Annotated in this window: 100 protein-coding genes and 1 pseudogene (1 of these 101 only partly in view); 46 read left to right on the top strand and 55 right to left on the bottom strand. The window is 67.6% G+C overall.

Annotated elements, in window-relative coordinates; genetic code table 11:
- Positions 1-662: the 3' portion of a LacI family DNA-binding transcriptional regulator gene (locus IB278_RS15965; RefSeq protein ID WP_192324077.1), read on the top strand. The gene continues 382 nt to the left of window position 1, outside the view; 662 of the gene's 1,044 nt are visible here — the last part of the coding sequence; its start codon lies off the left edge, out of view; it ends in the stop codon at positions 660-662.
- Positions 663-1,115: 453 nt separating this feature from the next.
- Here IB278_RS15965 and IB278_RS15960 read toward each other — a convergent pair whose 3' ends face one another.
- From IB278_RS15960 to IB278_RS15950, 3 genes are all read right to left on the bottom strand, one after another.
- Positions 1,116-1,988, bottom strand: a complete 873-nt coding sequence (locus IB278_RS15960) for an isocitrate lyase/phosphoenolpyruvate mutase family protein (RefSeq protein WP_192324076.1) — start codon at positions 1,986-1,988, stop codon at positions 1,116-1,118.
- A complete protein-coding gene (locus IB278_RS15955; protein WP_192324075.1) occupies positions 1,985-3,145 on the bottom strand; it encodes a pyridoxal phosphate-dependent aminotransferase in 1,161 nt (386 codons plus the stop codon). The genes IB278_RS15960 and IB278_RS15955 overlap by 4 nt, the downstream gene beginning before the upstream one ends.
- A gap of 153 nt (positions 3,146-3,298) precedes the next feature.
- Positions 3,299-4,258 (bottom strand): LysR family transcriptional regulator, encoded by a 960-nt coding sequence (locus IB278_RS15950; RefSeq protein ID WP_225612941.1) that lies wholly within the window; start codon positions 4,256-4,258, stop codon positions 3,299-3,301.
- Between the two features lie 124 nt (positions 4,259-4,382).
- Here IB278_RS15950 and IB278_RS15945 point away from each other — a divergent pair, with 124 nt between their 5' ends.
- From IB278_RS15945 to IB278_RS15920, 6 genes are all read left to right on the top strand, one after another.
- Positions 4,383-5,954, top strand: coding sequence for an ABC transporter substrate-binding protein (locus tag IB278_RS15945; RefSeq protein ID WP_225612940.1), 1,572 nt, complete (start codon positions 4,383-4,385; stop codon positions 5,952-5,954).
- Positions 5,955-5,979: 25 nt separating this feature from the next.
- Complete coding sequence (locus tag IB278_RS15940) at positions 5,980-7,026, top strand: ABC transporter ATP-binding protein (protein WP_192324074.1); 1,047 nt, start codon at positions 5,980-5,982, stop codon at positions 7,024-7,026.
- Positions 7,023-8,012: an ABC transporter ATP-binding protein gene (locus tag IB278_RS15935; RefSeq protein ID WP_192324072.1), complete on the top strand. Its 990-nt coding sequence runs from the start codon at positions 7,023-7,025 to the stop codon at positions 8,010-8,012. Before IB278_RS15940 ends, IB278_RS15935 begins: the two co-directional genes overlap by 4 nt.
- Complete coding sequence (locus IB278_RS15930; RefSeq protein ID WP_192324070.1) at positions 8,012-8,953, top strand: ABC transporter permease; 942 nt, start codon at positions 8,012-8,014, stop codon at positions 8,951-8,953. Before IB278_RS15935 ends, IB278_RS15930 begins: the two co-directional genes overlap by 1 nt.
- Complete coding sequence (locus IB278_RS15925) at positions 8,950-9,834, top strand: ABC transporter permease (protein ID WP_225612939.1); 885 nt, start codon at positions 8,950-8,952, stop codon at positions 9,832-9,834. The genes IB278_RS15930 and IB278_RS15925 overlap by 4 nt, the downstream gene beginning before the upstream one ends.
- A gap of 81 nt (positions 9,835-9,915) precedes the next feature.
- On the top strand, positions 9,916-11,403 hold the full coding sequence (locus IB278_RS15920) for an alkaline phosphatase family protein (protein WP_225612938.1): 1,488 nt from the start codon (positions 9,916-9,918) through the stop codon (positions 11,401-11,403).
- A gap of 216 nt (positions 11,404-11,619) precedes the next feature.
- Here IB278_RS15920 and IB278_RS15915 read toward each other — a convergent pair whose 3' ends face one another.
- Positions 11,620-12,561, bottom strand: a complete 942-nt coding sequence (locus tag IB278_RS15915) for a LysR family transcriptional regulator (protein ID WP_192324066.1) — start codon at positions 12,559-12,561, stop codon at positions 11,620-11,622.
- A gap of 130 nt (positions 12,562-12,691) precedes the next feature.
- Here IB278_RS15915 and IB278_RS15910 point away from each other — a divergent pair, with 130 nt between their 5' ends.
- From IB278_RS15910 to IB278_RS15860, 11 genes are all read left to right on the top strand, one after another.
- Complete coding sequence (locus IB278_RS15910; RefSeq protein WP_412556327.1) at positions 12,692-14,170, top strand: short-chain fatty acid transporter; 1,479 nt, start codon at positions 12,692-12,694, stop codon at positions 14,168-14,170.
- Positions 14,171-14,210: 40 nt separating this feature from the next.
- Positions 14,211-17,651 (top strand): molybdopterin-dependent oxidoreductase, encoded by a 3,441-nt coding sequence (locus IB278_RS15905; RefSeq protein WP_225612937.1) that lies wholly within the window; start codon positions 14,211-14,213, stop codon positions 17,649-17,651.
- 39 nt (positions 17,652-17,690) lie between these two features.
- Entirely contained in the window at positions 17,691-18,635 is a 945-nt protein-coding gene (locus IB278_RS15900; protein WP_192324062.1) for an ornithine cyclodeaminase family protein, read from the top strand.
- A 153-nt stretch (positions 18,636-18,788) separates the two neighbouring features.
- Entirely contained in the window at positions 18,789-19,103 is a 315-nt protein-coding gene (locus IB278_RS15895) for a hypothetical protein (RefSeq protein ID WP_192324435.1), read from the top strand.
- 452 nt (positions 19,104-19,555) lie between these two features.
- Positions 19,556-21,073 (top strand): amidohydrolase family protein, encoded by a 1,518-nt coding sequence (locus tag IB278_RS15890; RefSeq protein WP_192324060.1) that lies wholly within the window; start codon positions 19,556-19,558, stop codon positions 21,071-21,073.
- 68 nt (positions 21,074-21,141) lie between these two features.
- Complete coding sequence (locus IB278_RS15885) at positions 21,142-22,179, top strand: ABC transporter substrate-binding protein (protein WP_225612964.1); 1,038 nt, start codon at positions 21,142-21,144, stop codon at positions 22,177-22,179.
- On the top strand, positions 22,176-23,015 hold the full coding sequence (locus tag IB278_RS15880; protein ID WP_192324056.1) for an ABC transporter permease: 840 nt from the start codon (positions 22,176-22,178) through the stop codon (positions 23,013-23,015). Before IB278_RS15885 ends, IB278_RS15880 begins: the two co-directional genes overlap by 4 nt.
- The gene (locus tag IB278_RS15875) at positions 23,012-23,812 is read left to right on the top strand and encodes an ABC transporter permease (RefSeq protein WP_192324054.1); all 801 of its coding nucleotides are present in this window, start codon (positions 23,012-23,014) and stop codon (positions 23,810-23,812) included. The genes IB278_RS15880 and IB278_RS15875 overlap by 4 nt, the downstream gene beginning before the upstream one ends.
- Positions 23,813-23,837: 25 nt before the next feature.
- Positions 23,838-24,698 carry an ABC transporter ATP-binding protein gene (locus IB278_RS15870; protein WP_192324052.1) on the top strand — a complete coding sequence of 287 codons (861 nt, stop codon included), beginning with the start codon at positions 23,838-23,840 and terminating at the stop codon, positions 24,696-24,698.
- A 57-nt stretch (positions 24,699-24,755) separates the two neighbouring features.
- A complete protein-coding gene (locus IB278_RS15865; protein ID WP_192324050.1) occupies positions 24,756-26,120 on the top strand; it encodes an LLM class flavin-dependent oxidoreductase in 1,365 nt (454 codons plus the stop codon).
- 53 nt (positions 26,121-26,173) lie between these two features.
- Complete coding sequence (locus tag IB278_RS15860; RefSeq protein WP_192324048.1) at positions 26,174-27,394, top strand: acyl-CoA dehydrogenase family protein; 1,221 nt, start codon at positions 26,174-26,176, stop codon at positions 27,392-27,394.
- Here IB278_RS15860 and IB278_RS15855 read toward each other — a convergent pair whose 3' ends face one another.
- From IB278_RS15855 to IB278_RS15830, 6 genes are all read right to left on the bottom strand, one after another.
- Positions 27,395-28,765 carry an LLM class flavin-dependent oxidoreductase gene (locus IB278_RS15855; protein ID WP_192324046.1) on the bottom strand — a complete coding sequence of 457 codons (1,371 nt, stop codon included), beginning with the start codon at positions 28,763-28,765 and terminating at the stop codon, positions 27,395-27,397.
- Position 28,766: 1 nt separating this feature from the next.
- On the bottom strand, positions 28,767-29,597 hold the full coding sequence (locus IB278_RS15850; protein ID WP_412556329.1) for a MetQ/NlpA family ABC transporter substrate-binding protein: 831 nt from the start codon (positions 29,595-29,597) through the stop codon (positions 28,767-28,769).
- Between the two features lie 76 nt (positions 29,598-29,673).
- Positions 29,674-30,924 (bottom strand): SfnB family sulfur acquisition oxidoreductase, encoded by a 1,251-nt coding sequence (locus tag IB278_RS15845; protein WP_192324042.1) that lies wholly within the window; start codon positions 30,922-30,924, stop codon positions 29,674-29,676.
- A 3-nt stretch (positions 30,925-30,927) separates the two neighbouring features.
- Positions 30,928-32,181 carry an SfnB family sulfur acquisition oxidoreductase gene (locus IB278_RS15840; RefSeq protein ID WP_192324040.1) on the bottom strand — a complete coding sequence of 418 codons (1,254 nt, stop codon included), beginning with the start codon at positions 32,179-32,181 and terminating at the stop codon, positions 30,928-30,930.
- Positions 32,182-32,192: 11 nt separating this feature from the next.
- Positions 32,193-32,771: an FMN reductase gene (gene msuE, locus IB278_RS15835; protein WP_192324038.1), complete on the bottom strand. Its 579-nt coding sequence runs from the start codon at positions 32,769-32,771 to the stop codon at positions 32,193-32,195.
- Positions 32,768-33,109 carry a hypothetical protein gene (locus IB278_RS15830; RefSeq protein WP_192324036.1) on the bottom strand — a complete coding sequence of 114 codons (342 nt, stop codon included), beginning with the start codon at positions 33,107-33,109 and terminating at the stop codon, positions 32,768-32,770. Before IB278_RS15830 ends, msuE begins: the two co-directional genes overlap by 4 nt.
- 120 nt (positions 33,110-33,229) lie before the next feature.
- On the opposite strand from IB278_RS15830, the gene IB278_RS15825 reads away from it, so the two are divergent.
- From IB278_RS15825 to IB278_RS15810, 4 genes are read left to right on the top strand one after another with little or no spacing between them, the layout of a single operon-like run.
- Positions 33,230-34,312 (top strand): ABC transporter substrate-binding protein, encoded by a 1,083-nt coding sequence (locus tag IB278_RS15825; protein WP_192324034.1) that lies wholly within the window; start codon positions 33,230-33,232, stop codon positions 34,310-34,312.
- 13 nt (positions 34,313-34,325) lie between these two features.
- The gene (locus IB278_RS15820) at positions 34,326-35,135 is read left to right on the top strand and encodes an ABC transporter ATP-binding protein (protein WP_192324032.1); all 810 of its coding nucleotides are present in this window, start codon (positions 34,326-34,328) and stop codon (positions 35,133-35,135) included.
- Positions 35,132-35,959, top strand: coding sequence for an ABC transporter permease (locus tag IB278_RS15815; protein ID WP_192324030.1), 828 nt, complete (start codon positions 35,132-35,134; stop codon positions 35,957-35,959). The genes IB278_RS15820 and IB278_RS15815 overlap by 4 nt, the downstream gene beginning before the upstream one ends.
- On the top strand, positions 35,952-36,824 hold the full coding sequence (locus IB278_RS15810; protein WP_192324028.1) for a substrate-binding periplasmic protein: 873 nt from the start codon (positions 35,952-35,954) through the stop codon (positions 36,822-36,824). Before IB278_RS15815 ends, IB278_RS15810 begins: the two co-directional genes overlap by 8 nt.
- Positions 36,825-36,836: 12 nt before the next feature.
- On the opposite strand, the gene IB278_RS15805 is transcribed toward IB278_RS15810, so the two are convergent.
- From IB278_RS15805 to IB278_RS15765, 9 genes are all read right to left on the bottom strand, one after another.
- Complete coding sequence (locus tag IB278_RS15805) at positions 36,837-37,808, bottom strand: ABC transporter substrate-binding protein (protein WP_192324027.1); 972 nt, start codon at positions 37,806-37,808, stop codon at positions 36,837-36,839.
- 42 nt (positions 37,809-37,850) lie between these two features.
- Positions 37,851-38,180, bottom strand: coding sequence for a ferredoxin family protein (locus tag IB278_RS15800; RefSeq protein ID WP_192324026.1), 330 nt, complete (start codon positions 38,178-38,180; stop codon positions 37,851-37,853).
- Positions 38,177-39,799, bottom strand: a complete 1,623-nt coding sequence (locus IB278_RS15795) for an FAD-dependent oxidoreductase (RefSeq protein WP_192324025.1) — start codon at positions 39,797-39,799, stop codon at positions 38,177-38,179. Before IB278_RS15795 ends, IB278_RS15800 begins: the two co-directional genes overlap by 4 nt.
- Positions 39,800-39,916: 117 nt before the next feature.
- Entirely contained in the window at positions 39,917-41,830 is a 1,914-nt protein-coding gene (locus tag IB278_RS15790) for a family 2A encapsulin nanocompartment cargo protein cysteine desulfurase (RefSeq protein WP_225612962.1), read from the bottom strand.
- A 66-nt stretch (positions 41,831-41,896) separates the two neighbouring features.
- Entirely contained in the window at positions 41,897-42,829 is a 933-nt protein-coding gene (locus IB278_RS15785; RefSeq protein WP_192324023.1) for a family 2A encapsulin nanocompartment shell protein, read from the bottom strand.
- A gap of 62 nt (positions 42,830-42,891) precedes the next feature.
- Complete coding sequence (locus IB278_RS15780; protein WP_192324022.1) at positions 42,892-43,161, bottom strand: helix-turn-helix domain-containing protein; 270 nt, start codon at positions 43,159-43,161, stop codon at positions 42,892-42,894.
- Entirely contained in the window at positions 43,158-44,072 is a 915-nt protein-coding gene (gene epsC, locus IB278_RS15775; protein WP_192324021.1) for a serine O-acetyltransferase EpsC, read from the bottom strand. Before epsC ends, IB278_RS15780 begins: the two co-directional genes overlap by 4 nt.
- A gap of 32 nt (positions 44,073-44,104) precedes the next feature.
- Complete coding sequence (locus IB278_RS15770) at positions 44,105-44,587, bottom strand: rhodanese-like domain-containing protein (RefSeq protein WP_192324019.1); 483 nt, start codon at positions 44,585-44,587, stop codon at positions 44,105-44,107.
- A 169-nt stretch (positions 44,588-44,756) separates the two neighbouring features.
- Positions 44,757-45,941, bottom strand: a complete 1,185-nt coding sequence (locus tag IB278_RS15765; protein ID WP_192324017.1) for an LLM class flavin-dependent oxidoreductase — start codon at positions 45,939-45,941, stop codon at positions 44,757-44,759.
- A 189-nt stretch (positions 45,942-46,130) separates the two neighbouring features.
- Here IB278_RS15765 and IB278_RS15760 point away from each other — a divergent pair, with 189 nt between their 5' ends.
- From IB278_RS15760 to metC, 7 genes are all read left to right on the top strand, one after another.
- The gene (locus IB278_RS15760) at positions 46,131-47,822 is read left to right on the top strand and encodes a rhodanese-like domain-containing protein (RefSeq protein ID WP_192324015.1); all 1,692 of its coding nucleotides are present in this window, start codon (positions 46,131-46,133) and stop codon (positions 47,820-47,822) included.
- 76 nt (positions 47,823-47,898) lie between these two features.
- Positions 47,899-48,744, top strand: coding sequence for a transporter substrate-binding domain-containing protein (locus tag IB278_RS15755; protein ID WP_192324013.1), 846 nt, complete (start codon positions 47,899-47,901; stop codon positions 48,742-48,744).
- A gap of 7 nt (positions 48,745-48,751) precedes the next feature.
- Positions 48,752-49,495 carry an amino acid ABC transporter permease gene (locus tag IB278_RS15750; protein ID WP_192324010.1) on the top strand — a complete coding sequence of 248 codons (744 nt, stop codon included), beginning with the start codon at positions 48,752-48,754 and terminating at the stop codon, positions 49,493-49,495.
- On the top strand, positions 49,485-50,312 hold the full coding sequence (locus tag IB278_RS15745) for an amino acid ABC transporter permease (protein WP_192324009.1): 828 nt from the start codon (positions 49,485-49,487) through the stop codon (positions 50,310-50,312). The genes IB278_RS15750 and IB278_RS15745 overlap by 11 nt, the downstream gene beginning before the upstream one ends.
- Positions 50,299-51,159, top strand: a complete 861-nt coding sequence (locus tag IB278_RS15740; RefSeq protein ID WP_192324006.1) for an amino acid ABC transporter ATP-binding protein — start codon at positions 50,299-50,301, stop codon at positions 51,157-51,159. The genes IB278_RS15745 and IB278_RS15740 overlap by 14 nt, the downstream gene beginning before the upstream one ends.
- A gap of 22 nt (positions 51,160-51,181) precedes the next feature.
- The gene (locus IB278_RS15735) at positions 51,182-51,820 is read left to right on the top strand and encodes a cysteine dioxygenase family protein (RefSeq protein WP_192324005.1); all 639 of its coding nucleotides are present in this window, start codon (positions 51,182-51,184) and stop codon (positions 51,818-51,820) included.
- On the top strand, positions 51,817-53,022 hold the full coding sequence (gene metC / locus IB278_RS15730) for a cystathionine beta-lyase (protein ID WP_192324003.1): 1,206 nt from the start codon (positions 51,817-51,819) through the stop codon (positions 53,020-53,022). Before IB278_RS15735 ends, metC begins: the two co-directional genes overlap by 4 nt.
- A gap of 3 nt (positions 53,023-53,025) precedes the next feature.
- Here the strand turns inward: metC and IB278_RS15725 are convergent, their stop codons facing one another.
- The 3 genes and pseudogenes from IB278_RS15725 to IB278_RS15720 form a co-directional block, all read right to left on the bottom strand.
- On the bottom strand, positions 53,026-54,318 hold the full coding sequence (locus IB278_RS15725; protein ID WP_225612936.1) for a hypothetical protein: 1,293 nt from the start codon (positions 54,316-54,318) through the stop codon (positions 53,026-53,028).
- 35 nt (positions 54,319-54,353) lie between these two features.
- Positions 54,354-54,716 carry a hypothetical protein gene (locus IB278_RS33850; protein WP_225612935.1) on the bottom strand — a complete coding sequence of 121 codons (363 nt, stop codon included), beginning with the start codon at positions 54,714-54,716 and terminating at the stop codon, positions 54,354-54,356.
- Positions 54,717-54,755: 39 nt separating this feature from the next.
- Positions 54,756-56,363 (bottom strand): annotated as a pseudogene (locus IB278_RS15720) (rhodanese-like domain-containing protein); the annotation flags it as partial.
- Positions 56,364-56,561: 198 nt separating this feature from the next.
- Between IB278_RS15720 and IB278_RS15715 the strand changes: the two are divergent.
- Complete coding sequence (locus tag IB278_RS15715; protein ID WP_192324395.1) at positions 56,562-57,524, top strand: tripartite tricarboxylate transporter substrate binding protein; 963 nt, start codon at positions 56,562-56,564, stop codon at positions 57,522-57,524.
- Positions 57,525-57,561: 37 nt separating this feature from the next.
- Here IB278_RS15715 and IB278_RS15710 read toward each other — a convergent pair whose 3' ends face one another.
- Entirely contained in the window at positions 57,562-59,022 is a 1,461-nt protein-coding gene (locus IB278_RS15710) for a SidA/IucD/PvdA family monooxygenase (RefSeq protein ID WP_192324001.1), read from the bottom strand.
- 768 nt (positions 59,023-59,790) lie between these two features.
- On the opposite strand from IB278_RS15710, the gene IB278_RS15705 reads away from it, so the two are divergent.
- The 5 genes from IB278_RS15705 to IB278_RS15685 are packed head-to-tail and all read left to right on the top strand — an operon-like array spanning position 59,791 to position 65,056.
- Positions 59,791-60,750 (top strand): TauD/TfdA dioxygenase family protein, encoded by a 960-nt coding sequence (locus IB278_RS15705; RefSeq protein WP_192323999.1) that lies wholly within the window; start codon positions 59,791-59,793, stop codon positions 60,748-60,750.
- Positions 60,751-60,770: 20 nt separating this feature from the next.
- On the top strand, positions 60,771-62,132 hold the full coding sequence (locus tag IB278_RS15700) for an ABC transporter substrate-binding protein (RefSeq protein WP_192323997.1): 1,362 nt from the start codon (positions 60,771-60,773) through the stop codon (positions 62,130-62,132).
- An 11-nt stretch (positions 62,133-62,143) separates the two neighbouring features.
- Positions 62,144-63,052, top strand: a complete 909-nt coding sequence (locus IB278_RS15695; RefSeq protein ID WP_192323995.1) for a carbohydrate ABC transporter permease — start codon at positions 62,144-62,146, stop codon at positions 63,050-63,052.
- Positions 63,039-63,947: a carbohydrate ABC transporter permease gene (locus IB278_RS15690; RefSeq protein ID WP_192323993.1), complete on the top strand. Its 909-nt coding sequence runs from the start codon at positions 63,039-63,041 to the stop codon at positions 63,945-63,947. The genes IB278_RS15695 and IB278_RS15690 overlap by 14 nt, the downstream gene beginning before the upstream one ends.
- A gap of 41 nt (positions 63,948-63,988) precedes the next feature.
- Complete coding sequence (locus IB278_RS15685) at positions 63,989-65,056, top strand: ABC transporter ATP-binding protein (RefSeq protein ID WP_192323991.1); 1,068 nt, start codon at positions 63,989-63,991, stop codon at positions 65,054-65,056.
- A 63-nt stretch (positions 65,057-65,119) separates the two neighbouring features.
- Here IB278_RS15685 and IB278_RS15680 read toward each other — a convergent pair whose 3' ends face one another.
- A complete protein-coding gene (locus IB278_RS15680) occupies positions 65,120-65,458 on the bottom strand; it encodes a hypothetical protein (RefSeq protein WP_318646685.1) in 339 nt (112 codons plus the stop codon).
- A 165-nt stretch (positions 65,459-65,623) separates the two neighbouring features.
- Positions 65,624-65,899, bottom strand: a complete 276-nt coding sequence (locus IB278_RS15675) for a hypothetical protein (protein WP_192323989.1) — start codon at positions 65,897-65,899, stop codon at positions 65,624-65,626.
- Between the two features lie 73 nt (positions 65,900-65,972).
- Between IB278_RS15675 and IB278_RS15670 the strand changes: the two genes are divergently transcribed.
- A complete protein-coding gene (locus tag IB278_RS15670; protein WP_192323987.1) occupies positions 65,973-67,592 on the top strand; it encodes an acyl-CoA carboxylase subunit beta in 1,620 nt (539 codons plus the stop codon).
- Between the two features lie 18 nt (positions 67,593-67,610).
- Positions 67,611-69,605, top strand: coding sequence for an acetyl-CoA carboxylase biotin carboxylase subunit (locus IB278_RS15665; RefSeq protein WP_318646684.1), 1,995 nt, complete (start codon positions 67,611-67,613; stop codon positions 69,603-69,605).
- Positions 69,606-69,861: 256 nt separating this feature from the next.
- On the opposite strand, the gene IB278_RS15660 is transcribed toward IB278_RS15665, so the two are convergent.
- Together IB278_RS15660 and IB278_RS15655 are read right to left on the bottom strand one after the other, a co-directional pair.
- Positions 69,862-70,182, bottom strand: a complete 321-nt coding sequence (locus tag IB278_RS15660; protein ID WP_145744505.1) for a type II toxin-antitoxin system RelE/ParE family toxin — start codon at positions 70,180-70,182, stop codon at positions 69,862-69,864.
- Entirely contained in the window at positions 70,182-70,460 is a 279-nt protein-coding gene (locus IB278_RS15655) for a type II toxin-antitoxin system Phd/YefM family antitoxin (RefSeq protein ID WP_145744503.1), read from the bottom strand. Before IB278_RS15655 ends, IB278_RS15660 begins: the two co-directional genes overlap by 1 nt.
- Positions 70,461-70,661: 201 nt before the next feature.
- Between IB278_RS15655 and IB278_RS15650 the strand changes: the two genes are divergently transcribed.
- Positions 70,662-70,937 carry a hypothetical protein gene (locus tag IB278_RS15650; protein ID WP_192323985.1) on the top strand — a complete coding sequence of 92 codons (276 nt, stop codon included), beginning with the start codon at positions 70,662-70,664 and terminating at the stop codon, positions 70,935-70,937.
- A gap of 206 nt (positions 70,938-71,143) precedes the next feature.
- Here IB278_RS15650 and IB278_RS15645 read toward each other — a convergent pair whose 3' ends face one another.
- The 5 genes from IB278_RS15645 to IB278_RS15625 all read right to left on the bottom strand — a co-directional run bounded on the left by IB278_RS15645 (position 71,144) and on the right by IB278_RS15625 (position 75,913).
- Positions 71,144-71,830, bottom strand: a complete 687-nt coding sequence (locus tag IB278_RS15645) for a GntR family transcriptional regulator (RefSeq protein WP_192323983.1) — start codon at positions 71,828-71,830, stop codon at positions 71,144-71,146.
- A gap of 65 nt (positions 71,831-71,895) precedes the next feature.
- Positions 71,896-73,356 (bottom strand): dihydropyrimidinase, encoded by a 1,461-nt coding sequence (gene hydA / locus IB278_RS15640; protein WP_192323981.1) that lies wholly within the window; start codon positions 73,354-73,356, stop codon positions 71,896-71,898.
- Positions 73,357-73,370: 14 nt separating this feature from the next.
- The gene (locus IB278_RS15635; protein WP_145744497.1) at positions 73,371-74,090 is read right to left on the bottom strand and encodes an amino acid ABC transporter permease; all 720 of its coding nucleotides are present in this window, start codon (positions 74,088-74,090) and stop codon (positions 73,371-73,373) included.
- A 40-nt stretch (positions 74,091-74,130) separates the two neighbouring features.
- A complete protein-coding gene (locus IB278_RS15630) occupies positions 74,131-74,961 on the bottom strand; it encodes an ABC transporter substrate-binding protein (protein WP_192323979.1) in 831 nt (276 codons plus the stop codon).
- A gap of 55 nt (positions 74,962-75,016) precedes the next feature.
- On the bottom strand, positions 75,017-75,913 hold the full coding sequence (locus IB278_RS15625) for a dihydrodipicolinate synthase family protein (protein ID WP_192323977.1): 897 nt from the start codon (positions 75,911-75,913) through the stop codon (positions 75,017-75,019).
- Between the two features lie 107 nt (positions 75,914-76,020).
- Here IB278_RS15625 and IB278_RS15620 point away from each other — a divergent pair, with 107 nt between their 5' ends.
- From IB278_RS15620 to IB278_RS15610, 3 genes are read left to right on the top strand one after another with little or no spacing between them, the layout of a single operon-like run.
- The gene (locus tag IB278_RS15620; RefSeq protein WP_192323975.1) at positions 76,021-78,960 is read left to right on the top strand and encodes an FAD-dependent oxidoreductase; all 2,940 of its coding nucleotides are present in this window, start codon (positions 76,021-76,023) and stop codon (positions 78,958-78,960) included.
- Between the two features lie 5 nt (positions 78,961-78,965).
- Positions 78,966-80,216, top strand: a complete 1,251-nt coding sequence (locus IB278_RS15615; RefSeq protein WP_192323974.1) for a M20/M25/M40 family metallo-hydrolase — start codon at positions 78,966-78,968, stop codon at positions 80,214-80,216.
- A gap of 13 nt (positions 80,217-80,229) precedes the next feature.
- Positions 80,230-80,937, top strand: coding sequence for an amino acid ABC transporter ATP-binding protein (locus tag IB278_RS15610; RefSeq protein WP_192323972.1), 708 nt, complete (start codon positions 80,230-80,232; stop codon positions 80,935-80,937).
- Positions 80,938-81,213: 276 nt separating this feature from the next.
- Here IB278_RS15610 and IB278_RS15605 read toward each other — a convergent pair whose 3' ends face one another.
- A complete protein-coding gene (locus IB278_RS15605; RefSeq protein WP_225612933.1) occupies positions 81,214-82,149 on the bottom strand; it encodes a tripartite tricarboxylate transporter substrate binding protein in 936 nt (311 codons plus the stop codon).
- A 108-nt stretch (positions 82,150-82,257) separates the two neighbouring features.
- Positions 82,258-83,352, bottom strand: coding sequence for a threonine aldolase family protein (locus IB278_RS15600; protein ID WP_192323968.1), 1,095 nt, complete (start codon positions 83,350-83,352; stop codon positions 82,258-82,260).
- Between the two features lie 85 nt (positions 83,353-83,437).
- Between IB278_RS15600 and IB278_RS15595 the strand changes: the two genes are divergently transcribed.
- The gene (locus tag IB278_RS15595; RefSeq protein ID WP_192323966.1) at positions 83,438-84,355 is read left to right on the top strand and encodes a LysR substrate-binding domain-containing protein; all 918 of its coding nucleotides are present in this window, start codon (positions 83,438-83,440) and stop codon (positions 84,353-84,355) included.
- Between the two features lie 57 nt (positions 84,356-84,412).
- On the opposite strand, the gene IB278_RS15590 is transcribed toward IB278_RS15595, so the two are convergent.
- From IB278_RS15590 to IB278_RS15565, 6 genes are all read right to left on the bottom strand, one after another.
- Positions 84,413-85,513, bottom strand: coding sequence for a mandelate racemase/muconate lactonizing enzyme family protein (locus tag IB278_RS15590; protein ID WP_192323964.1), 1,101 nt, complete (start codon positions 85,511-85,513; stop codon positions 84,413-84,415).
- A 116-nt stretch (positions 85,514-85,629) separates the two neighbouring features.
- Entirely contained in the window at positions 85,630-86,067 is a 438-nt protein-coding gene (locus tag IB278_RS15585; protein WP_145744464.1) for a CBS domain-containing protein, read from the bottom strand.
- 45 nt (positions 86,068-86,112) lie between these two features.
- On the bottom strand, positions 86,113-87,168 hold the full coding sequence (locus IB278_RS15580; RefSeq protein ID WP_192323962.1) for a 2-oxoacid:ferredoxin oxidoreductase subunit beta: 1,056 nt from the start codon (positions 87,166-87,168) through the stop codon (positions 86,113-86,115).
- Positions 87,165-89,057: a 2-oxoacid:acceptor oxidoreductase subunit alpha gene (locus IB278_RS15575; RefSeq protein ID WP_192324391.1), complete on the bottom strand. Its 1,893-nt coding sequence runs from the start codon at positions 89,055-89,057 to the stop codon at positions 87,165-87,167. The genes IB278_RS15580 and IB278_RS15575 overlap by 4 nt, the downstream gene beginning before the upstream one ends.
- Positions 89,058-89,083: 26 nt before the next feature.
- Entirely contained in the window at positions 89,084-90,883 is a 1,800-nt protein-coding gene (locus IB278_RS15570) for an FAD-dependent oxidoreductase (RefSeq protein ID WP_192323960.1), read from the bottom strand.
- A 114-nt stretch (positions 90,884-90,997) separates the two neighbouring features.
- Positions 90,998-91,459 carry a hypothetical protein gene (locus IB278_RS15565; RefSeq protein WP_192323958.1) on the bottom strand — a complete coding sequence of 154 codons (462 nt, stop codon included), beginning with the start codon at positions 91,457-91,459 and terminating at the stop codon, positions 90,998-91,000.
- 130 nt (positions 91,460-91,589) lie between these two features.
- Between IB278_RS15565 and IB278_RS15560 the strand changes: the two genes are divergently transcribed.
- Positions 91,590-92,135, top strand: coding sequence for a DUF4256 domain-containing protein (locus IB278_RS15560; protein ID WP_192323956.1), 546 nt, complete (start codon positions 91,590-91,592; stop codon positions 92,133-92,135).
- 9 nt (positions 92,136-92,144) lie between these two features.
- Here IB278_RS15560 and IB278_RS15555 read toward each other — a convergent pair whose 3' ends face one another.
- The gene (locus IB278_RS15555) at positions 92,145-93,935 is read right to left on the bottom strand and encodes a tannase/feruloyl esterase family alpha/beta hydrolase (RefSeq protein ID WP_192323954.1); all 1,791 of its coding nucleotides are present in this window, start codon (positions 93,933-93,935) and stop codon (positions 92,145-92,147) included.
- Positions 93,936-94,051: 116 nt separating this feature from the next.
- Positions 94,052-94,744 (bottom strand): Crp/Fnr family transcriptional regulator, encoded by a 693-nt coding sequence (locus IB278_RS15550; protein ID WP_192323952.1) that lies wholly within the window; start codon positions 94,742-94,744, stop codon positions 94,052-94,054.
- A gap of 165 nt (positions 94,745-94,909) precedes the next feature.
- On the opposite strand from IB278_RS15550, the gene IB278_RS15545 reads away from it, so the two are divergent.
- The 3 genes from IB278_RS15545 (at position 94,910) to IB278_RS15535 (ending at position 98,725) form a co-directional block, all read left to right on the top strand.
- Complete coding sequence (locus IB278_RS15545) at positions 94,910-97,090, top strand: xanthine dehydrogenase family protein molybdopterin-binding subunit (protein ID WP_192323950.1); 2,181 nt, start codon at positions 94,910-94,912, stop codon at positions 97,088-97,090.
- A 10-nt stretch (positions 97,091-97,100) separates the two neighbouring features.
- The gene (locus tag IB278_RS15540; RefSeq protein WP_145744445.1) at positions 97,101-97,559 is read left to right on the top strand and encodes a (2Fe-2S)-binding protein; all 459 of its coding nucleotides are present in this window, start codon (positions 97,101-97,103) and stop codon (positions 97,557-97,559) included.
- Between the two features lie 203 nt (positions 97,560-97,762).
- Complete coding sequence (locus IB278_RS15535; RefSeq protein ID WP_192323948.1) at positions 97,763-98,725, top strand: hypothetical protein; 963 nt, start codon at positions 97,763-97,765, stop codon at positions 98,723-98,725.
- A gap of 96 nt (positions 98,726-98,821) precedes the next feature.
- Here IB278_RS15535 and paoC read toward each other — a convergent pair whose 3' ends face one another.
- The 13 genes from paoC to IB278_RS15470 all read right to left on the bottom strand — a co-directional run bounded on the left by paoC (position 98,822) and on the right by IB278_RS15470 (position 113,047).
- Positions 98,822-101,032, bottom strand: coding sequence for an aldehyde oxidoreductase molybdenum-binding subunit PaoC (gene paoC, locus IB278_RS15530; protein ID WP_192323946.1), 2,211 nt, complete (start codon positions 101,030-101,032; stop codon positions 98,822-98,824).
- A 5-nt stretch (positions 101,033-101,037) separates the two neighbouring features.
- A complete protein-coding gene (locus IB278_RS15525) occupies positions 101,038-101,988 on the bottom strand; it encodes an FAD binding domain-containing protein (protein WP_192323944.1) in 951 nt (316 codons plus the stop codon).
- Positions 101,985-102,635, bottom strand: a complete 651-nt coding sequence (gene paoA, locus IB278_RS15520) for an aldehyde dehydrogenase iron-sulfur subunit PaoA (RefSeq protein ID WP_192323943.1) — start codon at positions 102,633-102,635, stop codon at positions 101,985-101,987. Before paoA ends, IB278_RS15525 begins: the two co-directional genes overlap by 4 nt.
- Before the next feature lie 223 nt (positions 102,636-102,858).
- Positions 102,859-103,821: an AraC family transcriptional regulator gene (locus IB278_RS15515; RefSeq protein WP_145744428.1), complete on the bottom strand. Its 963-nt coding sequence runs from the start codon at positions 103,819-103,821 to the stop codon at positions 102,859-102,861.
- 133 nt (positions 103,822-103,954) lie between these two features.
- A complete protein-coding gene (locus tag IB278_RS15510) occupies positions 103,955-104,944 on the bottom strand; it encodes a Bug family tripartite tricarboxylate transporter substrate binding protein (protein ID WP_192323941.1) in 990 nt (329 codons plus the stop codon).
- 22 nt (positions 104,945-104,966) lie between these two features.
- The gene (locus tag IB278_RS15505) at positions 104,967-106,205 is read right to left on the bottom strand and encodes an SDR family oxidoreductase (RefSeq protein ID WP_192323939.1); all 1,239 of its coding nucleotides are present in this window, start codon (positions 106,203-106,205) and stop codon (positions 104,967-104,969) included.
- Positions 106,205-106,750, bottom strand: a complete 546-nt coding sequence (locus IB278_RS15500; protein WP_192323937.1) for a nuclear transport factor 2 family protein — start codon at positions 106,748-106,750, stop codon at positions 106,205-106,207. Before IB278_RS15500 ends, IB278_RS15505 begins: the two co-directional genes overlap by 1 nt.
- Positions 106,747-107,127, bottom strand: coding sequence for a VOC family protein (locus IB278_RS15495; RefSeq protein ID WP_192323935.1), 381 nt, complete (start codon positions 107,125-107,127; stop codon positions 106,747-106,749). Before IB278_RS15495 ends, IB278_RS15500 begins: the two co-directional genes overlap by 4 nt.
- A complete protein-coding gene (locus IB278_RS15490; protein ID WP_192323933.1) occupies positions 107,124-107,882 on the bottom strand; it encodes an SDR family NAD(P)-dependent oxidoreductase in 759 nt (252 codons plus the stop codon). The genes IB278_RS15495 and IB278_RS15490 overlap by 4 nt, the downstream gene beginning before the upstream one ends.
- Positions 107,879-110,011, bottom strand: a complete 2,133-nt coding sequence (locus IB278_RS15485; protein WP_192323931.1) for an acetate--CoA ligase family protein — start codon at positions 110,009-110,011, stop codon at positions 107,879-107,881. The genes IB278_RS15490 and IB278_RS15485 overlap by 4 nt, the downstream gene beginning before the upstream one ends.
- 1 nt (position 110,012) lies before the next feature.
- Positions 110,013-110,774 (bottom strand): enoyl-CoA hydratase/isomerase family protein, encoded by a 762-nt coding sequence (locus IB278_RS15480; protein ID WP_192323929.1) that lies wholly within the window; start codon positions 110,772-110,774, stop codon positions 110,013-110,015.
- Positions 110,771-111,883 (bottom strand): acyl-CoA dehydrogenase family protein, encoded by a 1,113-nt coding sequence (locus IB278_RS15475; RefSeq protein ID WP_192323927.1) that lies wholly within the window; start codon positions 111,881-111,883, stop codon positions 110,771-110,773. The genes IB278_RS15480 and IB278_RS15475 overlap by 4 nt, the downstream gene beginning before the upstream one ends.
- 3 nt (positions 111,884-111,886) lie before the next feature.
- On the bottom strand, positions 111,887-113,047 hold the full coding sequence (locus tag IB278_RS15470) for an acyl-CoA dehydrogenase family protein (RefSeq protein WP_192323925.1): 1,161 nt from the start codon (positions 113,045-113,047) through the stop codon (positions 111,887-111,889).
- Between the last annotated feature and the right edge of the window lie 275 nt (positions 113,048-113,322).

Here is a 113,322-nt window from a genome sequence, read left to right as displayed (position 1 = left end):
TCGGCCGCCGCGTCGACGGGCTGGTGCTCACCGGCATCGCGCAACCGAGCGCGTTGCGGCTCAAGCTGCGCCGCGCGGGCGTGCCTGTAGTGCAGACCTGGGACCTGCCCGCCGCAGGTGACGAGGCGCCGATCGACATGCTGGTCGGGTTCTCGAACGTCGATGCGGGACGCGCTGCCGCCAGGCACCTGCTCGCGCGCGGGCATCGCGCGCTGGCTTTCATCGGCGCCGAGGAAGAGCGTTCGCGCCTGCGGCTCGAAGGCTTCCGCGCCGAGGCCGCGGTGCGGGGCGCAGGCGAGGTACCGGCAGAACTCATTCGCCCGCCTGTGCAGATCGATAACGCAGGCCCGCGGCTCGCGCAACTGTTGGCGCGGCGCCCCGACATCACGGCGGTGTTCTGCAACAACGACCTGTTGGCCGCAGGCCTGCTCTTCGAGTGCCATCAGCGCGGCTGGAGCGTGCCCGGGCGCATCGCGGTGATAGGCTTCGGCGACATGCCCATCGCGCGGGCCGCGTCCCCGCGCCTGTCCACCGTTCGCATTCGCCGCGTCGAGATGGGCGAACGCGCAGGCCAGATGCTGCTCGCGCGGCTGGCCGGTGAAGACCCTGGCGCGCGGCAGGTGGATATCGGCTTCGAAGTGATCGTGCGAAGCAGCACGTGAAGTGTCCGGTTGACGGCATCAACCAGTCCAAGTCTTCTGCCGCATTCTTTAACGGTCAGATCGGTGAGGCAGCACATGGATCCCGAGTCCGTCGTCGACCACCCGGCGTGCGCCACGCTAGAGTTCCTTTAGGCGCATGGTCCGCATCATCTCCCTGCGCACAGGCTGCTGCATGGTGTGCCCTTGCGCCGATGGCAAGATGCCGCGGGGGAATCGAGCACGATGACGCGGTAGATCATCTTCGATGGACCTCAGCAGTCAGTCCGCGACATCGGCAACGGTCTCATAGCCGCCAATGTAAATGACGTCGACCTTGGAGCGAGCGACGGAGAGTCCATGCACGACAAATGACTGTACTTGGCCCGCGCACTCACGGTGGTACGCGTTGCGAACTGACGACCGTCTAGCCACGCAATGCAAACTGATCCGATGTTTTGACGCGGAGCGATACGCCTATCGCAGGAACCGAGACTCTTGCGACTTGATCGCCGCTGTCCCCTGGAGCCTGAAGATCTCGTCGACGGAAACGATGTCAGCGTGCACATTCTGAACACCGCCATCGCGGACAATCCGACGGAAGGCATCTTGCATCGCAGTCACCGAAGCGCGGATACCGTAGTTGCCGTAGATGACCATTCGGACGTTGCTAAGCGCGCGGATGCGGGGGGCGGAAAGCTCGGGATAGGCGTTGGGAACGATCGTGAGGGGTATCGAGCCATTCCAGGCCCGCGAAAAGCTCTCGATCTCCGAAGGGTCCTTCTTCTTGGAGTGAATCAGGATCATGTCGGCCCCGGCCTCCGCGTATGCGCTTGCGCGCTTCAGGGCCTCCTCCTCGCCAAGACCGGCGATCAGTGCCTCGGTGCGGGCAATGACCAGAAAATCCGGGTCGCGGCGCGTGTTCACAGCGGCCTCGATCTTGCCCTGGAACTCTTCCATCCGCAGCAGCTCCTGTCGCCCGCCGGGCGCGAGGCTGCTGACCTTGGGGAAGGTCTTGTCTTCGATCACCACGGCGCTGGCCCCGGCACGCTCGTACTCGCCGATGGCATGGATCGTGTTGATCGCATTGCCGTAGCCCGTGTCGATGTCGGCGACGATAGGCAACGACGACCGCCCGGCGATGGCCCGCAACATGTCTAGATGTTGCGTCATCGAGATGAGGCTCATGTCGGCGAGCCCGTACAACGCAGAGAGTTCGAAGCCCGAGGCCCAGAGCCCGTCGAAGCCTGCCTCTTCAGCCAGAATTGCAGAAAGAGGACTGTGGGCAGCCATCACATGGACGAGGCCTTGCTCGGCCATGCGATCGCGCAATTGTCTGGCTTTGCTCATCGGGCACCTCCCTGAGAAAGAGCCTGGCACGCCAGGACAAGGCGGTCGCACGCCTGCCTCAGCTCGGACAGCGACGCCGCGAACGAGATCCGGACATAGGGGGAGGCCATGAAGCCGCTGCCGGGCACCACGGCGACACCGAAGTCCTCCAGCAGGTACATGGCGAAATCCGCATCGCTTTCGATCGTCTTGCCCTTGCGGGTCACGCGACCGATCAGTTCCGCGCAGGAGACGAAGATGTAGAAGGCGCCGTCGGGAACGCTGCAATTCAGGCCTGGCGCCTGGGCGATTCTCTCGACGACGAAATCCCGGCGCGCGCGGAAATCCGCGACGAAGTCGGCCACGTAGGACTGATCGCCCGCGATGGCTTCGATGGCGGCATGCTGGGAGATCGAGCTGGTGTGCGACGAGGTTTGGCTCGTGATCGTGTTCATCGCCTGGATCAACGGGCGCGGTCCGACCCCGTAGCCCAGCCGCCAACCCGTCATGGCGCTGCTCTTGGAAACACCGTTGACGATCAGCGTCCGCGGCAAGAGATCCGGCGCAACCTCCGCCATCGTGACGAACGGGACGTCATAGACCAACTTCTCGTAGATGTCGTCCGCCAGAACATGCACATGGGGATGATCGCGCAGGACTTCGGCCAGCGCACCGAGTTCGGATCTGGAATACACCGCGCCAGTCGGATTGTTCGGCGAATTCAGCATGAACCACTTGGTACGCGGCGTGATCGCTGCCTGGAGGTCCCGGGGCTGGAGCTTGAACCCGTGAACCTCCTCGCAGGCGACCAGCACGGGTTCGCCCCCCGCGAGCCTGACCATGTCGGGATAGGACACCCAGCACGGCGTGGGAATGATGACTTCGTCCAGCGGGTCCAGACTGGCGAAAAGCGCGTTGAAGACAACCTGCTTGGCGCCACAACCGACGGAGATCTGGTCGATGTCGTAGTCAAGTCCGCTGTCGCGCCGGAATTTGTCGCGGATGGCTTCGCGCAACCCTTTGACGCCGGCAACCGGCGTGTAGCGCGTCTTGCCGCCGTGAATGGCCGCGATGCCCGCGGTGCGGATCGCTTCGGGCGTGTCGAAGTCGGGTTCGCCCTGGCTAAGCGTGATGATGTCGACCCCTTGCTCACGCAATGCGAGTGCCTTGGCGGTCATGACTTTGGTCTGGGAGGGGCGGATGGCATTCAGCCTTTGGGCAAGTAGCGGCAACGGTGGATCCTCGAGGGTTTGGATGGCCGCACGAGGCTAGTCGATGGCCTGCCGGCCAGCCAGTTCGGGCATCGCACAACCTCGAACTTCTCATCGCTTTTAGCGATGAATCATCGGAGGTGCTGGCAGGCCCTCGGCGTTTTCGCTTGTCTTGCGCCGACACAGCCGCGTCAGCCAGCGGCAGAAGGCTCGGGCGAGGTCCGGGTTGGCGCTGCGATTGACCGCATAGGCCCGGTACTCCTTTCCGCTGGGCACGCGCGACCCAGGCAGGACTTCCAGCAGGCCCTGCTTGATGAGGTCCGCGACGACGATGTGCGGCGTCACCAGCAGGACCTGGCCCGTCGTGACCGCCGGCAGCGCCAGGTAGTGATGGTCGTAGCGGGCGCCAGAAATCACGTCCGACGTGCGCAGGCCCAGCCCGCGCAGCCAGGTCGGCAGAATGTCCGGCCGCGAAGTGATGGCGAGTACCGGCGTGGTCTGCAGCGCGTCGAGGCCGCGCCCCGCGACGCAGTCCGGGGAGCCCACGCACACCAGGTGTTCGTCGTAGAAATCCCAGCGGTCCGCGGGCTCGGTCAGCGTCAGATCCCGCGTCAGCAGCACGTCGAAGCTGTCGGTGGAGGTCGGGATCGACAGGGAACTGATGACGTCCACGGTCACGCCGTTCATCTCCCTCGAAAAGCCCGCCAGGTTGGGGATGAGGACGGTGTAGGCGAAGGTCGAGAGGGACGTCCTGACGACAAGGCGATTGCTTTGCGTCTCGTCGGCGCGCCGCAGCCGCCTGGCGGTGAAAAGTATGGTTTCAAGGGGCTCGGCGACCGCGTCGGCGAAGAGCCGCCCGAAGTCCGTCAGCTGGCTATGCCGTCCCCGGCGCTCGACAAGCTGGGCCCCGAAATACGCCTCGAGCACGGCCAGGTGGCGGCTCACCGAACTCTGGGTGATGCCCAGGGTCTTCGACGCCCGCGTGACGTTGCTGTCCCTGGCGATCTGCACGAAGACCCTGACCGCATTGAGCGAAAGTTCCTTTTCCTCGGCCACACCTTCTCCTTTGGCGGTTGTCATCGATCCCGAATCCGGGTGTTTATATCGAATTATTCGATGGATGTCACCCTTCTGTCGCACACCGATTCAATAGTGACGGCCTTGGGCGCAGCTGCCGCTTCGCCTGCCCACTCCAAAGGTCGCCATGCTCAACCTCACATTGAACCGACGTAACTTCGTGGCCGCGGGGGCCGGCGCGTGTCTTGCGCCGTGGACCGCCGCCAGTCCTGCCGCCACGCCGGCCGCTCAACGCCGCGTGTTGCGGGTGGGCATGAGCGGATTCCCCTCGATCATCGAGCCCGTGATGTCGGTGTCCACTGCAACCCGCCGCCTCGCACCGCAATTGTTCGACACGCTGATCGCCTTCGAACAGAACGAGAGCATGGCGCTGCGCCCGGCGCTGGCCGAGCGCTGGGAGCGCGTCGATGGCAAGGCCGTGCGCCTGTTCCTGCGCAAGGGCGTCGTCTTCCACGACGGCAGCTCATTTACCGCCGAAGACGTGGCTTTCTCGCTCAGCCCCGACCATCTGCTCGGCCCGGGCAAGGCGGGGCGGTCCGCGGCGATGGCGACGCTGGACACCATCGAGGGCGTTCGCATCGTCGACGCGCACACCGTCGTCATCCATACCAAGGGCGACGACGTCCTGCTGGAAAAACGCCTGGCCTCGTGGTGCGCGGAGATTGTCAGCAAGCGCGCCTTTGCCGCCGCCGGCGCCTGGGACAAATGGATGGCCGCGCCGGTGGGCACAGGCCCATACAAGCTGGTGCGCCAGACGCTTGACGTCAATGTGGTGCTCAGTGCGCACGACGCCTACTGGGGAGGGCGGCCACCTTTCGCGGGCATCGAATTCAAGACCATTCCCGAAGCCTCGTCACGGGTCAATGCGCTGGCCGCCGGTGAAGTGGATGTCATCACGGACCTCGCACCCGACGCTTTTGCCGATGTCACGCGCCGGGCGGGCCTCGAAGTGGCGGGCGGCGCGGTTCAGAACATCCGCTACCTGGCGATCGATCAGAACGACCCGGTGCTGTCCAAGGTGGGTGTACGCCGGGCGCTCAGCCTGGCACTGGACCGCAAGACCATGATCGAGGCCTTGTGGCAGAACCGCCTGTACCTTCCCAACGGCTTTCAATTGCCCAGCTACGGGGAGGGCTACATCAAGGACTACCCCATGCTGGCGCACGACCCTGCATTGGCCCGCAAGCTGCTCAAGGAGGCAGGCTACAACGGGGAGGTCATCACCTACAAGCTGCTCAATGACTACTACCCGAACCAGGTGATCGGTGCGCAGACCATGGTGGAGATGTGGAAGGCCGTGGGCCTCAACGTGAAGATCCAGATGATGGAAAACTTCTCGCAGCTCCAGGTCAAGGGCTCGCGCGCGATCTTCGACAGCTCCTCGACCGCCATCTTTCCCGACCACCTGGCCCATGCCTGGCGGGAGTTCAGCCCCAAAGGGACGCTGCCGCAGGTGGGCCTCTGGAAGAACGACGAGTATTTCGGCCTCGGCGCAAAACTCAAGGGCACCGCCGACGTTCAGGCGAGGCGGCCCATCATCCGCCGGATGCTGGACATCCTCACACAGGACGACCCACCCTGCGTCGTGCTCCACGGCTCGGGCCAGTTCTACGGCAAACGCAGAGAAGTCGCGTGGGCCCCCGGCCAGACCCTGGATCTGAACTTCGGCCCCTTCAATCGCGCGTATGCCGGCCGCTGAGCCACGGCAGGCCGAGGACTTCTCCATGACATCACTGTTCCCCGGCGCCGAGCCTGCCGGTACGCCTGCCTCCGCTTCCGCTCCCTCTCTGCTGGAGATTTCCAACCTGACGGTCGACTTCGACGGCGTCAGGACCATCCACGGCCTTGACCTGCGTGTTGCCCCGGGCGAAATGCTTGGCATCGTGGGAGAGTCGGGCAGCGGAAAGTCCGTGACCTGGCTCGCCGCCCTGGGGCTGCTGCCCGCTCGGGCCGCCGTCGGCGGCGAGGTTCGACTGGGTGGTGAGCAGTTGTTGGGCGCCCCCGTCGCGACCCTGGAGCGAGTCCGCGGCAAGCACATTGCCATGATCTTCCAGGACCCGGCGAGCTCCCTCAACCCTGTGATGCGGGTGGGCAAGCAACTCGGCGAGGCGCTGGCACTGCACCGCGGCCTGCACGGCGCGGCCGCGCGCGCCGAAGCCAAGCGTCTGTTCGACCTGGTGGGCTTGCCGGACGCCGCGGCGCGCCTGAACAGCTACCCACACGAGCTCTCCGGTGGACAGAACCAGCGCGTGATGATCGCCATGGCGCTCGCGGGCGAACCCGAACTGCTGGTCGCCGACGAGCCCACGACCGCCCTGGACGTGACTGTCCAGGCCCAGATCCTGGACCTGCTGGCTGACATCCGTGAGGAAACCGGGATGGCTGTGGTGCTGATCAGCCACGACCTCAGCGTGATCGCCGAAACCTGCGCGCGGGTGATCGTCATGTACTGTGGCCGGATCGTCGAGGACACGCCGTCCGAGTTGCTTTTCGAGGCGCCGCTGCATCCCTATACGCGTGGCCTGTTGGCCGCACTCCCGCCCTTGGCAGGACCACGCCGCCGTCTGGCCACCATCGAGGGCCAGGTCCCCAATCCGGCCAGCATGCCGCAGGGTTGCGCCTTCGCGCCGCGCTGTCCCGAGCGCCAGGCGATGTGCAACAGCGCGACGCCGGCACTTGTGCGCGTCGCGCGCGGGCGCCAGGCTGCCTGTGTGGGCGTGCAGGCACCGCAGGCCAAGACGTTGCACTGGCATCGAAGGGCCCAGGCATGAGCGAGCACATCCTGGAGCTGAACCGCGTGTCGCGCCGCTACACCCCCCGCAAGGGGCTGCTGGGCCGCGGGCCGACTGTGCACGCAGTGGACGAGGTGTCGCTGGCCGTGCGCCAAGGGACGACGCTTGGCCTAGTGGGCGAATCCGGTTCAGGCAAATCGACCACCGGCCGCATGGCCCTGGGATTCGAAGTGCCCGACGAGGGCGAGGTGCGGGTACGCGGCCAGTCCCTGCCGCGCGCGGGTACCCTCGCCTGGCGCAGGATGCGGGCGGACATGCAGATGATCTACCAGGACCCCCTGGCCGCCCTGGACCGCCGGCTGCCCGTCCTCGAGCAGGTGCGCGAGCCGCTGGACATCCACGGCGTCGGCGACGCCCAGGGCCGCAGCGATGCCGCGCTGGCGATGCTGGGCTCGGTGGGACTGGGCGCCGATCACGGGCGCCGCCTGCCGCATGAGCTGTCGGGCGGGCAGCGCCAGCGCGTCGTGCTGGCGCGGGCCTTGGTGACACAGCCCGAGCTCCTGGTCTGCGACGAGCCCGTCTCGGCGCTGGACGTTTCGATCCAGGCGCAGGTGGTCAACCTGCTGGTCGACCTGCAGGCGCGCCTGGGGCTGAGCATCCTGTTCATCAGCCACGATCTGCGGGTCGTCAGGCATGTGAGCCACCGCATCGCGGTGATGTACCTCGGCCGCATCGTCGAGCAGGGGGACACGGACCTTATCCTGTCGGCGCCGGCGCATCCTTACACGCAGGCGCTGATTTCCGCGGCCCCCGCCTCGGGGTTTCGCGCCAAGCGGATTGCGCTCAAGGGCGAACCGCCCAGTCCGACCGCGCGGCCTACAGGCTGTGCGTTCCATCCGCGCTGTCCTGCGGCGCGACCCCAATGCGGCACCGAACGACCGGTGATGCGCGAGGTCTCCAGCGGCCACCACGTCGCCTGTCACTTGGCCATCGGCGAGGTCGAGCCGGCAAGGGATCGAGTCTGATGCTTCGCTTTTCCCTGATCCGCCTGCTGCGCGCGGCATTGACCGTGCTGCTTGTCGTCACCTTTGCCTTCGCCATCCTGCGCCTGTCGGGCGATCCGGCGCTCAGCATCCTGGGGGACGACGCATCGCCCGAGGCGCTGGCCGCCTTCCGTCGCGCCTGGGGCCTGGACGACCCGCTCTGGCGCCAGTACCTGAACTACATCGCTGCGTTCTTCCAAGGGGAGTTTGGCCAGTCCATGCGCAGCGGCGAGCCAGCGCTCGGGCTCGTGCTCAGCCGCGTCCCGGCCACACTGGCGCTCACCCTGCCCGCGCTGGCCCTGAAGCTGGGCATCGGCCTGCCGCTGGGTGTTCTCGCCGCGCTGCACCGCGGCAGCGCCACCGACCGGATCGTCATGACCGGCGCTGTCGCGGGCTTCACCATTCCCAGCTTCGTACTGGGCCTGACCCTGGTCCAACTCTTCTCGATCTCGCTCGGATGGCTGCCGACCGGCGGCGCCGGGGACTGGCAGCACCTGCTGCTCCCGGTACTGACCCTGGGCATTGGGGGTGCTGCCGTGCTGGCGCGCTTTGTCCGCAGCGCCATGCTGGAGGTGCTGGGCCAGCATTACGTGCGAACCGCCAGCGCGAAGGGGCTGCCGTGGAAGGCGGTGGTCCGCGGCCACGCCCTGCCCAATGCTGCCATACCGACGATCACCATCATTGGGCTCATGGTGGGCAACCTGGTGGCCGGTTCGGTGGTCGTCGAAAGTGTCTTTTCCTGGCCCGGCATCGGCAACCTGCTGGTGGTGTCGGTCATGAGTCGCGACCTCTCCGTCGTGCAATGCATCCTCCTACTGGTCGCCGTCACCATGGTTGCGTCCAACCTGGCGGTCGACTTCCTGTATGGCGCCTTCGACCCACGCCTGAGGCACGCCCAGGCATCGGGCACGGATTCGAAATGAGCACATCCATCATGCCGGGCCACGCCCCCGGCGAAGAACTCCACCAGGCAACACCAGTGACTCCACGTGCCAAGCGCATGCCCGCATCGGTTTGCCTGGGCATTGGCTGGATCGTGCTGGTGATCGTCGTGGCGTTGGCGGGAGACATTCTTGCGCCCCACGCCTTCACCGCCATCGATTTGCGCAACCGGCTGGCCGGGCCATTCCAGGCGGGCCACTGGCTGGGCACTGACGAACTGGGGCGCGACATCCTCTCGCGTCTCATCGCCTCCGTCCGGATATCTTTGCTGGTGGCACTCGGCGCGACCGTGATTTCGGCCACCGTCGGTACGTCTATCGGCTTCCTGGCCGCCCATGCCCGAGGGAAGCTGGAGCAGTTCATCCTGATGCTCGTCGACTTCCAGGCGGCGGTGCCGTTTCTGCTGCTGGCGCTGTCCGTCCTGGCTTTCTTGGGCAACTCCCTGCCCCTCTTCGTCGCCCTGATGGGCCTGTACGGCTGGGAGCGCTATGCGCGCATCGCGCGCGGGCTGGCCATCGCCGCCGACTCGCAGGGTTATGCCTCCGCCGTCCGGCAGTTGGGGGCCGGCCCGCTGCGGGTGTATGTGCGGCACATCCTGCCCAACATCGCCTCGACCTTGATCGTTTCCATGACGCTGACGTTTCCGGAGATCATCCTGATGGAAAGCAGTCTTTCCTTCCTGGGTCTTGGCGTTCAGCCGCCTATGACGAGTCTGGGAAACATGGTCGGCTTCGGAAGGGCATTCATGACACGGGCGCCGTGGATCATGTTCGCTCCGGCGGCAACGATCGTGATCACGACGCTTGCCGTCAGCGTCGTCGGCGACTGGCTGCGCGATCGCCTGGACCCCAGCTTGAAGTGATGCGGCACAACGGTTCTCCGCCCTGCCCGTTTGACCTCGGCATAGCAGTTTGCACATCTCCTCAAAATGAAGACAAATTCCATGATCAAGACACGGATCCTCGTCGTGAGTTTCGACGGCTTACGCCCGGATCTCGTGGTTCCCGAACTGATGCCCAACCTTTGCCGCTTGAGGGACATGGGACTCACCCTGGCGAATCATCGCACCGTCTATCCGAGCGAGACACGAACAGCTTTTCCTAGCCTTGTGACCGGTGCGCCTGTCGGCGTGCACGGCATGGTGGGCAACAGGTACCTCGACCGTTTCGCCGTTCCGCACCGCCTCATCGATACAGCCGACGCAAGACTGTTGCGCAGCCTCGATGTCGAGAGTGGCGGGCAACTGATGTCGGTCGCTTCCCTCGGTGAAATCCTGGCTTCGGCCGGATTGAGCCTGGCCGTGATTGCGACCAACACGCCTGGCACCACGCGCCTGTTCAATCACAAGGCGGAGGATCTCGGCCACATTCGGCTCTCCGGGCATTACCGAGAGTCGTGCACACCACTTTCGGTACTTGCGCAAGCCGAGGAACACATCGGCCCCTTGCCCCCGGCACCTCCTCCAGATGAGCCAGATACGTTGGGGCAAAGCTGGATCACGTCCGCCTTTCTGGAGGTGGTCTGGCCAAAACACAGGCCTGACGCCACCATTCTGTCGTTCGGAGAGCCCGATATCACCTCTCACTTCCACGGAACGGCTGCACAGTCGACCCGTCAGATCATTGCCCATTGCGATCATGAATTCGGCCGCTTGCTCGATTGGTGGCAATCGGAAGGGCAAGAGGCTGGGGTACAGATCTTTGTCACCTCCGACCATGGCCACATCACCGGACACACGAGCGTTTCGGTCGCCGATAGCCTTCGGGAAGCGGGATTTCATCCCGCATTCCAGCTTGGGGCCGGCGTCGACGTTCTTATCGTTCCCGGCCACGTCGGCGCACTGTACCTGGCGACTCCGAACGACAGACAGATTGCGAGGCTCGTGGCAGCAATCTCCAGCATGCCTTGGTGCGGGCCCATCTTTACCCGCGCCAGGAACATGACGGAAGGTATCGCGCCCGGCAGCCTGCCCCACCATTTGGTTTTTGCGGCTCACCTACGCGCCCCCGATGTCTCCTTCTCCTTTCGGACGGACGATGGTCTTGATCCCTTCGGTCTGCCAGGGCGTACCTTCTATGACAACGACCGCCGCACGGGTCTTGGGCTGCATGGCGGCCTCCATCCGAAGGAGATGGCGACAGTCGGCATCGCTGCAGGCTCACTGATTCAAGGGAGAGGCACGGTCTCGATGCCTCCATCAGGCATTTGCGATTTGGCACCGACCATTCTTCACATGATTGGAATCGAACAACCGCGGAGTATGCAAGGCCGGGTTCTTCATGAGATCTTCGACGGCACGGCGAGGCAAGAATCAAAGCTGGGCGTCCATACGGAAGCCTTCGAAGCGAAGCTGGGGAGCTACTCGCAGGTCCTGCGCCGCGTACGATACGGATCGAGAACCTACGTTGAGAGCGGTGCAGCTGTTGGCTGATACCCGTAGGAGCGTGTGCGCCTGCCATCGCCCGACATCTGGACGTTGCAGCCGACCAATCCTGGGGGGTGCGGAAGAAAACTTGGACTACCTAGAGGTAGCTCATGAATTCATACGAAGATCGCATTCGAGCCGTCGAGCTCTACATCAAGTTGGGCCAACGCGTGGCACCAACCATTCGCCAACTGGGCTAGCGAATGTGACCGAACTCGAAATCTACTGCGGCTCGTCGTCCATACGCGGTTGTGACTCTCTCGTCAGCGTCTTGGCCAGCAACCGCAAAGTACTCGCGCAGGCTGCAGTGGCCTCGGAGAGGACGGCTCCGCGCCGGTAGGCCAGCCCCAGGTCCATTGAGGGCACCGCGCTCGACACCACCGTCCTGCGAATGCGCCCGCCGTCGTGCGACCATGGGCGAAACACCAGATCTGACAAGATGGTCACACCCACGTTCTGTGCAACGAGGCTGCGCACAGCCTCGATCGATTTGGTGCGGAACACGACCTTGGGCTTGAGCTTCATCGCGCCCCAGTAGCGGCCCACGGTGTCCACGTGCTCGTCCATGTCCAGCAGCACGAAGGGCAGCTGCGCGATCTCACGCAGCGACACCGACTTATGCGCCACCAGCGGATGGTCGAACGACGTCCACAGGCGGCGCTGCGACTTCAGCAGGTTTTCGCGCCGGATGTCCGGCGCGCGAGAGAGGTTCGACACCAGTACCACGGCCAAGTCGAACTCGCCGCTGCGCAGGCCGTCCTCGATCTCGAGCCGGTTGCGCTCCACGGGCTCGAACTCGACCAGCGGCAGTTGCCTGCGCATTGCGCCGATGATCTTCGGCAGCATGTATTCGGACACGGTGTCGGTGATGGCAATCTGCACCTTTCCCTCGACCGAGGACACCGAGTTGCGCGTTTCTTCCACCGCCGCCTCGAGCGTGTGCAGCATGTGCTCCGCGTGCCGAAGAAAGCCCTCGCCCTGCACCGTGAGCCGCAACCCGTCGGAGTGCCGCGTAAAGAGCTGCACCTTCAGCATGGACTCCAGGTTCTTGAGCGAAGTGGTCAACGATGGCTGACTCACATAGCAGCGCTGGGCCGCGCGGGACACCTGCCCCGTGTGCGCGGCAGCCACGAAGTGCTGCAGCTGCTTGATCGTTATCGACATAGCTTTGCCCTATATCGCTCTATTGAAAATAGAGATTATGAATTGTCCACGGCAATTCATAACATCCGAACAGCACGCCATGTCAGGCGTGTGACGAGGACGCCCACAGTTCCAGCAGCAGGAGAAACCCATGCCATCGACATCACAGACTTCCGCCAGACCAGGCGCCCCCCCCCCTGTACCCCAAGACGCCCAGGCCGATGCCGGGCTGTTGAGCCGCTTGGGCCTGCGCTTCACAGCCTGGGCCGAGCGCTGGTTTCCCGACGCCTTCGTGTTCGCGGCCATCGCCGTGGTGGTGGTCGCGGGCGCCGCACTGCTCAACGGATCGAGCCCGCAGGCGGTGGCCAAGTCCTTCGGCGACGGCTTCTGGAGCCTGATTGTTTTCACGATGCAGATGGCGCTGGTGGCCGTCGGCGGCTACGTGGTGGCGACCTCGCCGCCGGCCGCGCGACTCATCCGCAAGCTGGCCGCACTGCCCGTGTCGGGGCGCCAGGCCATCGCGTACGTGGCGGCGATCAGCATGATCCTGTCGCTCTTTAACTGGGGCATTTCGCTGATCTTCAGCGCGCTCTATGTGCGCGCACTGGCCGGCCGGCTCGACCTGCGCATGGACTACCGTGCCGGCGGCGCGGCCGCCTACCTTGGCTTGGGCGCGACCTGGGCGTTGGGGCTCAGTTCGTCGGCGGCGCAGTTGCAGGCCAACGCCAGCAGTCTACCCAAGAGCATTCTTAACATCACCGGCGTGATTCCGTTCAGCCAAACCATCTTCCTGTGGCAGTCGGTCGTCATGGCGCTGGTGTTGATCGTCGTGTCGGTGGCCATCGCTCTATGGTCGGCGCCCGACGCGAAGCACGCGGTTACGGCGCAGGACCTGGGCGTGGACCTCACGGAAGTGAAGCCGGCTTCCCCCGAGTCCGCCGAGCGCCGCCCCGGCGAGTGGTTCGAACGCAGCCCGCTGCTCACGCTGCTGCTGTGCGCGCTGGGCTTCGGCTGGCTGGCGCAGGAGTTCATGGCCAAGAGCCCGCTGATCGCGATCTCGGGCCTCAACACCTACAACCTGCTGTTCCTCATGATCGGGCTGCTGCTGCACTGGCGCCCGCGCAGCTTTCTCGACGCGGTGGCGCGCTCGGTGCCGTCGACGGCGGGCGTGATCATCCAGTTCCCGTTGTACGGTGCCATCGCGGCCATGCTGACCGGCGCCAAGGGCGACGCAGGCATCACGCTGTCGGACCGCATCGCGCATCTGTTCGTGAGCATCTCCAACGTCGACAGTTTCACCGTGGTGATGGGCGCGTATTCCGCCGTGCTGGGCTTCTTCATTCCCTCGGGTGGCGGCAAGTGGATCATCGAGGCGCCCTACGTCATGCAAGCGGCCAACGACCTGAAGGTCCACCTGGGCTGGGCCGTGCAGGTCTACAACGCGGCCGAGGCGCTGCCCAACCTGATCAACCCGTTCTGGATGCTGCCGCTGCTGGGCGTGCTGTCGCTGAAGGCACGCGACATTGTGGGCTTTACCTTCCTGCAATTGCTGGTGCATGCGCCCCTGGTGCTCTTCATGCTCTGGGCCTTCGGTCGCACGCTGAGCTATGTCGCGCCGGTGATGCCTTGAGCCAAGCAGGTTCCGGATGCAAGTGATGACGACGGCGTCAATGCAAACCAAGCAGGGCTACTGCACACTCTGCCGTTCGCGCTGCGGCACGCTCAACGAGGTGCGCGACGACATGCTTGTGTCGGTACGGCCTGACGCCTCGCACCCCACCGGCCAGGCGATGTGCATGAAGGGCAAGGCCGCGCCCGAGCTTGTGCACAGCCCGCACCGCCTGCGCTACCCGATGCGCCGCACCAGGCCCAAGACCGAAGCGGATCCTGGCTGGGTGCGCATCGGCTGGGACGAGGCGCTGGCCGAGACCGCGCAGCGCCTGGGCGCCATCAAGGCCGAGAGCGGTGCTGAGTCGGTGGTGTTTGCCGTGACCACGCCCAGCGGCACGCCGCTGACGGACAGCATCGACTGGATCGAGCGCTTCGTGCGTCTCTTCGGCAGCCCCAACATCTGCTACGCGACCGAGGTCTGCAACTGGCACAAGGACTTCGCGCACGCCTTCACCTTCGGCTGCGGCATGCCCGCGGCCGACTACGCACAGGCCGAACTGATCGTGCTGTGGGGTCACAACCCCGCGAACACCTGGTTGGCACAGGCCAATGCCATCGGCCGGGGTCGTGCGAAGGGGGCGAAGATGGTGGTGATCGATCCGCGCCCCACCGCGCTCGCGCGGCAGGCCGACACCTGGCTGCCCGTGCGACCCGGCACCGATGCGGCACTGGCGTTGGGACTGATCCACCTGCTGATCGCGGACGCGCGCTTCGACGAAGACTTCGTGCGCGCTTGGACCAATGCCCCGTTGCTGGTGCGCGGCGACAACGGACACTTCCTGCGTGAGCAGGACCTGTGGCCCGATGCCGAGGGCAACCGCTTCGTGGCGTGGAACGAGGCGCTCGCTTGCGCGGTGCCTTATGACACCGCGCAGGCGGCGCAAGCCCAGGACGCAGCCAACTTCCGCTTGCGCGGCGCGGTCGAGATCGATGTGGGCGCACATCGCCTGTCGTGCGCTCCGGCTTTCGAGCTGCTGGCCCAGGGCTGCGCCGCCTATACCCCGCCGGAGGTCGAACGCGTCACCGGCGTTGCTGAAGCCTCGTTGCGCGCAGTCGCTGACCTCTTTGGCACTTACCGCCGCGTGGCCTATCACGCCTGGACTGGCATCGGCCAGCACACCAATGCCACACAAGCCGAACGCGCAGTCGCCACGCTGTATGCGCTGTGCGGCAGCTTCGATCGCATCGGCGCGAACCGCGTTCGCGTCGGTCCGCGCGTCAACGTCGTCAACTCGCTCTCACTGCTGCCCGACGCGCAGCGCGCCAAGGCGCTCGGTCTGGCGGAGCGCCCGATCGGCCCCCCAGCGCACGGCTGGGTGACAGCGCGCGACACCTACCGCGCGATTCTCGAAGGCGAGCCTTACAAGGTGCGCGCGATGATGGCTTTCGGCACCAACCTGCCCGTGTCGCAGGCCGACACTGCGCTCGCGCACCGGGCGCTGTCGCAACTCGAATTCCACGTGCACTGCGACTTGTTCGAAACACCCGCCGCCCAGTACGCCGACATCCTGCTGCCGGTCAATACGCCATGGGAGCGCGAAGGCCTGCGCATCGGCTTCGAGATCGACGACCGCGCGGCCGGTTGGGTGCAGCTGCGCCAGCGCATGGTCGCGCCGCGCGGCGAATCGCGCGCCGACAACGATGTGCTGTTCGATCTGGCCATCCGCCTGGGCATGGGTGATGGCTTCTTCGGCGGCAGTCTCGACGCTGGCTGGAACCACATTCTCGAGCCGCTCGGCCTCACGGTCGACCAGTTGCGCGCCCGGCCCGAAGGCATTGCCTGCGCCGTCGACGTGAGCGAGCAGAAATACGCCCGCGCCACGCCCACCGGCGTGCGCGGCTTTGACACCCCTACGCGCCGTGTCGAGCTCTATTCCGAAACCCTGCTGCGCCACGGCCAGCCGCCGGTCGCCACCTTCGTCGAACCGGCCGACACGCCGCGCGACGCGAAGACCACGCGCCAGGGCCGCTTCCCCTATGTGTTGAGTTCGGCCAAGAACGGCTTCTATTGCCACAGCCAGCACCGCAGCCTGCCCTCGCTGCGCAAGCGCGCGCCCGATCCGGTGGCCGAGCTGAGCCCGGCGCTGGCGGCCGCCAAGGGCATCGTGGACGGCGACTGGATGCGCATCCGCACGCGCGTGGGCGAGGCCCGTTTCGTCGCACGCGTTACACCCCAACTGGCGGACGACGTCATCGTGGCCGAGTTCGGCTGGTGGCAGAGCTGTCCCGAGCTCGACCGAAACGGCCTGCCGGTCGAAGGCGCGCTGGGCAGCAACTTCAACGCGCTGATATCCGCCGACAGCTGCGACCCCGTGAGCGGCTCGGTCCCGCACCGCTCCTTTCTCTGCGACATCGAACGCGACCCGGCTACCGAGACGCGGCAGCGCAAGTGGACCGGCTACCGTCCCTTCCGCATCAACGAGCTGCGGCCCGAGGCCGACGGCGTGCTGGGCATCCACTTCGAGCCGGTCGACGACGGCGAACTGCCCGACTACCGCCCCGGTCAGCACGTCGAGATGCAGTTGCATCTCGACGACGGCACGCAGGTCACGCGCGCCTACTCGCTCACGGGCGCGGCCGAGGTGCCGGGCCGGCGCAGCTACAGCGTGGCCGTGCGCCACCAGCGCGGTCTCTCGGCCGACGGCACGCCGCACGAGGGGCGCGTGTCGAGCCATCTGCACCGCGCGCTGAAGGTCGGCGACACCCTCGCGCTACGTGCGCCGTCAGGCGGCTTCGTGCTGCCGCGTCACTCGCCGCAACCGCTAGTCTTCTTCGCGGGAGGCATCGGCATCACGCCTTTTATCAGCCTGCTCGAATCGCTGCCCGACGGCGCGCAAGGGCCGGCCATCTGGCTCTACTACGCCAACCAGAACGGTACGACCCACGCTTTTCGCGAGCGTATCGCGCGGCACCGCGCGCGGCTGCCGCAGTTGCAGGTCGTCGACCACTACAACGCTCCGCGGCCGCAGGAGCGCAGGGGCATCGACTACCAGTCGGACCGCTACATCGACGCGAGCGTGGTGGACGCTGCGCTGATCGCGCAGCGCGCCCGTTTCTACATGTGCGGACCGCTCGCCATGATGGACGCCCTGACCGCCGGGCTGATGGTGCGGGGCGTTCCGCGCTTCGACATCTTCAGCGAGGTATTCCGCTCGCCCACTACGCCGCCCACCGATGGCGACCAACACTTCACCGTCAGCTTCGCGCGCTCGGGCCATGCCCCCGCGACGTGGACGCCCAGACAGGGCACGCTGCTGACTTTTGGCGAATCGCTCGGCCTGCAGATGGCCAGCGGCTGCCGCGTAGGCCAATGCGAGAGCTGCGCGGTGCGCCTGCTGGCCGGCAAGGTCCGTCATCTGCACGGCAGCGAGCCGGAAGACCCGGCCGTGTGCCTTGCCTGTCAAGCCATCCCACTCGAAGACGTGGTGCTCGAGGCATGACCGCGGCACTTCCATCCACTTGATTCCATCCGCAACCCCATGAAAATCATCGATACGGAAAGCACCCGCCGTGCGCTGCCTTTCGACCGCCTGATCCCGGCACTTCGGGAGATGTTCGTCGCTGGCTGCGAGGTACCTTTACGGCATACACATTCGCTCCAGGCCGAAGCGGACGCCCCACCCCGCACCGTGCTGGTCATGCCGGCGTGGCAGCACGACCGCTACCTGGGCATCAAAACTGTGACCATCTTCCCGGACAACGCGCTGCGCGGCCTGCCCGGACTGTTCTCGACCTATGTGCTGTACGACGCAAGCACGGGCGAGCCGCTGGCGCAGATCGATGGCAACGAGATCACTTCGCGGCGCACCGCTGCCGCATCGGCCCTGGCCGCTTCTTATCTCGCGCCTGCGGGTGCGCGCAGTCTGCTGGTCATCGGCTGCGGGCGTGTCGGCAGTCTCATTCCCGAGGCCTACCGTACCGTGCGTCCCATCGAACGCGTGGTGGTGTGGGACCGCGACGAATCTGCGGCGAAGGCACTCGCTGCGCGACTGTGCGCGCAGAACATCGAGGCAGCCGTCGCGCCGGACCTCGCCAAGGCGGTGAACAATGTCGACGTCGTGAGTTGTGCCACGCTCGCCACGCAGCCGCTGGTGCAGGGCGCGTGGCTGCGGCCGCGCAGCCACCTCGACCTGATCGGCAGCTTCACGCCGCAGATGCGCGAAGCCGACGATGCCTGCTTTGCTAGCGCACGTCTGTTTGTCGATACGCAAGAAGCGTTGCAGAAGAGCGGCGAACTGCTCGGGCCCATGTCGCGCGGCGTGTTCACCGCCGCAGATGTGGCGGGGGAATTGGCCGATCTGGCCGCGGGCAGGATTCAGGGACGAGCCGAAAGTGACGGGCGGACCGTCTTCAAGGCTGTGGGTACCGCGCTGGAGGATTTGGCCGCTGCAGTGGTGGTCTACGAGGCGTCCGATCCGAGCTGAGGCACTTACCCCTTCGCGGGCCGCCGTACTCTGCCGGGCACTCGATGCTCACACCAACGACCTTGCTGATCAGGGTGTCGACTTCGGCAGCCAGTCCTTCATGGACCCGGCCTGCGGCGGCGCCGCCTTCTTGGCCCCTATGGCGATGCGCATGTGAACGGCGCTGGCGGCTACCAAACAACTGAAACGCTGGTGATCGAAGGACGAGCCGCCGATGTGCTCAATCTCCTGGGAATCCTTCCAGACCGGGTTTTCTGGATGATCGCCCCCTGGACTTGTCGTCTACCCATGGCCGAAGCCACGCGGACCCATGATGTCTCCGGCGGCACGGGTGATTTCAGCGATCTGCTGTTCCTGGATGTTGATGGTGTTCGTCCTCCTGTCGGCGAGGACTATTCGTTCAGCAGTAGGTTCTTCAGTCATTTGCCGCTGTGCTCGGCTGCTAGCGGCTGCGCAGTTGTCGGATAGCAATGGAACTGCTGGCCACCCTCCATCTGCCGATTCGTTGAATCCTCTCCGCACCCAATTTGGCGATCCGTTCAGCGTAGAAGTAACTGAAGGTACTACGCGCAGCCCTCTTGCGCTTGCGCCGCGGCGCTGGAACCAATGATGCCAAGTGCCACGACCAAGTGGGCACGTCGGAATGAAAACGGCATGTTCGGGGTTCCCTCGAGGAACGGGTTCTTTGTCGGACGGCTTTCCTCAGGTCGGGAAAGCCGGGCGCCGCAGGTCAGCCGTGAAACCTTCGGGCCCAAACAACGGACAAGCGCTTGCATATCTGTTTTTCGCATGCGTGGGCGCAAAGGCCGCACGGGCAGTCCTTATGCATGCACCGGCTAAGCAATGCCGAAAGCCTTCTTTGTCGGCCTTCCAAGCGGCGCGTAGTCTGCGGCGATTCTTTTTTCCGAAGGAGCCCACAGATGAACGATCGGTTGAACCGCCTGCAAGCCTCGCGCTCCGCCGCTGTGAAGGCCGGACTCGGCCACCCGGTGATCGACACGGATGTTCACGTCAACGACTACGCTCCGGTGCTTGAGGACTACGTGGCGCAATACGGCGGCAACAAGCTGGTCGACGCGCTGCGGAAGGCGCTGGGCGGGCGCTTCGTCACGCGCAATGGCGGCGGCAAGGACTGGTACCAGCAGACAGCCGAGGAGCGCCAGTTCCACCGCACCCTGCGGGCGCCGTGGTGGGCCCGCGTGACGCGCAATACCTACGACCTGGCCACCTACACATTGCCGGCGCTGCTGTATGAGCGCCTGGGCGAGCAAGGCTCGGACTATTCGATCCTGTTTCCCAACGACGTGCTCTCCCCCGCCGCGGCCGGCAGCGAGTACCGCCAACCGCTGCACCGCGCCATCAACCATTTCCATGCCGACCAGTACCGGCCCTACGCGGACCGCCTCACGCCCGTGGCGGGCATTCCGCTGCACACGCCGCAGGAGGGCATCGAAGAGCTCGAATTCGCGGTGAAGACACTCGGCCTGAAGGTGATCAACATCGCCGGCGGCGTGCGCCGCCCCATCCGCGCCATCGCCGAGAAGTACCCGACCAAGGACCACCCCGACATTGCCAAGCAGGTCGGCTACATCGACTTCTACGGAATCGACAGCGAACACGACTACGACCCTTTCTGGGCCAAGGTGGTGGAGCTGGGCGTGCCTGTCACCACGCACTACGGCAGCCAGGGCTGGACGGGCCGGCAGTCGATCAGCAACTACATGAACAACCACATCGGCCACTTCGCCGATGGCTCCCAGGCCTTTGCCAAGGCGCTCTTCTTCGGCGGCGTGACGCGGCGTTTTCCGGGCCTGCGCGTGGGCTTGCTCGAAGGCGGAGCCGACTGGGGTTCGCATGTCTATACGCACCTGGTCGACCGCTGGGAAAAGCGCAACCGGAACGCCGTGCGCAACTACGACCCCGCGGAAACCGACGTCGAGCTGCTCGCCTCGCTGTTCGAGCGCTACGGCAGCGAGCTTCTGAAGGACCGTACGCTCGACAAGTCGAAGCTGCTGCGCGACAGCCTCGGAATCTCTGCGCTGCCGCACAGCCGCGAACCGAACGACTCGGAAATCGACGACTTCGCGCTGGCCGGCATCGAGAAGGTCGAGGACATCCGCGACCGCTGGGTCAACAACTTCTACTTCGGCTCGGAGGCCGACGACCGCACGGTGGCGGCCGCCTTCAACGACAAGGTGAACCCGCTGGGCGTGAAGATCAACGCCATCTGGTCGTCCGACGTGGGCCATTGGGACGTGCCCGAATTCACGGAGCCGCTCGCCGAGACCTGGGATCTGGTGCAGCAGGGCGTGATCTCGCCCACGGACTTCAAGGCCTTTGTCTTCGACAACCCGAATCGCTTCTACACCGAAGCCAATCCGCGCTTCTTCGAAGGCACCGAGGTGGGCCGCAAGCTCGCCCTGAAAGGCGCCAAGTGAGCGGCACGACACGCGCCCTTTTCGTCCACTTGCGCGGTCGGGCCGCTCGGCTCGGCCTTCTCGCGCTGATGGCGTGTGCGCTGCCTGCGCAGGCGGCCCCGGAAACCGTCCGCATCGGTGTCGCGACCGCCGGCGGCGGCGACCCCGTCACCTGGGGCGGCTCGCCAGGCGGCGTCGCGCGCGTCAACAACTGGCTGGAGGACGAGTTCAAGTCCACCGGGGTCAAGGTCGAATGGCTGTTTTTCAAAGGCGCCGGCCCGGCCGTGAACGAGGCACTGTCGAACAAGCAGATCGACTTCGCCTACCAGGGCGATCTCCCGTCGATTGTCGGACGCTCCAACGGCCTGAAGACCAAGCTGCTGCTGGTGAGCGGCGCACGCAACAACCTGTACCTGGTGGCGCCGCCCAAGTCCGACATCCAGTCGATCAAGGACCTGAAGGGCCGCACCGTCTCGATCTTCCGAGGCACCAACGGCCACCTCGTCGCCATCAATGTGCTGGCCGCCAACGGGCTGGCGGAGCGCGACATCAAAGGCGTGAACCTGGACACCGGCAGTGCGCAGGCCGCGCTCGTTTCGAACGGTGTGGACGCGGCCTTCGGCGGCTACGAGTGGTTCAAGGTACGCGACCAGGGCCTGGCCAAGGTGGTGTACTCCACGCAGGGACAAGATCCGGCCTTCACGCGCCAGGCTTCGCTGCTGGTGCGCGCGGACTTCGAGCAGGCCAATCCGGCCGAGGTGCAGCGCGTGGTCGACGTGTTCGTGCGCGCGGCGCGCTGGTCGTCCGACGAGAAGAACCGCGATGAGCTGTTCCGCGTCTGGGCGCGCAGCGGCACGCCGGTCGCGTCCTGGGCGGCGGAGTTCGATCAGCAGCAGCTCGCGCTGCGCAATTCGCCGCTCGTCGACGACTTCATCATCGGTCGCTACAAGGCCGTGGTGGCCGACGCACTCAAGCTCAAGCTGATCCGCCGCGAGGTATCGGTCGACGACTGGTTCGACACACGCTACCTGAAGAGCGCCCTGAAGAAGCAGGGCCTTGAAAACTACTGGACAGCCCACGACGCCAAAGGGCAACCGAAGGCGGGTCAAGCGGTCGCGGCCCGATGAGCGCCGAAGCCGAACTGGCAGCGGTCCTGCGACACGACATCGCCGCGCCAACGCGTACATCTCTGCCCTGGCGCCGTCTCGGCGAAAGTGCACTCCCCTGGCTCCTGCCCGTCGCGCTGCTGGTGCTGTGGTTCGCCGGCGCCGCGCAGGGCTGGATCTCGCCGCAAGTGCTGCCGCCGCCGCAGTTCGTGTGGGAAACCCTGCGCGATCTCGCCACGAGCGGCGATCTGTGGCTGCACGTGAGCACCAGTTTCACGCGCGTGGGCGTGGGCTTCGCGGCCGGCACCCTGCTCGGACTGGTGCTTGGCTCGGCCATGGGCTTGTCGCGCAGCTTCGAAGCCTATGTACTGCCCACCTTCAATGCATTGGTGCAGATCCCGGTGCTCGCCTGGCTGCCTTTCGTGCTGCTGCTCGTGGGCATCGGCGAGCCGCTGAAGTACATCCTCATCGCCAAGGCAGCCCTGGTGCCGGTGGCGCTCAACACGCTACAGGGCTTTCGGCAGACCCCATCGGCCCTGCGCGAGGTCGGCGAGGTCTATGGCTACACGCGACGCCAGCAGGTCCTGGAAATCGTGCTGCCCCATGCCGTGCCCACGCTCTTCACCGGCGTGAGGCTGGGTTTCACGAAGGCCTGGCTCTCGCTGGTCGTGGTGGAACTCGTGGCGTCGAGCGAAGGGCTGGGCTATCTCATCGTGTATGGGCGGCAGCTGTTCCAACTCGACCTGGTGATGGCGGCCGTGATCGTGGTGGGCGCCATCGGCTATGCCATCGACCGCCTGCTCGATCGCCTCGAAGCCGCGGTGCACAGGCACCGGCCGGGCGGAGCGGCGCGATGAGCGACGCCGCCGAACTGGCCGCCATCAAGCCGCTGCAGGCCGAGCCGCGCAGCCGTTGGCGCGGGTTTGTGCTGCCAGCATCGGCCATCTCGCTGTGGTGGCTGCTGTCGTCGCTCGATCTCGTGAACTCCGCACTGCTCGTTTCGCCGGCCAAGGTGTTCGACACCGCAATCGACCAGGTGGCAAGCGGGCGCCTCTGGCGGGCGCTCAGCGCCAGCCTGGCGCGCGAGGCAACGGGTTTTCTGATCGGCACCGCATCGGGCCTCGTGCTCGGCTCGCTGCTGGGTTTGTCGCCGCTCTTCAACCGCATCGCCGGTCCGAGCTTCAACACGTTCAAGCAGATCTCGCTGTTCGCATGGATTCCGCTGATCTCGGTGTGGTTCGGCCTCGGCGACGTGGCCAAGGTGGTGTTTCTCTCGCTGGCCGCACTGGTGCCGGTGGTGGTCAACACCTGCGACGGCATCCGCGCCGCCCCGGCCGGACTGCTCGAGGTAGCGCGCGTCTACGGCTACACGCGCTGGCAGACGGTCACGCAGGTGGTGCTGCCGGCCGCCCTGCCCTCCATCTTCACGGGCGTCTACCTGGCGCTCATCTATTCCTGGCTTGCGACCATCGGCGCCGAGTACCTGCTGGTGGCCGGCCGCGGCATCGGCAACACGCTGATCGAGGGCAGCGAGCACTTCCAGATGGACCTGGTCATCTTCGGCATGTTCGTGATCGGCCTCGTCGGCTGGCTCATGAACGCCTCGGCCCGCGCAATGGAGCGCCGGCTGGCGCGCTGGACCGGGCGCGCATGAACGACGCAGAAAGAACCCTCCGCCCATGACTTCCCTCCTTGCGAACCCCTCCAACGAGCTCGAGATCCGCGGCCTCGGCAAGCGCTATGCGAACACCCAGGCCCGCGGCGGCGAACTGCAGGTGCTCGAAGGCATCGACCTGCATGTGCCGGCCGGCCGCTTCGTGAGCATCGTCGGCGCCAGCGGCTGCGGCAAATCCACGCTGCTGCGGCTCATCCTCGGCCTCGACGCCCAATATGAAGGCCGGATCCTGCTGGACGGCCAGCCGATCTGCGGCACCGGCCGCGAGCGCGGCATCGTGTTCCAGGACCACCGTCTCTTCCCCTGGCTCACGGTGGAGCAGAACATCGCCGTCGGCCTGCGCAACGCGCCCTTCAGCGCCAAGGAGAAGCTCGACCTGGTGGCCGAGCACGTCGCACTGGTCGGCCTGGAAGGCTTCAAGAAATCCTGGCCGCACCAGATCTCCGGCGGCATGGCGCAGCGCGTGGCCATAGCGCGCGGGCTCGTGAACCGGCCGCGCGTGCTGCTGCTCGACGAGCCCTTCGGCGCGCTCGATGCGCTCACACGCTCGCGACTGCAGAACGAGCTTCAACGCATCTGGCAGAAGGAGCGCATCACCATGCTGCTGGTGACCCACGATGTCGAGGAAGCGGTATTCCTCGGCGATCGCGTGGTGGTGATGCAGCCCTCGCCCGGCCGTATCCGGCGCACGGTCGAGGTCAACCTGCCGCACCCGCGCAACCGCAGCGACCCGGCGTTCATTGCCTTGCGCGACGACGTACTCAGCGATTTCCTCGATGCCGATACCGACCGCACGCCGGCCGCCGAACCCTCACCCGAGGCGGCCGCAACCGGCTTGCCGCAGCGCCTGCAGCTGGCTTGGTGAGCGGCGGATGCGCGGCCCTTCTCCTTCTTCCCCTTCTTCCTCCAAGGCATTCGATCCATGGCTTCATCCCAGCGTCAGTTCAAGCTCGGCGCCTTCCTCATGCAGACCGGCCACCACATCGCGGCCTGGCGCCATCCCGGCGCGCAGGCCGATGCCGGCAGCAACTTTCGCCACTACGTCGAGCTGGCGCAAAAGGCCGAAGCTGCCAAGTTCGATGCCGTCTTCCTCGCCGATTCCGTCGGCGTGCGCAACGGCGACCTGCCTTCGCTCTCGCGCACGGCGCGCGCCGACCACTTCGAGCCGCTGACCCTGCTCGCCGCCATCGCGGCACTGACCGAGCGCATCGGGCTCATTGCCACAGTGTCGACGAGCTTCAACGAGCCCTTCAACGTGGCGCGCAAGTTCGCTTCGCTCGACCAGATCAGCGGCGGGCGCTCGGGCTGGAACCTCGTGACTTCCAGCGGCACCGGCGAGGCGCAGAACTTCAACCGCGAGGAGCATTTCGAGCATGCGCTGCGCTACGAGCGGGCGGCCGAGTTTCATGACGTGGTCACGGGGCTGTGGGACAGCTGGGAGGACGACAGCTTCGTGCGCGACAAGCAAAGCGGCCAGTACTTCGATCCGCACAAGCTGCACGTGCTGGGCCACAAGGGCACGCACTTCTCGGTGCGTGGCCCGCTCAACGTCGCACGTTCGCCGCAAGGGCGGCCGGTGGTGGTTCAGGCCGGCGCCTCCGAAGCGGGCCGCGACCTCGCCGCGCGCACGGCTGAAGTGATCTTCGTGGCGCATCAGACCTTCGAGGAGGCGCAGGCCTTCTATGCCGACATCAAGGGCCGCCTGCCACGCCATGGCCGCCACCCCGACGACGTGAAGATCATGCCCGGCATCTTTCCCGTGGTCGGCCGCACACAGACGGAAGCCGAGGAGAAGTTCGAGCAGCTGCAGGAACTGGTGCACCCTGTGGTCGGTATCTCGCTGCTTTCGAACGTGATCGGAGGCTTCGACTTTTCCGGCCTGCCGGTCGACGGGCCGGTTCCAGAGCTGCCGGAAACCAACGGCCCCAAAAGCCGGCAGCGCCTGCTGCTGGATCTGGCGCGCCGCGAGAACCTCAGCATCCGCGATCTCTATCTGCGCATTGCCGGTGCGCGCGGTCACCAGCAGGTGGTGGGCACGCCCGCCAGCATTGCCGACCAGCTGCAGCAGTGGTTCGAGGAAGGCGGTGCGGACGGCTTCAACATCATGGCGCCGTGGTTTCCCGGCGGCCTGGACGACTTCATCGAGCTTGTGCTGCCCGAGCTGCGCCGGCGCGGCCTCTTCCGTACCGAGTACCAGGGCCGCACGCTGCGCGAGCACCTGGGCTTGCAGCGACCCGTGCATGGCGCCCATTCGGCGCCTGAAGCGCGCCCCATCGCCGTGGCGTGAGCCGACTATCGCGCCCGCCCGTTTCTCACCTCCTCTTGGTTCTTGCCCCGTTCATGCGCCCACAACCTCCTTCCTCCGAACAGCTCGCCGAACGCTTCCATCCCGTCTTCGCCCGCATTGCCGAGCATGCGGCCCAGCGGGAAAACGAGCGCGCATTGGCGTACGACGCAGTCACCTGGCTGCGCGAGGCGAGCTTCGGCGCGCTGCGTGTGCCGATCGCCCATGGCGGCCTTGGCGCTTCGGTTGAGCAGTTGTTCGACCTGCTCGTCGAACTCGGCGCCGCCGATTCCAACCTGCCGCAAATCCTGCGCGCGCACTTCGGCTTCATCGAACGGCTCTACGCCGAGATCGACCCCGAACTGCAGGCACCCTGGCTGCGGCGCGCGGCCGACGGCGCGATCTTCGGCAATGCCACCACCGAACTGGGCGAAGCCGAGGTGGGCACGCTGCAGACCAAGCTCACACGCGACGGCAAGGGCTGGCTGCTCGACGGCGACAAGTACTACAGCACAGGCACCCTCTACGCCGACTGGATTCCCGTGACCGCGCAGCGCGCGGACGACCCGAGCAAGCAGGGGCGGGTCCTGGTGCTCGTCCCCGCGCACGCGGGCGGTGTGGAATGCATCGACGACTGGCGCGGCTTCGGCCAGCGCCTGACCGGATCGGGCACCACGCGCTTTCGCCGCGTCGCCGTCGAGGCCGGCAATGTCCTGACCTATGACCGCGATCGTCCCACCCCGCTCACCGCCCATTTTCAGCTCACTCACCTGGCCACGCTGGCCGGCATTGCACGCGCGATCGAACGCGATGCGGTTGCCTTCGTGCAGCCGCGCAAACGGGTGTACAGCCATGGCGCCGGCACCACGCCGCGGGAAGATCCGCTGGTGCAGCAAGTGGTGGGGCAGCTTTCCAGCGCAGCCTTCACCGCAGCCGCGGCTGTGGCCGCGGTGGCCCGCGGCCTGGGCGACATTGATCGGCTGCGCCAGCGCGGGGAGCCCATTCCCGAAAGCCTGATCATCGACGTGGAGCTGCGCACCGCGAAGGCGCAGGTGGGGATTGTCGACATCGTTCTGAACGCCGCCACACGCCTGTTCGACGTCGGCGGCGCCTCCGCGCTGCAGGAGGACCGGCGGCTGGACCGCCACTGGCGCAACGCGCGCACCCTCGCCTCGCACAACCCTGTCGTCTACAAGGCACGCATGGTCGGCGACCACGCGCTCAATGGGACCCGGCCCACTTTCTATTGGTCGGTGGGAACGCGCGGCGAGAGTTGATCAGGCTTCGCCGGCGCCGTGGCGGAACTGCGCCGCCGCGTGCCGCGCCGGCAGCCGGTCGCCGGCGTCGAACAGCTTGTGCCGCAGGCTGCCTTCGGCGTAGGCGGTCTTGTAGACGCCACGGTTCTGCAGCTCGGGCACGACCAGGTCCACGAAATCCTCGTAGCTCTCGGGCACCACGGTACGGCTCAGGTTGAAGCCGTCCACGCCGGTCTCGTCGATCCAGGACTGCAGTTCGTCCGCCACCTGCGACGCATCGCCGACGATGGCCGGGTAGCGCCCGCCGAGCTCGAACAGGTCCAGCAGCTTGCGGCGCGTCCAGCCCTGCTGCTCGGCGGTGCGCGTCGCCGATTCGATCGCGTTGGTTTTTCCATAGTCGATGGGTTCGTCCAGGCCGTAGCGTGCGTAGTCGATGCCGGTGCTGGCCGAAAAATGGGCCAACCCCGCTTCGCGGCTCGCGTAGTCCCGGTAGTCCGCATACTTTTCCTGCGCCTCCTTCGCGCTGGCGCCCGGCACCACCGCCGCACCGACGAACACCTTGATGTCATCCGGACGCCGGCCCGCATGCACCAGTTGCTCCCGCAGCGCCTGCACGCTCTTGCGCGCCGCATCCTTGCTGGGCGGCGAGATGAAGACGCACTCGGCATGCCGCGCTGCAAAGCGCTGCCCACGGCCCGAACTGCCGGCCTGGAACAACACCGGCGTGCGCTGCGGCGAGGGTTCCGCCAGGTGGTAGCCCTCGACCTGGTGGTAGCGGCCCTGGTGCCGCACCTTGTGCACCCTGGCCGGGTCCGCGAAGACACGCGCGGCCTTGTCGCGCCGCGCGGCCGAGTCTTCCCAACTCCCCTCCCACAACTTGTAGAGCACCTCCAGGTATTCGTCGGCCCGCTCGTAGCGCTCGTCGTGCGCGATCTGCTCGGCCAGCCCCATGGCCCGGGCTGCGCTGTCGAGATAGCCCGTCACGATGTTCCAGCCGATGCGGCCGCGCGTGAGATGGTCGAGCGTCGAGAAACGCCGTGCCAGCAGGTAAGGTTGCTCGTAGGTGAGATTGACCGTGACGCCGAAGCCCAGGTGCCGGGTCGCCGCCGCCATTGCCGACACGAGCATCAGGGGATCGTTCACCGGCAGCTGGATCGACTCGCGCAGCGTCACGTCGACGTTGTTCCGGTAGACATCGTAGACGCCCACGATGTCGGCGATGAACAGACCGTCGAACAGGCCGCGTTCCAGGGTGCGCGCCATGTCGGTCCAGTATTCGAGCGTGTTGTACTCGAGCGAGCGGTCGCGCGGATGGGTCCACAGGCCGTGGTTGATGTGGCCTACGCAGTTCATGTTGAACGCGTTGAGCAAAATCTCTTTCTTCCGGGCCATGTCAGAACGCCGGCAGCACGCCGCCCGCGAAGGTCTTGAGGATGAAGTCGCGCACCTCGTCGGTCTGGTAGGCCTTGACGAGCTGCCCGACCCAGGGCTGGTCCTTGTCCTGTTCGCGCACCGCAATCAGGCAGGCATAGGGCCCCTCCTTGTCCTCGACCAGAATGCCGTCCTTCGCCGGATTGAGGCCGGCCTTGTTGGCATAGTCGGCGTTCACGGCCGAGGCGTCGGTATCGTCGAGCGTGCGCGGCAGCTGGGCGGCCTCTATCTCCACAAAGCGAAACTTCCGCGGGTTCTCGGTGATGTCTCGCGGCGTGGCGTTGATGCCCGCGATCGGGTCGATGCCGCTCTTGAGCTTGATGGCGCCGGCCTTCTGCAGCAGCAAGAGCACGCGGCTTTCGTTCGACGGGTCGTTCGGAATGGCAATGCTGGCGCCCTCCGGCAGGTCCTTGAACGATTTGAACTTGCGCGAATAGATCGCAATGGGGCCGATCCAGGTGCGGCCGAAGCCCACGATCTTGTAGCCTCGCGAACGCACCTGTGCCGCGAGAAAAGGCCGGTGCTGGAAGCTGTTGGCGTCCAGATCGCCGGCATCGAGCGCGGCGTTGGGCCGGCTGTAGTCGGTGAACGGCACGATCTGGATCTTGAGGCCGTAGTCGCGCTCGGCTACGCGCCTGGCAATCTCGAAGGTCTGCTCGTGCGGACCGGTCGTCACGCCAACCTTCAGGACCTTGGTGGTGCCGGGCTGCTCCTTCAGCGCCGAGAAGGCCGGAAGGCCTGCGCCGGCGGCGGCCGCGGCCGAGGTGAGTTGCAACAGGTGGCGGCGCGACAGCGCGGCCGGAATCGACGAGATGCGGCTCAAGGGAAACTCCGAAGAAGAAACGAACGAGGAAGAAAGAGGCCGGTGCTCACAGGGCCCCGTGGCGCGGCGGAAACCGGTCGTTGAGGTAGTAATTGCCGATGTGGTGGTACTTCCAGCGCACCGGGTCGTGCAGCGTGTGGGTGCGCGCGTTGCGCCAGAAGCGGTCCAGCCCCAGGCCGTCGAGCGTGGCGCCGGTGCCGGCCAGCTCGAACAGGCGAGTGCCGGCGTCCAGCGAGGCGGTGGTGCTCAGTACGCGGGCCTCGGCCACCGCAACTGAGGCTGCGGCCACGCTGTGCTCGTCGGGCGCGCGCTGGGCCGCCTCGACAAAGCGCGCGGCGCGGCGCAGCAAGGCCTCGGCCGCGCGCAGGCGCACCGCCACTTCGCCGGTCAGCTGGACCGCGAGCGGGTCTTCGCTGGCGCGTTCCACGCCGGCATCAATCCACGGCCGGGCCCGCTCGCGCACGAAGGGGAGCGTGGCCTCGAAGGCCCCTCGCCCAATGCCAAGGTCGATGGCGGCATGCAGCAGCTGTGCGAACGGGCCGATGGTGGTGGGTCGCTCGAAAGACGCGAGGAAGGGAACAACCCAGGCCGGATCGACCTGCACCCCCTCGAAGCGAACCGAGCCGCTGCCGGTCACGCGCTGGCCGAATCCGTCCCAGTCGTCCACGATGCTCACGCCCTGGGCGCGGCGCGGCACGAAGGCGAGCTTGGTGACTTCGCGGGCGCCCTCCTCTGCCACCACCAGCGTCGGAATCCAGTGTGCGAACAGCGCGCCCGTGCAGTAGAACTTCTGTCCGTCGATCTGCAGGCTGCCGCCCTCTTCGTGCAGCCGAGTACGGCGCTTGAAGTCCTTGTGGCCGATCTCCGCGAGCGCATTGCCGAAGCGCTCGCCTTCGAGCACTCGGCGGTAGAAAAAGCTCTTCTGGGCCTCGGTGCCACCAACGCGCAGCACTTCCAGCGCGTAGTAGTGGTTCTGCGGAATCTGCCCGAGCGAACCGTCCGCGGCCGAGATGATGGCGATCACCTCCGCCAGCGTGCGTACCGACACGCCGGCACCGCCGTGCTCGCGCGGCACGGTGATCGCCCAGAGGCCGCTGGCGGTGAAGCGCTCCAGCTCGGCCCAGGGCAGGCGCCGTTCGTGGTCGCGGGCTGCGGCATCCCGCGCAAAGTCGGCGGCGAGCTCGCGTGCGATCTCCAGGGCCTGGGCGTCGTCACGGATGCGCAGCGGTTTCTGCGCCGCGGCGGGCGCAGGCCGCGCTTCGGGTGCGCGATCGGGAAGAACGGCGGCAAGCGGCATCGGTCAGTTCCAGGAATGCCGGGGCGGCGGCACGTTGTTGAGCAGGTAATTGCCGATCAGGTGCGCCTTCCAGCGCACCGGGTCATGCAAGGTGTGGGTGCGCGCGTTGCGCCAGTGCCGCCCCAGGTTGTGGGCTTCGCGCGTGGACGAAGAACCGGCAAGCTCGAACAGCTTCTCGGTGGCTTCGAGCGCAATGCGCGTGGTCAGCACCTTCGCCTCGGCCACTGCGACAGAAGCGCGCGCGCTGGAGTCGGCACTGACGGGCTCTGCCGCCACTTCATCGAGCGTGCGGCCGCCTTCCAGCAGCACCTCGTGCGCGGCATGCAGGTCCACTTCGAGGCGGCCCACTTCGTGAATGATGTAGGGATCGTCCGCCGCGCGGGCCACGCCGGCATCGGTCCAGGGCCGCGCATGCGCGCGCACGAAGGCCACCGCTTCGGCAAGTGCCGCCTGCGCAATGCCCTGGTCGATGGCCGCTTGCAAAAGCTGCGAACCGGCGCCAAAAAGACCCGGCCGGTCGGCCAGTTGCCAGAGCGGCAACACGTCCGCCTCTTCGACCGCAACGGCTTCGAAGCGCACGGTGCCGCTGGCGGTGGTGCGCTGGCCGAACGACGACCAGTCGTCCACCACGGTGAGCCCCGGCGCATCGCGCGGTATCCACACTTGCACGGCCCGACCACTGTCGTCCAACGCGCGAGCCGGCACGCGATGCGCAAAGAGCGCACCCGTCGAATAGAAGCGCTCGCCGTCAAGGCGTAGACCCTGCGGTGTGCGGCGCAGCCGCGTCGATCCCTCCACGATGGTCTTCGCCCGTCTCTCCGGCCCGGCGTTGCCCAGCCGCCGGCCCGCGAGCACCTCGGCGTAGAAACGGGCCTTCTGCGCCTCGGTGCCGATCTCGCGAAGCACGCCCAGCACGCCGAAGTGGTTCTGCGGAATCTGGCCGAGCGAGCCGTCGGCGGCCGAAAGGATCACGAAGACCTCGGCCAGCGTGGCGTAGGACACATCGGCGCCGCCATGCTCCCGCGGCACGGTGATGCCGCCGAGCCCGCTCTCGGACCAGAGATCGAGCTCGTCCCACGGCAGGCGCCGCTCGCGGTCGCGTGCGGAAGCACCGGGTGCGAACAGCGCGGCAAGGCGGTGGGCGGCCTCCAGGGCTTCGCCGTCGCTGCGGATTCGCCGCACACGCGTGGAATCGGGCTCGCGCGGACTTCGCGGGGCGGCGAATCCGTCGGCAAGAGTTGCAGGCACGGAGCACATCGGCGGATCGCTCAGGCCAGCGCGAGCGAAGGTACTTCGAGCGGCCTGCCCGCGCGCTGGCGCAGCACCGGCAATGCGCGTTCGACGGCCAGTCCGATGCGTGCTCGCAGCGCCTCACTGCTCACCCGGTAGTTCTCGAACTCCTTGTCGGTCGCATAGACGCCGATCGGCAGCGTGTGGGCTTGGAAGAAGCTGAACAGCGGACGCAGCTGGTGGTCGATTGCCAGCGCATGGCGGTCGCTGCCACCCGTGGCCGCAAGCAGCACTGGTACATCGATCAGCGATTCGTGATGAACGAAGTCGAAGAAGTGCTTGAAGAGCCCGGTGTACGAACCACGATAGATCGGGCTCGCCACCAGCAGCAGGTCGGCGGATTCGATGTCCTTGAGCGACTGCTCGACATCGGACGGGAGCTGGCTGCGCTGCACCTCACCGCCGAACTTGGGCACCAGCTGCCCGAGTTCGATGAGGCGTGTTTCGGCGGGCCAGGCGTCAGTCAGGCCTTCCAGCAGTTCCTCGACCAGTGCAAGCGTGCGCGAGGGGCGTTGCAGGCCGCCGGAGACGGCGACGATCTTGAGTTGTTTGGTCATGCCAAGAATGTGCCGCCTGAGCGGACCTTTTCGACCACAGCGCCTAGAAGCAATTCAGTTTTGGATATGCAGTTTTCAGGCTTGGTGCGTATCCGGAGCTGTGCACCGCGCACCTCACGCTGCAACGCTGGCGCAATGCCCCAGGCCGCGGCAGTCTGCGCCAGGACATGGCGGGCCTGTGCCGCCGGAGAAACATTGAAGGTGCGCGCTGCTGGCATTGAAAACTCTCTGGTGAAGCTTTGCAATTCTGCGAAGGCGCACGGCGCTCTACAACGACGGATAGCGAATTTGCTGATGCGGAAATTCACCCTGCCGCCGCATGCACAGGGGGCGGCCATGCGATGCCTTCCGTTTGCGCATAAGCACGCGCGGTTTTCTTCGTTGATGAGGTGAACGGCGTTTTCTAGGATCGCCGCTTCGCAACCAGCCAGACCGCTCCCCTGCCGGAGCGCGCCGCCATGTCCATCGAGACGCCCTCCTCTTCCCTTGCCAGCGCCGTGCCTTCGAGGCGCCTGGCGCTCAAGACGCTCGCCTCCCTCGCATCCGTCACCGCCATCGGCGGCCTGGCGCTTTCGGGCTGCTCGCGCGAGGACGGCGGCAAGGCCGCCGCGGCCAGCGGCCCGGCCCTGGTGAAGAAGACCGGCGACAAGGTGGCGTTCAAGTACCCGAACAACCCATCGTTCGACCTGATCTACCTGGCCGACGAGCTCGGCTACTTCGAGGGCACCAACACCCGTCCTGAGTACGTCGGCAAGATCGCCGCGCCGCAGATCATTCCGCTGGTGGGCACGGGAGAGATCGACTTCGGCAGCCGCATGGTGCCGCTGGTGATCTCGGCCATTGCGTCCGGCGCGGACCTCAAGGTGGTGGCTGCAGGCGGCAAGACGCTGCAGGAGGCGCCGCACATGAAGTACTTCGTGCGCAGGGACTCGGGCATCCGCAATCCGAAAGACCTGGAGGGCAAGACCGTCGGCTTCAACAGCTTCGGCGCCTGCGCCGAGTTCGTGACCAAGAAGTACCTGCGCCAGCACGGCGTGGACGTGACGAAGATCAACTTCGTCGTGGTGCCCGACGAGCAGGCCGAGCAGACGCTGGTGACCGGCAACACCGACCTTGCGATCATCCACGCGCCCTTCTCGGGGCGGGCCGACAACGCCGAGCCGCTGGTGCGGCTGTGGAGCGACTACGACCTCGACGGCGGCCTGGGCGGCATGGCGCCGTACAGCGCGCATGGCCAGTTCATCCGCCAGAACCCTGGCGCAGTGCGCGACGTGGTTGCCGCGCTCGCCAAGGCCGGCAACTGGGTCAATGCCAACACCGAGGAAGCGCGCAAGCTGGTGGCCAAACGCATCAACATGGACCTGAAGAACGTCGACCGCTACGCCTATGTCGACGACCTGGTCGTCACCGAGCCGCCGATCCAGTACTACATCGACATCCTGCAGGCCGAGGGCAAGCTCGCCGCCGGCAAGGTGGCGGTGAAGGACGTCTACACCAACGAGTTCAACCCCTTCGCGCGGCAGCAGGCCGCGAAATCCTGACCCAACGCCCGCCATGAGCTTCAAGATCTCGGCCCGCGACCTGCGGATGGACTATGCGGCGCGCGGTGCGAGCGAGCGCGTGCGCGTGCTCGAAGGCTTCGACCTCGATGTGCGCGAGGGCGAATTCCTCTCGGTGCTTGGCCCGTCGGGCTGCGGCAAGTCGACCTTCCTCGGCATCCTGGCCGGACTGACGGAGCGCACCGGCGGGCGCATCGCCATCAATGGCCAGCCGCTCGCGGGCATCAACCGCAACCAGGGCGTGGTATTCCAGGGCTATGCGCTGTTTCCGTGGCTCTCTGTGCTCGACAACATCGCGGTCGGCCTCGAGATTCGCGGCATCGGCAAGACAGAGCGCCGCCGCACCGCGCATGAATACCTCGAACTGGTCGGCCTGCATGGCTTTGCCGATCGCTATCCCCACGAGATCTCCGGCGGCATGAAGCAGCGCGTGGCCATCGCGCGTTCGCTGGCCTACAAGCCGGACGTGCTGCTGATGGACGAGCCCTTCGCCGCGCTCGATGCGCAGACGCGCGAGATCCTGCAGGGCGAGCTGCTGCGCATCTGGGAACAGTACCGCAAGACCATCGTCTTCATCACGCACAGCCTGGAAGAAGCGGTGTACCTCTCGGACCGCGTGGCGGTGATGACGCAGCGGCCCGGCCGCATCAAGGACATCATCGACATTCCGCTCGCGCGCCCGCGCTCGGCGGAAATTCGCCACTCGAGCGAGTTCGCCGCGCTGCGCCAGTGCGCGTGGGAGGTGCTGAAGGACGAGGTGCAGATCGGCTTGCGGCCGAGGTCGCTCGGAGGGGTGGCGGCGTGAGCGCCGTGCTCGACGCGCCAGTGGTGCGCGCTCCCGGACGCTTCTTCAGATTCGCACGCAGCCTTGGCCGCGTGGCCGAACGCGGCATCGGCATCGTGATCTTCCTGGCGCTGTGGGAGGCGCTGCCGCGCCTGGGCGTCGTGAGCGATGCCTATCTGAGCCCGCCGTCCGCCGTGGTTGCGAGCATCGTCCAGCTCGTCGACACTGGTCAGCTCTGGAAGCATGTGGCGGCGAGCCTGCAGCGCTCTCTGTGGGGCCTGCTGCTCGCGAGCTTCTCGGGCGTGGTGCTGGGCCTCCTGATCGGCAGCTCCAGGCGGCTGGCGGCCATCGTCGATCCGGTGCTGCAGCTCTTTCGCCAGACCTCGGCATTCGCGCTGTTCCCGGTGTTCATCCTGTTCCTGGGCATCGGCGAGCTGTCGAAGGTGGCGATCATTTTCTGGGCTTCATTCTGGCCCGTGCTGCTGAGCACGGTCAGCGGCGTGAAGCAGGTCGACCGGCTGCTCGTCAATTCGGCGCTGTCGATGGGCGCGTCGCCGCGCTTCGTCTTCTTCAAGGTGGTGCTGCCGGCGTCGCTGCCGTCGATTTTCACCGGTGTGCGGCTGGCGGGTGCCTACAGCATCACGGCGCTGGTGGCGGCCGAGATGATCGGTGCGCATTCGGGCCTGGGCTTTCTCACGCTCAACTCGCAGGAGACCTTCCAGATCCCGACGATGTATGCCGGCATCCTGCTGCTGGCCGTGCTCGGGCTGCTGCTCAACTACCTGCTAGCCTTGCTCGAGCGGCGGCTGCTGCGCTGGCGCAAAGGGCTGAGCCTCGATGACTGAGCGCAGGCTGTCGAAGCGCGGGCTGGTGCTGGCGGGCACGACGCTGGCGATGGCGGTGGCGATCGCGGGCATCGGCGGCGCCTGGGCTTTCGCAACGCCCGTGCTGTCGGGCCTGCCGAAGGGACCGGTTCTCGCCCGTGCGATCGAGCGCGGCAAACTGATCGTGGGCGTGCGCCGCTATCCGCGCCCTGCCCCGCCCGAGGCGCCGACACCGCCGGAGCCTGACGGTTTCGACGCCACGCTCGCACGGCAACTGGCGGCTTCGCTCGGCGTGCCGCTGGAGCTGGTCGGCCTCGACCCTGCAGCGCAGGAGGCTGCGCTGCGCGAAGGCCGCGTCGACCTGCTGGTCGCCGGCGTGTCCGCGCGACCGGCGCACGGTATCGCCGCCGCGCCCGGCAGCTACGACATCGGCCGCGGCCTCGTGGTCGCGCTCAGGCGCGGCAAGGTTCAGGAGGCGGCCGCGCTGCGCGGTGCCCTGGTCTGCGTGGGCGAAGGTTCGGGCTACGCCGGCGCGGTGTCGCAGCGCTACGGCGCGCAGCCGCGCAGCTATCCCTCTTCGGTGCATGCGGCGTCAGCCTTCATGGCCGGCGAATGCGCGGCGCTTGCCGAGGACGCCGAGGTGCTGGAACGGCTCATGCAGAACGAGGAGTGGCGCTTCTACAAGCCGCTGGCGCGCGATGTGCGCCTACCCTCGGATGCAGCCATTCGCCTGCCCGAGGGCGATGTCGTCTCGCGCGATTACCTGGCGGCGGCCCTGCGCCAATGGCGTGGCGACGGCACCCTGGACAAGGCGCGCGGCGCGCGCGCGGGCAACCTGCAGTTCGAGATCACGCTGCTCAAGGACGGCTTCGTCTGCCATTCCTGAGCACGGTGCACGTCAATCTTCCTGGGCGCGCCATTGCGCGAGCGCGAAGTCGCGGCTCACGAGGTTCTCGGCGAGCAGGAACTTCTTGACCTCGTCGAGCAGCGCCAAGCCTTCGGGCGGATACGCGGCCTCGGGAAAATGCGAGAGTGGATGCGAGGTCTTCACGACCTCGAGCGGAAAGCCGCTCACCTGCGAATGAAAGGCGTAGTAATCCGCGCTGTCGCGCCGGATCTCCAGCAGCGCCGTTCGACGTGCGCGCGTCCAGGCCGCAGGCAGTCCGGGCGCGGCCGCCAGCACCTTGCTCGACGCAACGATCACCGAGGTGCCGCGCAGCGTCGGGTGCTTCTCGGCCTCGTCGATGACCGGATAGCCGCGCGAAGCAAGCAGAGGCCCCACGTCGACCTGCGCCGCGAAGGCCGCGATCGAGCCCTGGTCCAGCGCCGCCTCGCCGTCGCGCGGGAACATGTGGATCACCTTGACGGATTTCTGCAGTCCGTGTTCCTTGAGCAGGCCCAGCACGTAGCGGTGCATGTAGGAGCCGCGTGCCACGCCAATGGACTGGCCCTCGAGCTCCTTCACGCTGCGCGCGCCGTTGCGCGGCGTGAGCAGCCAGACGTTCATGCCCACCGCATCGAAACCGATGAGCTGGCCTTCGAGTCCGCGCGAGCGGGCCACCACGGCGGGTGTGTCGCCGTAGATGCCGACATCGAGCACGTCCGAAAGGAAGGCCTCGTTGAGATCGGGCCCGTTCGGGAAATTGCGCGTCGTCACTTCCTTGAAACCGAACGGGGCCAGCTCGCGCAGCAGATGCCCCTGGCGCAGCGCCCAGCCGGTTGCGGCCGCGGGCTTCTTGCCGGGCCCGATGTAGCCGAGACGCAGCACCTGGCCACTGCCCTGTGCAAAGGACAAACGGGGCAATGCGCTCGCGGCGGTTGCGGCAACAGCGCCGCGCAGCAACCGGCGGCGGCTGGAGAGATCGGACATCGGAAGGACTCGCAGCAGGAAGGAAAGAAAAAATAAACGAACTCAGTGCGCCCGCCGCAGGAGCTCGAAGCTCGCATCGGCCGACGCGGTCGACTGCCGGCCACGGCCCCAGCCGATGGCACTGCGGTAGCTGCCCATCAGGGCCGCGGCCGCGGCATCGCGCTCCTCGGCGGTGGCGCTGCGGTCGGCAATGGGCGCGACGTAGAGCGCGTCCTCGGGGCAGTACAGCTCGCACATGAAGCAGGTCTGGCAGTCGTCCTGCCGGGCGATGCGCGGCGGGCTGCCCGGCACCGCCTCGAACACGTTGGTCGGGCAGGCGTTCACGCAGATGTTGCAGCCGGTACAGCGCTCGGTGCTGATGACTTCGATCATGCGGCCACCTCGCCCTGCACGGCATGACGCTGCACCCAGACCTCGTCGAGCCCGCCGCTGAGCAGCCGGTGGCGCTGCGCCGGGTCGGCCGCACCGTGCTCGCGCCGGCGGTGCATGCCGCGCGTCTCGGTGCGTTGCAAGGCGCTGCGATACATCCAGCGCGAGGTGGCCAGCATGGCGGCGGCTTCGCGTGCCCGAACAGCCTCTGTCGCCGTGGCAGCCGGCGCGCTGGTGCGAAGGCGGGCCCAAAGGGCATCGAGCCGTGCGAGCGAATCGCGCAGCGCATCGCCCTCGCGGAACCAGTTGCGCTCGTAAGGGAAGACTTCCGCCTGGACGGCGCGAATCACTTCCTGGCTGTCGAACGCCGTGGTGCCACGCGAGGAAAGCGCCACGCCGCCTGCGCGCAAGGCCGTGCGGCGGGAACCGACGGCGCGCGCGTCGCGTCCGAAAGCCGCCGCGCCTGCGCCGGCCCAGAATCCGGAGGACAACGCCCAGGCCGCATTGTGGCTGCCGCCGCCTGTGAAGCCGCCACAGATCAGCTCGCGCGTTGCCGCGTCACCCGCGGCGTAGAGGCCGGGCACGGAGGTGGCGCAGCTGTCGTCCACCAGGTGCAGGCCGCCGGTGCCGCGCACCGTGCCTTCGAGCCGCAGCGTCACCGGAAAGTGCTGCGTGAACGGATCGATGCCCTGGCGGTCGAAGGAGACGAAGAAATTGGGCTGCGCCGTGCGCATCCACGCGCGGATCTGAGCGTCGGCGCGGTCGAGACAGGCGAACACGGGTTGCGATTGCAGCGTCTGCGCGATCACGCCGCGCCCTTTGGAGGAACCCGCGCCGTCGATGGCCGTGCCGTCGGCCCTGTAGAAAGTCGCCCAGTTGTAGAACAGCGACTTGGTGACCGACGAGAAGGCCGGCCCCAGTCCGTAGGCATTGGAGAACTCCATGCCCGACAGCGCCGCGCCGACCTCGGCCGCCATCAGCTGGCCGTCGCCGGTGAGCACGTTGCAGCCGAGCGCCCGGCTCAGGAAGGCGCAGCCACCGGTGGCGATGACGACCGCTCCGGCACGCACCGCCCAGGTCTCGCCCGTCTGCCGTTTCACGCCGTTGGCGCCGCAGACGGTGCCGTGCTCGTCGACCAGCAGTTCCAGCGCCGGGCTGTGGTCGAGGATGCGCGCGCCCGCTTCCTTCACACGCTTGCGCATCAGCCGCATGTATTCGGGCCCTTGCAGCGAGGTGCAGCGCAGCGCGCCCTGGTCGTCGGCGGGGAACGGATAGCCCCAGTCCTTGAGCCGCTCGACGTTGGCCCAGGTCTGCTCGAGCACCCGGTCCATCCAGGCATGCTCGGCCAGATGGCCACCCATGGCGAGCCGGCTGGCCTTGGCCTCTTCGCGCGCCGTACCGTTCGGCGGCACGTGCCACAGGCCGGTGCCCGAAGGCGCCGTTGCGCCCGAGGTGCCGCAGAAGCCCTTGTCGGCCAGCAGCACGCGCGCGCCTTGCGCGGCCGCGCTGACCGCGGCCCAGGCGCCCGCAGGGCCGCCGCCGATCACCAGGACATCGGACTGATGCCTGTCGGAGCCATCGCTCCCCGAAAGAAGCTGCCGCTCGAAATCTCTTGCGCCCATGGTCGATTGCCCCGCAATGCAAAGACATGGACCGTATCAACAGGCGCCTCCGCGCGCAAAGAAGGAAAGCATGGATCGATATGCGGCCATTGCACGAAGCGGCCGAGGCCGCCTCCACTAGCCCGCGCGGCGCTGCCCTGCCAGCCGCCGCACCACCGACACGAGCCGGTCGATCTCGTCGAAGGTGTTGTAGAAGGCCAGCGACGGCCTCACGGTGGTCTCGACACCGAAGCGGCGCAGGATCGGCTGCGCGCAATGGTGGCCCGTGCGCACGGCGATGCCTTCCTCGTTCAGCGCATGGCCCACCTCCTCGGTGGTGTAGCCGTCGAGCACGAAAGACATCACGCTGGCCTTGTCGGCCGCGGTGCCGATGAGCCGCACACCGGGAATCGCGCCCAGTTGCGCCATGCCGTACACCAACAGGTCGTGCTCGTAGCGCGCGATGTTCTCGATGCCGATCTTGTTCACGTAGTCGATGGCCGCGCCCAGGCCTACGGCATCGGCGATGTTGCCGGTGCCGGCCTCGAACTTGTTCGGGATCGGCTGGAACACGGTCTTCTCGAAGCTCACGTCGGCAATCATGTTGCCGCCGCCCTGCCAAGGCGGCATGTCCTCGAGCACCTCGCGCTTGCCCCAGACCACGCCAATACCGGTGGGACCGAACACCTTGTGGCCGGAGAAGACGAAAAAGTCGGCGCCAATGTCCTGCACGTCAACGCGCATGTGGGAGACCGACTGTGCGCCATCGACCAACGCCTTCGCACCCGCGCGATGCGCCAGCTCGACGATCTCCTTCACCGGCACCACCGTGCCCAGCGCGTTCGAGACCTGCGTGACCGCGACGATCTTCGTGCGGTCGTTCAGCAATTTGCGGTATTCGTCGAGCAGCACTTGACCCGAATCGTCCACCGGGATCACGCGCAGCTTCGCGCCCTTGGCAGCGGCAAGCTGCTGCCAAGGCACGATGTTGGCGTGGTGCTCGAGGTTGGAGACGATGATCTCGTCGCCCTCGCCCACATGCTGCCCACCCCAGCTCTTGGCCACGAGGTTGATGGCCTCGGTGGTGCCGCGCACAAAGATCACCTCTTCGACCTCGGGTGCGTTGAGAAACAAGCGCACGCGCTCGCGCGCGCCTTCGTAGGCATCGGTGGCGCGAGCGGCCAGTTCATGCGCCGCGCGGTGGATGTTCGAATTCTCGTGTTCGTAGAAGTACGCAATGCGATCGATGACCGACTGGGGCTTGTGCGTGGTGGCCGCGTTGTCGAACCACACCAGCTGCCGGCCGTTCACGCGCTCCTGCAGGATCGGGAAGTCGCGGCGCACCGCATGGACGTCGAACGGCGGATGTTGGCCGCTGCCGGCGAGCGGCACCGCATCGGGACCGCGCGGATCGGGCTTGGCCGGCGTCACCAAGCCATTGGGCAGGCGCACCGCATCGACGAAGTAGAACTGCGGTTGGCTCCCTCGCCCCTCTGGGGAGAGGGTTGGGGTGACGGGCGGCCCCGCACTTTGGTTCGTCTGCAGGCCCTCACCCCAGCCCTCTCCCGCAAACGGGAGAGGGGGCAAGACCTGCTGAGGACGTGAAATGGGAGTCGCACCCGCAGACGGATGGCCGTAGCTGTTGCCGACGAAATAGTACGGCGAAGCCGCAGCTTGTGGTGTCACGGGCGCATTCGCCTGCGGCACGCCCAGCACCGTGCCGCCCGAGCGCGGCTCGAAGGCCGGTGCGACCGACAGCACCGTGTCCGGCACGCCGTTGCCCCCCACCGCATGCGGCAGCAAGGCCGGTGCGCGGTTCGCGAGCGAAGGCAGTTGCGTGGGTGATGCCGGCAGCACGTTGGCGCCGGGGATCTGGCCTTGCGGAATCGGCGTGCCCGGCACGCTCGGCCCGAAGCCCGCAGGGCTCGCCAGCGGCGAACCGGGCGGCGCGACATTGGCTGGAAACTGCGCGCCCGGCACCAGCCCGCTCGCGGCACCTGGGAGCGAGGCCGGTGGCGTGCCCGGCAGCGCGGCGAACATGGCGCTCGCCATGCGCGCGAGAACGGCCGGATCGAACGGCGCCTCGCCCGGAATCGATGGTGTACTGCTCACTGCGGCTTACTTGTAGGTGTCGGGATAGTCGTGGTACTTGCCGATCTCGACGTCGTCGAGCACGGCCAGTGCATCGGTGGTCAGCACCGCCAGCGAGCAGTACAGCGAGATCAGGTACGACGCGATCGCATGGTTGTTGATGCCCATGAAGCGCACCGACAGGCCCGGCCCCTGCTCACCCGACAGCCCCGGCTGGAACAGGCCCACCACGCCCTGGCGCTTGTCGCCCACGCGCAGCAGCAGGATCTTGCTCTTGCCGTCGGCCACGGGCACCTTGTTCGAAGGAATCAGCGGGATGCCGCGCCAGGTGATGAACTGCGAGCCGAACAGGCTCACCGTCGGCGGCGGCGTGCCGCGCCGCGTCGCCTCGCGGCCGAAGGCCGCAATGGCCAGCGGGTGCGTGAGAAAGAAGGCGGGCTCCTTCCACACCTTGGTCAGCAGCTCGTCGAGGTCGTCGGGCGTGGGCGCGCCGGTCAGCGGGAAGATGCGCTGCTCTTCGCTCACCTGGGCCAAGAGGCCATAGTCGGGGTTGTTGATGAGCTCGCTCTCCTGGTTCTCCTTGATCGTCTCGATGGTGAGGCGCAGCTGCTCCTTGATCTGGTCGTGCGGGCTGCTGTAGAGGTCGGAGATGCGGGTGTGCACGTCGAGCACGGTGCTCACGGCATTGAGGTAGTGCTCGCGCGGGGTCTCCTCGTAGTCGACGAAGGTGCGCGGCAGCTGGTTCTCCTCTTCGCGCGAGGTGCAGGTGACCTTGATCGATTCGGGATTCCTGACCTTGTTGACGCGGTAGATGCCCGCCTCCACCGGCACCCATTGCAAGAGGTGCGTCAGCCAGCGCGGGCTGATGGTCTCCAGCTGGGGGACTGTCTTGGTGGCGTTGGCCAGCTGGCGGGCGGCGTTGTCGCCAAGGGCGGTGGTACCACCGACTGTTGCGCTCATGGATCAAGGCTCCGTGTTGGGAAGAAAGTGGCCGCAAGTGTCAGGCGGCCTGGGGTTTTCCCTCAACAGGCTATAGCCGCCAAGTTGATCCTGCGCACAAGGCGCGATTGCTCCAGCTGTTCGCAGCGCAGCAGCAGGCCCACCATGTTGATGTCCAGTGCCGCGGCCAATTTGTGCGCCGTGACGATCGAGGGGATGACACGCCCGCGCTCCACCTCGCCGACATAGGAGCGGTTCAGGTCGGCGCGCTCGGCCAGCACCTCCTGCGACCAGCCCTTGCCCTCGCGCAGCTGGCGGATGGTCACGCCGAAGTCTTCCACGAAGTCCTTCATGCGCCACCTGCCTTCGGCGCGTTCTGCAGGCTGGCCTGCGTCACGCTCGCGCCCGCGGGCACGTCGTCGGTGATCCATACGTTGCCGCCGATGACCGCGCCCTTGCCCAGCGTCACGCGCCCGAGGATGGTGGCGCCGGCATAGATCACCACGTCGTCCTCCACCACCGGGTGGCGCGGCAGGCCCTTCTGCAGGTTGCCCTCGGCATCGGTCGGGAAGCGCTTGGCGCCGAGTGTGACGGCCTGGTACAGGCGCACGCGCTTGCCGATGACCGCCGTCTCGCCGATCACCACGCCCGTGCCGTGGTCCATGAAGAAGCCCGCATCGATCTGCGCACCGGGGTGGATGTCGATGCCGGTCTGCGCATGCGCGAGCTCGGCCACGATGCGCGCCAGGAGCGGCAATTCAAGCTTGTAGAGCTCGTGCGCCAGCCGATGGTGGATCATCGCGAGCACGCCGGGATAGCACAGCAGCACCTCGTCCACGCTGCGCGCCGCCGGGTCGCCCTGGTAGGCGGCGAGCACGTCGGTGTCGAGCAAGCGGCGCAGCTGCGGCAGCGCGCTCGCGAAGCGGCGCACCGCATCGGTCGCAGCATCGTCGATCTCGCCCGGGGAGCGCGGTTCGTGCCGGGCGTTGAATTCGAGCTCGAGGCGCGCCTGCGCCAGCAAGGCCTGCAGGGCGGAATCGAGCGAGTGGCCGACGTAGAAGTCTTCGCTCTCGTGGCGCAGGTCGGGCGGGCCGAGCCGCATCGGGAACAGCGCGCCCTTGAGCGATTCGACGATCTGCGCGAGCGCGTCGCGCGACGGAAACTCGCGTGCGCCGGGCTCGCGCGAGCGCCGCTGTGAATCGCGCCATTCGTCGCGCACGCCATGCAGCGCGCGCACGATGCCGCTCACCTCGAAATGAGCCATCTGGTTGTTCTCCCTGGAAAGGAATGCTCGCGTCAGTCCTGCACCCACGGCAGGCCGTGGAAGCGCCAGCCATCGGAGACGCCGCGGTGCTGGCGGGCGTCGATCTCGCCCTCGAAGCCCTCGAGCACGTTGAACACGCGCGTGAAGCCGGCCTTGGCGGCTGCCTCCGCCGCGAGTGCCGAGCGCTTGCCGCTGCGGCACAACAGCAGCACCACCGCATCCTTTCCGCCATGCTTTGCAAGCCTGGCCTCGAGCTCGCGCACGAAACGCGGATTGCGCGTGAGCGCCGTGCCGGTCGCCCAGGCCACATGCAGGCTCTCGGGTACATGGCCCACGAACTTGCGCTCTTCGCCTGAGCGCACATCCACGAGCACGGCCTGCCCGCCCTGAACCAGCGCCCATGCGACGGGCGGCGTCACGCCGCCGGCGTAGGGCCATCCTGCATCGGCCGCACGAATGCGCGCTTCTTCAAGGGCGGGCGGCAAGGCGACGAGATCTTCAACTTCCACTGACATGCGCTTGGGCTCCTGTGCGTTTTCTTCATTCGCCATCAGGTTTGGTGGCGATGGCCATCACTTTAGGAGCGGGATAACGAAGCTCAAACAACCGAAAAGTCGGTTCTAAACAACCAAACGGTCTAACGGTTGAAGAACTCCCCTGTATCCCGCTGGCGAAAGCCAAGCACTAGAGACGAAGCCCGGCCTGCTTCAGCAGCGGCAGGATGCGGTCGCCGAAGAATTCGAGATCGGGCTTGAAGTCGAAGAAGCTTAGTTGCAGGCCGTCGATGCCAGCGCCCTTGAGCTGCACGAACTGTTCGACCACCTGCTCCGGCGTACCGATGACTTCGATGTTTCCGCCGATGGCGCGGCGCTTGGGTGCGTCGTTGCCGATGCGGCCGCGCCAGGCATGCGCGTCACTGTCGAAACGGCTGTAGCTGGCGGCGGGGTCAGGGTCCGCATGCGCGACTATCGCGTCGTGGTAGTCCCAGGTTTCGCGCTCGGTCTCACGGCTTATCACCATCGGGTTGAGCAGTGTGCGCACCTCGCGCCCCACGTCGCGCGCCGCCTGCTTCACGCGCGCGGCGTGCGCCGGCAGCGCCTCGATGGCACTTGCAAAGCTGGAGCCGCTCGGACTGGTGATGAAGACGATGTCGGAATAACGCGCCGCAAAACCGATGCCCGCACCGGAACCGGTGGCGTTAACCAGAACGGGCCGGCCATAGCGCGGCTTGGGGCTGACGAAGGCGCCAACGAGCTTCCAGGGCGACTCACCCTTGAACGACCAATTTTCTGTATCGGCCCAGAGGCGCTGCACCACCTCCATGAACTCCGCCGCGAGTTCGTAGCGCCGGTCGTGCTCGATGCGATGCGCGCCGAACATTTCATGCTCCACGGCGCGATGCCCCGTGACCACGTTGATGCCCCAGCGCCCACCTGCAATATGGTCGAGCGTGGCTGCGTACTTGGCCAGGTGCAGCGGATGCAAGGGGCCGTAGAGTACGTGGATGGTCGAGATCAGCATGATCCGGCTTGTCGCGGCGGTGAGCGCGGCGGTCGTCATGAACGAGTCGAGCGCGTTGCCGTCGAAGACGCCGCCATAGCCGCCCTTTGGGAGCCACTGCGACAGTGCGAACACCAGATCGAAGCCCAGCCGCTCGGCGTGGAGCACGAGGTCCTTGTTGTAGTCGAAGCGCCAGTCCGTGGTGCGCCGCAGGGTCGATGCGCTCCAGCCGCCCGCCTGAATGGGGAGAAACAACCCGAGCAGCACAGGCTGCCTGAAGGCTTTCGAGATCGGGCTTTCTGCGAACTCAGTCGGTGCGGCGAAGCGCTCCCAACCGGCGATGGCGCCAGGCCGGTGTGACAAGGACATTTGAATTTACCTTCCAGCGCCGGATTCTGGTCAGCCGCGCGGCGATTGGCACGGCCGGAATTCGCATATCGAAATTCGGAAACAAGTCTCGCGTCAGATCTGCGCAGCCGCGTTTGCTTATGCGAAAGTCTTCGTAGCAGCCCGGGGACTTCGAGGCTATGGTGCCGCCGACCTTCCAATCAACGTCTCATGTCCATCACCGCCGAAATCTCCCGCCTCGTCCCGCCCGCTGCCATCGCAACCGCGCCCACCATCTCCACGGCCACACTCCACCAATGGCTCCTAGACGGCCGCGAGCTCGCGCTGCTCGACATCCGCGAGCACGGCCAGTACGGCGAAGGCCACCCATTCTTCGCGGTGAACGCGGCCTACAGCCGCCTTGAAACCGAAGTGGCCCGCCTCGTGCCACGGCGGGCCACCCGCACTGTGCTCTTCGACGACGGCATTGCGCGGTCGGCGCTGGCGCACAAGGCTGCCAGCCGCCTAGCGGCACTGGGCTATGACGATGTCTCGGTTCTCGAAGGTGGTGCGCCGGCATGGGCGAGCGCCGGGCACACCCTGTTCAAGGGCGTGAACCTGCCGTCCAAGACCTTCGGCGAGGTTGCCGAACATGTCTTCGAAGTGCCGCACATCGACGCCCGCACATTGGCTGCACGCCAGCGCGCGGGCGAACCACTGGTTCTGCTGGACGGCCGCACGCTGGAGGAGCATCGCAAGATGACGCTGCCGGGAGCCATTCCCGTGCCCAACGGTGAGCTGGCCCTGCGCTGGCGCACGTTGGTGCCGGATCCGGCCACGCCCATTGTTGTGCACTGCGCCGGCCGCACGCGCAGCATCGTCGGCGCCCAGATCCTGCGCGACCTGGGTGTACCGAACCCGGTGCTGGCGCTGGAGAACGGCACGCAGGGCTGGGCGCTCGCGGGCCTGGAGCTCGAACGCGGCAGTGCCCGGGCACTCCCGCCGCCGCCCGATGCCGCGCAGCGCCGGGCCGCTCGAGACGATGCAGCGGCGGCCGCGCGCCGTGCGGGCGTGCCCGCTCTCACCGCCGCCGAGGCACAGGAGTGGCTCGATGACGGCATCCGAACCACCTTCGTGTTCGACATCCGCACCGCGGAAGAATTTGCCGCTGGCAGCCTGCCGGGGGCGCGACATGCCCCGGGAGGCCAGTTGCTCCAGGCGACGGACTTGCAGATTGGCGTGCGTCATGCCCGCGTGCTGGTGCTGGATGACGACGGCGTGCGCGCGCCCGTGGTGGCGCTGTGGCTGCGCCGGCTCGGCGTTGATGCGGCGCTGGTCGAGGATGGCCTCGCCAGTGGCCTGCGCGTTCCTGTGCGTGCGGAAGCCAGGCTTCCTGCGAAGGTTAGGGCGCTCGATGCCGGCGCGCTGTCCGCCTCGCGCGTTGGTGCTGGCGGGCAGCCGGCTGTGCTCGATCTGCGCCTTTCGCATGCTTACCGTGCGGGCCATGCGCGCGGCGCTGCCTGGTCGATCCGCCCGCGCGTCGTAGACGCTGCACCGGCAGCGACCGGCGGCGATCTGCAGCGGCCGTTGCTGCTGATCGCACCCGACGAAACCCTGGCGCGACTGGCCGCGCAAGACCTGCGCGAAGCCGGTTGGCGACTGCTTTCATGGGCGCGCGCCGAAGCGCTCGAATCGGCAGGCTGGCCCCAGGAAGCCACGCCCGCGTCTCCTTCCGATGCAGAGGCGATCGACTATCTGCTCTTCGTGCACGACCGGCACGACGGCAACCTGAACGCCGCGCGCCGATACCTCGACTGGGAGTTGAGCCTTGTCGCCCAATGCGCTCCCGAAGAACTGGCCAGCTTCCGCCTGCCGGCAGGGGCGCACGATAGTCCGCACCACAAACCGCATATCGATAGTTGAAGGCGTTCGTTGCAGCGGCAGCCGCGGCCTCGCAAGATCGCGGCTTGCCCTGGCTTTTTTCACGCTCTCCTATCAGATGAATCCCCGTTCGCGCCGCTCCTTTTTCTCTTCCCGCACAACCACCGCGCTTGCCACCGCTCTCGGTCTCTTCGCCGGCGCGGCCCATGCCGACGCCACGCTCGACCGCATCAAGCAACGCGGCAAGATCGCCATTGGCGTCATGGTGAGCGGCGGCCCCTTCGGCTCTATCGATCCCGCCACGCAGCAACTGGTCGGCTGGAACCCGGACCTTGCGCGAGATCTTGCGAGGCAGCTCGGCGCCGAGGCCGAACTGGTGCAGGTGCAGCCCTCGAACCGCGTGCAATTCCTGCAATCGGGCAAGGTCGACGTGCTGATCGCCTCGATGGAATACAACGCCGACCGCGGCGAGATCCTCGGCCACGCGCCCACGCCTTTCTACCGCGTGGGCGGCACGGCCGCGGTGCTCAAGAGCAGCGGCATCGCGAAGTGGGAGGACCTGCGCGGCAAGGTCGTCTGTGCCTCGCAGGGCAGCAGCTACGTGAAGCCGCTACAGGAGCAATACGGCGCGCAGGTGCGCGGCTTCAAGACCTCTTCGGAATCGCTGCTTGCGCTGCGCGGCGGCAATTGCGTGGCAGCGGTGCACGATGCCACGCTGATCCAGCCGCTTCTTCGTAGCAATGCCGAATGGGTCGCCTATGCGGCGCCCATCCGCGACGAGATCCTGCCGGCGCCCTCGGTGGTGTGGACCCGCAAGGGCGAAGCCGACACCATCGCCGCCGTCGACAAGGTGGTGCAGCAATGGCACCGCAGCGGGTGGCTGATTGCCACCGAGAAGCGCAACGGCATCGAACCCGCGCAACCGCTCTTGCCCGAACTGCAGGCCAGGTTCAAGGCGCCCTGAGCGTCGGATGAGCGAAGCACTGCTCGGGCAGGCCGTGGCCGCCCTCAAGACGGTGGGCCTGAACTATGCCTTCGTGCTCGACGTGGGCGAGCGCAGCGCCTTCCTGCGCGGACTCGGCGTCACGCTGCAGCTGTGCCTGCTGACGATTCCCTGCAGCCTTGCGGCCGGCGTGCTGATTGCGGCGGCGTTGACCTCCGGCCGTGCCTGGCTGGTGCAGCCCGCGCGCGCCTTTGTCGAGGTCACGCGCAACACGCCCACGCTGGTGCAGCTGTACTGCGCGTTCCTGGTGCTCAACATGCTGATCACCCAGCACGTGCAGCTGCCCGGCGGCAATCCGCTGACGCCTTTCGTCTGGGTGGTGATCGTGGTGTCGCTGCACAAGGGCGTGTTTCATGCCGAGGCACTGCGCGCAGGCATCGAGGCGGTGCCGCGTGTCACGCTGGAGGCGGCGCGCTCGCTAGGGTTTTCGCAGCGGCAGTTGCTGTCGCGTGTGGAACTGCCCTTGGCGCTGCGCTTCGCACTGCCTTCGCTGGTCAACAACCTGGTCGATCTGGTCAAGATGACTGCCGTTGCCTCAGCCATTGCGGTAGGCGACGTGACCTACGAATCGATCATGATCTGGACGCAGAGGGACAACGTGCTCGAGCTGCTGCTGCTGATCCTGATCTTCTTCGGCGTGCTGACCTGGCTCGTGAGCCTGGCGGGCCGGTGGCTCGAAGAACGGCTGAGGATGCCCGGCTATGGCCAGTGAGATTGCCATCGTCCAGGGCAGTGGCCCTGCCCCATCCCTCGCCCCGGCCGCCGGTACGCCCGCCTGGCGGCGGCCCTGGGCCCTTTCCGCGGGGGCCGCACTGGCAGTCGTGGCCTGCTGGACCGCCACGGGTACCACGCCCACGGCCTTCGTGCACCTTTGGAAGTGGCTGCCTGCGCTGATGCGCGGCCTGCTGGCCAACATCGAGATCAGCGTGCTCGCCATGGCGCTGGGCACGCTTTTCGGGCTCGTCGTGGGAGCGCTGTCGCTTTCGCCGCTGTGGGTTCTGCGCGTCGCCGCGCGCTGGTACGTGCAGTTTTTCCGGAATGCGCCGGTGCTTGTGCTCGTCTACTTCACCACCTACGTGTTTCCGTTCGAGCTTCACCTGGTGTCGTGGACCTTCCCGTTCCCCGACTGGATCAAGGTCGTGCTGGGCCTGGCACTGCCGGCCAGCGCGAACGTGGCGGAAATCTTCCGCGGCGCGATCCAGTCGATACCCAGCGCACAGTGGGAAGCCGCACAGTCGCTGGCCTTCAGGCGCACGGAAATTTTCCGCCTGATCGTGCTGCCGCAGTGCCTGCGCCGCATGCTGCCGCCGTGGATGAACCTTTACGCCAGCATCACCATGAGCACCGCGCTGGCCTCGCTGGTGGGCGTGCACGATGTGGTCGACACGGCGCAGATCGCGAGCAACACGGTGGCACGCACCGATTTCACCATCCTTGTCTATTTCACGCTGCTGGGCCTGTTCTTCGCCTACTGCTATCCGATTGCGCGGGCCACCCGCGCGCTGGAGCTACGCCATGACCGCCATTGATACCGCTCCCGCCGTGGCCACCCCGCAAGAGGTTCCGCTTGTTGCGCTCGGCGACGTGCATTTGCGCTTCGGCGCCAACGAGGTGCTCAGGGGCATCGACCTGGAGGTCCGGCGCGGCCAAGCGGTATCCATCATCGGCCCCTCCGGGTCGGGCAAATCCACCATCTTGCGCTGCATCACGGGCCTGTTGCGGGCACAGCGCGGAGCGATCCGGGTGGGCGAGACGCAGGTGGACGCACTGCGCTCCGAGGCCGAACTCATCGCGCTGCGCAAGCGCGTGGGCTTCGTGTTCCAGCAGTACAACCTGTTTCCGCACCTCACCGTACTGGAAAACCTCGTGATCGCGCCCACGCGCGTGGCGGGCTGCGACCGCGCCGCAGCCCTGCAAGAGGCGCGCGCCCTGCTCAACAAGGTGCGCCTGTCCCACAAGGAGGCCGCCTATCCCGGCGAGCTCTCGGGCGGGCAGCAGCAGCGCGTCGCCATTGCGCGCGCGCTGGCCATGCGACCCGAACTGATGCTGTTCGACGAAGTGACCTCCGCCCTCGACCCTGAAACCGTCGGCGAGGTGCTGACCGTGATCCGCGACCTGGTGCAAGAAGGCCTGACCTGCGTGCTGGTGACGCACGAGATGCGCTTTGCCGAGGAGATCAGCGACCAGGTGTACTTCACCGAGGCCGGCGTCATCGTCGAGCATGGCCCCGCGCCGCGCATCTTCGACCGGCCGGAGAACGAACGCACCCGCGCCTTCTTGCACCGCGCGCTCGGCGAGGGCCCGCGCGCGGCGCCCGCACGCCCCGCACCCTTTCCCGAGGCGCTGCCATTCGAGCGGCTGCGCTTTGCTCTCTGAACCTTCGCTCCCATCCAAAGCCATGACAAGCACCTACAGCATCTCCGGCAACGCCCTCGCCGCTCAGCGCCGCGTCGCGGTCGACCAGGCCCTCAACGACATCCGGACCATCGCCAGCGCGCAGCCCCTGGACCGCGCCGTGCTCGCACGCATCACGGCACGCCTCGAAAAACTCGCGAGCCTGGCCGAACTGTTCACCAGCGCCGACTTTCCGCCGCCGGCTGTCACCCAAGGCGTTGGTGCATCCACGCGCTACCGCCTGAATCCCGAGGACGGCGACGATGATGTGGCGCTTTACCTCAACTCCATCAATCCGGGCAAAACGTCGATTCCGCACAACCACACGACATGGGCCGCCATCGTGGCTGTTCAAGGGCAGGAGCAGAACCGCGTCTACCGCCGCACGGACGACGGCAGCGAGCCGGCGGTGGCGCGGCTGGAGTTCGAGCGCGAAGTGACGGTGCAGCCCGGCACCCCGATCGCCTTCCTGCCCGACGACCTGCACAGCATCCACGTGATCGGCGACCGGCCCACCTTGCACTTCCACCTCTATGGACGGCCGCTCGAAACGCTGGTGCAGCGCATCGGCGTGAACCTGGAAACGGGTGCGGTCGTGAACTACAACGCCACCCAGCTCGAGCCGAGCAAGGCGGCGGCATGACCGCCAAAGCTCCAGCAGCGAATCTGCGCCCCGTGACCCGGCTTTTGCATGCAGGAGCCCCGCCTCTGCGCGACGGCACGGGCCCGGTCAACGTGCCGGTGGTCAGAACCAGCACGGTGCGCTTCGAGAGTACCGCCGCCTATGTCGACTATCACCATCGCCGCACGGCGGGCGAACGCGTGGCCTCCTACGGCCGCCATGGCCTCGACACCCACCGTGCGCTTGAAGACGCGGTGAGCGGCCTCGAAGGCGGGCACCGCGCCTTCCTCACGCCCTCGGGGCTATCGGCCATCACGCTGGTGCTGCTGGCGCTGCTTTCGCCCGGCGACCATGCGCTGGTGGCCGACGGCGTGTACGCACCGGTGCGCCGGGTCGACAGTACGCTGCTGCAGCGGCTGGGCATCACGGTCGAATACTTTTCGCCCACGCACGACGACCTGGCAAGCCGGCTGCGGCCGAACACGCGGCTGCTGTACCTCGAATCACCAAGCTCGCTGCTCTATGAAGTGCTGGACCTGCCCGCGCTGTCCGCCATTGCACGCGACCGCGGCGTGACGGTGGCGGCCGACAACACCTGGAGCGGCGGCTTGTTCTATCAGCCGCTGTCGCTCGGCGCGAACATTTCCATTCAGGCGGCGACCAAATACATCTCCGGCCATTCAGACCTGATGCAAGGTGTGGTGGTGGTCGACGGCCCGGTGCTTGCGGACAAGCTCTCGACCGCGTACGAAGCGCTGGGCCTGACGATCGCGGCCGACGACGCCTACCTCGCGCTGCGGGGCCTGCGCACACTGCCGGTGCGGCTCGCGCAGCACCAGCGCAATGCCACCGAGGTGGCCGAATTCCTTCAACGGCAGTCGCAGGTAACGCGCGTCTTCTACCCGGCGCTGCCCTCCGACCCCGGCCACGCGCTGTGGAAGCGCGACTTCAGCGGTGCGAGCGGCCTGGTCTCCTTCGAGTTCCGACATGCCACTCCGGCCTCCGCCGCCGCCTTCGTCGACGCGCTCACGCTCTTCGGCATCGGTGCCTCGTGGGGCGGCTACGAAAGCCTTGCGCTGACCGCCCAGCCCGAGAGGCTGCGCGAGCACAGGCAATGGTCCGGCGATGCCCCTGTGGTGCGGCTGCATGTCGGGCTCGAAGCACCGGCCGACCTGATCGCCGACCTGGCGCAGGCCTTTGCCGCCGCTGCGCCGGCGCTCTGACGCTCAGGCCAAGAAACCTTTCCAGTACAGGCGCGCCGCAGCCAGCACGGTCCGCATCTGCGTTGTGTGGGCCAACTGAAAAGCCGCACCTCGCACGGTTTCATCGGGGAACTCCGTCACCAGCGTGAACGGCACGGTGAATCGCTCGTCCATGACCAGGCACGGAATGCCGTTGATGCACTCGTAGGGAAGATCTCCCACATGGGCATGCCACATCTTCTGCTGCCGGGCATTGAACTCGGCGAGCTCGGTGGACGACTGCAGTTCCTCGGTGAGCGCGGCCAGGAAGCGCATGCCGTCATACCCGGGGTGCCGGCGGAGAATCAGGAAGAAGCCCTTGGGCACCGTCCAGAGCTCGCTGCCGCGTGGCACGTAGCCTGCGCGCGGGCGCGTCCATTCGTGGGCCGGGTAGCCGTGCAGACTCAGATGCAGTCGCGCATCAGTGCGGACAATGGCCTCCAAGCGCACGGCCTTTTCGCCAAAGGGTGGCTGCGTCCGGGCTTCGAGGTCGTCGCCCAGCGCGGTGTAGCGGGCGGCGTGGGCCATATGCGTCGGGTGCGCGGCCTGCAGGTAGTGGTGCAGAGCCGCGCCGTCAGGGTTCTCGAGCGGCACGAGTGCGTAGTGGGCGTCGCGGTGTTTGTTGAGGTGGCCCGCGGCACGAAGCACCCCGATCACGCCCGAGCTTTCATTGGCATGCTGGCCCGCCGTGACCACAAGGTCCGGCAGCGCCCCGCGCACGTGCACGCCTGCGACCTTGCGGCCCTGGAACGAGGTGACCGAGAACTGTTCGCCCGGCAGCGCGGCCACCGCAAGCTCGACTTCCACCGGCGCAAGCGAGCGCACGGCGGTATCGGGCGCCAGCGTGCCGTCCACCGGTGCATCGACACGGCGATGCCGCGCCAGCCGCACGCAGATGTGCGTATCGCCCTTCGACGCGGAGATCTCCGGAACGATTTGTCCGAGCTGTAGCGTGCGATCGGCATCGGGCAGGCCCGCGCGTGCCTTGAAGAATTCCAGCGCACCGTAGTAAAGGCCTTCGTGCAACGCTTCGAAGGTGCTGATCGTTTCTTCGCCGAATGGCAGGCGCCGTTCGATGCCGGTGGTTGCGACCCCGATCTTGAGCGTGTCGAAGAGTGGGAGCGTGGCAGGCCATTCGTGCCGCCGTATCGCCTTCAGCGCGGCGTCGCAAGCAATCTCGAATTCGGTCCGCAGCGGCGCGTCTCCGGCCAGCGCGTCACCATGCCACACGCGCAGCCAGTCGCACGGCGACCCGGTGTCGTCGTTCGGGGCAAACACCTGCCAGCGCCCTGCCAGCGGCCTCGACGAGGTAATCAGCCTCCAGAGCCCTGCCCTCCACGAATCGGAGCGCGCTGCGGTCGCCGATCAATCCAGCCAGCGGATAGGCCTCCAGCCGAAAGCGATGCCCCTTGCCGGCGGGGATGTAGACCGCAACTTCGCCAGCGCCGGCCCCCCGGCGCGTTTCCGAATTCCTCAAGGAAGAAATGAACGAGCGGCTCGTAGGCGCCGCGCAGCACGGCCGCGACACCCGCCTTGGCCAATGCCTCCTCCCCCGCACGACGGGCCGCCACATCGTCGAAGAGCCACGCCTCGATGCGCGTCACCGGCTGTGCTGTGAATCGCTCCACCAACTGGGTGAGGGTCCGGGGAATGACGGTGTCGAGCAGAAGGGTCATGCAGCGAGTGTTTCGGAAGGGCTGCACGCAGATCGGCGCTCAGGACCCGGCCGGCTCGACCAGGCGAATGCCGAAGTCTCCCTCGCGTTCGAGCTGCTCCACGAGGCCGATCTCCCAGTCCAGATATTGCCTGAAGCCGGCGGCGCGTTTGGCAGGGTCGGCGTGCGCGTAGGGGCTGTACCAATGGTCGTCATCGCCGGTCAACACGCCTTCCGCGCCGCTCTCCGTGGGCAGGCGTGCCGCGGCCCAGGCCTGCGTGCCGCCTGCAAGCGCATGAACCTCGCGGCCGGTGCGCGCGCCGAGTTCGGCCGCCACGATGCGCGCGAGCACCCCGTCCGACGATGCGAGCACGATGTGTTGGGACGCAGGAACGTCGGCAGTGAACTCCTGCAACCGGTCGGGCACCGCAAACCGCGCACCTGCGACATGCCGGCGCTCATAGGCGGACCGCCGCTCCACGTCAAAAACCACCGCAGTACCCGCTTCAAGCGCCTTGGCGAGTTCGCGCGGCGCGATCTCGGGTGCGCCCGTGCGAAGCGGCAGCACGCGCACCGGTTCGGGGCCGAGCACCAGCACCGGCAAAGTTGGCGGTGCGAACACAAAGACCTCGTGGCCACCTAGTTGTGCGAGCCATGCCCCAGTGGTCAAGGCGCGCACGCCGTCCCAATCGGCCAGCACAATGCGGGCGCGGCGGGTGGCCACGTATTCGTCGATGGCCTGCACCAACTGGCCGCCGGGCGCCCAGCGCCAGCCTTCGAGGTGCCCAGCCTCGTATTCCTGGCGCGTACGAACGTCGAAGCGGTAGAGGGATCGCCCGTCGGACTCGGCCTCGAAGCGTGCCAGCGTGGCCGCATCGATACGGTGCACCCCTGCGCGTGCCGCCACGTCCTCGGCACGGGCGCGGGCCTGCTGCCGTGTGCGCTCGCCGGGTTCGGGCAATGGCGCAGCGCGGCCATGGGTGAGCTTGCGGCCCGCGAGCAGCCAGGCCATGGTGCCGTCCTTGAGCGAAACCACCGGGTTGGGAATTCCCGCGTCGATGAGCGTCTGCGCGCCCACGATGCTGCGCGTGCGGCCAGCGCAGTTGACCACCACCAGCGTCTCAGGCCGGGGCGCGAGTTCCTGGATGCGGTAGACCAGCTCGGCGCCCGGCAGGCTGTGGGCGAACGGCAGGCTGAAGTCGGCAAACTCCTCCGGCGTGCGGCTGTCGACCACCACGATGTCGTCGCCGCGTTCCACGCGCTCGTGCAGTTCGTCGACCGAAATCCAGGGCGTGTGCTTGCGATGCTCGATGACCTCGCCGAAGGCCTTGCTCGGCACGTTGCTGCCGCTGAAGAGTTCGTAACCCGCGGCGGCCCACCCCTGGGTGCCGCCTGCAAGCACCGACACGTTGCGCCAACCCAGGCGCACGAGCTTGGTGGCCGCCTCGTGCGCAAGCGATTCGTCTGCATCGGCCAGCACAACGCGGGTGCTGCGCCGGGGCACGAGGCGGTCGATCAGCACTTCGAGCCGCCACAGCGGCGCCGAGACTGCGACCAGGATGTGGCTGCGCACGAAGACACCGGTCTCGCGCACGTCGAGCAGCGCAATCTCCTCGCCGTCGGACAGCGCGGCCTTCAATGCCTGCGGTGTGATTGCCTGGTGACGGAGTTCGGCAAGACTCATGGGGACTTTCAGCAAAAAGGAAAAAGACGAAGCTGCGGCCAGCCTAACCAGCGAGTCCGGCGCTCCCAACGAAGTTTTTCTTCTACGCATATCCGGTTTGCTTCGTTGGCCAGAAGCGGGCGGGCCTCTAGATTGCGCCGCCTGATGCAAACATTTCTCCTATCCCACCTCTCGCGCCGCGCCATGCTGCTGAGCGCGCTGGCATGTGCAACCCTTCACCCACTCGCCGCCGCTGCCGACGAAGCGGCCGGATTTCCTTCGAAACCGGTGCACATCGTGGTGCCCGTGGCCGCAGGCGGCAGCGCCGACAAGCTCACGCGCCTCATCGCCGAACGCCTGACCGAGCGCTGGGGCCAGAACGTGGTGGTCGAGAACGTGGCCGGTGCCAGCGGCACCATTGGCGCCGCCCGTGTGGCCAAGGCCGCGGCGGACGGCCATACGCTGCTTCAGCAGGGCGAAGGCCTGACGCTCAACGCCATCCTTTTCGATCGCCTGCCCTACGACGGACAGAAGGCGTTCGCTCCGGTGATCAAGGCGGTAGTGAACCCACAGATCCTTGTGGTCAACCCGAAGACCGGCATCAACGACTTCCGCGGCTACCTGGCGCGCGCGAAAGCGCAGCCGCAGTCGATCAGCCTCGGCCTCCCCGGCAATGGGGGCATCGCCCACGTGGCCCACGAAATGATTGCGCAGGATACCGGCGCACAAGTGAACTACATCCCCTATTCGGGCGGCGGTCCAGCCACGCTCGACGTGCTCGCCGGTCACGTGGACGCCACGCTGATCACCCTGGCGGCGGTGACCGACCATGTGCGCGCCGGCAAGCTGCGCGCGCTGGCCGTGACCACCGACTACCGCTCGAGCGCCCTGCCCGACGTGCCGACCATGGGTGAAGCCGGACTGCCCGGATTTGCCGTGGAAAGCTGGCAGGGTTACTTCGCGCCCGCCGGCACGCCAGCCGCGGTGGTGGCAAAGATCAACCGCGACATCCAGGCTGTGATCTCCGCGCCGGAAACCCGGGCGAAGCTGGAGGACATGGGCTTCAAGGTCGCAGGCGGCGCGCCTTCCGACATGGCGCGCACGCTCACGGCCGATCGCGTGCGCTACGCCAAGACCATCCAGACCGCGGGCATCACGCTCCGCTGACCGGGGTCGTCGTCCGTCGGCTCCAGCCCCCTTTCGTTCAGGCCGCGAGCTGCTGCGCGCCGGCTTGCCAGATGGCCCCGACGTAGAACGACTCGTCGAAGTCGGGCGGTACGTCGGCGCGCGTGCGCTCCTCGTGCAGCGCGAGATCGGCCAGCAGCAGGTCTTCGCTGATGCGGCGTACCACCGCGGGCACGTAGCCGCGAATGCTCGGCACGTCGCCCAGTGGCAGTCCGGTGCTGGCGAAACCGCCCGGGTTGTACGTGTGAATGTCGCGCAGCCAGGGCGCGGTGCCCGGCGTTTTTTCCAGGTACTCGAGCCCTGCACCCAGATAGGGTGCGGCGCCGAGTTCATCGTCGCGCTCGTGGGCTGGCGGCTCGAAGCGGTCGCGCCATCGCAAGACCAGATCGGCAATGCCGGCCAGCTCGGCCCGCTGCGAGAGTTCGTGGGTATAGCCGGTGCCGGCGATCACAAAGTCGAAGTGAAACGTCTCTCTGTGCACCGAGGCGACCACCTTGCCCTCGCGCACCTCGGCGCTCTTCCAAGGCGCGCCCAGATGCAAATGGAAGTTCGAAAATCTCAGCACGCGCTCCACCGAGTCCTGCGGCGGCGTGGTGCCTACACGGCGGTAACGTGCCGCATGGTGCCAGCGGGTGGCATCGGGGAGGGCAAGGTAGTTGTCATAGAAGCCCGGATAGCCGCGCAAGCGCGTCACCGGTGTCGCTGCGAGCCTGTCGCGGCGTGCGAACAGGTGCACTGCGGCCGCCCCGCTTTCGAGCGCCACCGCCGCGGCATCGAAGGCCGAGGCGGCCGCGCCGATCACGGCCACGGTCTTGCCGGAGAGCGCCTTGAAGTCGATCGAGTGGCCGGTGTGGGCCGCAAGCCCGTGACTCACTGCCGTTGCCAGCAGGTCGGGTATGAATGGCGCGCCGCTGCCAGCTACGCCGTTGGCGAAGATCAGCTTGCGCGTGGTTTCGATGCGCGGCTCACCGTTCGCTTCCAGATGCAGGCGGAAGTGCGGCACCGCCACGCGCTCCACCGGTTCGAAGCGGATCAGCCGAGTGCCATAGCGCACGGCGGTGCCCGTGATGCCGCGGAACCAGCCCAGATACTCTGCCCAGGCGGTGCGTGGGATCCGGTCGATGGCGGCGTACGCCGCCTGCCCGTGCCGCGACTCGTACCAGGCTTGAAACCCCAGGGCCGTGACCGGCCCCTCGGGCCCAACAAGATTCTTGAGCGTGCGCAGCTTGTGCATGCGTGCGCGCGAAAGCCACACGCCGGCTTCGGATGCACTGGCTGCAGCATCGATGACGCTGACGCCGCCGATGCCCGCGCGCTGAAGCGCGAACGCAAAGGCGCTGCCGATCTGACCGCTGCCGACGACGACCACGTTGTGATCGATTCCAGCATGCGCCGGTACCCAGTTGGTAGGTGCGGGACCGAGGAGGCGCAGCGCGTCATGCGCCGCGTGATCGGGAGTTGTCGATGAAGGAGAGCTCATGTATGGCGTTTTCGCTAGGGGTTGCGCAGGTCACTTTCGGAGCGAGGTAAGCAAGCCGGCACTCCGCCCGTGCTCGCTCTGTACCGCGCCCTTCCCCTCCGGCGTGAGAAGCCAGCAAGGGAGCGTCCGCCATTTTTTGGCCAGGGGTACGAGAAACAAAGCACGGAATCCGCATATGCAGAATCATTTTTTCGCTCCAACGACCTCCCACTGCACTGCGGCGCATGGCGTGTGATATTGCTGGCGCTTAGGGCTGGGAGGCTGGTGAAAAGGTTGCGTGCCACTGAAGCCAGCCTGAGGCAAAGCATGGCCCATGCCTACGACAACCAAAGGCACGTAAACATCCCATGACCGCCGGTCGGCCCCTGCCGCCTTTCCATCAAGCAGCAGTGTCATCACTCGCTGTCATGGCGCGTCAGAACGCGCAGTGAAAAAAACCCCACCGCCCAAACTTGCCGCGACGCCTCGCAAATTCGGATATCGACGAGAAGTTCGGCAGGCACATCCCTGAATAACCCTCGCATCGAAGGAACGTCTGAAGCCTGCTGGTCCGGGCCGTGTGGCGACCGGTCGCTCGGTCGCAGCTCTCGACCGCAGCGTCGACATCCAAGCGTCCCGATTGGGACAGTACCGCAGACAGCCCCAATGTCTAAGAAGATTCGCGCATGTCGAAACAACGATTCCTTCGTTTGCCCTTGCAGCACGCGACCACAGAATCTGCGGCTTCCCGCACTGCCGGGCCACGTCACGAACGAACAGGAGTCCCCGATGAGCGACAGCGCGCCCCCTTCTTCCATCGACACCAGCTTTGGCGATCTGCGCATCCGGCGCGTTGCGGGCCACATCGGCGGCGAGGTGCAGAACCTGAAGCTCTCGGCCAGCCTGTCCCAGGAAGAAATCGCGCAGGTCAATGCCGCGCTGGTGAAGCACAAGGTGCTGTTCTTTCGCGGGCAAGACCATCTCGACGACGCTGAGCACCAGGCCTTCGGCGCGCGCTTCGGCCGCACCGTGGCGCATCCCACGGTGCCCTCGCCCACGGGCACCAAGCTGTTCGAGCTCGACGCTTCCAAGGGCGGCGGACGCGCCGATTCATGGCACACCGACGTGACCTTCGTCGATGCCTTTCCCAAGATCTCCATCCTGCGCGGCGTGAAGATCCCGGCCTATGGCGGCGATACCGTGTGGGCCAACACCGCCCTCGCCTACGAGCGCCTCCCTGCCCACCTCAAGCAGTTGGCCGACCAGCTCTGGGCGGTGCACAGCAACGACTACGACTACGGCGCCGACCGCGTGCAGGTGGAAGAAGAGCGGCTGCGCCACCACCGCAATGTGTTCGTCTCGGCGGTGTACGAGGCCGAGCACCCGGTGGTGCACGTGCACCCGGTCTCCGGCGAGCGCGCGCTGCTGCTCGGGCATTTCGTGAAGAAGCTCGTGGGCCTTTCGAGCACCGAATCGGCGCGCATCTTCGAGCTGCTGCAAAACCGCGTGATCCGCCTGGAGAACACGGTGCGCTGGAGCTGGCGGCAGAACGACGTGGCCATCTGGGACAACCGCGCCACGCAGCACTTCGCGATCAACGACTACGGCAACCAGCCGCGCCTGGTGCGGCGCGTGACGGTGCACGGCGAGGCCGCGATAGCCATCGACGGCCAGCGCAGCCGCACGCGCAGCAGGCCCGAAGCCACGAACGATGCGCGCATCGACGAAGTCATTGCCGCCTCCGCCTGAAACCGCAGCCCGTACCGACCATGACGCACCCTTCCCACTTCGGCCTGCACCGGCGCAGCCTGCTCAAGACCTCGGCCGCGCTCGGCGCCGCATCGCTTCTTCCGGGTCTCCCGGGCCTTGCCGCCGCACAGGGCGGCGCCAAGAAGTTTGCCGGCGTCACACTGAACGTGTCGACCTTCAGCGCCACCTATCCCAAGCTGCTGCAGCAGTGGCTGCCCGAGTTCGAGGCGCTCACTGGCGCCAAGGTCAACTTCGACGCGCCTTCGTTCCCGGTCTACAACCAGCGCGTCGACCTCGAGCTTTCCACGCGCGGCTCGGCCTACGACGTGGTCAACGTCACCTTCATCTACTCGAGCCGCTGGATCAACTCGGGCTGGCTGACACCGCTTGACGACTACATCCGCAATCCCAACCTCACGAGCGCCGATTGGGACCTGAACGACTTCTTGCCCGGCGCACGCGCGCCTGAAACGGGCAAGGACGGCAAGCTCTACGGCATTCCATGGACTGCTGAAGCACTGCTCACCGCATCGTCGCGCTTCGACCTGCTGGAGAAGGCGGGCCTCGCGTTTCCCGACACTACCGACGACCTGGTGAAGGTACTGCGTGCCGTCCACAAGAAAGAGCGCGTGGCCGGCTTCGTGGCCGACAACCACTACGGCTGGACCTTCGTGCCCTACCTGCACGCATTCGGCGGCGACGTGTTCCGCAAGGCGCCCGACGACCTGTTTCCGACGCTCGACACGCCCGAGGCAATTGCCGCCGGCGAGTACTACGCCAACCTGCTGCGCGAGTTCGGGCCCGACGGCGCCATTACCTATCAGCCCGACCAGGTCACCCAGGCGCTGAAGCTGGGCCGTGTCAATTTCACCGATGCCGGGCAGCTGCACCTGGCGCAACTGGGCGATGCTGCGACCAGCAAGACATTGAAGACTGTCAGGTTCGGCCAGGTTCCGAAAGGGCCCGCCGGCCGCTTTCCGGGCACGGCCGTACACGGGCTCGGCATTCCGGCGGGCTCGAAGAACAAGGAGGCCGCGTGGGCCTTCATCCAGTGGGCGCTCAGCAAGCAGATCACGCGCAAGGCAGTGGCCGCAGGCTACGGCTCGCCGGCACGGCGCTCGGACATCGACTCCACCGAGTTCCGCCAGAAGCAGGTCATCAACGGCAGCGACCTGGCCAAGCTTTCGCTCGAGGCGATCGAACTGGCATCGAAGACCGGGCACATGAAGTACCGCACGGTGTCGGTGTATCCGCAGATCGACCAGCAGCTCAACAAGGCCATCGAACTGATTGCGAGCGGCCAGCTGTCGGCGAAGCAGGCGTTCCAGCAGGCGCAGGCCAACTCCATCGCCGAACTGAAGCGCGCAGGCCAGAAGCTGTGAGGCGCTGAGCAATGGCCTCCGTGCTTTTTGCGCCGGGCTGGCAGGCCGAACGGCGGCGCGCCTTCCTGCTCGGGTTGTCGCCGTCGTTGGCGGTGCTGCTGGTCATCACGCTGGTGCCGGCCGCTGCGCTGCTGGTGGCAAGCTTTACACCGCTCAGCCTGACCGATCCCGCCGCGACCTTCCGCTTCGACGACCCGCTGGTCAACTACCGGCAGCTGTTGCACGACAACCGATTTCTCGGATCCATCGCGGTGCAGTTCAAGCTGTCCGCCTCGAGCGTGGCGCTGCAGCTGCTGGTCGGCCTCGGACTTGCACTTCTCTTGAACGGCAAGTCGCGCGTGCTCGAGGGCGCGCGCTCTCTCTTTCTTATTCCGATGGTGCTGCCGCCGATCGTCGTCGCGCTGATCTGGAAGATCATGTACACGCCCGACGTGAGCCCGGTTCACCGCGCGCTGGAGCACCTGGGCTGGCCGGTGCGCTCGCTCATCGCCAACCCCGAGACCGCGCTGTGGGCCATCTCGCTGGCCGACACCTGGCAGTGGTTTCCTTTCACCATGCTGATGGTGCTCGCCTCGCTGCAGATGATTCCGGACGACCCGCTGGAGGCCGCGCGGCTCGAGGGCGCGAACCGCTGGCAGCTGTTCCGCTACATCGTGCTTCCCTACATCCGGCCGGTGCTGGTGGTGTGCGGGCTCTTCAGGCTCATCGACAGCTTCAAGGCCTTTCCGCTCATCTACGTGCTGACCAATGGCGGGCCGGGCAACGTGACCGAGGTCACCAACTACTACGGCTTCATCCAGGCCTTCAACTTCTCTTACTGGGGCTATGCGAGCGCAATTGCCACGGTCATGCTGGTGGGCGTGTTCGTGCTGAGCTGGCTGGTGGGCAAACTGGGGTGGAACGGTCATGAACAGCGCTAGCCGCACCTTGGGCGCATCCGACCTGGCCGGCGCGCATGAAGAAGGCGCCGGCCTCGCGGGCCTCGACACCCCCCCTCGGCAGGGCCCGCCGTGGTGGCGGGTGCACAGCCGCTCGCTCACGGTTGCCGTGCTGGTGCTGCTCGTGCTCTCGCCGTTCCTCTGGCTGGTGCAGCTTTCATTCAAGCCGGCGGCAGACATCTTCGACGACAGCCTGCTCTTCGTGCCCACGCTGGAGGGCTTCGCAAGCCTGCTGCAGGGCAACTTCCTCAAGTCGTTCGGCAACAGCCTGCTGGTGAGCACGCTCTCGACCGGCTTCTCGCTGCTGATCGGTATACCCGCGGCTTATGCGCTCACGCGCTGGAAGTTCAAGGGCCGCGACCGCATCGCGCTGTGGATTCTCGTTACGCGCATGGCGCCCCCCATTGCTTTCACCATTCCGTTCTTCCTGGCCTACCAGTACCTCGGCCTGCAGGACACGGTGATCGGCCTTGCCATCGTGTACCTCACCTTCAACCTGGCCATCGTGATCTGGCTGATGCAGACCTTCTTCGAGGCGGTGCCCGCCTCGCTTGAAGAGGCCGCGTGGATCGACGGCTGCGGCGTGTGGCAGGCATTCTGGCAAGTGGCGCTACCGCTCACCGCGCCGGGCCTCGCTGCCACCGCGGTGATGTGCTTCATCTTCTCGTGGAACGACTTTTTCTATGCGTTGATCCTCACGCGCACCCACGCCATTACCGCGCCTGTCTCCATCGTCAACTTCCTGCAGTACGAAGGCTGGGAGTGGACCAAGATCGCCGCGAGCGGCACGCTGGTGATGCTGCCGGTCATCGCCTTCACGGTGCTGGTGCGCAAGTACCTGGTGCGCGGGTTGACGGCCGGTGGCATCAAGGACTGACGCCTGCCTTTGCGACACACAAGACACACCGAACAAGACCCATGGCCTCCATCACCATTCGCAAGCTCTTCAAGCAGTTCGGCGCCACGCCGGTAATCCGGGGCATCGACATCGATATCCGCGACGGCGAGTTCGTGGCACTGGTGGGCCCGTCAGGCTGCGGCAAGTCGACGCTGCTGCGCGTGATTGCCGGGCTGGAGGCTGCCGACGGCGGCGACATCCTGCTGGGCGAGCGGCGCATCAACGACACCGCACCGCGCGACCGCGACGTGGCGATGGTGTTCCAGAACTACGCGCTCTACCCGCACATGACGGTAGCGCAGAACCTGGGCTTCGGCCTGCAGATCAAGGGCGTCGCGAAGGACCAGATCGCTCGGCGCGTGCAGCAGGCGGCCGACACGCTGGGCCTGGGCGAGCTGCTGCAGCGGCGCCCGCGCCAGCTTTCCGGCGGCCAGCGCCAGCGCGTGGCCATGGGCCGGGCCATTGTGCGGCAGCCGCAGGCTTTCTTGTTCGACGAGCCCTTGTCGAACCTGGACGCCAAGCTGCGCGTGCAGATGCGCACCGAGATCAAGGCGCTGCACCAGCGGCTGGGCACCACCACGGTGTACGTCACGCACGACCAGGTCGAGGCGATGACCATGGCCGACCGCATCGTGGTGCTGAAGGAAGGACGCGTCGAGCAGGTCGGCGAACCGCTCGCCTTGTACGACCGGCCGCGCAATGCCTTCGTGGCCGGCTTCATCGGCTCGCCCGCGATGAATTTCATTCCCGGCCGGTTGCAGCTCGACGGCGCGCCCCACGTGCTGACGGACGACGGCCTGCGGCTGCCGCTGGCCAATGCGTCTGGCGGCACGCACGGGGACCGCGTGCTCTACGGGACGCGTCCGGAGAATTTCACCATCGACGCCGGGCAAGGCCTGCCGGCCGATGTGGTGGTGGTCGAGCCGACCGGATCCGAAACACAGGTGGCATTGCGCCTGGGCGGCCATCCGGTCATGGCCGCGTTTCGCGACCGCATCGATGCGCGCCCCGGCGAGCGGTTGCCGTTGTGGCCGGTGGCGGCCAAGGCACATCTGTTTGATGCGGCGGGCGGACAACGGCTCAACTGACGCGCTGGCCTCTTCGTCTGCTCGCCGGTGCTTTAGGCCGCCGTCGCATTGTTGACTCAGCCTTCATGGCTCAATCACGAACACCATCGCGCCGTGATCGTCGCTGGCCACCTTGAACGCGAGCGCCGCGAACGGCGCACGCGCATCGCATTCGGCCGCATCGCCCGGTTCGGGCAGCCAGTTCACGACCGCATCGAGCAGAGGCTCCACGCCGCGATTCCTGAACGCTGGCCCGGCCAGCACCGGCACGAAAGCATTGGCCAGCACGCCCTTGCGGATGCATGCGTGCAACACGTCGGCGCCGATCTCTTCCCCGGCGAGGTAGGCGTCGGCCGCGGCTTCATCCTGCTCCACCGCCAGCGCCCCGAGGCGTGCGCGATGTTGCTGCGCGGCTTCGCGCATGCCTACCGGCACTTCGCTCTCACGGTACGGCTCGCTCGCATCATCCTTGTTCCAGACTAGCGCGCATGGAACGATGAAAAAACACAAAATCCCGGAGGGACGAGCCTGCCGGGGTTCTCGAAGACCGGAAGGCGCAACGCCGTCCGAACGCGATCGAGGGCGATGTCAGGTGGCGATGAACGCCTCGATGGCTTGAGTGAATGTCATGGTGGGGCGGATCGTGACGGGCCGGCGATTTCTGCATAAGTTGAACGTTGGGCCAATGACACGGGATGCCGCGAGCTCGCCCGAGCCCAATGCTTGCGCGGCGGTTGTCGTTGATGCGCGTTGCTCGCGTTTGGCCGCCGGGTGCGCGGTCAGCGAGGCCAGGTCGTCGCGGTGCCGCAGCCGCGCGTAGCTCGCCAGCTGGCGCCGGAGTGCGTCACCAGCCACTTCGCGCAAGACCCGCGGACTCCCCTCCCCTACGCTGGAACCTGTCCACCGCACGCAGGGTACGGCGCAGGAAACCAAAGCTATGCCGCAGATCGAATCCACCATTTCCGCCAGCAACGCGCCCTTCGCAGCGAACCGCGATCACATGCTGGGCCTGCTGAAACGCGTACGCGACTTCGAGCAGCGAACCCGAGCCAGGTCAGCCGCCTCACGCGAGCGCTTCGAGAAGCGGCAGCAGTTGCTGCCGCGCGAGCGCCTGTCGCTTTTGCTCGATCCCGGCGCGCCGTTCCTCGAGCTGGCCTCCCTGGCAGGGCTCGGCCTGGACACCGCCGATCTCGAAAGGAGCGTGCCCGGCGGCGGCCTGATTGCCGGCATTGGTTTCGTGAGCGGCATCCGCTGCATGGTGCTGGCCTCCGACTCGGGTATCGATGCCGGCGCGTTGCAGCCGATGGGCCTGGACAAGCAGCTGCGCATACAGGAAATCGCTCTGGAGAACAGGCTGCCCTACGTGCAGCTGGTGGAAAGTGCCGGCGCCAACCTGATGCAGTACCGTGTCGAGGATTTCGTACGCGGCGGCAACCTGTTCCGCAACCTGGCGCGCATGTCCGCCGACGGCCTTCCGGTGATCACGGTGACCCACGGCTCGTCCACCGCGGGTGGTGCCTACCAGACCGGGCTGTCGGACTACATCATCCTGGTGCGCGGGCGCTCCCGCGCCTTCCTGGCAGGACCGCCGCTGCTGAAGGCCGCCACCGGCGAGATCGCCACCGAGGAGGAGCTCGGCGGCGCCTTGATGCACACCTCGATCTCGGGACTGGGCGACTACCTGGCCGAGGACGACCGCGATGGCCTGCGCATCGCGCGCGACATCCTGGCTCAGATCGACTGGAACCGGGGCATGCCGGCCGAGCGGCCGCGCGCCTTCAAGCCGCCCCGCCATGACACCGAGGAACTGCTGGGCATCATGCCCGCCGACCACAAGCGGCCCGTCGACATGAAGCAGATCATCGCCCGGATCGCCGACGACTCCGACTTCCTCGAGTTCGGAGAGAACTACGGCAGCGCCACCGTCTGCGGGCACTTCAAGCTGGAAGGCTGGCCCGTCGGCGTGATCACCAACAATGGTCCGATCGACCCGGCCGGTGCCTCCAAGGCGACGCATTTCATCCAGGCCTGCTGCCAGTCGCGCACGCCGATCCTGTACCTGAACAACACCACCGGCTTCATGGTGGGCCGCTCCTACGAGGAAGCCGGGATCATCAAGCACGGGTCCAAGATGATCCAGGCGGTCACGAATGCCACCGTGCCGCAGGTCACGATCTACTGCGGTTCTTCCTACGGCGCCGGCAACTACGCGATGTGCGGACGCGGCTTCCACCCGCGGTTCTGCTTCAGCTGGCCCAACGCCAAGACCGCGGTGATGGGAGGCGAACAGGCGGCGCAGACCATGCGCATCGTCGCGGAAGCCGGCATGCGCCGCAAGGGCCAGGTGGACGAGGCCAGGCTGGACGAGATGGCGCAACGGATCGTCGACCGGTTCGACAGCCAGATGAGCGTCTTCACCACCAGCGCCCACCTGCTCGACGACGGTGTGATCGATCCTCGCGATACCCGTGCGGTCCTGGCGAAGGTTCTGGCCGTCTGCCGCGAGGCGGAGGCTCGCCGGCCGCAGAAGATGCAATTCTCGGTCGCGCGTCCCTGAAGGGAGCATCGAATCCCCATGAGCACCATGACGCCGTTCTCCAAGATCCTCGTTGCCAACCGAGGCGAGATTGCGCTGCGCGTCATGCGCAGCGCGAAGATCCTCGGATACCGCACCGTGGCCGTGTACTCTTCAGCTGACGCGCGGGCCGCCCACGTGGCTGCGGCGGACCAGGCCGTCTGCATCGGCGAGCCGCTTCCCGCGCAGTCTTATCTGCGCATCCCCGCCATCATCGATGCGGCGCGTGCGAGCGGTGCCGATGCGGTCCATCCGGGCTACGGATTCCTCGCGGAAAACGAAGATTTCGCCGCGACCTGCCGCGAGTCAGGACTGGTCTTCATCGGCCCGTCGCCGGAAGCGATCCGGGCGATGGGGGACAAGGCCGGCGCCAAGCAGTTGATGATGCAGGCCGGCGTGCCATGCATTCCCGGCTACCTGGGCGAGGACCAGAGCGAGCCGCACCTGGCCGACGAAGCCGCCCGGCTGGGCTACCCCGTGATGATCAAGGCCACTGCCGGCGGCGGTGGTCGCGGCATGCGGCTGGTGAAGTCGCATGGAGAATTCGTGGAGTTGCTGCGCAGCGCACAGTCGGAGGCGAAGAATGCCTTCGGCAATGCCACCGTGCTCCTGGAGCGCGCCATCGTGGAGCCGCGCCACATCGAGATCCAGGTGTTCGCCGACCGCCACGGCAACGCGCTGCACCTCGGAGAGCGCGACTGCTCGGTGCAGCGGCGCCACCAGAAGGTGATCGAGGAAGCGCCGTCGCCAGCGGTCGACGCGCAGCTGCGCGCGCGCATGGGGGCCACCGCAGTGGCTGCGGTCAAAGCGATCGGTTACGAGGGCGCGGGGACGCTGGAGTTCCTGCTGGACCGCGATGGCAACTACTATTTCATGGAGATGAACACCCGGCTGCAAGTGGAGCATCCGGTGACCGAGGCGATCACGGGGCTTGACCTCGTGGAGTGGCAACTTCGGGTGGCCGCCGGCGAGCCGCTGCCGCTGGCGCAGGAGGACATCCGATTTCAGGGCCATGCCATCGAGGTGCGCCTGTGCGCAGAGGACGTGCCCGCCGGGTTCATGCCGCAGAGTGGGACGATGCGGCGCTGGCAACCGCCGCATGGGTTGCGCGTCGAGCACGCCCTTGGCGATGGCGCCGTCATTCCGCCCTGCTACGACTCCATGATCGCGAAACTGATCGCCCACGGACGCAGCCGCGACGAAGCCCGGCGCAAGCTGCTGCACGGGCTGCAGGACACCGTGGCGCTCGGCGTTCGCACCAACCAGGATTTCCTCGCCCGCTGCCTGGCACAGCCCGTGTTCGCGGCCGGCGGTGCCACCACGGCCTTCATTGCGCAGCATGAAGGCGATCTCCTGCAGCCAGAGGAAGCCGCGGGCGCCAGCGCCGCACTCATCGGCGCCTGGCTGCTGTACGAAACCGCGGGCGAGGCCAGGCATGGGACCGGCAGCCGCAGGCTTGCGCATGGGCTGCCGATCGGGATGCGCTTCTCGCTGGACGGGAGCGATTGCCAGGTCGGCGTGTCCCAGACCCGGGCGCAGGTCTTCACGCTCACGGCGAACGGAGTCGAGCACGTTCTGGAGGCCATCGCCCTCGGCGAGCATGACGCGCGATTCATCCTCGACGGCGTGATGGACAGCACCGTGTTCGACCGTGACGGCAACAGCCTCTGGCTGCGCTATGCAGGGCACCCCCACGCTTTGGAAGACCGCACTCGTTCCGCGCCGGCGCGGCGCGAAGACGGTGGCGGCGACGGCCGGGTGCGCGCATCCATGAACGGACGCGTGATCGCCTTGCATGCTGCACCGGGGGACAAGGTGACGGCGGGCCAGCCCCTGGTGACGCTCGAAGCCATGAAGATGGAGCACGTCCACAACGCCTGCGCCACGGGAACCCTGCTGGCCGTGCACGTGGCCGTTGGCGACCAGGTCGAGGCGCAGCGCGTCGTGGCTGAGATTCAGGCCGAGGCACAGCCTGGTGAAGGCGCAGCGAAATGAGCGAAGCACCCCATTCGCAGCCCGAGGTAATGCATGAAGTGCGCGGCCACAGCTTCTGGATCACCATCAACCGTCCCGAGAAGCGCCATGCGGCACCGGTGTCATCGCCGGTATGCGGGAAGGCATCCGCCAGGCCTGAGCCGAGGCGGGCATCCGCGCCATCGTGCTCACCGGGGCCGGCCACTTTGCCGCTGGTCGTGCGTATCAAGCCTGCTGCAAAAGGATGCCGCTGGGACAGGAGGCAAGTCGAGCCCCATCAAATCCTCAAAAGGCGCTTCATCAAGAGTGTTGGGTAATCTTGCCGATGTCCCGCTACGGCATATACGAAAGTGTCGTCGCCGATACGCCGATAGACCAGCTTGTGGTGTGAGGTAAAGACGTTTTGATATTCGAAGATGCCAACGGACGAAAGTTCTTGGACGGGCGCCCCAGTCAAGAACCCTGTGTCAACCAGCGCCAGTTTCTCGAAGATCGCGTCTTCGGCCTTGAGCCAGTCGGCTTCGCTCCACTTGTCGAGCATGTATTCCTGAAGCGAGAGCAAGTCCTCCTGGGCATCGGGAAGAATGTAAATGGCCATTACTTGCGGCGTTGGCGAGCCGCGGCCAGTTGCGCGCGGGACTCGGCAACGGAAATTCCTTTGCCCCGCATGCGCTCTTTCTCGCCCAAGGCCATGATTTTCAAGGCAGCGATCAGCGATTCCTTTTCCTGAAACTGCTTGACGCTTTCAATCACCATGCTTGCTTCTCCATTCTGGGTGATGAAGAAGGGTGTGCCATTCATCTCCAGATCTTCGGCGATTTGGGCCGCATGGCTTTTCAGGTAGGAGATGGACTTGATGTTGGAGATGGATGGCATGGCGGTCCTTGAGCGCATATGGGACCAAATTTAGTACCGAATTTAGTTGGCGTCAAGCGGTGGCAATTCGTGAACTTGTTTGCAGAATTGGTTTTAAGTAATAAACACTGCGCGCGACAGGATGTACTTGAAGCTACATTTTGTAGACCAAGAACCGCCGGCATTTTTGGTCACCGCAAGAGCCGGCAATCGGGGAATCGAATGCCTCTCCTGTTCCTGATGAGGCTGCAGCATGTGCAGCTTCCGGTGCGAGTGGCCGATCCGGAGGAAATCCGGTGTGTCTCGGTGCTGCTGGCCACAGGCCTGATCGAAGCCGAGATCAGGGCGCTCAGGTCAAGCGCGCGATACGCCGCATCACAGGTGGCGACGGTGATCCGCATCACCGAGGACGGCCTGGCCGAGATCGCGAAGATGGGCGACGTCCCGGAACTCGTGAAGACCTCCATGCGGTTCGCCCGGGGATTGCGCCTGATGTGACCGCGGGCGCACCGGCCGCGCTGGGCGCGTCGGCGGCGGTCCGAGCCATGGACATCCCTCGTGCAGCAAGAGATGATGTACGCACAGATATTGGCGGACGTGCTGGGGATACCTCTCTGCGCGGGCAGGCCAAGTTCTCATAGGTCGGCACCTGCGGCAGAATTTTTCGGTCGCGCGGCACTTCGCGGCCCGGGAATCCGCTGCGCTTATTCGGTCAGTGCGCGCCGCACGTCGTCTTGCAAGCTGCGCAGGTGGCTGCGCATGGCCGCGCGGGCGCGCTCGGCATCGCGAGAGCGCAGGGCCGCGACGATCTCGCCGTGCTCGTCGTGATTCTCGCGCTGGCGATGCAGCGGGCTGTGCAGGCGGAAAAGCCGGGCGTTGACCCGCAGTTCTTCCACCAGCCGCGGAAACACCACGTTGCCGCTGGCGCTTGCAATGACCAGATGGAAATGATCGTCAAAGTGAAAGTGCTCGATCTCGCTGTGCTCGCCGCTGTGCAACGCCTTGCCTTGGGCTTCCAGCTCGTCGATCTGCGCATCGGTGATCTTGGCCACCGCGAGGGCAATGCATTCGCACTCGATCACCTCGCGGGCACGCATGCAGTCGAAGTACTCCTTGGTGCCGAGCGCCCGAACGGCATAGGAACGTGCATCGCGTCGCACCAGCAGGCCCTCGCCGGCCAGTCGTACCAGTGCCTCGCGCATCGGTGTGCGGGAGATGCGCAGTTCCTCCGCCAGGCGTGCCTCCTGCAGCGGGCTGCCCGCCGAGATCTGGCGGTCGAGGATGAGCGTGCGCAGTCGCGCGTAGGCCTGCTCGGCCAGGCTGGCGGAGCGAACCTCCAGCGGAGCGATCGTGATGGTGGCGGGTTGCGTAGGGCTGGGAAGGCTGGGCATGCGGAGAACGGCGAAGGCCACGGGCGGGCAAGCTTAGCAGGGCCTGGCGGCGCGCACCGATGGCCTCACAGCCACTTGGCGAGCGGATTGCCGTCGTTCGGCGCGCGCGGCCGCAGGCACGGCAGGAACTCGCCCGATCCGGGCTCGGCCTGGAACACGCCGTCCTGCCACACCACGCGGCCGCGCGACACCGTGAGGCCGGGCCAGGCGCGCAGCTTCATGCCCTCGTAGGGCGTGTAGTCGGCGGCGTGATGCAGCATCTCGTTGCTCAGCAGCTTCTCCTCGCCCTCGGCGAAGAGGTCCCACACGACGAAGTCGGCATCGCTGCCGACCGCGATCGTGCCCTTGCGCGGGTACAGGCCGTAGAGCCGTGCGGGATTGGTGGCCGTGAGCTCGACGAAGCGGTGGATGTCGATGCGCCCCTTCAGCACGCCCTCGCTCATGAGTAGCGGCAGGCGCGTCTCCACGCCCGGGATGCCGTTGGGGATGCGGTCGAAGGAGGCGTTGTCGCCGGCCACCCGCTTGCCGTCGGGGCCATTCATGTTGAAAGGTGCGTGGTCGGACGAGACGATCGTGAAGAGGCCGCTGGCGAGACCGTTCCAGATGAAGGGCTGGTTCGCCTTGTCGCGCGGCGGCGGGCTGCAGATGCAGCGCGCGCCGTGCATCGGGTCGTCCGGATCGATGCCGAAGTCCTCGGCGCTGAGAAACAGGTACTGCGGGCAGGTCTCGGCATGGATCGGCAGGCCGCGCCCGCGCGCCCAGTGGATCTGCTCGACCGCCTCGCGGCCCGAGACGTGGACGATCAGGATCGGCGTGTCGACCAGCTCCGCGAGCGCGATCGCGCGATGCGTCGCCTCGCGCTCCACCGCCATCGGCCGCGAGCTCGCGTGGTAGCGCGGCGCGGTCAGGCCCGCCTCGAGCAACTGCTCGGTGAGCCAGGCGATGCAGTCGCTGTTCTCGGCGTGGATCATCGTCATGGCCCCGTGGCGGCGCGCGGTGGCGAGCACCTCGAGGATCTGCCGGTCCTCGAGCTTGAGGTCGTCGTAGGTCATGTAGATCTTGAAGGAGGTGTACCCCTTCTCGATCAGCATCGGGAGCTCGCGCTGCGTCACGTCGCGCGTGGCGTCGGCGACGATCAGGTGGAAGGCGTAGTCGATCACCGCCTTGCCCTCGGCGCGGCGGTGGTAGTCGTCGACCGCCTCCTGGACGCTGCGGCCCTTCTGCTGCGCCGCGAAAGGAAGCACGGTGGTGGTGCCGCCGCAGGCCGCGGAACGCGTGCCCGAGAGGAAGTCGTCGGCGAAGCGCGAGCCGTCGCTGGTGGGCTGGTCGAAGTGGCAATGGCCGTCGACGCCGCCCGGCGTCACGAGCCGGCCGCGCGCATCGATCTCGCGCGCGGCGCCGGCCTCGAGCCCTTGGGCGATGGCGCAGATGCGCCCGTCCCGCACGCCGATGTCGGCGGTATAGCGGTCGCCGACGGTGGCGATGTCGGCGTTGCGCAGGATCAGGTCGTAGCGGGTGGTGTTCATGGCGCGGGGTGGCTTCAGCGCTGCTCAAGCGCGGGTTCGGCGGGGATCGGCGGCGCGCCGGCGTCGCCGTGGGCTCGGCCATAGTGGCGCTCGATGCGGCGCTGGATGAAGTCCCAGGCGGTGGTCATCAGCAGGTAGTAGATCGCCGCCACGATGAACAGCTCGAGCACCATGAACTTCTCCTGGATCAGCACCTGGGTGCGCCGCAGCAGCTCCTCCATCGAGATCACGGAAGTGATCGAGGTGGTCTTGAGCAGCCCGTTGATGCTGTTGCCGAGCGTCGGCACGATCAACCGCATCGCCTGCGGCATCACGATGTAGCGCATGGTCTGCGCGCTGCTGAAGCCCACGGCGCGCGCGGCGTTGGTCTGGCCCGGGGGAACCGACTGGATGCCGCCGCGCACGATCTCCGCCAGGTAGGCGGCTTCGTTGAGGATCAGCCCGAGCAGCGCCGACTCGATGACCGAGAGCTTCAGCCCGAGCTGCGGCAGTCCCGTGTAGATGATGATCAGCTGCACCAGTAGCGGCGTACCGCGGAACACCCAGATGTAGAAGTGCGCCGGCGCGCACAGCCAGCGGCGGCTCGACAGCCGCGCCAGCGCCAGCGCGAAGCCCACGACGAGGCCGCCTGCGATGGCCGCGAGCGTGAGCCACAGCGTGGTCACCGCGCCGCTGAGGAGGTACGGATTGAACAGGTAGTCGACGAACCCCGACCAGCTCCAGCCTTGTCCCATGAGCGTTCCTTCGCGTGCCTGATGGCGTTGGCGCCGGGCCTCAGCCCGCCGGGCCCTTGACGGCCACCGCGCCGTCCACCGACTTGACGCCGTACTGGTCGAACAGCTTCTGGAAGCTGCCGTCGGCCTTCATGTCGTTCATGGCCTTCGCCATGGCGGCGGCGAGGTCCTTGTTGCGCGTGGCCAGCGCCACGGGCGTGGGGAACAGGCCGTGCAGCACGCGATCGAAATCGCCGCGCTTCTGGTATTCGGCGCCGGTCGAGTCGATCGACAGCGCCACCTCGACCTGGCCCGCGCGCAGCGCCTGGAACGCCATCGCGAAGTTCTCGAAGGTGCGGATGTTCATGCCCTTGAGCCCCTTGTCGGTGAGCTGCTTGTCGAGCTCGCGCGCCTTGCGCTCCTCGAAGCCGCCGAGCTCCACGCCGATGCTCTTGCCCGAGAGGTCGTCCACCTTGGCGATCTTCAGCGGGTTGGACCTGGCCGTGCTGATGCTGATCGCCTGGTCTTCGTAGACCAGCATCTGCATCAGCTTCGCGCGCTCGTCGGTGTAGAAGATGCCCGTGTTGATCACGTCCCAGCGCCCGGCCTGCAGGCCCGGGATCATGGCCGAGAACTCGATGCGCACGTACTCGGGCGTGAGGCACAGGCGCTTGGCGATCTGCTCGCCGAGCTCCACGCGCATGCCCTTGAGCGCGCCCGTCTGGTCGACGAACTGCATCGGCGGCAGCGTCGGGTTGACCGACATGACGAGCGTGCCCTTCTTGACCAGCGCGGAGTCCGGCACCGGCGACTTGCAGGCCTGGGCCTGCGCGGTGCCTGCGGCAAGCAGGGCCAGAAGCGACGCGGACACGAGTGTGGGAAGCAGTTTCATGGTGGATTCCTCCTGGAAGTAGACGGGTCGGCGAAAAGGTGTCTGGAGCCGGCGCTCAGGCCCGGATCGAATCGATCAGCGCCAGCCGCTCGAGCTCGCGGCGCAGGTCGGCCGCATCGGCGTCGGGCAGCGGCAGCCGCGGCGCGCGGGGCTTGCCCACGGGCAGTCCCATCATCGCCAGGCCCTCCTTGGAGGCCGCGACGTAGCGGTGGCCGCCGACCCAGCGCACGATCGGCAGCATCTCCTTGTAGAGCGCGAGCGCCGCGGGCATGTCGCGCTCGTCGGCCACCAGTTCGAACAGGCGCGCCGACATCTTCGGGATCAGGTTCGAGCACACGGCCACCCAGCCCTGCGCGCCGAGCCAGAACGACTCGTAGCCCAGGATGCCGGCGAACACCGTCATGCGGTCGCCGCAGAGCTCGATGATGTCGCGCACGCGGGTGACCTCCAGCGTCGACTCCTTGATGTAGCGGCAGTTGTCGATGCGCGAAAGCCGCGCCACCAGTTCGGGCCGGAGGTCGACGTTGGCGGTGGCCGGGTTGTTGTAGACCATGATCGGAATGCCGATCGACTCGCCCACCTTGCGGTAGTGCGCGAACAGCTCGTCATCGGTGGGCGTGCTGTAGAAGGGCGGAATGATCATCACGCCGTCGGCGCCCATGCTCTCGGCCTCGCGGCTCAGCCGCACGCACTCGTCCGTCCACTCGGCCCCGGTGCCGATCAGCACCGGCACGCGTTTTGCTGCGGTGCTCACACAGGTTTCGATCACCAATTGCCGCTCCTCGGGCGTGAGCGACAGAAATTCCCCGGTGCTTCCCAGAGGGATCAGCCCGTGGATGCCCTCCTCGATCTGCCAGTCGACCAGCCTGCGAAGCGCCGGCACGTCGACGTGCTTGCCGTCTGCGGTCATGGGGGTGATGAGCACTGTGTAGGTGCCGCGAAACGCTGTCATTGGTGCGGGTCCTGGCTGAAAAAATGGGATAGCGGGCGATTCGGTATACGTGTAGTATACGTATACATCCGATGTCGTCAACGAACTTTTCGCCATTTCGCCCGCCCATGAGCGCCTCCAGACTCACCCATCACTCGATCGCCGTCGCCGGGCGCCCCGTGCGCTTCTGGTACGACGGCCAACCGGTGGACGGCCTGGACGGCGAAACCATCGCCGCTTCGCTGGCCGCGGCGGGCATCAACAAGATGCGGCACACGCGCGGCGGCGGGCGCCGCGGGCTGTATTGCGGAATGGGCGCCTGCTTCGACTGCCTGGTCACGGTGGATGGCAGGGCCAGCCAGCGCGCCTGCCTGACCAAGGTGGCCGAGGGGCAGCAGGTGCGCTCGGCAATGCCAGCAGGCACCCCGGCCGATCCTCTTCAGCCGCTGACCCGCGAACCGGAGCAGGCGCCCGCGCGCCGCGAGGTGGATGTCCTGGTGGTTGGCGCAGGCCCGGCCGGCCTGTCGGCGGCACTGGCCGCGCAACGTGCCGGCGCGCAGGTATTGGTGCTGGACGAGCGGCTCCAGGCCGGCGGCCAGTTCTACAAGCCCCTGGCACCTTCGCACCAGACGCCGGGCGCGGCCGACCGCCAGTTCGCCGACGGGCTGGCGTTGGAGCGCGAGGTGCGACAGGCCGGCGTGGCCATCGAGCAAGGCGCGCAGGTCTGGTCGGCGTTCTCGCCGCGCGAGATCGGCGCGCTCATCGATGGCCAGGCCCACGTGATCACCTGCCGCCAGCTGGTCATTGCGCCGGGCGCCTACGAACGCCCCGTGCCCTTCCCAGGCTGGACCCTGCCCGGCGTGATGACCACCGGCGCGGGCCAGACATTGGCGCGCGCCTACCGCGTATCGCCCGGCCGGCGCGTGCTGGTGGCCGGCAACGGTCCGCTCAACCTGCAGCTCGCCGCCGAACTGCTGGCCGGGGGCGCCCATGTCGCCGCCGTTCTGGAATCCGCGCCGCGCCCTTCGCCCACGCAGTGGCGCCCGGTGTTGACGGCGGCCCGCACGGCGCCCGGCCTGCTGCGCGACGGCTGGCGCTACCTGCGTCGCCTGCGTGCCCACAAGGTGCCGGTGCTCTGGGGCTGGACGGTGGCCGCTGCCGAAGGCCAAGGCTCGCTCGAACAGGTCCAGGCCTGCGAGCTTGCGCATCCAGGCAACACGCGCGCATTCGATGTCGACACCCTGTGCCTCGGCTACGGCTTCATCCCCTCCACCGAATTGGCACGCATGCTCGGCTGCGAGCACCGGTTGACGCCGCGCCATCTTGGCTACCTGGCCACCGTGACCGCCGAAGACGGCGCCACCAGCCTGCCGGGCGTCTATGTCGTGGGCGACGGCGCCGACATGGGCGGATCGCGCGTGGCCCTGGCCCGCGGCACGCTCGCCGGCACGGCGGCGGCACGCAACCTGGGCCGAGCGCCGCTGGAGCCGACCGAAGCAATCGCCCGGTTGCGCAAGGCCATGCGGTTCCAGCAGGCGCTGTGGACGATCTACCAGGCGCCGCCCGTCTCGCTCGCCGCGGTGCCCGACGACACGCTGCTGTGCCGCTGCGAGGAGATCAGCTTCGGCACGGTTCGCGAGCAGATCCGCGCCGGCCGCGACACGCTCGCCGCGCTCAAGCGCAACACCCGCCTGGGCATGGGCCGCTGCCAGGGCCGCTACTGCGCGGTGACCGCTGCACGGCTGGTCACCGAAATGACGGGGCAGGCGCCCGGCGTCGAGCAGTACCTCGCGCCGCGTCCGCCGGCCAAGCCGGTTCCCGCCGGCGCCTTGGGCTTCGAGAAACCCGAATGGGGCGGCCACAAGCCGGCCATCACGCCCAATCTCGCGCGGCCCGTTGCGGTCGGCCCCCTGCAGCCGCAGCCCCTTCAGACCGATGTGCTGGTGATCGGCGCGGGCGTGCTGGGCTCGTGCCTCGGCTACTACCTGGCGCAGGAAGGCGTGGACGTGACGGTGGTCGACCGCGACGACCTCAACCTCCAGGCTTCGGGTGCCAATGCCGGCAGCCTGCACGTACAGTTGCTCTCCTTCGACTTCGGCGACCGCGCGCAGGCCGGCGGCGGCCCGGCCGCGGCCACGTTGCCGTTGGGGCCGATGTCGGTGCGCCTGTGGCAGCAGATCGAGGCCGACTGCGGGGAGGACCTGGAAATCAAGATCACCGGCGGCCTGATGGTGGCCGACAGCGAAGCCGGGCTGCGCTTCCTCGAAGCCAAGGCGGCGCTCGAGCGCAGCCATGGCATCGACGCGCAGCTGATCGACGGCACCGAGCTGCGGCGCCTCTCCCCCGCCCTGTCCGGCACGCTGCTGGGCGCCGAGCTGTGCCCGATGGAAGGCAAGATCAATCCACTGCGCGCCACCTACGCGGTCGCCCGGCGCGCGCAGCAGCATGGCGCACGCTTCCTGCGCGGCTGCGACGTGCAGCACGTGGAACGGCTGCCCGGCGACGGCGCCGGCTTCGAGGTCCGCACCTCGCGCGGGAGCATCCGCGCCGGCCGCGTGGTGAACGCAAGCGGTGCCTGGTCCAGTGCCATCGGCAACATGCTGGGCGTGCGCATTCCGGTGAAGGGCGCGCCGCTGCAGATGATCGTGACCGAGCCCGCCCCGCCGCTGGTCGACCACCTCATCGCGCATGCCAACCGGCACCTCAGCCTGAAGCAGGCGGCCAGCGGCGCGCTGCTGGTCGGCGGCGGCTGGACCGCGGCCTTCGACGAAGACATGCGCCTGAACCGCGCCGAGCGCACCAGCATCGAGGGCAACCTCTGGGTGGCCCGGCATGTGCTGCCGGCCATCGCGGGACTGCATGTGCTGCGCTGCTGGGCCGGCATGAACGTGAACATCGACGGTGCGCCGATCATGGGCGAAGTGCCTGGCGTGCCAGGCTTCTTCAACGCCGTCACCTCCAACGGCTACACGCTCGCGCCGGTCACCGCGCGGGTGGTGGCCGATCTCATCACGCGCGCCCGCGCAGACATCGACATCACTCCCTTCCGCATTGAACGATTCCTCTGAGCTCCATGAACGACCACGCCGACACCCGGGCGCTGCTGCGCCAATTCATCGACACGCACTTCGACGAGCAGGTGCAGATGCTGGCCCGCCTCGTGCAGTGCCCCTCGGACAACCCGCCGGGCGACTGCGCGCCGCATGCCGAACTCACCGCCACCCTGCTCGAGGCAATTGACTTCGAGGTCGAGCGCCATCCGGTGCCCGCCGAGTTCGCCGCCGCCCATGGCATGCAGAGCGTGGTCAACCTCATCGTGCGCGAACGCTTCGGCGAGGGCGGGCCGGTGATCGCGCTCAACGCCCATGGCGACGTGGTGCCCCCCGGCGAAGGCTGGAGCAGCGACCCCTACGGCGGCGAGGTGCGCGACGGCTGGATGTACGGCCGCGGCGCGGCCGTCTCCAAATCGGACTTCACCACCTATGCCTTTGCCATGCGCGCGCTCAAGCAGGCCGCAGCATCGGGCGCGCCGCTGAACGGCAGCATCGAACTGCACCTGACCTACGACGAGGAAACCGGCGGCATGGCCGGACCGGGCTGGATCCTCTCGCAGGGGCTCAGCCGTCCGGACTACGTGCTGTCCGCCGCCTTCTCGCACCACGTGGTGGTGGCCCACAACGGCTGCCTCCACCTGGAGGTGACGCTGCGCGGCAAGTCCGCGCACGCCGCGCGGCCCGACACCGGCCACGATGCCATCGAGGCCGCGGCCACGCTGCTGCCCGCCCTCTACCGCTACCGCGACGGACTCGCAGACCGTCCCTCGCAGACGCCCGGCATCAGCCATCCCACGCTGGTGGTGGGCCTGATCGAAGGCGGCATCAACACCAATGTGGTGGCCGACCGGCTCAGCCTGCGCATCGACCGCCGCATCGTGCCCGAGGAATCGCCCGAGGCGGTCGAGGCCGAGCTGCACAGCGTGATCGAGGGCGCCTGCCGCGCGCTGCCTGGCATCACGGTGGAGATCCGTCGCATCCTCCTCGCGCGGCCGTTCGTGCCGGCACCGGGCGCGAAGGCGCTGTCCGAGCTGCTGTGCTGCGAGGCCGGCGAGGTGATGGGCAAGCCGGTCACGCCGATCGGCGTGCCGCTCTACACCGATGCGCGCCTGTACAGCGAGGCCGGCATTGCCACCGTGATGTACGGGGCCGGCCCCGAGTCCCTGCTCGAAGCCAACGGCCACCGTGCCGACGAGCGCGTGCCGCTCGCCGAGCTGCGCCAGGCGACCCAGGTCATCGCGAACACCCTCCTCCAACTCCTGCAACGCTGAAGGCGGAAAGCAAATGATCGAGATCCAGCAAGTCAGCAAGTGGTATGGCGCGTTCCAGGTGCTCACTGACTGCAGCACGAACGTGCGCAAGGGCGAGGTCGTGGTCGTCTGCGGGCCCTCGGGCTCGGGCAAGTCCACGCTCATCAAGTGCGTCAACGCGCTGGAACCCTTTCAGCAGGGTCGCATCCTGGTCGACGGCGTGTCGGTGGGCGATCCGAAGATCAACATCAACCAGCTGCGCGCACGGGTGGGCATGGTGTTCCAGCATTTCGACCTGTTCCCGCACCTGTCGATCGAGGAGAACCTCGCGATCGCGCAGCGCAAGGTGCTCAAGCGCTCCGCCGACGAGGCACACGACACCGCCATGCGCCTGCTGCAGCGCGTGGGAATGCGCACCCATGCGCACAAGTTTCCCAGTCAGCTGTCGGGCGGTCAGCAGCAGCGCGTGGCCATCGCGATGCTGTTCGACGAGCCCACTTCGGCGCTCGACCCGGAGATGGTCAACGAGGTGCTGGACGTGATGGTGGAACTGGCCCGCGAAGGCATGACGATGATGTGCGTCACGCACGAGATGGGCTTCGCGCGCAAGGTCGCCCATCGCGTCCTCTTCATGGACCAGGGCCGCATCGTGGAGGACTGCAGCAAGGACGAGTTCTTCGGCAACCCGTCCGCACGCTCCGACCGGGCCCGGCAGTTTCTTTCCAAGATTCTTCAGCACTGACGGCCGGCCGCGGCCAACTGGGTCATGCTTGTGTCGGCAGCGTCCTTGAACAACCCCGCGATCTCGCGTTCGCCGGTGGAAGCGCAACTTGCGCTCGAGGCCGTCTGCGCGGACACGGAAGTCGACACGCACAGCGCCAGCAGCCTGGCAACACACCAGCGCCACAAGCACCGCAAAGGCAAACGACAACCGTAGACGAAACATTGCGGCGAAGTCCACAGACCTCGACCTGCCCTCCATATTCTTCGATTTCGGCAATGCGGGACCGGGAAAGTCTCAGCTGTTGATCGTGACCCCCGTCTCTTTCACGACCGATTTCCAGCGCGCGATTTCTTCATTCAGGTAGTTGGAAAACGCCTGCGGCCCGCGCGGCATGGGATCCACGAAAGAGCCTTCCAGCCTGGCCTTGACATCGGGCAGGTCCAGCACCTTGTTGATGGCTGCGTTCAGCTGCTGCAGCAGATCTGCGGGCATCCTGGCAGGCGCCATCACGCCATACCAGGCGCTTCCGACCATGCCCGGGACGCTTTCGGAGAAGGTCTGCACGTCCGGCAACTTCGGATGCCGCGTCGCGCTGGCGATGGCAAGGACCTTGAGCCGCTTCGCTTCGATGTGCGGCATGCAGGCCGGCACGGAATTGATCACCATGGCCACCTGTCCGCCCACCGCATCGGTCAAGGCGGCGCTGCCGCCCTTGTAGGGTACGTGCACCAGCTCCATGCCCGTCTTGCGCTTGAGCGTCTCGTACAGCAGGTGCGGAACGGACCCCTGCCCCGGGGTTCCTACGCCGTATTCGCGTACTCGGGCACGCGGCAGCGCCAGCAGTTCTCGCAGGGAGTTGGCCGGAAGGGACGGATGCGCCACCAGCAGCTGCGGCGAAGAGCCCACGAGCGTGAGTGGCGAGAAGTCCCGGATCGGATCAAAAGGCATCTTGGGCTGCACTGCGGCATTGGTGGCGTGTGCGGCGTCCGCAAGGAACAACGTGTAGCCGTCCGCGGCGCTCTTGGCCGCGGCATCGGTGCCGATCAGCCCCGAGGCCCCGGCCTTGTTGTCCACGACGACGTTCCACCCCGCCGTTTCGGTCAGCTTCTGGGCAATCAGGCGCGCGACAAAATCGGAACCGCCTCCGGGCCCGTACGGCACGATCAGGCGAATGGGACGGCTGGGAAAACTGCCGGCGAATGCGCGGCCGCTCCCCAGGCCGGCGGCCATCAGGAAGGCAGAGGCGACGAAATCCCGGCGGCAGATGGAAGGCATGGTCAAGGCTCCTGGTAGGTACTCGATGGGTCCGAAGGGAGGCGCGTTCCTGCGAGAACGCGTTCAAGCAGGCAGCGATTGCGCGACACGCCGGAACCCGGCGGCGGCGGCATCCACGCAGGCCGCGCCGATGTGGCGGTGCGTCACGAGCCGGATCCTGCGCGGACCCCACGGGCGAACCAGGACACCGCATTCCTTGAGTGCCTCCGCCCAGGCGAGGCTGTCGGGTGCGGCCTCGGGCAGGTCGACGAAGACGATGTTGGTGGGCGGCGTGCTGATGCCGACGGCGCCAGGCAGCACAGCCCGCAATGCCTCGCTCAGGCGCGACGCCGAAGCATGGTCCTGGGCGAGCCGTCCGGGCATGGTTTCCAGGGCGTCCAGTCCCGCTGCGGCAACCACGCCGATCTGGCGCTGCGTGCCCCCGAGCATCTTGCGCAACCGTCTGGCGCTGGCCATGGTGGCGGACGGTCCGGCGAGCACCGCGCCTGCAGGCGCGCTCAGGCCCTTCGAAAGGCAGAGGGTCACCGTGTCGGCGTAGCACGCGATCGCGGCCGGATCGGCGTTCAGCGCCACGGCGGCGTTGAAGAGCCGGGCGCCATCGAGGTGGACGCGCACGCCGGCGCCACTGGATGCCTTCCAGACCGCCCGCATGTGGTCCAGCGGCAGCACCGCTCCTCCCGCGTTGCCGTGCGTGGTTTCCATGCAGACCAGATCCGTGCGCAATTCGCGGGACGGCTTCAGCGCCAGCGCCAGGCTCTCGAGGTCCATCGCGCCAGCCACGCCCGGAATGCCGGTGTAGGTCACGCCGCTGAACACGGCGCCGCCGCGCTCGGAGACGAACATGTGTGCGGACTCCTCGAGCACGACCTGCGACCGGCGTTCCGCCTGCGACAGCACGGCCAGGAGGTTGCCCATCGTGGCGGTCGGCACGTACAGGCCGGACTCCTTGCCCAGTGTTCGGGCCGCCAGCGCCTCGAGCGCGCGCACGGTCGGATCGCCGTCCAGGCCGTCGTCCCCCAGTGCGGCGGTTTGCATGCGGTCGTACATCGACGGGGTCGGCAGCGTCACGGTGTCGCTGCGCAGGTCCACCACGCGGGCCACCGCGCATGGACTGCGCGGTGGCCCGGCGTCGGCAACGTGCAGGATCTTGTCGGGCATGGACGCAAGTATTCTTCCGGGCATTCGATACTGCAAATGCGTACTCAACAGTGAGCCATACAATATTGATATGAGCAGCCGACGCATGACCTTGAAGCACATCGAGGCCTTCCGGGTGGTCGTGCAGACGGGGTCGATGACCGAAGCCTCGCGGCGGCTTCACACCTCGCAGCCCCAGGTGAGCCGCCTCGTTTCGCAGTTGGAGGCGATCATCGGATTTGCGCTTTTCGAACGCAGCGGCACGCGTCTGGCGCCTTCACTCGAAGGAAAACGCTTCTTCCAGGAAGTCGAGAAGGCATTCGCCGGGCTGCAGGGCCTGGAGTCCGCGGCATCCAACATCCGGACTTTCGGCGGCGACCGCCTGGCGGTGGCCGCCATGGCGCGAATTGCCGGAGGCGTCCTCAGCCAGGCGGTCGTCCGGTTCAAGCGCGACCACCCCGAGACGCTCGTCACGATTCACTCCGGTGCGGCCACGACCGTCGACACATGGGTGAGCTCGGGCTTGTGCGACCTGGGCCTCGCCATCCTCTATGGCGATGATCCGCCCGGCATCCGTGTCGAAACGCTGCTGGGCATGGATTGCGTTGCCCTGCTTCCCAGGGAACATCATCTGGCGCGGGCCAGGCAGGTTCGTGCAACGGACCTGGACGGCGAGGCGTTCATCTCGTTCCCGTTGGGCAGCGGCCCGAGAGCACGCATCGACCAGGTATTGGCCGCCGCAGGCGTCAAGACCCGAACGGTGCTGGAGTCCGACCTGGGCGCCTCCGTCTGCTCGCTGGTCGCTGCAGGCCTGGGCGTGAGCGTGATCAATCCGCTGGCAGCGCTCGATGAGCAGCGCAATCTCGATTTCGAGGTGCGGGCCTTCAAGCCTGCCATCAGGGTGCGCCTTGCGCTCCTGCTCGCGCCCGATGCGCCTCATTCCCGGCTCGTGTCAGCCTTCAAGGACGTCGTGCGCGGCGTCATCGAATCCGAACTGGATCACATTCGCCCGTACTGCCACTGAGGGTGGCGCCCGTACGCGGCCGCGCCGCAGGCGCCGGGTCAAGCAAACACGGGCCCGCTAGCGGGACGCATCGACCAGGTACGGCGCAAGTTTCGCCCAGTCAAAGCTCACGCCGATTCCCGGCTCGTCCGGTGCAACTGCGCGACGGTTTTCGAGAACCAGCGGGCGCATCGTGTACTCGTCGATCGGGAAGCTGTGAATCTCCAGCCAGCCCGCGTTCGGCTGCGCCGCCAGCAAGCTCACATGCAGCTCCTGCATGCCATGCGAGCACACCGGGATCCCGTATCGGCGGGAGCGCTCGGCCACCTTCAGCCAGCCCGTGATGCCGCCGCAGTTGGAGGCGTCCGGCTGGATGAAGGACAGTCGCGCCTGCTCGAACGCATGCTCGAATTCATGGATCGTGTGCAGGTTCTCACCCATTGCCAATGGCACGCCGGTGGCGGCGGCGATGCGCGCATAGCCCTGGTAGTCGTCCGGAATGGTCGGCTCCTCGAACCACAGGACATTGAAGGGCTTGAAGCGCTTGGCCGCAGCGATGGCCTGATCCACGCTCATCGCGTAGTTGGCGTCCACCATCAAGGCCATGCCGTCACCGATCAGCTGCCGCACCGCCCGGATGCGCTCGATGTCTTCCTCGAGATCCTGGCGGCCGATCTTGATCTTGACGCCGCCCGCACCCTTGGCGAGATAGCCACGCACGTTGTCCAGCAGCTTCGCGAGCGGGAACGCCAGGTCGATGCCACCGCAGTAGGCATCGCAGGTGTTCGCAGCGCCGCCCGCCAGCTGCCAGAGCGGCTGGCCTGCCGCCTTGCCGCGGATGTCCCAGAGCGCGATGTCGATCGCGGAGATCGCAAACGACGCGATGCCGCCGCGGCCGACATAGTGCACATGCCATTCGCTGAAATCGTGGACGCCCTCGACATCCGCCGCATCCATGCCGATCATCGCAGGCGCCAGGTCATGGTCGATCATGGCCTTGATCGCATGCCCTCCCTTGCCACCGGTGTAGGTGTAGCCCGTGCCCCGGCTGCCATCCGAAAGCACCACGGTCGCGGTCACCAATTCGAAATGGGTGTGTGCGCCGTGCTTGGCGTCCGTCAGGACTTCAGTCAGGGGAACCTTGAAGAGCTGGCTCGTGATTTTCGCGATGGAACGCATGGACCTTTCCTTGAAGCTGCCGCTCGAGACCGCGAAGCGATGGTAGCGCCGGACAAGTGCTTACCCCGCACCGTGTTGTCGAGTGCTCGAGCCGCGCAGGTTCCTCGCGCTGCGCCCTATCCCAGCGCGTCGTTCACCTGCTCGCGGAACTCCGTCAGGCTGACCGCCGTGCCGAGCTCCCGCGGCAGCGCGTCACGTATCGAGAACACGCCAAGGATCTTCGCGCCCGACGTCAACGGCAGGTGGCGGAAGCCGCGTTCGAGCATCAGCACCACGGCGTCGGACACCGGCGTTTCGGGCGGCACGCAGATCGGGTTGGGCGTCATGACCTCGCGCACCGCCGTGCGGTCGGGATCGAGCCCTCGGGCCAGCACGCGGGTCATCAGGTCGCGCTCGGTCAGGATGCCCAGCAGCATGTCGGGCAGTTCCATGACGAGCACGCTGCCGCAGTTGGCGCGCGTCATCGCGCATGCGGCGTCGCGCGCACTGGCCTGCGGACCCAGGCTGATCACGTGCTTGCGCGAGATGGATTGGAAAACGGTGCGCTCGGCCATGGTGCGCCCTCCGGAAAGGAACGTAATGGTGCCGCCGGACGCCGCTCAGCGCAAGGAGGCGTTGAGCCGCGCGAGCGCCTCGGCGCCGGGGCACAGTTCGGCCGGGCCCAGCGCGTTGAGCGGCCGGTCGCTGGTGTTGAGCGCGGTGTGAAGGTCGCTGGCCAGCGGATCGACGTAGAGCAGGCCGGTCACCACCTCGCCCCTCTCCTGGTGCCGCTGCATGTAGGCCATGGCGGCATAACGGTCTCCGGGGTTGTAGTCGGGATGCAGGCTGCGCAGGCGCAGCAGCGTGCCGTCGTGCTGGCGCACGTCCACCACTTCGCCCGGCCCCATGTCGACAGTGATCTCTTCCCGCCCGCTGATGAAGTCGATGCGGCTCACCGCCTCGTTGTGCTCGCGCACGTAGTCGTAGCTCTTGGTGCTGCCCGGGTGGTTGTTGAAGGCGACGCAGGGACTGATCACGTCGATGAAGGCGGCGCCGCCGTGGCTGATCGCTCCCTTGATCAGCGGCACCAGCTGCGCCTTGTTGCCCGAGAAGCCCCGCCCCACGTAGCTGGCGCCCAGCTGCAGCGCCATGGCCACCAGGTCCACCGGGCTGTCGCTGTTGACCAGGCCCTTCTTGCTCTTGGAGCCCTGGTCGGCCGTGGCCGAGAACTGTCCCTTGGTCAGGCCGTAGACGCCGTTGTTCTCCACGATGTAGGCCATGCGCACGCCGCGCCGCATGGCGTGGGCGAACTGGCCCAGGCCGATGGACGCCGAATCGCCGTCGCCCGAAACGCCCAGGTACAGCAGGTCGCGGTTGGCCAGGTTGGCGCCGGTCAGCACGCTGGGCATGCGGCCATGCACCGTGTTGAAGCCGTGCGACGCGCCCAGGAAGTAGTCCGGCGTCTTGGAGCTGCAGCCGATGCCCGAGAGCTTGGCCACGCGGTGCGGCTCGATGTCCAGCTCCCAGCAGGCCTCGATGATGGCGGCGGAGATCGAGTCGTGGCCGCAGCCGGCGCACAGCGTGGAGATCTTGCCCTCGTAGTCGCGCCGCGTATAGCCGACCTTGTTGGTGGCCAGCGTCGGATGGTGCAGCCGGGGCTTGGCGAGGTAGGTCATGCAGCTTCCTTCGTGCCGGCGGCGCCGGCGGCTTGCGTCTTCCGCACATGCGCGCTGATGGCCTGGACGATGAAGCGCGCCGTGATGGGCGTGCCATCGAAGTGCAGCACCCGCACCAGCCGGGCGGGATCGATGTCCAGCTCGTTGACCAGCAGGCTGCGCATCTGCGCATCGCGGTTCTGCTCGACCACGAACACCTGCCGGTGCTGCGCCAGGAACTGCACCACGCTGTCCGGGAAGGGAAAGGCGCGCAGCCGCAGCGCGTCGAGGTGGATGCCGCGCGCTTCCAGCGCCTGCAGCGCCTCGTGCATCGACGGGCTGGTCGAACCGAAATAGATCACGCCCAGTTCGGTCTTCCCGGCGGCGGGGCGCAGCACGGGCTGCGGCACCAGCGTGGCCGCGGTCGCGAACTTCTTCAGCAGCCGCTCCATGTTGTAGATGTAGTCCGGCCCGCGCTCCGAATACCGGGCATAGGCGTCGCGCGTGGTGCCGCGGGTGAAGTAGCTGCCCTTGGTCGGGTGCGTGCCCGGCAGCGTGCGCCAGGGAATGCCGTCGCCGTCCACGTCCTTGTAGCGGCCGAAGTCGCGGCCGGCCTCGAGCTCCTCGGCGCTCATGACCTTGCCGCGGTCGTAGGCCTTGCTGTCGTCCCAGGTGAAGGGTGCACACAGGCGCTGGTTCATGCCGATGTCCAGGTCCGTCATCAGGAACACCGGCGTCTGCAGCCGGTCGGCCAGGTCCAGCGCCGCCGCCGCATGCTCGAAGCACTCGTGCGGATCCTCGGGAAACAGCAGCACGTGCCTGGTGTCGCCGTGCGAGGCGTAGGCGCAGGCCAGGATGTCGGCCTGCTGCGTGCGCGTCGGCATGCCGGTGGAAGGGCCGCCGCGCTGCACGTCGATGATGGTGACCGGAATCTCGGCGAAGTAGGCCAGGCCGATGAACTCGGCCATCAGCGAGATGCCGGGCCCCGAGGTGGCCGTGAAGGCCCGCGCGCCGTTCCAGCCGGCGCCGACCACCATGCCGATGGAGGCGAGTTCGTCCTCCGCCTGCACGATGGCGAAGCGCTGCTGGCCGGTGGCCGGGTCGACGCGGAACTTGGTGCAGTACTTCTGGAAGGCCTCGGCCACCGAGGACGACGGCGTGATCGGATACCAGGCCGCGACCGTGGCGCCGCCATACACGCAGCCCAGCGCTGCGGCGCTGTTGCCGTCCACGAAGATGCGGTCGCCCACCCGATCGGCGCGGCGCACCTGGAGCCCCAGGGGTTCGCGCAGGTTCTCGCGCGCGAAGTCGCAGCCCAGGTGCAGCGCCTGCACATTGGAGGCCAGGAGTTTTTCCTTGCCCTTGTACTGTTCGCCGAACAGCTTCTCGACCACTTCCGGCTCGATGCCGAGCAGGATCGCCAGGGCGCCCACGTAGACGATGTTCTTGAACAGCTGGCGCTGGCGCGGGTCCTGGTAGACGGCGTTGCAGATCTCGGTCAGCGGCATGCCGATCACGCGGATGTCGCTGCGGAATTTCGACGGCGGCAGCGGCCGCGTGCTGTCGTAGAAGAGATAGCCGCCGGGCTCCAGCTCGGCCAGGTCGGCGTCCCAGGTCTGCGGGTTCATCGCCACCATCATGTCGGTGCCGCCGCGCCGCCCCAGATGGCCCTCTTCGGTCACGCGCACCTCGTACCAGGTCGGCAGGCCCTGGATGTTGCTCGGGAAGATGTTGCGCGGGCTCACCGGCACGCCCATGCGCAGGATGGCCTTGGCGAACAGTTCGTTGGCCGAGGCCGATCCCGAACCGTTGACGTTGGCGAACTTGATGACGAAGTCGTTGACCGCCTCGATGGGGGCGACCCCTGCGCCCGTCGTCCCGTGTGCCTTGCCGCCTTCCGGGGGCGCCATCGCCCCGTCGGGCGGCCGGACGGCGCTCATCGGGCCACCTCCTGCCCCGCCGTCGCCATCTTCAGCAGGAACTTCTGCATGTCCCACGCGCCCGTGGGGCAGCGCTCGGCGCACAGGCCACAGTGCAGGCAGACGTCTTCGTCCTTGACCATCACGCGGCCCGTCTTGAGCCCGCCCGACACGTACAGGTCCTGCGCCAGGTTGAGCGCCGGCGCCTTGAGCCGCTGGCGCAGATCCGCCTCGTCGCCGTCGGTGGTGAAGCTGATGCAGTCCATCGGACAGATGTCCACGCAGGCATCGCATTCGATGCACGCGGATTCGGTGAACACCGTCTGCACGTCGCAGTTCAGGCAGCGCTCGGCCTCCTTGAAGGCGGTGGCGGCGTCGAAGCCCAGCTCCACCTCCACCCGGATGCTGGCCAGCGCCGCCTCGGCCTTGGCCCACGGCACCTTGTAGCGCAGGTCGTTGGAGGTGTCGTTGTCGTAGCTCCACTCGTGGATGCCCATCTTCTGCGAGATCAGATTGGTCATCGGCGCCGGGCGCACGTACACCGGCTCGGCGCGCAGCAACTTGTCGATCGACACCGCCGCCTCATGGCCGTGGGCCACGGCCGTGATGATGTTCTTCGGGCCGAAGGCCGCATCGCCGCCGAAGAACACATGGGGCACCGTCGACTGGAAGGTGTTCTTGTCGAGCGCGGGCAGGCCCGAGCTGTCGAAGGCGATGCCGCAATCGCGCTCGATCCACGGGAAGGCGTTCTCCTGGCCCACCGCCACCAGCACCTCGTCGCATTCGAACCAGGCATCGGGCTCGCCGGTGGGCACCAGCTTTCGGCGGCCCTGCGCGTCGTACTCGGCGCGGACCCGCTCGAAGGTCATGCCCTGCAGCCGGCCCTCGTCGTGCACGAAGGCCTTGGGCACGTGGAAGTCGATGATCGGAATGCCTTCGTGCTGCGCGTCTTCCTTCTCCCAGGGCGAGGCCTTCATCTCGTCGAAGCCGCTGCGCACGATCACCTTCACGTCGCTGCCGCCCAGGCGCCGGGCCGAGCGGCAGCAGTCCATGGCCGTGTTGCCGCCGCCCAGCACGATCACGCGCCGGCCGATGCGGCTCACATGCCCGAAGGACACGGAATTGAGCCAGTCGATGCCGATGTGGATGCCGGCCGCCGCTTCCCGGCGCCCGGGAATGTCCAGGTCGCGCCCGCGCGGCGCGCCGCAGCCGACGAAGATCGCGTCCCACTCCTCGGCCATCAGCGCCTTCATCGATCCGATGCGCTCGCCGCCGCGGAACTCGACGCCCAGGTCCAGGATGTAGCCGGTCTCCTCGTCGATCACCGACTCGGGCAGCCGAAAACGCGGGATCTGCGTGCGGATGAAGCCGCCGGCCTTGGCGTCCTCGTCGAACACCGTCACCTCGTAGCCCAGCGGCGCGAGGTCGCGCGCGACGGTGAGCGAGGCCGGCCCTGCGCCTATACAGGCGACACGCTTGCCGTTCTTCGGCGCCGGCTTGGGCATGCGCGCACGCACGTCCTCCTTCATGTCGGCCGCCACGCGCTTGAGCCGGCAGATCGCCACCGGCTCGGGATCCTTCGCATTGCTTTCTTCCACCCGCCCGCGACGGCAGGCCGGCTCGCAGGGCCGGTCGCAGGTGCGCCCCAGGATGCCGGGAAACACGTTGGAGACCCAGTTGACCATGTAGGCGTCGCTGTAGCGGCGCTGCGCGATCATGCGGATGTATTCGGGGACGGGGGTGTGCGCCGGGCAGGCGTACTGGCAATCGACGACCTTGTGGAAATAGGCCGGGTTGGCAATGTCGGTTCGCTGCAAGGCGTGCCTCCTGACAGTCGCCCGGAACCCCGGAGGGGCCGGCGAGCGGCGCTGCGGCAAGTATGCGCCGCGCCGGCCGCCGCCGGGCCTTGGTGGAATCCCGCAGGTGCCCCGCTACCGGCGATACATGTAGACCTGCCCCTCGACCCCGTGTCCGAGGTGCGTCGCACCGGACGAGACCGGGTCGAGCCTGCAGCACGCCTCGACCGAATCGGCGTGCGATTGCGGCACGACGATCATGACTTCGCGCAGGCCCGAATCGAAGGCGTAGTCGACCAGGACATCGGCGACCTGCGTCAGCAGTTCCACGGAGGCATGCGCCTCGCTCAGCGTCACGCAGACATGCCCGATGCCCGCCACGGCATCGGAACGCGGTTCGAGGATCGCATTGGCAATGCCGATGCGCTCGCCGTCTTCGGACAGGACGTCGAAGAAGACCACGGGCGCGCCGGTAGCCACGTAGGTCTTCTGCGAGCGGGCGGCAATCTGGAACCCCTCGCCCACCATCCTGGCCGGAAGAACGATCTCTTCCCCCGGCGCCGGAGCACGAAGCAACGAACGGGCTGGACTGGTCATGACGGGACCTCCATCGGCGAGCCATTTCCTGCGCGGGGCAAAAAGCATAATCCCGCGGGCCGCGCATGTCATCTGGCAAACTGTCACGCGCAAGGCAGACCTGCAACCAAGCCCAACGCACTCGAGAACCATGAAGGCGCAAGAACGGGAAGCGCTGCTCCAGGCACTGAAGACCCGCTTCGAGAAGAACATGCACCGGCACAAGGCCATCGCCTGGGCCGACGTGCGCAGCCGGCTCGAAGCCAGCCCCCGCGCACTGCGCTCGCTGCGCGAAATGGAAGCCACGGGCGGAGAGCCCGACGTCATCGGCCAGGACCCGGCAACCGGCCATTACGTCTTCTGCGACTGCGCCGCGGAGACCCCCATCGGCCGCAGGAGCGTCTGCTACGACCGCGAAGCGCTCGACGCCCGCAAGAAACACAAGCCGCAGGACAGCGCGGTCGAGATGGCCGCCGCCATGGGCATCGACCTGCTGACCGAGGAACAGTATCGGCAACTGCAGGCGCTCGGCGAGTTCGACCTCAAGACCTCGAGCTGGATCGCGACCCCTCCCGACCTCCGGGCGCTCGGCGGCGCCCTCTTCGGCGATCGCCGCTACGGCCGCGTGTTCGTCTATCACAACGGCGCGCAGTCGTACTACGCGGCCAGGGGCTTCCGCGCGGCACTCCGGGCGTGAGCCCGCGCCCTACTTGCAGGCGAAGCTGGCCGCCGACTCCAGATCGCCGCCCACATAGCTCGCCACCTTCGGATACGGGCACAGGGGCCGCGTGCGGGCGGCCGACCAGCCGGCGGGCAGTTCCGTGTTGACCACGTTGGCGCCGGCGCCGCGCGCGGTGGCCACCACGGAATCAGGCGCCTTGCCCTTTTCCACCCAGGCCACCAGCGGCGTCAGCATGTCGAACTGGTCCGTGGCCGGGCCTCGTCCGCAATGGTTCATGCCGGGCACCGGGAAGAAGCGCGCAAAGCCGGAGGCATCGCCGCCATTGGCCGCACGCAGTTCGTCATACCAGCGCGTCGTGTCGTCCGACGAGAACACCGCGTCGCTGGTGCCGTGGTAGACCATGAGCTTGCTGCCGCGGTCGCGCAGCGCCGCGAGGTTGCCCGGGTTCGGCGGCGTCATGAAGGACATGGCCGATTCCGTGTAGAGCGCGGTGGTCGCGAAGATGCCCGGCGCATCGGCGTCCATGCTGAAGCCCAGCGCGAAGTCGATGCCTGAGGGGCGGCTCGTGCCCAGCGGCGGCGAACTGAACACGAACCCGACCGCGGCCGTGTCCAGGTTCTGCGAATTGGAGAACTCCCACTGCCGCCAATCGGCGCCGTTGATGCCCGCGTCGTAGGGAAAGCCGCTGTAGAGCGCGGCGCCCGCGGTGTTGCGCGCGCCGCCGAAGATGTTGTCGAGCACGGTCTTCTGCGCGGCCGTGAGGCAGCTGCCGTCGCGGGCGCCGCTGCAGGTGGGAACGTCGGTGGCCAGCTTGAAGGCGGCCTTGCATGCCTGCACATCCGCGACGATGCCGTCGGTTGCGCCGTCCAGCGCATCGCACTTCGAGCGCACCGCGGCGGCCACCGTGTTCATCTCGGCCTGCGTGAAGGCCGTCTGCAGGTCCGGCTTGCCCGCCGGCGTGTTGGCGGTCGTCACCTGGGCGTACTGCTGCACGCCGTAGAGCTGCGCGACCGCGGCCTTCGGCAGGTTGAAGCCGGGATTGCCCGCCAGGATGCCGTCGTACTCGTTGGCGGAGCGCGCGGCCGCGACCATCGCATGCCGGCCGCCGTTGGAGCAGCCGCCGAAATAGGAGCGGTCGGCCCCGCGGCCATAAGCCTTGGCGATCAGGTTCTTGGCCATCGGCGTGAGTTGCGCGACGGCGTTGTAGCCGTAGTCCAGGCGCGCCTGCGGATCGATGCCGAAGACGGGGTTCTGCGCGCCCGAGTGGCCCGCATCGGAGCTGATCACGGCAAAGCCCATGTGCAGCGCGGTGGTCGTGGGCGCCCCTCCCCCGACCCCGCCCGAGGCCGGGACCACGCTTCCGTCGAGCCCGCCGTTGGCCTGGTAGAAGAAGCGCCCGTTCCAGTCGACCGGCAGGCGCATCTCGAAGCCGATCGCATAGGTGCGGCCGTCGACGCTGCTGGTGCGTTCGTTCATCTTTCCCTGCACCAGGCAGTGCGCGGGCGTGGGCGTGCTCACGCCGGCCACCGTGAGGGTGCCGGCCGCCACGGAAGTGATGCTGGTGTAGGCCGTGCCGTTGAAGGCGGCCTTGCTCGCGAGGTCGGTGCACGACTGCAGCGTGCCGGGTCGTGCCTCCGGCGAAGCCGCGGGCGGCGGCGCAGCGGGCGCAGGCGGCGGTGCCGCCGGTGCGGCCGGAACGATCGGCAGGAATGCAAAGCCGCTCCCGCCGCCGCCTCCACCACAGGCCGCGAGCAAGGCGGCCGCACCCACCGCGGCCCATGCCGGCCGCCGGGACGATGACACGATGTGATCCATGCTGGTCTCCTCGGCCGGCGGCGCTTCGTCGGCCACAAAGGTTATTGAAGATAACCAATGTAGTTTTGATTCATAACCAAAAAAACGAGGACAAACCCGGATGCCGCCGGACCGCGCTAGGCGCTCCCGTCACCCAGGTAGCTGCGCAGGCCTTCAAGCTCGATCACCTCGACGCCGCCGTGCTCCACCCGCAGCAGGCCTGCGCGCTCGAGCGCATGCAGTGCCCGGTTGGCGCGCTGGCGCGAGACCGCGGACAGGAGCCCGATCTCATCCTGGGTCAGGCGTATGAAGCTGCTCGCCTGCGGATAGAGGATCGGGTCGAACAGGCTGGCCAGGCAGCGTGCAACGCGCGCGTCGGGCCCCAGCAAGCGGTCGAACTCCATGAGGCCGATGAACAGGCTCAGGCGCGCATTGATGTGCGACAGGAGGAAGCGGTCGAAATCGAGGTTCGTCGACACGAGGCGTTCGAAGGTGTGGCGCGGCACGCAGGCCACGCGCGTCGGACGCATGGCCACGCCGTCGTAGCGCCACGGGCCGGGCTTCAGCAGCGAGCCTTCGCCGGCCCAGCCACCCGAAGTCACGCCGGTGAAAGTGGAAACGCGGCCATCGGCCAGGGACAGCGACATCTTCACCAGACCCTCGATGACGCCGAGCCAGAGATCCGCGGGCTCGCCGCGGCGCATCACGAAACCGCCGGCCGGCACCTCGCGCTCGTACGACTCGCGCACCACGCGGTCGAGTTCCTCGGCCGCCAGGGTCTTCGCCCACAAGCTCTCGCGGAGCATGGTCTCCATGGCCTTCGACGGCATTCGTGTTTCCTCGGCTCGCTGGCCCACTCTTCCGCCCGCGCCGGCCCTGCGTGGGGAGGCCTGCGGGGCGCGTAAGGAATGTCTTCAAAAAGACATTTTTGCGGCGGCGATCATGACATATTGGCCACCGTTCGCCACAACACAACCATAAGACTGGAGACAAGGATGGAACATCCGGAATCCGGCGCGGGCCCCACGCCTGCGCCATCTCATGACGAACCGCCGGGCATGCGCCGGCGCGACCTGCTGGGATACGCGGCCTCTGCGCCGCTGATTTCAGCCGCCGCGGGACTCGGCGGCCTGGCGGCCCCTTCGTCGGCGCGGGCCGCGATACTGCCGATGACCCCGCCTGACACGACCGACCTGATCGACATCGGCGATGCGGTGACGGTCACGGCGCTGCCGACCATGCCGCTGGTCAAGGTGAGTAACCTGGCGAACGGCCGCGTCCGGCTGGAGCTGCCGCGCTTCGAATCGGGCCAGGGCATCGCCACCGCCGCCGCGATGATGCTGGCCGACAAGCTGGGCCTGCCGCTGAACGCGATCGAGGTCGGCTCCGCCGACGCCAGTCCGGAGCTGATGTTCAACCAGCTCACCGGAGGCTCCTCGAGCGTGCGTTCGCTGCATGCGGGCATGCCGCTGATCGGCGGGCTGGCCACGGGCTCCGCCAACGCGGTGGTCGGCCAGCGCGTGACGCGGCTCGACGCGCTGGACATCGTGACCGGACGCAAGAAGTTCACGCTCGACCAGGCCGTGCCTGACGCCAAGCCGACCATGGTGTGCCGGCCGCCCACCATCAACGGCCAGTTCGTGCGCATCAACAACACGACCGCGGTGATGGGCATGCCCGGCGTCCTGGGCATCGCGCCGATTCCCGCCACGAACGGCATCGTGCCCACGCCGCCCGGTGTGGCGGTGATGGCCGAGACCTTCGGCCAGGCCTGGGCCGCGGTGAATGCGCTCGACGTCACCTGGACCGCGGGTGCGGTCGCCGGCGAGTCCAATGCCAGCATCCAGCAGCAGCTCAAATCCGCGCTGCTGCCCTTCCTGCTGCCGCCGCTGGGTGCTCTGACCGTCGAGGGGGAATTCGAGTTCGCCGCGGTCTCGCACTGCCCGATGGAAACGGAATGTGCCATTGCCGACGTGCGCGTCGACCGCGCCGAGATCTGGTCCGGCCTGCAGAGTCCGATCGTCACGCAGCAGGCGGTGGCAGCCGATCTGGGCCTGCCGCTGGACAAGGTCAAGGTGCATGCCGTGCCCTCAGGAGGCTCCTTCGGGCGCCGGCTGTTCTGGGACGCGACGCTGCAAGCGGTACAGGTCTCCAAGGCGCTGGGCCGGCCCTGCCGCCTGATGTACCACCGCACCGACGACATGCGCCACGGCCGCGTGCGCCCGCCGATGTTCCATCGGGCGCGCGCCACGATGCTGCTGGGCCAGGTCATCTCTTTCGAGCAGCGCATCGCCGGCGTGCGGCTCGACACGCGCCACGGCTTCGGCGAGATGCTGGGCGCCGCGGCCATTGCACTGCCCAACGGCTTTCCGCAGACGGTGGGCAACTTCGCCATCGAGCAGGTCATGTTCAAGACCATGGTCGCTTCGCCGTACAACTTCGGCGTCACCACCAAGCTGCTGACACCGGTCGCGATGGACATCAACACCTGCTCCTACCGCTCGGTGCACATCCAGCCCTCGCGCCTGGTGGAGGAGATCCTGGTCGACGAGATGGCCAGGGCGCTGCGCAAGGACCCGGTCGCCTTCCGCCTCGAATACCTGCGCCTGCCGCGCGCACGTGCGGTGCTGAAGGCCGTGGCCGAGGCGGCGCAATGGGGCAAGGCCATGCCGGCGGGGTTTGCACAGGGCGTGGGCGTGCACCAGGAGTCGAAGTCCTTCACCGCCTGCATCGTCGAGATCGACGCGCGCGTGCCGACCGACCTCAAGGTGACCCGCGCCACCATCGCGATCGACGTCGGCACCCCCATCAACCCCTCGGGCATCGAGGCGCAGATGCAGGGCGGCCTGTGCGAGTCGATCTCCATCGTGCTGACGGCCGGGCTGCACATCCAGAACGGCCTGCCGCTGGAGGGCAGCTACTCGCAGTACCACTTCGCGCGCATGAAGAACTACCCGAAGGACGTGAAGGTCATCATCATGCCGCCCAGCAGCGGCGAGGCGATCGGCGGCCTGGGCGAGGTGGGCCTGTCGGCCAGCTCGGGCGCGATCGCCAACGCCTATGCGCGCGCCACCGGCAAGAAGCCGCGAAGTTTTCCGCTGAACTTCCCCGTCGATTTCACCCCCATCCCCCCGGGCAAGCTGCCCACGCCGGTCGTCGTGCCGGTCCCCGCCTGAGGAATCCGCCATGCCTGTCCAATCTTTCAAGGTGAACGGCGGCCACGTCGACGTCGAGGCGCCCGACGACATGGCCCTGCTCTGGGTGCTGCGCGACAAGCTCGGCATCACCGGCCCGAAGTACGGCTGCGGCATCAACGTGTGCAAGGCCTGCACCTGCCACGTGGACGGCAAGGCGGTCACCGCCTGCTCGACGCGCGTGATGGACGTGCGCGGCCGGCAGGTGACAACCATCGAGGGGCTGGCCAACGGCAACACGCTGCATCCGGTGCAGCAGGCCTGGATGAACCTCGACGTGCCGCAATGCGGCTTCTGCCAACCGGGCCAGATCATGGCGGCGGTCGACCTGCTGCGACGCACCCGCAATCCCACCGACGCGGACATCGACGCCATCGAGAACGTGTGCCGCTGCGGCACCTACGGCCGCGTCCGCGAAGCGATCAAGGCAGCTGCGGCGATGATGGGTTAGCAGGTCGGCACGCGTCGGCGGACACAGCTGCGAGCTCCATTTCGGGGGGCCCGCACGCCAGCTGCGCTTCGAAGTGGACGGCGCGAACACCGGCCGTCAAAATGTTTCGAATGTTTCATTCAAAAACACCCCATTTGGTGATGCACGTCCGTTCTGTAACGCCTAGCCTCTGATGCGTAAGCTAATAACGACAGGAGACGGCCATGATTCCTCAGCTGCGCAACCCCTCCGTCGGCCGGCACGGGGCGTCCGGTCTCATCCAGCATGACGATGCGCAGGCCTGGGAGCAGCTCAACGAGCGGCCTTTCGCGTTCCGGCATGGCCTGGCCGGCCATCCGCTGTTGTCGATCGAGCGCCTGGCGCGCCTGTCGGAGCGCGCGTTCGACCGCGACCACTACAAGCGCTACTTCAAGGCCGCCGAGCTGAAGCTGCCGCGCGACACGCTCAAGGCGCGGTTCCGCGAAAGCATCGAGCAGATCGGCGAGAACGGCAAATGGGTGGCGCTGCACTACATCGACGAGATGGATCCCGAGTACGGCGAGCTCTTCGATCTGCTGCTGGCCGACGTCGAGGAGATCACCCGCCGCCCGGTACGCAGCCAGATGACATGGGGCAGCCTCTCGGTGTTCCTGAGCGCGCCGTGGCTGCCGGTGGCCTACCACTTCGACCACGAGACCAACTTCCTCATGCAGGTGCAGGGGGAGAAGGATCTGCACCTTTATCCGCGCGAGTTCGGCACGCTGACGGCGCCGGAGATCGAGGACTTCTACCGCCACAACCCGGTGGCCGGCATCTACCGCGACGAACTCGCGGATGCCGGCAGCGCCTGGAGGCTCGTGCCCGGCATCGGCGTCCATCATCCGCCCCTTGCGCCGCATCGCATCCAGAACGGCAAGGACGTGTCGGTGAGCCTGGCGCTCTACTACGTGATGCCGGAGATGGAGGAGCGCGGGCACGTCTACCAGGTGAACTACTGCATGCGCAAGCTGGGCTTGCGTCCGCGCGCGCCGGGCGAATCGGTGCGTTCGGACCGGATGAAGATCAAGCTCATGCGCGCGCTTTCAACCTCGAACCCGCGCACGCACGATGAGCTGCTTTATTCGGGCGTTTCGCGGCTCGCCGCGCCGTTCCGATGGGCCAAGCACCTGCGCGAGGGCCGGGCGTAGCCAAGTTCGACACGCCGTCTTCCCAGGCGTACCGAACGGCATGATTTGTTGCATACCGGCCATGCCCGGCCGCTGGCAAGGCCGGGGCTCCCCAGCTCACACCACCGGCGGCAATCGATCCAGCAGCTTGTCGAGCGTGATCGGATAGCTGCGCACCCGAACGCCCGTGGCGTTGTAGACCGCGTTGGCCACCGCGGCCGCGACGCCGCATATGCCCAGTTCCCCCACCCCCTTGGCCTTCATCGGCGAGGAGATCGGGTCGGTTTCGTCGAGGAAGATCACCTCCTGGTGGGGAATGTCGGCATGCACCGGCACCTCGTAGCCCGCGAGGTCGTGGTTGACGAAGAAGCCATGCCGCTTGTCGAGCGCCAGCTCTTCCATCAGCGCCCCGCCGACGCCCATCGTCATGGCACCGATCACCTGGCTGCGCGCCGACTTGGGGTTCAGGATGCGCCCCGCCGCGCACACCGCGAGCATGCGCCGCACGCGGATCTCGCCGGTGGCGGCATCGACGCCCACCTCCACGAAATGCGCGCCGAAGGTCGATTGCTGGTACTGCTTGTCGAGGTCGCCGTATTCGATGCCGTCCTCGGCCATCAAACCTTCAGCGCCCGCTGCTTCGGCCAGCGGCACCGCACGCTCGCCGGCGCGCACCATGCCGTCCACGAATTCCACCTCGACCGCGCCGAAGCCCAGCTTGCGTGCCACGGCCTCGCGCAGCTTCATGCACGCCGCATAGACGCCCGAGGTCGAGTTGTTGGCGCCCCACTGCCCGCCCGAGCCGGCCGACACGGGATAGGCCGAGTCGCCCAGCCGCACGAGCACCCGGTCCAGCGGCACGCCCATCGTCTCGGCCGCGGTCTGCGCGATGATGGTGTACGAGCCGGTGCCGATGTCGGTCATGTCGGTTTCCACCGTGACCATGCCCCGGTTGTCCAGCCGCACGCGCGCGGCCGACTTGGTCAGGAGGTTGTTGCGGAACGCCGCGGCAACGCCCATTCCCACGAGCCAGCGACCGTCGCGCTGCTGTCCCGGCGTGGCGTTGCGCCTGCTCCAGCCGAAGCGCTCGGCGCCCGTGCGCAGGCATTCGATCAGCCGGCGCTGGGAAAACGGACGCTGCGGCTTCTCCGGATCGACCTGCGTGTCGTTGCGCACGCGGAATTCGACCGGGTCGATCGCGAGCTTCTCCGCCATCTCGTCCATCGCGATCTCCAGCGCCATCATGCCCGGCGCCTCGCCCGGCGCGCGCATGGCGTTGCCCTCGGGCAGGTCCAGCACGGCCAGCCGCGTGGTCGTCAGGCGGTTGGCGCCGGCGTACAGCAGCCGGCTCTGGTTGACCGCGGTTTCCGGCTGTCCGCCCGGCAGGTCGCCGGACCAGCCTTCGTGCGCGATGGCGGTGATCTTGCCGTCCCTCGCCGCGCCGATGCGGATGCGCTGGATGGTCGCGGGCCGGTGCGTGGTGTTGTTCATCATCAGGGGCCGCTGCAAGGCCACCTTCACGGGCCGCTTGGCGGCCCGCGCGCCCAGCGCGGCCAGCAGCGCATCTGCGCGCACGAACAGCTTGCCGCCGAAGCCGCCGCCGATGAAGGGCGAGACCAGGCGCACGTTCTCCTTCGCGATGCCGAGCGTCTTGGCGACATCGCCGACGCCCCACGCAATCATCTGGTTCGATGTCCAGATCGTGAGCTTGTCGCCCTGCCACTGCGCAATGGAGGCGTGCGGTTCCATCATCGCGTGCGACTCGTCGGGCGTGGTGTAGGTGGCATCGAGCTGCACGGGGGCCGCGGCGAACGCGCCCGCGAAGTCGCCCGCCTTTGTCAGCGGCTCGCCGGAAAACGGATCGGCCTTGGGCATCTGCGCCGCATCCTTTTCGGCGGCCAGGTCGAAGCGCCCCGGCGCACGCGTGTATCCGATGCGCACCAGCTGCGCCGCGGCGCGCGCCTGCTCGAAGGTGTTGGCCACGACGAGCGCGACGGCCTGGTGGTAGTGGTCGATCTCGGGGCCGCCCAGGAGCCTGGCCGTATTGAAGTCGCCCTTGCCGAGCTTGCCGGCATTGCGCGCGGTGATGATGGCCAGCACGCCCGGCGCGGCGCGCGCGGCGCCCAGGTCCATCGAGGCGATGCGGCCTTTCGCGATGCCGGCACCCACCACCCAGCCATAGGCGGCGTTGGGCACCTCGGTGTGGCGTTCGTAGGCGTAGCGTGCGGTGCCGGTGGTCTTCATCGGGCCGTCGATGCGGTCGGTCGGCTTGCCGATGATCTTGAGCTGGTCGATCGGATTGGTGGTGGCGGGCGTGTCGAATTTCATGCGGCTCAGCTCCTTGCTTGCGCCAGTGCCGCGGCCAGCGCGCGCTCGGCCAACGGCAACTTGAATGCGTTCTCGTGCGTCGGCTGTGCGCCGGCCAGCAGCTGCGCGGTCACCGCCTTGGCGCCTTGGGGCATCGCCGCCTCCGCGGCCTCCACGCGCCACGGCTTGTGCGCCACGCCGCCCAGTGCGACGCGGCCCGAGCCGTCGCGCTGCACGACCGCCGCAACGGACACCAGCGCAAAGGCATAGGAGGCGCGGTCGCGCACCTTGCGGTAGATCTGCGTGCCGCCGATCGGCTTGGGAAGCGTGACGCCGGTGACCAGCTCGTCCCGCTCCAGCGCCGTCTCGATGTGCGGCGTGTTGCCGGGCAGGCGGTGGAAGTCCGCGATCGGGATCACGCGGGTGCGGCCGTCGGGGCGCACCGTCTCCACCGCCGCGTCGAGCACGCGCATCGCCACCGCCATGTCGCTCGGATTCGTCGCGATGCAGGCCGTGCTCGTGCCGACCACTGCATGCTGGCGCGTGATGCCGCCGATGGCGCTGCAGCCGCTGCCGGCCTGGCGCTTGTTGCACGGCTGGTCGGTGTCGTAGAAGTAGGGGCAGCGCGTGCGCTGCAGCAGGTTGCCCGCCGTGGTGGCCTTGTTGCGCAACTGGCCGGAGGCGCCGGCCAGCAGCGCGCGCGACAGCACGCCGTAGTCGCGGCGCACGCGCTCGTCGGCGGCCAGGTCGGTGTTGCGCACCAGCGCGCCGATGCGCAGGCCGCCCTCGGGCGTCGGCTCGATCCTGTCCAGCGCCAGGCCGTTCACGTCGACCAGGTGCGTGGGCGCCTCGATCTGCAGCTTCATCAGGTCCAGCAGGTTGGTGCCGCCGGCAATGAACTTGGCGCCGGGGTTGCGTGCGACCGCGGCCGCCGCCTGCGCCGGGGACTGCGCCTTCTCGTAGGTGAAAGGCTTCATGCGCGGCTCCCGGCCACCTCGGTGATGGCATCGACGATGTTGGAGTAGGCGCCGCAGCGGCAGATGTTGCCGCTCATGCGCTCGCGCAGTTCCTCGGCCGACAGCAGCGGGCGCGCGGTGAGATCGACGCTCACGTGGCTCGGCACGCCCCGCTTGATTTCGTCGAGCACGGCCACCGCCGAGCAGATCTGGCCGGGCGTGCAGTAGCCGCACTGGTAGCCGTCGTGCTTGACGAAGGCGGCCTGCAGCGGATGCATGTTCTGCGGTGTGCCGAGGCCCTCGATGGTGGTGACCTGCCCGCCGTCGTGCATGACGGCCAGCGTCAGGCAGGAATTGATGCGCCGGCCGTCGGCAATGACCGTGCAGGCGCCGCACTGGCCGTGGTCGCAGCCCTTCTTGGTGCCAGGCAGGTGCAGGTGCTCGCGCAGTGCATCGAGCAAGGTGGTGCGCGTGTCGAGATCGAGCGAATGCGTTTGGCCGTTGACGTTGAGCGACAACTTCGCACGCGGTCCCGCGGCTGCCGGGGGCGCGGGCTGCGCGGCCGCGGCCGGTGCGGAAGCGGACGAAACCGCCGCGGCGGTGACCGCGCCGGCAATGAGTGCGTCGCGCCGAGAGATCAAGGGCAAGGGAATCGTGGGACTGTGCATGTCGGCTCCTGTCGTTCGAAGTTCGGGTGCATCGGCCATCGCTTTTTTGATATCACGCGCCACCGGCGGTCGCAATAGGAGAACGGATGCCATGCACCTGCGAACAGTTTCATCGTGTCTTCGGCTCCCCATTTTTCTGGCGCCGCGCGGGGATTGACAGGGGCATTCCGCTTGTTTTCTTGCCCAATCCGCTGATGCCGCAAGCTGCTGCTTACGGAAGTTCCTATGCCAGGCGCGGCAGCCCTTGCCTGGGCGCCTCGGCGCCCCGCGCGGCCCCTCGCAGCACCTCGATGTCCCGCTTGGGCGGCGCGCCGAACAGCCGGCTGTACTCGCGGCTGAACTGCGAGGGACTTTCATAGCCGACCCTGAACGCCGCACCGGCCGCATCGAAGTGTTCGCTCAGCATCAGCCGCTTCGCCTCGTTCAGCCGCAGCCATTTCTGGTACTGCAGCGGGCTCATCGCGGTGAGCTGGCGAAAGTGGTGGTGGAAGGTGGGTGCACTCATCTGCACGCGCGCCGCGAGTTCGTCGATGCGAAGCGGCATGGCGTAGTTCAGCTTCAGCCAGTCGATGGCCCGGGCGATCCGGTAGCCCTGTCCGTCCACCGATGCGATCTGCCGCAGCTTTGCAGCCTGGTCGCTCATCAGCAGCCGGTAGTGGATCTCGCGCTGGATCAGCGGTGCGAGCACCGGGATGGCGTGCGGCTCGTCCAGCAGTTCCAGCAGACGACAGAACGGCGCCAGGATGGCGGGCGTTGCCGCACCGATGCCCACCCCCACGCCGATCGGCCGGTCGCGCGGCGGCGGCAGGCCGCCCTGCGCGATCAGCTCGGCCAGTATGCGCACATCGAGCTTCAGCATCAGCCCCAGGCAGGGCTGCCCGGGGCTTGCCACCCTCACCTCCGAATTGGCAGGCACGTCCAACGAGGTGACGAGGAACCGCGAGGTGTCATAGGCATAGGCCTCGCCGCCGATCCACATCTGCTTCGCGCCCTGGGCAACCAGCACGATGCTCGGCTCGACCATGCACACCGCAGGCGGCGCGGGAGCATCGCGCCGGAAGAAGCCGAGGCCGGCGATGGGTGTTTCGAAGTCGCCCGCTCCGGGCGTCCGCGCGCCGATGATCTGCGCCATCGCTTCCTGTGGCGGCCTGCATTGAGCTGCCGCGTCGTCGTGTCTGGATGCCATGCTGCTTGGAGCCTTCGAAAAAGACTCTAACCCGCCGGCCCGGACTCCATCCACAAAAGTCCGCCACCGCCAGAGGATCAGGCAAGAAATCCAGCGGAGTGCGCAATCGATGGCCTGTGGATCCCGCCAACGCTCAATCGAGCCGCAGCTTCGCAACCCTGGCCAGCGACTGCCAGGCCGCAAGGTCGCGGCGCACCGTGGCCGCGAACTCGTCGGCGTCCTTGATCGGCGGGCGCGGCATGTTCTGCGCGGCGAACTTCTGGACGATCTCGTCGGCCGAGAGGATGCGGTTGATCTCCTGGTTCAAGCGCAGCACCACCTCGCGCGGCGTGCCGGCCGGCGCGAAGACGCCGTACCAGCCGTCCGCATCGAAGCGGTAGCCCTGCTCGGTCAGCGTGGGCACGTCGGGCAGCGCCGGCCCGCGCGCCGAGCCCGTGCAGCCCACGGCCTGCAGCTTGCCGCTGCGAATGTGGGGCACCGGCGATGCGATGTCGACGAAGCCCACGCCGATGCTGTTGCCCAGCAAGTCGCTCAGCAGCGGCGAGACGCCCTTGTAGGGGACGTGCACCATGTCCATGCCGTACTGCGCCTTGAGGCCTTCCATCACCAGGTGGCCAGTCGATCCGCTGCCCCAGGAGCCATAGGCCAGCTTGCCGGGGTCGGCCTTGGCATGGCGCACCAGATCCGCCAGCGTCCTGATGCCGGTGGCCGGGTTCGCCACCAGCAGGATGCCCGCGGCACCGACCTGGGCGACGGGCAGCAGGTCCTTCTGCGCGTCATAGGGCATCTTCGGCTGGATGACCGGGTTGATGGCGATGGCCGAGGACGGCGACAGCAGGATCGTGTAGCCGTCGTGCGGCGCCTTGGCGACCGCGTCGTTGCCGATCAGGCCGTTGGCGCCGGGCTTGTTGTCCACCACCACGGGCTGCCCGAGGGCCTGCTGCAGCGGCCCGGCCAGAAGTCGCGCGAAGATGTCCGAGCCCGCACCCGCGGGGCCGGACACGACCATGCGGATCGGGCGTGCCGGCCAGCCGCCGGCTTCGCTGGCGCGCAGCGGCGCTTGCAGCGCGAGCAGGCCCGCGCCGGCCAGCAGGCGGCGGCGGGAAATGGGGGTGTCGATCATGCGGTGTCTCCTTGTTCATGTTTCAGCGTTCGGCCGCGCCGGCACCGGGCCGCAGCACCTGCCCGGTCAGGAACTGCGCGCGTGCGCCGGCCAGGTAGCCGAGCAGCGGCAGGCAGGCCTCGGGCGCGAGGCCCGGCGGCAGCTCGAGTGCGTTGATGCGCAGTCCGTGCGCACCCCATTCGGCGGCCAGCGTGGCCACGAGCATGCGGGCCGCTTCGGCATCGCCGGCCAGCGCCCAGGGCAGCGCCGGAGCAGGCCGCGGCAGCAGCAGCGTGAGGCTGGCCAGCGCCGCATGGCGTGCGCGGAAGCCGCGGGCCGCATCGAGCACGGCCTCGAGCTGCGCGCCCGGCGGCGCATCGAGGGCGCGGCCGTCGACGACGGCGGGATAGCCCTGGCTGCCGGGGTGGTCCGCATGCGAGCGCGCCCACGCGTCCAGGGCGGCCTGCCAGGCTGGCTCGCGCACCGACTCACCATGCGGCCGAAGCGGCGCCTCGAACGCAAGCGGCGGATGCTCGCACGGCGGCAAGGGCTGGCTGCCGCCGCAGACGGAGGAGCCGCCATCGAGCACCAGCAGCTGCCCGGTGAGCACGCGCGCGGCCGCGCTGGCCAGGAAGCACAGCGCCTCGGCCATGTCCTCGGGCTCGGCCATCCGGCCCAGGGGAATCTTCGAGACCGCCTGCGCCGGATTCAGCCGGCCGCCATCGATCAGGCGCTGCACGAGTTCGGTCCGCACGAAGCCCGGCGCGAGCGTGGTCACCGTCCAGTCGGGCCGGGCCTGCGCGAGCGCCCGGCCCTGCGCGATCAGCCCGGCCTTGCTCGGGCTGTAGAGCCCGCGCCACGGAATGGCGCGCAGCCCTGCGCCGGAGGCCACGTTGACGATGCGCGCACCCGGCCGAAGCCGCGCCGCGCAGGCCTGCAACATGCGGGCCGGCGCCGCCAGGTTGAGCGCCAGCAGGCGCGCGGCCGTGCCGTCGTCGTGGCCGGACGTGGCCTCGGCGCCGCCGGCCGACAGGCCCGCGTTGTTGACGAGGGCATCGAGCGGCGGTATCTCCTGCCCCAGGCGCTCGATGCGGGCGGCATCCGTCAGGTCGGCCACCAGGCTCAGCGGCCGCTCGGCCTCGGCGGGCCAGAGGGCTTCGAGGCGCTGCAGCGCCTCTGCATCGGCGTCGACCAGCACGCAGCGCCAGCCGGCACGCGCGAGGCCCAGCGCCGCGGCGCGGCCGATGCCGGCGCCGGCGCCGGTGAGCAGCACCGTCGCCATCAGCCGCCCCGCACTTCGCGCAGCAGCGCATACACGGCGTCGTGCGGCGCCGCGGTGCCGACCGGCTGGCGCGCGCCGAACAGGACTGCATCGTCCTGCCTCAGCTCGGGCCGCGTGCGCTCCTCGATCCAGTCGTAGATCACCGTGCGCGCGGCCACGCGCCACTCGCCGCCGCGGCGCTCGAAGCGGTCCGCATAGCGGCCGCACAGGAAGGTTTCGCGATCGGGCTGCGCGGCCGTGGCCTGCAGCGCGAAGAAGCTGCTTTCCACCGCCGCGGCATCGCCATGCAGCTCGATCAGCACATTGCTGACCTGGTGGACACGCCGGCCGCCCTGCCGCAGTCTTTCCAGCGCCTGCGCGATGAAGCCGGCGGCGCTGCCGTTCCAGGCGCCGTGGCAGTCCGTGGCGTCCTCCCAGTAGGCGGAACGCAGGGCCGCCTCGTCACAGCGGTCGATGCCCCGGCAGTAGCGCAGCAGGCAATCGCGGATCGCCTCGCGGTCCAGCAGGGCCTGCAGGGTTGCCGGCCCTTGCACGGAGGCACTCATGCGGCTGCGGGCGCGGCGCGCCGGAACAGTTGCACCAGGTTGCCTTCGGGATCGCGCAGCGACAGCACGGCGCCATGGCTGCCCATGTCGCGCAGGCCCAGCACCTGTCCGCCGGCCGCGCCGATGCGTTCCGCCGCGCCCTCGAAGTCGTCCACCTCCAGCACCATCACCAGGCCGCTGGTGGCAGGCGTCGCCTCCTCGGCGCAGGCCAGCGCCACGTTGGTGCCGCCCACGCCGTACTGGATCCAGCGGTCGCCATCGCGGAACTTCATCGGCAGGCCCAGCGCGCCTTCATAGAAGGCATGCAGGCTGGCCGGCTGCTTTGCCACGACGAACACGTTCTGCACCCGCTTGGGCGGCCGAAGCGCGCTGCTCACAGCGAGGTCTCCGAAGCGCCGCCGTCCAGCCGCAGCACGTCCGCGTTGAAGAAGCGCGAGCCGTCGCCGGCCAGGAAGCAGATCGCGTCGGCGATGTCTTCCACCGTGCCCAGCCGACCCAGCGGCGTGCGGCCGATGCGCCGGGCGTCGAGCTCGGCATTGCGGTGCTTGGCGGTGCCTTCGGTGGGCACCGCGCCGGGCGCGACCGCGTTCACGCGGATGTTGCGCGCGCCCAGGTCGGCCGCCGAGGCACGCGTGATGCCCAGCACGCCGGCCTTGATGCCGCTGTAGACCACCGAGCGCATCGGCGACTTGAAGGCCGCGATGGAGGCCACGTTGATGATCGAGCCGCCGCGCTGCGCATCCATCGCCTCGGCCGCGGCCTGGATGCCCCAGATCACCGACTTGAAGCCGATCTCCACCATGCGGTCCATGACCTCCGGCGTGATCTCGGCCAACGGCTGGTAGCGCACCCAGGCGGCGTTGTTGACCATGACGTCCAGCCGGCCGGCCTCGCGTGCGAACTGGGCCACGGCCTCGCGCATGCCGTCGCGCGTCGACACGTCGCAGGGCAGCCCGATGGCCTGGCCGCCGAGCGCGCGGATCTCGGCCACGGCCTCCTCCACGAACTCCGGCTTCAGGTCGTTGATGCCGACGGTGGCGCCCAGGCGCGCCATGGCGCGCGCGGTGGCGCGGCCGATGCCGTGGCCCGCGCCGCTGATGAAGGCCGTGCGGCCTGACAAAGACATGTTCATGGTTGAGCTTTCTTGGTGGGTTCCCCGGGCACCAGCAGCGCGTCGAGCGCATGGGCGCCGCGGCCCTGCTCCAGCACCACCAGGGGGTTGATGTCGATCTCGGACACGCTGTCGGCGTGCCGCACCGCGAAGCGCGACAGCGCCGCGATGGCCTGCGCGGCCGCCGGCACGTCGGCCTTGGGCCGGCCGCGCGCGCCGTCGAGCAGCGGGAAGGCCTTGAGCGAGCGCAGCATCGCTGTGGCCTGCGCCTCGTCGACGGGTGCGGGCTGCAGCGCCACGTCCTTGAAGATCTCGGCAAAGATGCCGCCCAGGCCGACCATCACCATCGGGCCGAACACCGGGTCCTTCTTGGTGCCCAGGATCAGCTCGACGCCGCCCTGCACCATCTGCGCGACCAGCACGCCGGCGATGCGGGCCCCGGGCGCCTTCTGCGCGACGCGCGCCAGCAGTTGGTCGTATTCCTCGCGCAGCTGCGCTTCGGAGCGCACGCCGACGAACACGCCGCCGGCTTCGGTCTTGTGCGCGATGTCGGGCGAGACGATCTTGAGCACCAGCGGAAAGCCCATCTCGCGCGCGGCAGCGAGCGCCTCGCCGAAGCTGCGCGCGATCGCCTCCCGCGGCACCGGCAGCCCCGCCTCGGCCAGCACCGCCTTGGCGCTGGCCTCGGTGGCGAAGGCCTCGGCGGCCAGCGGCGCGCGGTCGATGGCCGGCGGAACAGCCCGTGCGGATCCGCGCGCGCCGAAGCGCAACAGCGCAGCCACCGTCGCGCAGGCCGCATCGATGCCTTCGACCACCGGAAAGCCCATCGCGTTGAGCCGTGCGCGCACGTCGTCGGGGGCCCGCGCGCACAGCAGGATCAGGCACGCGGGATGGTCCTTGCGCACCTGCGCGAGCGCCTCCAGGAACACGCCGCGCAGCCGCGGCACGTGGAAGGCGTTGGCCGACTGCAGGATCAGCGCGTCGCAGCTGTCGTCGCGCGCCACGGCATCGAGCATCCGTGCCAGCACCTCGGGCCGGCTCGACACCTGTGCCGTCATGTCCACCGGATTGGATGGCGCGGCGAAAGGCACGGCCGAGAGAATGCGCGCCTGCGTCTGCGTCGCCAGCCTGGGCAGCGCGAGGCCCTGCGCACTGGCCGCATCGGCCAGCAGCACGCCGAAGCCGCCGGAGGCCGTGAGCACCGCCACGCGATGGCCGCCGGGCACGCGCGCCGGACCGACCACCGACAGCGCATGGCCGACCTCGAGCAGCAGCTCGATGCTGGGCACGCGCAGCGCGCCGCCCTCGCGCAGCACGGCATCGAACACGGCGTCCGAACCGGCCAGCGCGCCGGTGTGCGAAGCCGCGGCCGCGCTGCCGGCCTCGGAGACGCCGACCTTGAGCACCACCAGCGGCTTGCCGGCCTCGCGGGCCATCGCCATGGCCTGCCTCAGCTTGGCGCCGTCGCGGCAGGTTTCCATGCAGCACAGGATCACGGAGGTGCCGGGGTCGGCCGCCAGCGAGGCAATGGCATCGGCAATGTCCACGTCGCATTCGTTGCCCGTGGTCAGCATGCGGCTCACGCCCAGGCCGCGCTCGCCGGCCAGCCGCAGGGTGAAGCTGCCGAGGTTGCCGCTCTGCGAGACGATGCCCACCGGGCCCGCCGCGGGAAAGGACGATTCCAGCGCCACCGAGAAAGTGGCGATGCTTTTGTCCGGCACGCCGATCGCGCCCAGGCAGTTGGGGCCGACGATGCGCATGCCGCTGGTTCGCGCCACCTCGCCGATGCGCGCCTGCAGCCGGCTGCCCTCCTCGCCCATCTCGGAGAAGCCGGCGGACAGGATGACCGCGGCCTTCACGCCGCGCTGCGCGCAGTCCTGCACCGCGTCGAGCACGCCCGCGGGCGGCACCGCAATCACCGCGAGCTCGGGCACCGCGGGCAACTCCGCCAGGCTCGCATAGGCCTGCAACGACTGCGCCAGGCCGCCCTTGCGGTTGATCGGATAGATGCCGCCCGCATAGCCGTACTTCTGCAGGAACTGCAGCGGCCGGCCGCCGATCTTCGTGACATCGTCGGAGGCGCCGAAGATCGCGATCGAGCGCGGCTTGAACAGCGCGTCGAGGCCGTGGCCCACTTGCGTTGCCTGCATCTCAACGACCTTTGTAGACAGGCTTGCGCTTTTCGAGGAAGGCCTTGCGGGCCTCCTGCGCATCCTCGGTCCTGGCCAGCGCCATGGTGATGTTCTGCTCGAAGCGGTAGCCGTCGCGCTGCGGCATCAGGTCCATCATGTTGGCCGCCTGCTTCGCATAGGCGACGGCGAGCGGCGCCTTCGAGGCGATCTCCTGCGCGATCTCCATGGCCAGCGGCATCAGCTGATCGCCGGGCACCACCTCGTCGAGCACGCCGCGGCGGTACAGCTCGGCGGCAGGCACCTTCATGCCGGTGAAGAACATGCGGCGCGTGAACGAGCGGCCGAACAGGGTGCGCAGCATCGAGACGCCGCCGGCCAGGCCGACGTTGATCTCGGGCATGGCGAAGGTGGCGTCCTCGCTCGCAAGGAAGATGTCGCACGCCGCCATGAGCCCGAAGCCGGCGCCCAGCGCGGGGCCGTTGACGGCCGCGATCACGGGCTTGGCGCATTCGCGGATCGCATTGCCGGTCTCGCGGGTCCAGCGGTTGTGGTCGAGGAAGTCGCCCGCCTTCTCGGCATCGGGCCGGTCCTTGAGGTCCGCGCCGGAGCAGAAGAACTTGCCGGTGCCCGTGAGGATCGCGACGCGCACGTCGGCACGCTCGGAGACCTCGTCGAAGATCTCGATCAGGCGGCGGCGCGTGGCGCGGTCCAGCGCATTGACCGGCGGCTTGTCGAGCCGGACGACGGCGATGTAGTCGGAAACTTCCAGTTCGATGCTCATCGCACACTCCCGGTCTGGTTGGAAAAAGAAACTTGCGGCGCGGGCTCGTGCGGCGCCAGCAGCCGCGCGGCGTGCAGCAGCCGGTCGCCGTAGCGGAACTCGGAGGCGATCAGGCGCTGCGCCGTGCGGGTGGCCAGCACCTCCTCGCTCACGCCCATGCCACCGTGCATCTGGATGGCCGCTTCGGCACAGGCGCGCGCCGACTCGGCCAGCGACACCTTGGCCAGGCGCAGCGTGCGGCGCAGGTCGGGCGCGTTCTGCTCATAGGCATGGAAGCAGTGGATCACCAGGCCCTTGGCGCCCAGGTACTTCACGTACATGTCGGCCACGCGGTGGCGCAGCACCTGGAAGCTCGCGAGCGCCACGCCGAACTGGCGCCGCTCCTTCAGGTGAAGGACGGTCTGGCGGATCAGGGTGGCCAGCGCCGCCACCGTGTCGGCGGCGGTCAGCAGCAACGCGGCGTCGGTCGCCTTCGCGCGCGCCTCGCGCACGGCAGCGCCGCGTGCAATGCAGGCGCCCTCGGGCACCGCAAGCCGCTCCAGCGCAAAGTCGGCACCCAGGCGGCCTTCCATCGTCCGGTAGCGGGCCGTGGGCGCGCCGATGCGCTCGGCATCGACCAGGAAGAGCGCCTCGTCGCCATCGTCCAGCTGCGCGGGCACGAGATAGTGCGTGGCGGGCAGCGTCAGGTCGACGCCCTGCACCACGCCGCTCAGCGCGTAGCCGATGTCCAGGTGCCGGGCCGTCACGGCATGGTCCTCGGGCGTGGCGGACAGCCCGGTCATCGGCGCGATCCGCGCGCTGCCCTCGGCCACCGCCTCCAGCCAGCGGTGCGCCGTCTCGGCGCCGGCCGCCTGCAGCAGCAGCGGCACCACGGCGCAGGTCTCGACCACCGGCAGCTGCAGGCCATGCGTGGCCAGCCCCTCGACGATGGAAGCGAGGTCGTTCAGGCTGCCGCCGACGCCGCCGGCTTCCTCGGGCACGAGGGTGGCGGCCCAGCCCAGTTCGCGCACGGGGTCGCCCTGGATCTGCTGCGCGATGTGGTCCTCGGCATAGCGGCTGGCTGCGTCCAGCAGCATGCCGGGAAAGAGCGACGGAAAAGAAGTGGACATGGCTCAGGCTCCCAGCAGTTCGTTGGCGACCACGTTGCGCTGCACCTCGGAGGTGCCGCCGGCGATGGTGCGGGCGCGCGTGAACATGTAGTTCTGGATCCAGGTGGCGTCGGGCACGTCCGCCCCGGAATCGGCGAGGAAGCGGTGGGCCGCGTCGGGGCCGACCGCATCGAGCGCGATGGTCGTCAGGCGCTGCGCCACGTCGGCGCAGGTCATCTTGATGACCGAAGGCTGCACGCCGAGCGGGCGCTGGTGGATCAGGTCGTCGGTGGCTTCGGCCATCATCACGCGCGCGCCCTTCACGTCGGCTTCGCACAGCAACAGCTTGTGGTGCAGGCCGCTGAAGTCGCGCCGTCCCGCGGCAGCGCGGCTTGCCTGCTCGACCAGCTGCGTGACCTGCCGCCGCATGAGCTCCAGCCGCGCCACATTGGCCGGCGGCAGGCGTTCGCGCTCGAGCAGGAACTTGGCGCAGGTCCAGCCCTTGCCGACCTCGCCGAGCAGGTTGTCGGCGCGCACGCGCACCTCGTCGAAGAAGACCTCGTTCAGGTGGTGCCAGCCGTCGATGGTCCCGATCGGGCGCACGGTGATGCCCGGCGTGTCCATCGGCACCAGCAGCAGCGAGATGCCCTCCTGCTTCTTCGCTTCCTTCGAGGTGCGCACCAGCATGTAGATCATGCTGGCCTCGTGGGCATGCGAGGTCCAGATCTTCTGGCCGTTGACGACCCACTCGCCGCCTTCCAGCCGCGCGCTGGTGGACAGCGAGGCCAGGTCGGAGCCCGAGCCGGGTTCCGAATAGCCCTGGCACCACCAGTCGGAGCCGTCGAGGATGCGCGGCAGGAAGCGCGCCTTCTGCTCCGGCGTGCCGAAGCGGATGATCACCGGGCCGATGTGGCCCAGGCCATGGTGGTAGAGCGGCGGGCAGTCGTTCTCGGCCATCACCTCCTCGAAGATCAGGCGCTGGCGGATGTCCCATCCGGTGCCGCCCGCTTCGCGCGGCCAGCTCGGTGCGCCCCAGCCCCGGGCGTTCAGGATCTGCTGCCAGGCCTGGTATTCGCGCTTGGTGATCTTCTGGCCGGCCGCGACGACGGCGCGGATCTCGGGCGGGCAGGCTTCGCGCGCGAACGCTTCGAGTTCGCGCCGGAAGCCGGCATAGTCGATGGACATCTTTCTTGTCTCCTTATATCTTTCGAATAGTTCAAACTTCATTGCTCGAGGTGCTGCAAAGCACGTCGATCAGTGAACGGGTTGACTCGCCACCGCGCAGCCTGGGTCTCCTGCGAGCCCGAGCTCGACCTACAGCACAGGGCGCGCGGTGGTGGTCTCTTTGTTCTGCTGCATCCCGAATGGTTGATCGAACACATTTCGTATTCATAAGGCTGGGAGCCGGAGAACTGTCATGAGTGAACCTGTCTACGTAGGCATCGACATCGCCAAGGCCA

This window comes from Variovorax sp. VRV01, assembly GCF_014852545.1.
GTDB lineage: Bacteria > Pseudomonadota > Gammaproteobacteria > Burkholderiales > Burkholderiaceae_C > Variovorax > Variovorax beijingensis_A.
The sequence above is the reverse complement of the archived record's forward strand: the minus strand, read 5'-3'. Positions and strand labels throughout refer to the sequence as shown.

Bases quoted from the DNA above. Each gene is read 5' to 3' on its own strand.
- IB278_RS15760 (WP_192324015.1), top strand. From the start codon at position 46,131: ATGTCCATCACCGCCGAAATCTCCCGCCTCGTCCCGCCCGCTGCCATC.
- IB278_RS15905 (WP_225612937.1), top strand. From the start codon at position 14,211: ATGCAAACCAAGCAGGGCTACTGCACACTCTGCCGTTCGCGCTGCGGC.
- IB278_RS15950 (WP_225612941.1), bottom strand. From the start codon at position 4,258: ATGACAACCGCCAAAGGAGAAGGTGTGGCCGAGGAAAAGGAACTTTCG.
- IB278_RS15625 (WP_192323977.1), bottom strand. From the start codon at position 75,913: ATGACAGCGTTTCGCGGCACCTACACAGTGCTCATCACCCCCATGACC.
- IB278_RS15790 (WP_225612962.1), bottom strand. From the start codon at position 41,830: ATGGCGAGCGCCATGTTCGCCGCGCTGCCGGGCACGCCACCGGCCTCG.
- IB278_RS15565 (WP_192323958.1), bottom strand. From the start codon at position 91,459: ATGACCAGTCCAGCCCGTTCGTTGCTTCGTGCTCCGGCGCCGGGGGAA.
- epsC (WP_192324021.1), bottom strand. From the start codon at position 44,072: ATGGCTCATTTCGAGGTGAGCGGCATCGTGCGCGCGCTGCATGGCGTG.
- IB278_RS15785 (WP_192324023.1), bottom strand. From the start codon at position 42,829: ATGAGCGCAACAGTCGGTGGTACCACCGCCCTTGGCGACAACGCCGCC.
- IB278_RS15705 (WP_192323999.1), top strand. From the start codon at position 59,791: ATGAGCGACAGCGCGCCCCCTTCTTCCATCGACACCAGCTTTGGCGAT.
- IB278_RS15825 (WP_192324034.1), top strand. From the start codon at position 33,230: ATGTCCATCGAGACGCCCTCCTCTTCCCTTGCCAGCGCCGTGCCTTCG.
- IB278_RS15670 (WP_192323987.1), top strand. From the start codon at position 65,973: ATGCCGCAGATCGAATCCACCATTTCCGCCAGCAACGCGCCCTTCGCA.
- IB278_RS15750 (WP_192324010.1), top strand. From the start codon at position 48,752: ATGAGCGAAGCACTGCTCGGGCAGGCCGTGGCCGCCCTCAAGACGGTG.
- IB278_RS15845 (WP_192324042.1), bottom strand. From the start codon at position 30,924: ATGCCGCTTGCCGCCGTTCTTCCCGATCGCGCACCCGAAGCGCGGCCT.
- IB278_RS15680 (WP_318646685.1), bottom strand. From the start codon at position 65,458: ATGCGCGAAGCCGCGCAGCAACATCGCGCACGCCTCGGGGCGCTGGCG.
- IB278_RS15875 (WP_192324054.1), top strand. From the start codon at position 23,012: ATGAGCGACGCCGCCGAACTGGCCGCCATCAAGCCGCTGCAGGCCGAG.
- IB278_RS15870 (WP_192324052.1), top strand. From the start codon at position 23,838: ATGACTTCCCTCCTTGCGAACCCCTCCAACGAGCTCGAGATCCGCGGC.
- metC (WP_192324003.1), top strand. From the start codon at position 51,817: ATGACCGCCAAAGCTCCAGCAGCGAATCTGCGCCCCGTGACCCGGCTT.
- IB278_RS15545 (WP_192323950.1), top strand. From the start codon at position 94,910: ATGGAACATCCGGAATCCGGCGCGGGCCCCACGCCTGCGCCATCTCAT.
- IB278_RS15910 (WP_412556327.1), top strand. From the start codon at position 12,692: ATGCCATCGACATCACAGACTTCCGCCAGACCAGGCGCCCCCCCCCCT.
- IB278_RS15660 (WP_145744505.1), bottom strand. From the start codon at position 70,182: ATGGCCATTTACATTCTTCCCGATGCCCAGGAGGACTTGCTCTCGCTT.
- IB278_RS15700 (WP_192323997.1), top strand. From the start codon at position 60,771: ATGACGCACCCTTCCCACTTCGGCCTGCACCGGCGCAGCCTGCTCAAG.
- IB278_RS15805 (WP_192324027.1), bottom strand. From the start codon at position 37,808: ATGTCCGATCTCTCCAGCCGCCGCCGGTTGCTGCGCGGCGCTGTTGCC.
- IB278_RS15735 (WP_192324005.1), top strand. From the start codon at position 51,182: ATGACAAGCACCTACAGCATCTCCGGCAACGCCCTCGCCGCTCAGCGC.
- IB278_RS15925 (WP_225612939.1), top strand. From the start codon at position 8,950: ATGAGCACATCCATCATGCCGGGCCACGCCCCCGGCGAAGAACTCCAC.
- IB278_RS15855 (WP_192324046.1), bottom strand. From the start codon at position 28,765: ATGGCCCGGAAGAAAGAGATTTTGCTCAACGCGTTCAACATGAACTGC.
- IB278_RS15510 (WP_192323941.1), bottom strand. From the start codon at position 104,944: ATGATCGACACCCCCATTTCCCGCCGCCGCCTGCTGGCCGGCGCGGGC.
- IB278_RS15490 (WP_192323933.1), bottom strand. From the start codon at position 107,882: ATGAACATGTCTTTGTCAGGCCGCACGGCCTTCATCAGCGGCGCGGGC.
- IB278_RS15930 (WP_192324070.1), top strand. From the start codon at position 8,012: ATGCTTCGCTTTTCCCTGATCCGCCTGCTGCGCGCGGCATTGACCGTG.
- IB278_RS15800 (WP_192324026.1), bottom strand. From the start codon at position 38,180: ATGATCGAAGTCATCAGCACCGAGCGCTGTACCGGCTGCAACATCTGC.
- IB278_RS15955 (WP_192324075.1), bottom strand. From the start codon at position 3,145: ATGACCGCCAAGGCACTCGCATTGCGTGAGCAAGGGGTCGACATCATC.
- IB278_RS15540 (WP_145744445.1), top strand. From the start codon at position 97,101: ATGCCTGTCCAATCTTTCAAGGTGAACGGCGGCCACGTCGACGTCGAG.
- IB278_RS15860 (WP_192324048.1), top strand. From the start codon at position 26,174: ATGCGCCCACAACCTCCTTCCTCCGAACAGCTCGCCGAACGCTTCCAT.
- IB278_RS15840 (WP_192324040.1), bottom strand. From the start codon at position 32,181: ATGTGCTCCGTGCCTGCAACTCTTGCCGACGGATTCGCCGCCCCGCGA.
- IB278_RS15480 (WP_192323929.1), bottom strand. From the start codon at position 110,774: ATGAGCATCGAACTGGAAGTTTCCGACTACATCGCCGTCGTCCGGCTC.
- IB278_RS15685 (WP_192323991.1), top strand. From the start codon at position 63,989: ATGGCCTCCATCACCATTCGCAAGCTCTTCAAGCAGTTCGGCGCCACG.
- IB278_RS15710 (WP_192324001.1), bottom strand. From the start codon at position 59,022: ATGAGCTCTCCTTCATCGACAACTCCCGATCACGCGGCGCATGACGCG.
- IB278_RS15830 (WP_192324036.1), bottom strand. From the start codon at position 33,109: ATGGCCGCCCCCTGTGCATGCGGCGGCAGGGTGAATTTCCGCATCAGC.
- IB278_RS15715 (WP_192324395.1), top strand. From the start codon at position 56,562: ATGCTGCTGAGCGCGCTGGCATGTGCAACCCTTCACCCACTCGCCGCC.
- IB278_RS15695 (WP_192323995.1), top strand. From the start codon at position 62,144: ATGGCCTCCGTGCTTTTTGCGCCGGGCTGGCAGGCCGAACGGCGGCGC.
- IB278_RS15620 (WP_192323975.1), top strand. From the start codon at position 76,021: ATGAGCGCCTCCAGACTCACCCATCACTCGATCGCCGTCGCCGGGCGC.
- IB278_RS15555 (WP_192323954.1), bottom strand. From the start codon at position 93,935: ATGGATCACATCGTGTCATCGTCCCGGCGGCCGGCATGGGCCGCGGTG.
- IB278_RS15635 (WP_145744497.1), bottom strand. From the start codon at position 74,090: ATGGGACAAGGCTGGAGCTGGTCGGGGTTCGTCGACTACCTGTTCAAT.
- IB278_RS33850 (WP_225612935.1), bottom strand. From the start codon at position 54,716: ATGACCCTTCTGCTCGACACCGTCATTCCCCGGACCCTCACCCAGTTG.
- IB278_RS15610 (WP_192323972.1), top strand. From the start codon at position 80,230: ATGATCGAGATCCAGCAAGTCAGCAAGTGGTATGGCGCGTTCCAGGTG.
- IB278_RS15740 (WP_192324006.1), top strand. From the start codon at position 50,299: ATGACCGCCATTGATACCGCTCCCGCCGTGGCCACCCCGCAAGAGGTT.
- IB278_RS15945 (WP_225612940.1), top strand. From the start codon at position 4,383: ATGCTCAACCTCACATTGAACCGACGTAACTTCGTGGCCGCGGGGGCC.
- IB278_RS15935 (WP_192324072.1), top strand. From the start codon at position 7,023: ATGAGCGAGCACATCCTGGAGCTGAACCGCGTGTCGCGCCGCTACACC.
- IB278_RS15650 (WP_192323985.1), top strand. From the start codon at position 70,662: ATGCCTCTCCTGTTCCTGATGAGGCTGCAGCATGTGCAGCTTCCGGTG.
- IB278_RS15505 (WP_192323939.1), bottom strand. From the start codon at position 106,205: ATGGCGACGGTGCTGCTCACCGGCGCCGGCGCCGGCATCGGCCGCGCC.
- IB278_RS15885 (WP_225612964.1), top strand. From the start codon at position 21,142: ATGGCGTGTGCGCTGCCTGCGCAGGCGGCCCCGGAAACCGTCCGCATC.
- hydA (WP_192323981.1), bottom strand. From the start codon at position 73,356: ATGAACACCACCCGCTACGACCTGATCCTGCGCAACGCCGACATCGCC.
- IB278_RS15765 (WP_192324017.1), bottom strand. From the start codon at position 45,941: ATGTCCTTGTCACACCGGCCTGGCGCCATCGCCGGTTGGGAGCGCTTC.
- IB278_RS15550 (WP_192323952.1), bottom strand. From the start codon at position 94,744: ATGCCGTCGAAGGCCATGGAGACCATGCTCCGCGAGAGCTTGTGGGCG.
- IB278_RS15605 (WP_225612933.1), bottom strand. From the start codon at position 82,149: ATGGCCGCCGGCCTGGGGAGCGGCCGCGCATTCGCCGGCAGTTTTCCC.
- IB278_RS15665 (WP_318646684.1), top strand. From the start codon at position 67,611: ATGAGCACCATGACGCCGTTCTCCAAGATCCTCGTTGCCAACCGAGGC.
- IB278_RS15900 (WP_192324062.1), top strand. From the start codon at position 17,691: ATGAAAATCATCGATACGGAAAGCACCCGCCGTGCGCTGCCTTTCGAC.
- IB278_RS15560 (WP_192323956.1), top strand. From the start codon at position 91,590: ATGAAGGCGCAAGAACGGGAAGCGCTGCTCCAGGCACTGAAGACCCGC.
- IB278_RS15940 (WP_192324074.1), top strand. From the start codon at position 5,980: ATGACATCACTGTTCCCCGGCGCCGAGCCTGCCGGTACGCCTGCCTCC.
- IB278_RS15580 (WP_192323962.1), bottom strand. From the start codon at position 87,168: ATGACCTACCTCGCCAAGCCCCGGCTGCACCATCCGACGCTGGCCACC.
- paoC (WP_192323946.1), bottom strand. From the start codon at position 101,032: ATGAAATTCGACACGCCCGCCACCACCAATCCGATCGACCAGCTCAAG.
- msuE (WP_192324038.1), bottom strand. From the start codon at position 32,771: ATGACCAAACAACTCAAGATCGTCGCCGTCTCCGGCGGCCTGCAACGC.
- IB278_RS15915 (WP_192324066.1), bottom strand. From the start codon at position 12,561: ATGTCGATAACGATCAAGCAGCTGCAGCACTTCGTGGCTGCCGCGCAC.
- IB278_RS15880 (WP_192324056.1), top strand. From the start codon at position 22,176: ATGAGCGCCGAAGCCGAACTGGCAGCGGTCCTGCGACACGACATCGCC.
- paoA (WP_192323943.1), bottom strand. From the start codon at position 102,635: ATGCACAGTCCCACGATTCCCTTGCCCTTGATCTCTCGGCGCGACGCA.
- IB278_RS15525 (WP_192323944.1), bottom strand. From the start codon at position 101,988: ATGAAGCCTTTCACCTACGAGAAGGCGCAGTCCCCGGCGCAGGCGGCG.
- IB278_RS15820 (WP_192324032.1), top strand. From the start codon at position 34,326: ATGAGCTTCAAGATCTCGGCCCGCGACCTGCGGATGGACTATGCGGCG.
- IB278_RS15690 (WP_192323993.1), top strand. From the start codon at position 63,039: ATGAACAGCGCTAGCCGCACCTTGGGCGCATCCGACCTGGCCGGCGCG.
- IB278_RS15475 (WP_192323927.1), bottom strand. From the start codon at position 111,883: ATGTCCACTTCTTTTCCGTCGCTCTTTCCCGGCATGCTGCTGGACGCA.
- IB278_RS15780 (WP_192324022.1), bottom strand. From the start codon at position 43,161: ATGAAGGACTTCGTGGAAGACTTCGGCGTGACCATCCGCCAGCTGCGC.
- IB278_RS15500 (WP_192323937.1), bottom strand. From the start codon at position 106,750: ATGAGTGCCTCCGTGCAAGGGCCGGCAACCCTGCAGGCCCTGCTGGAC.
- IB278_RS15890 (WP_192324060.1), top strand. From the start codon at position 19,556: ATGAACGATCGGTTGAACCGCCTGCAAGCCTCGCGCTCCGCCGCTGTG.
- IB278_RS15485 (WP_192323931.1), bottom strand. From the start codon at position 110,011: ATGCAGGCAACGCAAGTGGGCCACGGCCTCGACGCGCTGTTCAAGCCG.
- IB278_RS15810 (WP_192324028.1), top strand. From the start codon at position 35,952: ATGACTGAGCGCAGGCTGTCGAAGCGCGGGCTGGTGCTGGCGGGCACG.
- IB278_RS15745 (WP_192324009.1), top strand. From the start codon at position 49,485: ATGGCCAGTGAGATTGCCATCGTCCAGGGCAGTGGCCCTGCCCCATCC.
- IB278_RS15795 (WP_192324025.1), bottom strand. From the start codon at position 39,799: ATGGGCGCAAGAGATTTCGAGCGGCAGCTTCTTTCGGGGAGCGATGGC.
- IB278_RS15575 (WP_192324391.1), bottom strand. From the start codon at position 89,057: ATGGCGCCCCCGGAAGGCGGCAAGGCACACGGGACGACGGGCGCAGGG.
- IB278_RS15655 (WP_145744503.1), bottom strand. From the start codon at position 70,460: ATGCCATCCATCTCCAACATCAAGTCCATCTCCTACCTGAAAAGCCAT.
- IB278_RS15595 (WP_192323966.1), top strand. From the start codon at position 83,438: ATGACCTTGAAGCACATCGAGGCCTTCCGGGTGGTCGTGCAGACGGGG.
- IB278_RS15470 (WP_192323925.1), bottom strand. From the start codon at position 113,047: ATGTCCATCGACTATGCCGGCTTCCGGCGCGAACTCGAAGCGTTCGCG.
- IB278_RS15590 (WP_192323964.1), bottom strand. From the start codon at position 85,513: ATGCGTTCCATCGCGAAAATCACGAGCCAGCTCTTCAAGGTTCCCCTG.
- IB278_RS15630 (WP_192323979.1), bottom strand. From the start codon at position 74,961: ATGAAACTGCTTCCCACACTCGTGTCCGCGTCGCTTCTGGCCCTGCTT.
- IB278_RS15920 (WP_225612938.1), top strand. From the start codon at position 9,916: ATGATCAAGACACGGATCCTCGTCGTGAGTTTCGACGGCTTACGCCCG.
- IB278_RS15515 (WP_145744428.1), bottom strand. From the start codon at position 103,821: ATGGCATCCAGACACGACGACGCGGCAGCTCAATGCAGGCCGCCACAG.
- IB278_RS15615 (WP_192323974.1), top strand. From the start codon at position 78,966: ATGAACGACCACGCCGACACCCGGGCGCTGCTGCGCCAATTCATCGAC.
- IB278_RS15755 (WP_192324013.1), top strand. From the start codon at position 47,899: ATGAATCCCCGTTCGCGCCGCTCCTTTTTCTCTTCCCGCACAACCACC.
- IB278_RS15865 (WP_192324050.1), top strand. From the start codon at position 24,756: ATGGCTTCATCCCAGCGTCAGTTCAAGCTCGGCGCCTTCCTCATGCAG.
- IB278_RS15960 (WP_192324076.1), bottom strand. From the start codon at position 1,988: ATGAGCAAAGCCAGACAATTGCGCGATCGCATGGCCGAGCAAGGCCTC.
- IB278_RS15535 (WP_192323948.1), top strand. From the start codon at position 97,763: ATGATTCCTCAGCTGCGCAACCCCTCCGTCGGCCGGCACGGGGCGTCC.
- IB278_RS15770 (WP_192324019.1), bottom strand. From the start codon at position 44,587: ATGTCAGTGGAAGTTGAAGATCTCGTCGCCTTGCCGCCCGCCCTTGAA.
- IB278_RS15600 (WP_192323968.1), bottom strand. From the start codon at position 83,352: ATGCCCGACAAGATCCTGCACGTTGCCGACGCCGGGCCACCGCGCAGT.
- IB278_RS15645 (WP_192323983.1), bottom strand. From the start codon at position 71,830: ATGCCCAGCCTTCCCAGCCCTACGCAACCCGCCACCATCACGATCGCT.
- IB278_RS15585 (WP_145744464.1), bottom strand. From the start codon at position 86,067: ATGGCCGAGCGCACCGTTTTCCAATCCATCTCGCGCAAGCACGTGATC.